Annotated in this window: 103 protein-coding genes and 5 tRNA genes (1 of these 108 only partly in view); 82 read left to right on the top strand and 26 right to left on the bottom strand. The window is 44.6% G+C overall.

Annotation, left to right across the window (positions count from 1 at the left end):
• Window positions 1-205 precede the first annotated feature (205 nt).
• Both HQ29_RS02490 and HQ29_RS02485 read left to right on the top strand, forming a co-directional pair.
• Window positions 206-628: a hypothetical protein gene (locus HQ29_RS02490; RefSeq protein WP_036867301.1), complete on the top strand. Its 423-nt coding sequence runs from the start codon at window positions 206-208 to the stop codon at window positions 626-628.
• A gap of 343 nt (window positions 629-971) precedes the next feature.
• Window positions 972-3,266 (top strand): leucine-rich repeat domain-containing protein, encoded by a 2,295-nt coding sequence (locus tag HQ29_RS02485; RefSeq protein ID WP_036867300.1) that lies wholly within the window; start codon window positions 972-974, stop codon window positions 3,264-3,266.
• Between the two features lie 86 nt (window positions 3,267-3,352).
• On the opposite strand, the gene purE is transcribed toward HQ29_RS02485, so the two are convergent.
• From purE to HQ29_RS02440, 8 genes are all read right to left on the bottom strand, one after another.
• Entirely contained in the window at window positions 3,353-3,859 is a 507-nt protein-coding gene (gene purE, locus HQ29_RS02480; protein WP_036789340.1) for a 5-(carboxyamino)imidazole ribonucleotide mutase, read from the bottom strand.
• Complete coding sequence (gene gcvH / locus HQ29_RS02475; RefSeq protein WP_036867298.1) at window positions 3,859-4,239, bottom strand: glycine cleavage system protein GcvH; 381 nt, start codon at window positions 4,237-4,239, stop codon at window positions 3,859-3,861. Before gcvH ends, purE begins: the two co-directional genes overlap by 1 nt.
• A gap of 74 nt (window positions 4,240-4,313) precedes the next feature.
• Window positions 4,314-5,759, bottom strand: a complete 1,446-nt coding sequence (rpoN, locus tag HQ29_RS02470; RefSeq protein WP_036867297.1) for an RNA polymerase factor sigma-54 — start codon at window positions 5,757-5,759, stop codon at window positions 4,314-4,316.
• Window positions 5,760-5,773: 14 nt separating this feature from the next.
• Window positions 5,774-8,104 carry a translocation and assembly module lipoprotein TamL gene (gene tamL, locus HQ29_RS02465; RefSeq protein WP_036867295.1) on the bottom strand — a complete coding sequence of 777 codons (2,331 nt, stop codon included), beginning with the start codon at window positions 8,102-8,104 and terminating at the stop codon, window positions 5,774-5,776.
• Window positions 8,088-12,827 carry a translocation/assembly module TamB domain-containing protein gene (locus HQ29_RS02460; protein WP_036867293.1) on the bottom strand — a complete coding sequence of 1,580 codons (4,740 nt, stop codon included), beginning with the start codon at window positions 12,825-12,827 and terminating at the stop codon, window positions 8,088-8,090. Before HQ29_RS02460 ends, tamL begins: the two co-directional genes overlap by 17 nt.
• Before the next feature lie 962 nt (window positions 12,828-13,789).
• The gene (locus HQ29_RS02450; RefSeq protein WP_052079347.1) at window positions 13,790-14,425 is read right to left on the bottom strand and encodes a WbqC family protein; all 636 of its coding nucleotides are present in this window, start codon (window positions 14,423-14,425) and stop codon (window positions 13,790-13,792) included.
• A 16-nt stretch (window positions 14,426-14,441) separates the two neighbouring features.
• A complete protein-coding gene (locus HQ29_RS02445; RefSeq protein ID WP_036867345.1) occupies window positions 14,442-15,080 on the bottom strand; it encodes a ribonuclease HII in 639 nt (212 codons plus the stop codon).
• Window positions 15,058-16,005 (bottom strand): cation diffusion facilitator family transporter, encoded by a 948-nt coding sequence (locus HQ29_RS02440; RefSeq protein ID WP_052089716.1) that lies wholly within the window; start codon window positions 16,003-16,005, stop codon window positions 15,058-15,060. The genes HQ29_RS02445 and HQ29_RS02440 overlap by 23 nt, the downstream gene beginning before the upstream one ends.
• Before the next feature lie 154 nt (window positions 16,006-16,159).
• Here HQ29_RS02440 and HQ29_RS02435 point away from each other — a divergent pair, with 154 nt between their 5' ends.
• The 9 genes from HQ29_RS02435 to HQ29_RS02395 all read left to right on the top strand — a co-directional run bounded on the left by HQ29_RS02435 (window position 16,160) and on the right by HQ29_RS02395 (window position 23,988).
• Window positions 16,160-16,693 (top strand): hypothetical protein, encoded by a 534-nt coding sequence (locus HQ29_RS02435; RefSeq protein ID WP_036867290.1) that lies wholly within the window; start codon window positions 16,160-16,162, stop codon window positions 16,691-16,693.
• A gap of 201 nt (window positions 16,694-16,894) precedes the next feature.
• The gene (locus HQ29_RS02430; protein ID WP_160216098.1) at window positions 16,895-17,407 is read left to right on the top strand and encodes a DUF3575 domain-containing protein; all 513 of its coding nucleotides are present in this window, start codon (window positions 16,895-16,897) and stop codon (window positions 17,405-17,407) included.
• A 207-nt stretch (window positions 17,408-17,614) separates the two neighbouring features.
• Complete coding sequence (locus HQ29_RS02425) at window positions 17,615-17,875, top strand: hypothetical protein (RefSeq protein WP_036863255.1); 261 nt, start codon at window positions 17,615-17,617, stop codon at window positions 17,873-17,875.
• A 26-nt stretch (window positions 17,876-17,901) separates the two neighbouring features.
• Window positions 17,902-18,093: a hypothetical protein gene (locus HQ29_RS02420; protein ID WP_036789368.1), complete on the top strand. Its 192-nt coding sequence runs from the start codon at window positions 17,902-17,904 to the stop codon at window positions 18,091-18,093.
• Between the two features lie 128 nt (window positions 18,094-18,221).
• Window positions 18,222-18,294: transfer RNA gene (locus tag HQ29_RS02415), tRNA-Pro, on the top strand.
• A 124-nt stretch (window positions 18,295-18,418) separates the two neighbouring features.
• The gene (locus HQ29_RS02410; protein ID WP_036867289.1) at window positions 18,419-19,045 is read left to right on the top strand and encodes a DUF4254 domain-containing protein; all 627 of its coding nucleotides are present in this window, start codon (window positions 18,419-18,421) and stop codon (window positions 19,043-19,045) included.
• Between the two features lie 13 nt (window positions 19,046-19,058).
• Window positions 19,059-20,087, top strand: coding sequence for a glycosyltransferase family 9 protein (locus HQ29_RS02405; protein WP_052089706.1), 1,029 nt, complete (start codon window positions 19,059-19,061; stop codon window positions 20,085-20,087).
• A 271-nt stretch (window positions 20,088-20,358) separates the two neighbouring features.
• Window positions 20,359-22,866 carry a ribonucleoside-diphosphate reductase subunit alpha gene (locus tag HQ29_RS02400; RefSeq protein ID WP_036867287.1) on the top strand — a complete coding sequence of 836 codons (2,508 nt, stop codon included), beginning with the start codon at window positions 20,359-20,361 and terminating at the stop codon, window positions 22,864-22,866.
• A 78-nt stretch (window positions 22,867-22,944) separates the two neighbouring features.
• Entirely contained in the window at window positions 22,945-23,988 is a 1,044-nt protein-coding gene (locus HQ29_RS02395) for a ribonucleotide-diphosphate reductase subunit beta (RefSeq protein ID WP_036789375.1), read from the top strand.
• Between the two features lie 104 nt (window positions 23,989-24,092).
• Here HQ29_RS02395 and HQ29_RS02390 read toward each other — a convergent pair whose 3' ends face one another.
• Window positions 24,093-24,731 carry a hypothetical protein gene (locus HQ29_RS02390; RefSeq protein ID WP_036867285.1) on the bottom strand — a complete coding sequence of 213 codons (639 nt, stop codon included), beginning with the start codon at window positions 24,729-24,731 and terminating at the stop codon, window positions 24,093-24,095.
• An 884-nt stretch (window positions 24,732-25,615) separates the two neighbouring features.
• Between HQ29_RS02390 and mtaB the strand changes: the two genes are divergently transcribed.
• From mtaB to tpx, 5 genes are all read left to right on the top strand, one after another.
• Window positions 25,616-26,941 carry a tRNA (N(6)-L-threonylcarbamoyladenosine(37)-C(2))-methylthiotransferase MtaB gene (gene mtaB / locus HQ29_RS02380; protein WP_036867281.1) on the top strand — a complete coding sequence of 442 codons (1,326 nt, stop codon included), beginning with the start codon at window positions 25,616-25,618 and terminating at the stop codon, window positions 26,939-26,941.
• Window positions 26,931-27,902 (top strand): lysophospholipid acyltransferase family protein, encoded by a 972-nt coding sequence (locus HQ29_RS02375; protein ID WP_052089704.1) that lies wholly within the window; start codon window positions 26,931-26,933, stop codon window positions 27,900-27,902. Before mtaB ends, HQ29_RS02375 begins: the two co-directional genes overlap by 11 nt.
• Entirely contained in the window at window positions 27,889-28,917 is a 1,029-nt protein-coding gene (locus HQ29_RS02370) for a glycosyltransferase family 2 protein (RefSeq protein WP_200878512.1), read from the top strand. The genes HQ29_RS02375 and HQ29_RS02370 overlap by 14 nt, the downstream gene beginning before the upstream one ends.
• 4 nt (window positions 28,918-28,921) lie before the next feature.
• Complete coding sequence (locus HQ29_RS02365) at window positions 28,922-29,752, top strand: hypothetical protein (protein WP_036867276.1); 831 nt, start codon at window positions 28,922-28,924, stop codon at window positions 29,750-29,752.
• A 97-nt stretch (window positions 29,753-29,849) separates the two neighbouring features.
• The gene (gene tpx / locus HQ29_RS02360; protein WP_036789788.1) at window positions 29,850-30,350 is read left to right on the top strand and encodes a thiol peroxidase; all 501 of its coding nucleotides are present in this window, start codon (window positions 29,850-29,852) and stop codon (window positions 30,348-30,350) included.
• Between the two features lie 563 nt (window positions 30,351-30,913).
• On the opposite strand, the gene HQ29_RS02355 is transcribed toward tpx, so the two are convergent.
• From HQ29_RS02355 to HQ29_RS02340, 4 genes are all read right to left on the bottom strand, one after another.
• Window positions 30,914-30,986, bottom strand: a tRNA-Gly gene (locus tag HQ29_RS02355).
• 134 nt (window positions 30,987-31,120) lie between these two features.
• Window positions 31,121-31,195, bottom strand: a tRNA-Val gene (locus HQ29_RS02350).
• Between the two features lie 39 nt (window positions 31,196-31,234).
• Window positions 31,235-31,309 (bottom strand) — tRNA-Val (locus HQ29_RS02345).
• A gap of 92 nt (window positions 31,310-31,401) precedes the next feature.
• Window positions 31,402-31,476: transfer RNA gene (locus HQ29_RS02340), tRNA-Val, on the bottom strand.
• A 240-nt stretch (window positions 31,477-31,716) separates the two neighbouring features.
• On the opposite strand from HQ29_RS02340, the gene HQ29_RS02335 reads away from it, so the two are divergent.
• Window positions 31,717-32,691: a polyprenyl synthetase family protein gene (locus HQ29_RS02335; RefSeq protein ID WP_052089702.1), complete on the top strand. Its 975-nt coding sequence runs from the start codon at window positions 31,717-31,719 to the stop codon at window positions 32,689-32,691.
• On the opposite strand, the gene HQ29_RS02330 is transcribed toward HQ29_RS02335, so the two are convergent.
• Both HQ29_RS02330 and HQ29_RS02325 read right to left on the bottom strand, forming a co-directional pair.
• Entirely contained in the window at window positions 32,651-33,805 is a 1,155-nt protein-coding gene (locus HQ29_RS02330) for a hypothetical protein (RefSeq protein WP_036867273.1), read from the bottom strand. The two genes, HQ29_RS02335 and HQ29_RS02330, sit on opposite strands and share 41 nt — an antisense overlap.
• A 12-nt stretch (window positions 33,806-33,817) precedes the next feature.
• On the bottom strand, window positions 33,818-35,536 hold the full coding sequence (locus HQ29_RS02325) for a DUF349 domain-containing protein (protein WP_036867271.1): 1,719 nt from the start codon (window positions 35,534-35,536) through the stop codon (window positions 33,818-33,820).
• A 1,128-nt stretch (window positions 35,537-36,664) separates the two neighbouring features.
• Here HQ29_RS02325 and HQ29_RS02315 point away from each other — a divergent pair.
• From HQ29_RS02315 to HQ29_RS02235, 17 genes are all read left to right on the top strand, one after another.
• The gene (locus HQ29_RS02315; protein ID WP_036846959.1) at window positions 36,665-38,524 is read left to right on the top strand and encodes a 2-oxoacid:acceptor oxidoreductase subunit alpha; all 1,860 of its coding nucleotides are present in this window, start codon (window positions 36,665-36,667) and stop codon (window positions 38,522-38,524) included.
• A 4-nt stretch (window positions 38,525-38,528) separates the two neighbouring features.
• Window positions 38,529-39,554 carry a 2-oxoacid:ferredoxin oxidoreductase subunit beta gene (locus HQ29_RS02310; protein ID WP_036789401.1) on the top strand — a complete coding sequence of 342 codons (1,026 nt, stop codon included), beginning with the start codon at window positions 38,529-38,531 and terminating at the stop codon, window positions 39,552-39,554.
• A gap of 194 nt (window positions 39,555-39,748) precedes the next feature.
• Window positions 39,749-41,359: a phosphoenolpyruvate carboxykinase (ATP) gene (pckA, locus tag HQ29_RS02305; protein ID WP_036867267.1), complete on the top strand. Its 1,611-nt coding sequence runs from the start codon at window positions 39,749-39,751 to the stop codon at window positions 41,357-41,359.
• Window positions 41,360-41,606: 247 nt separating this feature from the next.
• A complete protein-coding gene (locus HQ29_RS02300) occupies window positions 41,607-43,124 on the top strand; it encodes a sensor histidine kinase (RefSeq protein ID WP_036867266.1) in 1,518 nt (505 codons plus the stop codon).
• A gap of 58 nt (window positions 43,125-43,182) precedes the next feature.
• Window positions 43,183-43,926 carry a response regulator transcription factor RprY gene (gene rprY / locus HQ29_RS02295; protein WP_369794005.1) on the top strand — a complete coding sequence of 248 codons (744 nt, stop codon included), beginning with the start codon at window positions 43,183-43,185 and terminating at the stop codon, window positions 43,924-43,926.
• Between the two features lie 185 nt (window positions 43,927-44,111).
• Window positions 44,112-45,095: a ribonuclease Z gene (locus HQ29_RS02290; RefSeq protein ID WP_082226820.1), complete on the top strand. Its 984-nt coding sequence runs from the start codon at window positions 44,112-44,114 to the stop codon at window positions 45,093-45,095.
• Between the two features lie 11 nt (window positions 45,096-45,106).
• The gene (locus tag HQ29_RS02285) at window positions 45,107-45,775 is read left to right on the top strand and encodes a uracil-DNA glycosylase (protein WP_036846950.1); all 669 of its coding nucleotides are present in this window, start codon (window positions 45,107-45,109) and stop codon (window positions 45,773-45,775) included.
• 57 nt (window positions 45,776-45,832) lie between these two features.
• Window positions 45,833-46,855: an aspartate-semialdehyde dehydrogenase gene (locus HQ29_RS02280; protein ID WP_036867265.1), complete on the top strand. Its 1,023-nt coding sequence runs from the start codon at window positions 45,833-45,835 to the stop codon at window positions 46,853-46,855.
• 681 nt (window positions 46,856-47,536) lie between these two features.
• Window positions 47,537-47,992, top strand: coding sequence for a thioredoxin family protein (locus HQ29_RS02275; protein WP_036789416.1), 456 nt, complete (start codon window positions 47,537-47,539; stop codon window positions 47,990-47,992).
• Between the two features lie 30 nt (window positions 47,993-48,022).
• Entirely contained in the window at window positions 48,023-49,024 is a 1,002-nt protein-coding gene (locus tag HQ29_RS02270; protein WP_036867335.1) for a PhoH family protein, read from the top strand.
• 17 nt (window positions 49,025-49,041) lie between these two features.
• Window positions 49,042-49,992: a phosphoribosylaminoimidazolesuccinocarboxamide synthase gene (locus HQ29_RS02265; RefSeq protein ID WP_036867264.1), complete on the top strand. Its 951-nt coding sequence runs from the start codon at window positions 49,042-49,044 to the stop codon at window positions 49,990-49,992.
• 21 nt (window positions 49,993-50,013) lie between these two features.
• Window positions 50,014-50,751, top strand: a complete 738-nt coding sequence (gene ubiE, locus HQ29_RS02260) for a bifunctional demethylmenaquinone methyltransferase/2-methoxy-6-polyprenyl-1,4-benzoquinol methylase UbiE (protein ID WP_052089701.1) — start codon at window positions 50,014-50,016, stop codon at window positions 50,749-50,751.
• Between the two features lie 6 nt (window positions 50,752-50,757).
• Window positions 50,758-51,552: a shikimate dehydrogenase family protein gene (locus HQ29_RS02255; protein WP_036867262.1), complete on the top strand. Its 795-nt coding sequence runs from the start codon at window positions 50,758-50,760 to the stop codon at window positions 51,550-51,552.
• Between the two features lie 46 nt (window positions 51,553-51,598).
• A complete protein-coding gene (locus tag HQ29_RS02250; RefSeq protein ID WP_036789421.1) occupies window positions 51,599-52,525 on the top strand; it encodes a hydrogen peroxide-inducible genes activator in 927 nt (308 codons plus the stop codon).
• A gap of 75 nt (window positions 52,526-52,600) precedes the next feature.
• Window positions 52,601-53,146, top strand: a complete 546-nt coding sequence (locus HQ29_RS02245; protein ID WP_036867260.1) for a nucleotide exchange factor GrpE — start codon at window positions 52,601-52,603, stop codon at window positions 53,144-53,146.
• Between the two features lie 27 nt (window positions 53,147-53,173).
• Window positions 53,174-54,328, top strand: a complete 1,155-nt coding sequence (gene dnaJ / locus HQ29_RS02240) for a molecular chaperone DnaJ (RefSeq protein ID WP_036789424.1) — start codon at window positions 53,174-53,176, stop codon at window positions 54,326-54,328.
• 277 nt (window positions 54,329-54,605) lie between these two features.
• Window positions 54,606-55,037: a copper resistance protein NlpE gene (locus HQ29_RS02235; RefSeq protein WP_082226819.1), complete on the top strand. Its 432-nt coding sequence runs from the start codon at window positions 54,606-54,608 to the stop codon at window positions 55,035-55,037.
• Window positions 55,038-55,910: 873 nt separating this feature from the next.
• Here the strand turns inward: HQ29_RS02235 and HQ29_RS02230 are convergent.
• Window positions 55,911-56,672 carry a DUF5715 family protein gene (locus HQ29_RS02230; RefSeq protein WP_052089699.1) on the bottom strand — a complete coding sequence of 254 codons (762 nt, stop codon included), beginning with the start codon at window positions 56,670-56,672 and terminating at the stop codon, window positions 55,911-55,913.
• Window positions 56,673-56,945: 273 nt separating this feature from the next.
• Here HQ29_RS02230 and HQ29_RS02225 point away from each other — a divergent pair, with 273 nt between their 5' ends.
• From HQ29_RS02225 to pyrB, 8 genes are all read left to right on the top strand, one after another.
• The gene (locus HQ29_RS02225; RefSeq protein ID WP_036867257.1) at window positions 56,946-58,250 is read left to right on the top strand and encodes a dihydroorotase; all 1,305 of its coding nucleotides are present in this window, start codon (window positions 56,946-56,948) and stop codon (window positions 58,248-58,250) included.
• A gap of 20 nt (window positions 58,251-58,270) precedes the next feature.
• A complete protein-coding gene (locus HQ29_RS02220) occupies window positions 58,271-59,359 on the top strand; it encodes a carbamoyl phosphate synthase small subunit (protein ID WP_235300021.1) in 1,089 nt (362 codons plus the stop codon).
• 7 nt (window positions 59,360-59,366) lie between these two features.
• Window positions 59,367-62,549, top strand: a complete 3,183-nt coding sequence (carB, locus tag HQ29_RS02215) for a carbamoyl-phosphate synthase large subunit (RefSeq protein ID WP_036867255.1) — start codon at window positions 59,367-59,369, stop codon at window positions 62,547-62,549.
• Window positions 62,550-62,563: 14 nt separating this feature from the next.
• Window positions 62,564-63,310, top strand: coding sequence for a dihydroorotate dehydrogenase electron transfer subunit (locus tag HQ29_RS02210; RefSeq protein ID WP_036867253.1), 747 nt, complete (start codon window positions 62,564-62,566; stop codon window positions 63,308-63,310).
• Window positions 63,304-64,215, top strand: coding sequence for a dihydroorotate dehydrogenase (locus HQ29_RS02205; RefSeq protein ID WP_036867252.1), 912 nt, complete (start codon window positions 63,304-63,306; stop codon window positions 64,213-64,215). The genes HQ29_RS02210 and HQ29_RS02205 overlap by 7 nt, the downstream gene beginning before the upstream one ends.
• Before the next feature lie 38 nt (window positions 64,216-64,253).
• Window positions 64,254-64,955 (top strand): orotidine-5'-phosphate decarboxylase, encoded by a 702-nt coding sequence (gene pyrF / locus HQ29_RS02200; RefSeq protein ID WP_036867251.1) that lies wholly within the window; start codon window positions 64,254-64,256, stop codon window positions 64,953-64,955.
• Between the two features lie 276 nt (window positions 64,956-65,231).
• Window positions 65,232-65,873: an orotate phosphoribosyltransferase gene (gene pyrE / locus HQ29_RS02195; protein ID WP_036867329.1), complete on the top strand. Its 642-nt coding sequence runs from the start codon at window positions 65,232-65,234 to the stop codon at window positions 65,871-65,873.
• A gap of 20 nt (window positions 65,874-65,893) precedes the next feature.
• Window positions 65,894-66,976, top strand: a complete 1,083-nt coding sequence (gene pyrB / locus HQ29_RS02190; protein ID WP_036867250.1) for an aspartate carbamoyltransferase — start codon at window positions 65,894-65,896, stop codon at window positions 66,974-66,976.
• 783 nt (window positions 66,977-67,759) lie between these two features.
• On the opposite strand, the gene HQ29_RS02185 is transcribed toward pyrB, so the two are convergent.
• Together HQ29_RS02185 and HQ29_RS02180 are read right to left on the bottom strand one after the other, a co-directional pair.
• Complete coding sequence (locus HQ29_RS02185; RefSeq protein WP_036867249.1) at window positions 67,760-68,995, bottom strand: DUF438 domain-containing protein; 1,236 nt, start codon at window positions 68,993-68,995, stop codon at window positions 67,760-67,762.
• Window positions 68,996-68,998: 3 nt separating this feature from the next.
• Window positions 68,999-69,334 carry a cupin domain-containing protein gene (locus HQ29_RS02180; RefSeq protein ID WP_036846882.1) on the bottom strand — a complete coding sequence of 112 codons (336 nt, stop codon included), beginning with the start codon at window positions 69,332-69,334 and terminating at the stop codon, window positions 68,999-69,001.
• Window positions 69,335-69,480: 146 nt separating this feature from the next.
• On the opposite strand from HQ29_RS02180, the gene HQ29_RS02175 reads away from it, so the two are divergent.
• Entirely contained in the window at window positions 69,481-71,019 is a 1,539-nt protein-coding gene (locus HQ29_RS02175) for a PepSY-associated TM helix domain-containing protein (protein WP_036789469.1), read from the top strand.
• Between the two features lie 10 nt (window positions 71,020-71,029).
• Here the strand turns inward: HQ29_RS02175 and HQ29_RS02170 are convergent, their stop codons facing one another.
• From HQ29_RS02170 to HQ29_RS02135, 8 genes are all read right to left on the bottom strand, one after another.
• A complete protein-coding gene (locus HQ29_RS02170) occupies window positions 71,030-71,809 on the bottom strand; it encodes a hypothetical protein (RefSeq protein ID WP_036867248.1) in 780 nt (259 codons plus the stop codon).
• A 109-nt stretch (window positions 71,810-71,918) separates the two neighbouring features.
• The gene (mutY, locus tag HQ29_RS02165; protein WP_036867247.1) at window positions 71,919-72,986 is read right to left on the bottom strand and encodes an A/G-specific adenine glycosylase; all 1,068 of its coding nucleotides are present in this window, start codon (window positions 72,984-72,986) and stop codon (window positions 71,919-71,921) included.
• A gap of 9 nt (window positions 72,987-72,995) precedes the next feature.
• On the bottom strand, window positions 72,996-73,937 hold the full coding sequence (locus tag HQ29_RS02160; RefSeq protein WP_036789478.1) for a ribose-phosphate pyrophosphokinase: 942 nt from the start codon (window positions 73,935-73,937) through the stop codon (window positions 72,996-72,998).
• Between the two features lie 538 nt (window positions 73,938-74,475).
• The gene (locus HQ29_RS02155) at window positions 74,476-75,888 is read right to left on the bottom strand and encodes a Gfo/Idh/MocA family protein (RefSeq protein WP_036789481.1); all 1,413 of its coding nucleotides are present in this window, start codon (window positions 75,886-75,888) and stop codon (window positions 74,476-74,478) included.
• A 122-nt stretch (window positions 75,889-76,010) separates the two neighbouring features.
• On the bottom strand, window positions 76,011-76,595 hold the full coding sequence (locus HQ29_RS02150) for a Maf family nucleotide pyrophosphatase (RefSeq protein ID WP_036789482.1): 585 nt from the start codon (window positions 76,593-76,595) through the stop codon (window positions 76,011-76,013).
• A 17-nt stretch (window positions 76,596-76,612) separates the two neighbouring features.
• Entirely contained in the window at window positions 76,613-77,134 is a 522-nt protein-coding gene (locus tag HQ29_RS02145) for a KdsC family phosphatase (protein ID WP_036789483.1), read from the bottom strand.
• Window positions 77,127-77,930, bottom strand: coding sequence for a Rossmann-like and DUF2520 domain-containing protein (locus HQ29_RS02140; RefSeq protein ID WP_036867244.1), 804 nt, complete (start codon window positions 77,928-77,930; stop codon window positions 77,127-77,129). The genes HQ29_RS02145 and HQ29_RS02140 overlap by 8 nt, the downstream gene beginning before the upstream one ends.
• Before the next feature lie 12 nt (window positions 77,931-77,942).
• The gene (locus tag HQ29_RS02135) at window positions 77,943-78,488 is read right to left on the bottom strand and encodes a nitroreductase family protein (RefSeq protein WP_036867242.1); all 546 of its coding nucleotides are present in this window, start codon (window positions 78,486-78,488) and stop codon (window positions 77,943-77,945) included.
• 850 nt (window positions 78,489-79,338) lie between these two features.
• Between HQ29_RS02135 and HQ29_RS02130 the strand changes: the two genes are divergently transcribed.
• The 39 genes from HQ29_RS02130 to HQ29_RS01945 form a co-directional block, all read left to right on the top strand.
• Window positions 79,339-80,118: an SDR family NAD(P)-dependent oxidoreductase gene (locus HQ29_RS02130; protein WP_036867240.1), complete on the top strand. Its 780-nt coding sequence runs from the start codon at window positions 79,339-79,341 to the stop codon at window positions 80,116-80,118.
• Between the two features lie 221 nt (window positions 80,119-80,339).
• Window positions 80,340-81,986 (top strand): DNA/RNA non-specific endonuclease, encoded by a 1,647-nt coding sequence (locus HQ29_RS09815; protein WP_052089697.1) that lies wholly within the window; start codon window positions 80,340-80,342, stop codon window positions 81,984-81,986.
• Window positions 81,987-82,034: 48 nt separating this feature from the next.
• Complete coding sequence (locus HQ29_RS02120; RefSeq protein WP_036867238.1) at window positions 82,035-83,708, top strand: fimbrillin family protein; 1,674 nt, start codon at window positions 82,035-82,037, stop codon at window positions 83,706-83,708.
• Between the two features lie 305 nt (window positions 83,709-84,013).
• Window positions 84,014-86,443, top strand: coding sequence for a collagen-like domain-containing protein (locus HQ29_RS02115; protein ID WP_052089695.1), 2,430 nt, complete (start codon window positions 84,014-84,016; stop codon window positions 86,441-86,443).
• Window positions 86,444-86,503: 60 nt separating this feature from the next.
• Window positions 86,504-87,679, top strand: coding sequence for an OmpA family protein (locus tag HQ29_RS02110; protein ID WP_036867236.1), 1,176 nt, complete (start codon window positions 86,504-86,506; stop codon window positions 87,677-87,679).
• 1,186 nt (window positions 87,680-88,865) lie between these two features.
• A complete protein-coding gene (rpsL, locus tag HQ29_RS02105) occupies window positions 88,866-89,246 on the top strand; it encodes a 30S ribosomal protein S12 (RefSeq protein ID WP_036789510.1) in 381 nt (126 codons plus the stop codon).
• A gap of 244 nt (window positions 89,247-89,490) precedes the next feature.
• A complete protein-coding gene (rpsG, locus tag HQ29_RS02100; protein ID WP_036789512.1) occupies window positions 89,491-89,967 on the top strand; it encodes a 30S ribosomal protein S7 in 477 nt (158 codons plus the stop codon).
• Between the two features lie 159 nt (window positions 89,968-90,126).
• Complete coding sequence (gene fusA / locus HQ29_RS02095; RefSeq protein ID WP_036867234.1) at window positions 90,127-92,250, top strand: elongation factor G; 2,124 nt, start codon at window positions 90,127-90,129, stop codon at window positions 92,248-92,250.
• A 33-nt stretch (window positions 92,251-92,283) separates the two neighbouring features.
• Window positions 92,284-92,595, top strand: a complete 312-nt coding sequence (gene rpsJ, locus HQ29_RS02090) for a 30S ribosomal protein S10 (protein WP_036789519.1) — start codon at window positions 92,284-92,286, stop codon at window positions 92,593-92,595.
• 27 nt (window positions 92,596-92,622) lie between these two features.
• A complete protein-coding gene (gene rplC / locus HQ29_RS02085; RefSeq protein WP_052089694.1) occupies window positions 92,623-93,240 on the top strand; it encodes a 50S ribosomal protein L3 in 618 nt (205 codons plus the stop codon).
• Between the two features lie 2 nt (window positions 93,241-93,242).
• Entirely contained in the window at window positions 93,243-93,872 is a 630-nt protein-coding gene (gene rplD / locus HQ29_RS02080; RefSeq protein ID WP_036789529.1) for a 50S ribosomal protein L4, read from the top strand.
• A 19-nt stretch (window positions 93,873-93,891) separates the two neighbouring features.
• On the top strand, window positions 93,892-94,185 hold the full coding sequence (gene rplW / locus HQ29_RS02075; RefSeq protein ID WP_036789532.1) for a 50S ribosomal protein L23: 294 nt from the start codon (window positions 93,892-93,894) through the stop codon (window positions 94,183-94,185).
• An 8-nt stretch (window positions 94,186-94,193) separates the two neighbouring features.
• Window positions 94,194-95,018 carry a 50S ribosomal protein L2 gene (gene rplB / locus HQ29_RS02070; protein ID WP_036789534.1) on the top strand — a complete coding sequence of 275 codons (825 nt, stop codon included), beginning with the start codon at window positions 94,194-94,196 and terminating at the stop codon, window positions 95,016-95,018.
• A 23-nt stretch (window positions 95,019-95,041) separates the two neighbouring features.
• The gene (gene rpsS / locus HQ29_RS02065) at window positions 95,042-95,311 is read left to right on the top strand and encodes a 30S ribosomal protein S19 (RefSeq protein ID WP_036789537.1); all 270 of its coding nucleotides are present in this window, start codon (window positions 95,042-95,044) and stop codon (window positions 95,309-95,311) included.
• Between the two features lie 48 nt (window positions 95,312-95,359).
• On the top strand, window positions 95,360-95,767 hold the full coding sequence (gene rplV, locus HQ29_RS02060) for a 50S ribosomal protein L22 (RefSeq protein WP_036789539.1): 408 nt from the start codon (window positions 95,360-95,362) through the stop codon (window positions 95,765-95,767).
• A 6-nt stretch (window positions 95,768-95,773) separates the two neighbouring features.
• Window positions 95,774-96,505 carry a 30S ribosomal protein S3 gene (gene rpsC / locus HQ29_RS02055; protein WP_036789540.1) on the top strand — a complete coding sequence of 244 codons (732 nt, stop codon included), beginning with the start codon at window positions 95,774-95,776 and terminating at the stop codon, window positions 96,503-96,505.
• Window positions 96,506-96,528: 23 nt separating this feature from the next.
• Complete coding sequence (gene rplP, locus HQ29_RS02050; RefSeq protein WP_036789542.1) at window positions 96,529-96,960, top strand: 50S ribosomal protein L16; 432 nt, start codon at window positions 96,529-96,531, stop codon at window positions 96,958-96,960.
• Between the two features lie 6 nt (window positions 96,961-96,966).
• The gene (gene rpmC / locus HQ29_RS02045; RefSeq protein ID WP_036789544.1) at window positions 96,967-97,164 is read left to right on the top strand and encodes a 50S ribosomal protein L29; all 198 of its coding nucleotides are present in this window, start codon (window positions 96,967-96,969) and stop codon (window positions 97,162-97,164) included.
• A gap of 12 nt (window positions 97,165-97,176) precedes the next feature.
• Window positions 97,177-97,431, top strand: a complete 255-nt coding sequence (gene rpsQ, locus HQ29_RS02040; protein WP_036789548.1) for a 30S ribosomal protein S17 — start codon at window positions 97,177-97,179, stop codon at window positions 97,429-97,431.
• 2 nt (window positions 97,432-97,433) lie between these two features.
• Complete coding sequence (gene rplN / locus HQ29_RS02035) at window positions 97,434-97,799, top strand: 50S ribosomal protein L14 (protein ID WP_036789550.1); 366 nt, start codon at window positions 97,434-97,436, stop codon at window positions 97,797-97,799.
• A 38-nt stretch (window positions 97,800-97,837) separates the two neighbouring features.
• Complete coding sequence (gene rplX / locus HQ29_RS02030) at window positions 97,838-98,158, top strand: 50S ribosomal protein L24 (RefSeq protein WP_036789556.1); 321 nt, start codon at window positions 97,838-97,840, stop codon at window positions 98,156-98,158.
• Window positions 98,158-98,718, top strand: coding sequence for a 50S ribosomal protein L5 (gene rplE, locus HQ29_RS02025; RefSeq protein ID WP_036789559.1), 561 nt, complete (start codon window positions 98,158-98,160; stop codon window positions 98,716-98,718). Before rplX ends, rplE begins: the two co-directional genes overlap by 1 nt.
• 11 nt (window positions 98,719-98,729) lie before the next feature.
• Window positions 98,730-98,999, top strand: coding sequence for a 30S ribosomal protein S14 (gene rpsN / locus HQ29_RS02020; RefSeq protein WP_036846851.1), 270 nt, complete (start codon window positions 98,730-98,732; stop codon window positions 98,997-98,999).
• Between the two features lie 87 nt (window positions 99,000-99,086).
• Window positions 99,087-99,482 carry a 30S ribosomal protein S8 gene (rpsH, locus tag HQ29_RS02015; RefSeq protein WP_036789571.1) on the top strand — a complete coding sequence of 132 codons (396 nt, stop codon included), beginning with the start codon at window positions 99,087-99,089 and terminating at the stop codon, window positions 99,480-99,482.
• Between the two features lie 16 nt (window positions 99,483-99,498).
• Entirely contained in the window at window positions 99,499-100,050 is a 552-nt protein-coding gene (gene rplF / locus HQ29_RS02010) for a 50S ribosomal protein L6 (protein WP_036867231.1), read from the top strand.
• 26 nt (window positions 100,051-100,076) lie between these two features.
• Window positions 100,077-100,421, top strand: a complete 345-nt coding sequence (gene rplR, locus HQ29_RS02005) for a 50S ribosomal protein L18 (RefSeq protein WP_036789575.1) — start codon at window positions 100,077-100,079, stop codon at window positions 100,419-100,421.
• Between the two features lie 20 nt (window positions 100,422-100,441).
• Window positions 100,442-100,948 (top strand): 30S ribosomal protein S5, encoded by a 507-nt coding sequence (rpsE, locus tag HQ29_RS02000; protein WP_036789577.1) that lies wholly within the window; start codon window positions 100,442-100,444, stop codon window positions 100,946-100,948.
• Window positions 100,949-100,953: 5 nt separating this feature from the next.
• The gene (gene rpmD / locus HQ29_RS01995) at window positions 100,954-101,133 is read left to right on the top strand and encodes a 50S ribosomal protein L30 (RefSeq protein WP_036789580.1); all 180 of its coding nucleotides are present in this window, start codon (window positions 100,954-100,956) and stop codon (window positions 101,131-101,133) included.
• A 12-nt stretch (window positions 101,134-101,145) separates the two neighbouring features.
• Entirely contained in the window at window positions 101,146-101,595 is a 450-nt protein-coding gene (rplO, locus tag HQ29_RS01990; protein WP_036867229.1) for a 50S ribosomal protein L15, read from the top strand.
• Window positions 101,596-101,601: 6 nt separating this feature from the next.
• The gene (secY, locus tag HQ29_RS01985) at window positions 101,602-102,936 is read left to right on the top strand and encodes a preprotein translocase subunit SecY (RefSeq protein WP_036846844.1); all 1,335 of its coding nucleotides are present in this window, start codon (window positions 101,602-101,604) and stop codon (window positions 102,934-102,936) included.
• Window positions 102,937-102,945: 9 nt separating this feature from the next.
• On the top strand, window positions 102,946-103,731 hold the full coding sequence (map, locus tag HQ29_RS01980) for a type I methionyl aminopeptidase (RefSeq protein WP_036789588.1): 786 nt from the start codon (window positions 102,946-102,948) through the stop codon (window positions 103,729-103,731).
• A gap of 15 nt (window positions 103,732-103,746) precedes the next feature.
• Window positions 103,747-103,965, top strand: a complete 219-nt coding sequence (infA, locus tag HQ29_RS01975; protein ID WP_036789590.1) for a translation initiation factor IF-1 — start codon at window positions 103,747-103,749, stop codon at window positions 103,963-103,965.
• A gap of 24 nt (window positions 103,966-103,989) precedes the next feature.
• Window positions 103,990-104,106: a 50S ribosomal protein L36 gene (rpmJ, locus tag HQ29_RS10065; RefSeq protein WP_081964525.1), complete on the top strand. Its 117-nt coding sequence runs from the start codon at window positions 103,990-103,992 to the stop codon at window positions 104,104-104,106.
• 44 nt (window positions 104,107-104,150) lie between these two features.
• On the top strand, window positions 104,151-104,531 hold the full coding sequence (gene rpsM, locus HQ29_RS01970) for a 30S ribosomal protein S13 (protein ID WP_036789593.1): 381 nt from the start codon (window positions 104,151-104,153) through the stop codon (window positions 104,529-104,531).
• 14 nt (window positions 104,532-104,545) lie between these two features.
• Window positions 104,546-104,932, top strand: a complete 387-nt coding sequence (rpsK, locus tag HQ29_RS01965; RefSeq protein ID WP_036867228.1) for a 30S ribosomal protein S11 — start codon at window positions 104,546-104,548, stop codon at window positions 104,930-104,932.
• Between the two features lie 115 nt (window positions 104,933-105,047).
• The gene (gene rpsD, locus HQ29_RS01960) at window positions 105,048-105,647 is read left to right on the top strand and encodes a 30S ribosomal protein S4 (protein ID WP_036867226.1); all 600 of its coding nucleotides are present in this window, start codon (window positions 105,048-105,050) and stop codon (window positions 105,645-105,647) included.
• Window positions 105,648-105,655: 8 nt separating this feature from the next.
• A complete protein-coding gene (locus HQ29_RS01955; RefSeq protein ID WP_036846841.1) occupies window positions 105,656-106,651 on the top strand; it encodes a DNA-directed RNA polymerase subunit alpha in 996 nt (331 codons plus the stop codon).
• 4 nt (window positions 106,652-106,655) lie between these two features.
• Window positions 106,656-107,132: a 50S ribosomal protein L17 gene (rplQ, locus tag HQ29_RS01950; RefSeq protein ID WP_036789603.1), complete on the top strand. Its 477-nt coding sequence runs from the start codon at window positions 106,656-106,658 to the stop codon at window positions 107,130-107,132.
• A gap of 714 nt (window positions 107,133-107,846) precedes the next feature.
• Window positions 107,847-109,705, top strand: the start of a protein-coding gene (locus HQ29_RS01945) for a zinc ribbon domain-containing protein (RefSeq protein ID WP_152566469.1). 2,062 nt of this gene lie beyond the right edge of the window; 1,859 of the gene's 3,921 nt are visible here — the first part of the coding sequence; its start codon is at window positions 107,847-107,849; the stop codon falls past the right edge of the window.

Below are 109,705 nucleotides of genomic sequence, written 5' to 3'. Positions count from 1 at the left end.
GAAGTTCTGCGTATTATTTATGCAGGATATAAGATAGAGGTTACAGAAGTTCTGCGTACATCTTGTTTTGTCCAATATGCTGATATAAAGGGAGCCTTTTTGCCGAGTGCAGAAAGGCTCTTTTCTTGTTTATAGCCTTAGATTTGTCTCTTCTTTCCATTCTTTATAACTTTAAGAGAGTAGTAAACCTTAAATGCTATAGGGTATGGAAGAGAGGGATTTTATCAAGAGAGAGATTGAGAAGATCGGCGTTATTATGAGAGCGATATGGGGCTATCTGTTTGGGGGCAAAGATCGGACGGCTACCACGATTGGGACGGAAGTGGTGATGTCGAAAGATATGTTGAAGAAAGAGATGAACTTCGATGTGGATGAGTTTTTGCTTTTAGACGAATCGGAGAGCATCGAATACTTAAAGGGCTTTGAGGGGTTGGATTTTCACAATCAGGAGAGTCTGGCGGATATTTTAGCCGAAATCGGAAACCGAGAGGAGCCACACGCTTCCAAGCTCTATTTAGGCAAAGCCCTTTTCTTGTACGGAACTGATCACGAAACAGAGTCAAACCTATTCTTTCGAGAGGGAAGAGAAAGCTGCAAAGATAAGGTCGCAGTTGTAGTATTGTCGTAGCTCCTTTTCTTTTTCGTCGTTTGGTGTAAAATAAATCTTTTAAGCCTTTTTACTTCTTCGTTTTATCGGGTTGTAAAAAGGCTTTAATCGTATTATGTTTTACGAACCGGGGGCTGTTTTGTGAAAATCAGCACTTGATTTGCAGGAGTCAAAGCACGACTTGCCGAAATCAAGGCTTGATCTTATATATTATATTCGTTCAGACAAAGATTTGAATCTTTATAAAGAAATATTTATATCCTTTTATCGAATATTTATACCTTTGCAAAAAGCTGTCCGGATTGTGAAAAATAGAATAAGAGAGTCCGGATAACGATCTGACTACAATAAAAACACTTTGTTTATGAAAGGACTACATTTCTCTATCTCCTTGTTAATAGCTCTGCTTGCCCTTAGCGGTTGCCGGAAAGGAGATCTTCAAGAAATAAAGGGAAACGAGGAGAGAATCATCAAGGTTTTGGTCGAGATGCCCGAAGAACCGGCTTTAAGAGCGGAAGCGGGAGAGAATACCGAGGGCAATAAACTCTTGCTTCGTTGGAGGAGAGGGGAGGAGTTGACCCTTTTATTCAAGCAGGAAGATGTTCTAAGTGAGCTCATCAAAACTCCTTTGGAGAATATTTCTTCTGACAATAAGAGTGCAACTTTTGAAGTGAAGCTTCCCAACACCATTGATGCAGAAAAGCCTTATACGCTTTATGCTTTTTCATCTTTTCCGGGAGAGGGAATAAGCGTGAAGGATGGACGGATAATGATGGATATAACACCCATTGTGGGGATGAAGTTGGAGGATGTGTCTGTCCCGGTTATGTCTGTTGTCAGTCTCTCTGATGGGAAACAAGAGGTACGGGCGATGTTTTCGGTTTTTGGCACGATAGAGTACATCCGCCTTCGTAACGGATCCGATAAGGCGTTGAATATCTCTTCCTGCCATCTTGCCGGAGTTGGAGGAGCAGAATGGAGATATATGCCGATGGGCGATAGATATTATCATTACGATCTTTTTGAGAATAAAGTTGTAGAGTCCGATGGGGCTAAAAGTATTATCACCCCGAAAAAGGTTACAAATATCGCGCCCGGAGAAGAGGGGCTGTTTGCTTCGTGGTTTTATCCGCTTGAGAAAAGTTTGCCGGTCATGCTTCTCCGGGTTAAGTCCGCAGACAGTGAAGAAGACATTTATTCGGAAAATTCAAAACCGGCAAAAGCCATCGGGATGGAACCGGGTAAGGCGTACAGAGTGCTAGCAGAATGGACAGGACGCTCTCTACAAATGAAAGGACGAGATGTAATCCCGACCGATACTCCATTTATTACAATGGTAACCGCCAAAGAGACGGGGCAGACCATTCGTCTGCTTTTGGCTGCGAAAGAAGAGAACAGATCCAAGATATGGATAGACCTGAATGGTAACGGGCTTTTGGACGAAGGAGAAAATGATATTGTTTGGGCTGATTTTAACAACGACTTTAATAACGATGAGTATAAAGAGTATCGTTTTTCTTCTTCAAAAATCACCATTTATGGTCCTGTTACAGCTTTGGAGTGTTCCGGAAACAAGCTTCAGGAGTTGGTCGTGAACGGAAGAGAGAGTCTGGAGATGCTATCTTTTTACGAAAATAATCTTAGCACTTTGGATTTAAGCCTCTGTAAGAGATTAAAGTATCTGGATTGTGAAGACAATGCAATCTCCTCTTTGGACATCAGTAGGTGTAAGGAATTGAACGTTTTGTGGTGCTCCAATAACGGGATTAAGGCTCTGGATGTGAGCGAATGCAAGGATTTGCGCGTGCTGGGATGCTCGAAAAATGAGCTTGAGGAGCTGAATATAGTTGAAAATAAAAGACTTCAAAACCTCTCTTGCCATGGAAATAAACTCTCCTCTTTGGATGTAAAAGGGTATAGTTCACTTGAAAGGATAAGGTGCGATGGCAACAAACTCTCTTCTTTGGATCTGGAAGGCTGCATCGGTTTAAGGAAGCTTTACTGCTTTGAAAACAGCATATCTTTTTTGAATATCAAGGATTGCAAAGCATTGAATAACCTGTGGTGCAACAAGAATATGCTCTCTTCTCTGGATCTTTCCGTATGTCTCTCTTTGGAAGAACTCTATTGCGGAGATAACAGTCTGACGGAATTGGATGCAAGTAACCATGAGAGTCTGAGACTTCTTGAATGTCATAATAACCTCCTGACCTCTTTGAAAGTAGAGAAATGTGTCGCTCTCCGGGAGCTTTATTGCGATGATAATAAACTTTCGGTCTTGGATGTGCGAGACTGTAAAGCGTTGTCCCGTTTCTGGTGTCAGAGTAATGAACTGGAGATACTGGATGTCAGCTCTTGTCCTAATATCGCCGATTTGCCTTGTCAGAATAATAAATTGAAGTCTCTAAAACTGAGCAGAGATCCCTCTTCCCAGTTGAGCTATCTTACAATGCAGAAAAACAAAATGGATGCTTCGGCATTGAATGCCGTATATGAAGCTCTACCCAATAGGGAGGGAAAGGAGATGGGCATTATCGAAGCTGTAGATAATGATGGTTATGCTACCTCTGATGTGAGCATAGCCACTGCAAAAAACTGGAAGTTTCAACCTTATGTCGCCGGTTCTTCTACACCGACCCGAAGAAAAGAGCTCAAATAAGTATAAAGATAAAGGGAGAAAATCCGATGCGCGGATCTTCTCCCTTTTATTGTTCAATAACAAACTCTTGTTTGTCGAGCCGGGTATCAGTTGGTTTTATGCAGATACTTCAGCTCCGATAGCTGCTTGTTGGCTTCCACTATCTTATTCTTGAGATTCCTCTTGTAAGCCTTGAAGCGAGCGCGCAACTCCGGATCTCCCACAGACAAGATCTGCACTGCCAAAAGAGCAGCATTGAGAGAAGCATCTATTCCAACCGTTGCAACGGGAATGCCGGGAGGCATCTGTACAATGGCAAGAAGGGCATCAAGACCTTGAAGAGATGCGCTGATAGGAACACCGATTACGGGAAGAGGAGTCATGGAAGCGATCACGCCACAAAGGTGAGCCGCCATCCCTGCTGCTGCAATGATGACTTGTACACCCCTATCTTCGCATTCGGTAGCAAACTTTTCTACCTCTTGCGGTGTGCGGTGTGCGCTTAGCGCTTGTATCTCAAAGGGCACCTGCATCTCTTCCAAGAGATCGGCTGCTTTCTTCATCATGGGCAGGTCTGAAGTGCTACCCATGATTATGCTTACACGAGGGGTCATCATTTACCGATTAGAGCCTTATAGTCTGCTGCTGAAAGGAGAGCATCTACATCGGCAGGGTTAGCAACTTTTACTTTTACTATCCAGCCTTCTCCGTATGGATCCGAGTTGACCAACTCAGGAGTATCTTCGAGAGCTTCGTTAGCTTCGAGCACTTCTCCTGCAACAGGCAAGAAAAGATCGGAAACAGTCTTTACCGCTTCGATAGAACCGAATGTCTCTTCTGCTTCAAGCTCGTCTCCCACGGTGGTTACATCTACAAAGACGATTTCTCCAAGCTCGCTTTGAGCGAAGTCTGTTATACCAATGAAGGCTACATCACCCTCTAAGCGGATCCACTCGTGATCTTTTGTGTACTTTAGATTTTCTGGAAAGTTCATAATTCTAATGATATTGGTTTTATTGTTATAGTGAATATTTGTTCTGCTTTTTTCAGCTCCTCAAAGATACAAAATTATATCTCTTTACGAAGTCTTGCCACCGGTATTCCTAATTGTTCTCTATACTTAGCCACGGTACGGCGAGCAACATTCAGTCCTTTCTCTTTCAGCTGCGCCACCATAGCTTCATCGGAGAGTGGAGAGCTCTTGTCTTCCTGCTCTATCAGCTCTGCCAAAAGTTCCTTTACATGTCTGGTCGAAATCTCTTCTCCGGCATCGGTCATTGTTCCTTCCGAGAAGAAGTGTTTTAGCGGAAAGGTTCCGAAAGGGGTCTGAACATATTTCGTGCTTGTTACTCTGGAGATCGTGGAGACGTCGAGACCTGTGGCATCGGCAACATCTTGCAGGATGAGCGGCTTGAGATAGGCTACATCTCCCATGATGAAGTACTCTTTCTGCATCTCCACTATCGCCTGCATTGTAAAAAGAAGCGTCTTCTGACGTTGGCGGAGAGCTTCTACGAACCAACGTGCATCGTCTATCTTCTGTTTTACAAACCGGGCAACCTCTTTTTTCTGCTGCGGAATGCGTCTGATGTCTCCGCTGTATTCGCTCATCTGTTGAGTGAATGTCGTATTGACGCGTACCGGAGCAATCCCATCGTTATTGAGGGATACCATGAACTCATCATCGTGTTCTTCCACAATAAAGTCGGGAACAACGGTAAAGAAAGTCTCTTCAAGACGGGTGTTAAAGTCGAGTCCGGGTTTGGGATTGAGGTGCGTGATCACTCGGATGGCTTCTCTCAACTCTTCATCCGTAAGATGCAGACGAGAGATGATCTTGTCGTAATGTCTGTTGGAAAACGGCACAAACATCTGTTCAAGAATCTTTTTGGCTATTGCTACGGCGGTTGTTTCTTCTCTTCTTTCCAGCTGTAACAGCAGACAGTGACGGAGATCTTCTGCTCCAATACCGGGAGGATCGAGCGTTTGTATAACGCTTAGAACATGTTCTATGGTCTCCAAATCTGTGTTTATACCCATCCGTATGGCAAGATCGTCTTGTATGGACAGAAGATCTCGCCGGAGATAACCATCGTTATCAAGGCTTCCGACAATGTAGCGAGCCACTTCTACCTCTTCGCCGGAGAGTGATGTCAGGGAGAGCTGAGAGAGCAGATGGTCTTGCAGAGAGCTTCCTTCCGTGAAAGGGATCTCCTCTCGCGGCGTGCGATGTTGCTCTACTTGTCGGAGTTTGTACTCGGGAACATCATCTATGGAAGCGTAGTCGCCGAGTATGATTTCATCTTGAGAGATCGGCTCAAGCTCTTCGTTGTCGTTCTCTTTTCTTGTATCGTCATCCTCTTCCACTCCTTCTTCCAATGCCGGATTGATTTCCAATTCGCTCTGTATCCGATCTTCAACCTCGACATTGGAGAGTCCGATCATCTGCATGAGCTGTATCTGCCGAGAGGTGAGTCGGGCGGTCTGTCGCTGTTTGAGCTTCTGGTCGTTCATGTAGAGTAAGATATTTAGAATGGATAGCCGATGGCGAGGTGGAACGAGAAAGCATCTTTCCAGATCTTCTTCCCGAAAGTGTTGAAGTATCCATTGATCCCGGTAGAATAAGGAGCATGGAGAGCCACTCCGGTATCGAATCTGATGACCAGATAAGAGAGGTCGTATCTTATGCCTAAACCTGTTCCCAAAGCGAGGTCTTTGAAGAAAGACTTTCCGGTGAGCACTCCTCCCGGTCGGCTTTGATCTTCTCGCATCAGCCAGATATTGCCGGCATCTATGAATGTTGCAAGCTCAAGGCTTCCGAAGAGCTTCCTCCGATATTCGATATTTCCTTCAAGACGGATGTCTCCGGTGCGATCCATGAAGTTGTAGATGCTGTATTCGGTGGGACGATATGAGCCCGGACCTATCGTGCGGACATTAAAAGCCCTGATGCTATTGGCACCACCGGAGTAAAACTGCTCCGTATAAGGTGCCACCAACATATTTCCATAGCTGTATATAGCCCCGGCAAAAAGTCTGGTTGCGAGCTTCTCTTTGCTGTTCCAGCTGTACGCATATCGCATCTCTAAAGAGCCTTTGACAAACTGTGCAAACGGATTGTTGATAAATGTCTTCTGTTTGGTGAAAGGTTCTCCTCGTAGCGCATAGATGGTGCTGAGGATATTTCCTGCTTCCGAAACGGATGCTTCTATGGAGAATGTGTGAGGAGAGTCTCCGTCTATCTGCTCATACCCGAAAGTATATCCGATAACCGGAATAAACTGGTCTTGGAAAGATAGTGCAAGAACCGGGTTGGCAGAGATGATCGAATCGAATTTAGCCGTTGTGCGCAACAGAGAATTGTAGGTTACTCTGATAGGAATAATGGTATGGCGCACACCTCTCTGTGGTTCGATATTGTAGGCAATGCGACCGGAAAACTGTCCTAATCTGTAAAAAGATGAGCGGTTCAGAAATCCTCCCGTGATAGAGAAAGAGGTAGTTGCAGGTGTCTTTTGAAACCTCTTAGGCAGGAATGGCAACATGATGCGAGGGAATGTGAGGGAGGAGTTAACGGATATGCCGTAGCTGTTGATATCCCACGAACTGCCGGGCAGATTGCTTTTTCTGGTCTCCCATTCGTAGTTGGTGCCCACCTGCATAGAGAGAAGTTCACCTCCTCTAAAGAGATTCTTTTTGTTGAGAGTCAAGGATAGTCCCGGACCTAACTGATTGTTACTTTTGCTTTTGAATACCGTTTCAAGCTCTGCGTAGTAGGGGAGATCCGCTTGGGAAGATATTGTAACATTGAGCCTGTTCGGTATAGAGTCTGAAGGTGTGTAGTTCACATCGGAGAAAGAGAACGTGTTCAGTGTAGCCAAAGATTGTACCGTGCGATTCTGATAAGAAGCATTGTACAGCTTATCTTTTATGAATCGGATCTTACTTCTAAGCACTCCTGCTCTTACGGGGATCTTCTTATTGAAGCGGAAAAGTACGCCGTCCAGCATCAAGCTGTCCGTTAGAGGAGATCGCTCACTATCGTACACATTATAACTGATATTCCCTATATACCAGGGCTGATACGCTCTCGGATCTGCTTTATTAGAGAGATTGACCTTCAGATGCACACCTTTTTCTCTCAGGGTTGTGTCTGCCTGATAGACGATATTGTCCGGTCTGAAATAGTAGTAGCCCTGATTTTGCAACAGTCCGGCTATTCTGTCTCGTTCTGCTTCAAGAGTTGAAATGCTGAAAGGACGCTTTTTCTTAATCAAAGAGATCGGGGCAGAAAATAGATCCAAACTGTCCGGAGTAACAATGTCAATATCGTACTCTACACTATCTATCACGTGAGGAGCTCCTTGTGAAACGTAATACTGGACAAGAGCCTGCAGAGAATCTTTGTTGTAGATAAGATTATGACTTACGGATGAATGAAAGTAGCCATACTCTTGTAGGATTTGCTGAGCGATGGTGGAACGTCCGGACGGATTGACATTAGAAATAAAGATAGGTTTGGAGGATAGAGTCTTCTCCAACCAACGTGTGAAAGTATTACTTTCGTTACCTATCTTTTCATTGAAATAGAAACCATAGGTAAACGGCAACCTTAGCTTCGTGTGTCCGAAAAGGCTTCCGTTAGGTGCTTTTTTAAGAGCATTTTCTACTTCTTCCATTGCTCGGGAAGAGTGTCTTGGGTATGTCTTATCTTTATCTTCCACCTTTATTTTCTCCATCCCAAGGTAGAACGTCTCTCCCTCAGGGACATATTTGCTCGCAGAGCAGGCTGCAATCAAAAAGATTACAGCGATGGACAGAAAGGCGTTAAGGCTATGATGTCTATTGTTTCTTCTCATCTTTCGGTTCTTCTATTGCTTTAGGTGCGGGCGTTACAGGCTCTTCCTGTGTCTTCAAGAGTATTGGCTTGGTCTTGAAGTTGAAGAGATCTTTCAGTCTGTAAAGCCTTCTTCTCAAAACATAGCCGGCTCCGGTCTCGATGACTTCACCGTCCAATATGTTTTCATAGTCTTTTTTGTGGAAAAGACGAAGATAGTGAGTGCCTGCCTGATCCAACCTATAATCCAACGATATGTTGTCTATAAAACTTTGGTTGGCACTCTTGTTCGGATTGGCTGTTTCTACCTGTCCACCGATCTGAAGCGTTATACGATCGTTGTAGAACTTCTTTGCAATCGAGTAGGAGTAGTTTGTTCCTCTTTTTCCTTCGGCATCTTGCTCTATTCCCAAGTTTATATCCGCATTGATAAGATCTCCCACCAAAGCATTGAACTCTTTTGTTACAAGAGACATCAGCGTACTGTTCACATCAAAACCGGAAGCACCTGCCTGCGTAGAGCCTAAGTAAGTACCGAGAGACAGGAGCATCAGAGCCTGGCGAGACTTTTCTTCGTCCGTCATGGCGGCTATGTTGTTTCTCAGAGTAAGATCTTCCGGAGCATCCAGAGTGAAAAGAAGGGCAAGATCATTCACTCTGTTCTTTGCCATGACGCTGACATCAAAGTTGACCTTCCTTTTCGGTTCACCCGGCAGAGCCACTGTCGAAGAGATCCGTTCCGTAGCCTTAAAGTTGATAAACGGATTCATCACATCGCCACTCCAAGAGATATAGTTTCCTCTATCCACCTTGAACTTCTTCGAGATGATAGGTGCTTGGTTTATGGCAATAAATCCATCGTTGAAGTTGTATGTACCGCTTAGAGACATCTGCCCGTATGGTGGGTATCTGAAGTTGAGATCTCCTCCCCCTTGTACCTGCACGGCATTACTGCCATCTGCGGTAATCTCCGCACCCAAAGATACTGCCGGATCTACGTGAAGAGCGAGCGTTACATCCAATCCTCCCAGTGAGAGTGTATCCACATCTGTTTTCTTTGCCGTAAAGAGAGTGTCTCTAAATTCCGTAAACTCTATAAGACCATCAAAGCGATTTCTTTTCGAGAGTTTGGAGTCCTTTAGAATATAGGTGAGGTTCGTGTTTCCATTGATTGAGAGAGCACCTCTCACCTTCATTGTAGAAGCAGGACCGGAGAGACTTATATCCGTACTCACGCCGAGGCGACCATATAAAAGAGTCTGTTGGGTGCGCTTGGAGTCTACGAGCAGTACATCATTTCCTCGCAGGTTCAGTTTTAGCTCGTTGTCTCCGGTCAGTTCGACAGAACCATTCAACATGAGTGAAGTATTGTTGAGAGTCTGAATAGTGAACCTGTCCAAGCGAATCTTATCGTTGTCTATCCGGATCGGCTTCGAGTCTATGCCGTATCTGTTGTTCAGAGCAGCAGAGTACACGCTGCCATCCTTGATGGAAAGATAACCCTGCATCTTGGTCGGTTTCATCTGTTTGATGTCTCCATTTCCTGAAGCATTCGAGAGTTCTGCATCCACATTTCCGGCAAGAGAGACCAGGTCGTCCGGCAAGAACGGATTCGCTTTAGACATTGGGAACTTATTCACAACCAATCTCCAAACCGGATCTATCCCCTTGTTTTTAGAGATGAATGCCTCTCCCGTTGCGGCATTGACGCCATCCAGCTGTACATCCATTGCGGCATAAGAACCTCCGCTTACCGGCTCATATACTCCCATAACCGCTATATCTCCCACTTTATTCTTTTGGAAGTGGAACTTATCCAATGATGCTTGGGCAATGTATTTGTCTCCATCCGATCCTTTGATCCAGCGTAAGTCTGCATTCAAGATACCATCCATGTTCGGAACGACTCCTAAATTCTGAATCCGTTTAAGGTCAAACTTCTGTACCAAAGCGTTCATAACATATTCGTCTCTCACGTATTTCGTGTCGAGAAGAATCTTACTCTCCGGATCATCTGATGCTTTGAGCAGGACGTGCGCCTCTATATTCTTGTCCGGCTTCAGCGGTATCTTCACGTAGCTTTTTCCATCGTTCAGGAACTTATTGTACACCAGCACGGGAGGATCCGGTGTTAGCGCGAAAGTAATATCCTCTCTGTTCCACTTTGCACGCACGCCCAGCAGGAGCAGGTCCTTCGATTCTTTATCTTTCAGATTGGCGAAAAGCTCGGCATGTTTCATATTGGTCGTAAGGTTCACAAACGCTTCAAAAGGATCCTGATTCCTGAACTTCTGTTTGTGAACAGCCCCTACGGCATAAAACATAGTGGTATCTTGGAATATGGTTAAGTCCATTTCGTCTATTCTGAATGTGTCCTTTTGGAAGCCATTCAGATAAAACTCTCCGGAAAGTCCGCTGTCGGGAGAGGTGCGAATATCAAGCGTGGTACTCTTCCAACCATATCTGTGTTCGTCCAGATAGGAACGTATAGGATTGTTACGCCCCATGGAGAAAGAGATATTCGCATCCGGATAGTGCTCTATCCAGTGACTTATGGAGTAGTTGTTCGTGGTATCTGTCGTAAACAGAGAGATCTCCTTGCTCACACTCTTTATGCGATTCAGAAAGTCATTCAGTCCGTTCTTGGAGTTGAACGATAGCACGAGGTCGCCCGAATTGACTTTCGCCATCAGACTTTCAGCACTGCTTCGAGCAACAAGATCCAAGTTGGTCGGTCTTATGATCTTTCTATCCGTCTCTATGACGCAGTCCACGATTTTTCCCTCTATATCATACTTCTGCTTTGTATCTGTACGGACGGCGGCGAGGAGCTTGAAGGTAGAGCCCAATACCGGTCCGGATCCGAGACCTATCAGGGACGGCACTATGGTATCCACCTCAAGGCGGAGAGAGGCATCTATATCCTCTTTCGCCAACCGGGCATCCAGCTGTCCCATCAGCGTAACGCCCTCCGCTTCCGAGTTCAGTGCCGCAAAGAGCTGCTGCTGTTCGAGCTGAGAGACCATTACGATATTGCCCAGACTCTTGTGGTTATAGGTGAGAGTGTCGAGAGACATCTCCAGGCGTGCAAATGTTTTCGGGGAGAACGGATCTTTGCCTCGCCCCTCTATTTTGATGTGTGCCTGTAAGTCGCCAATGGTGTCTTTCGGTAAAAATTGCTGTACCGACAGTCTGTTCGTTTGGGTTTCAAGCTCAAAGCGTTCCGACTTCAAGCCATACTTCCCGGCTGCTTCGAGAGAGCCTCTTGGCGTTTCGAGTCGGGTTGTGAGATCTATAAGATTGTTGCGGTAAGAGGCATCGGCAAACAGGAATATATCGCTTGGTATGGTCCATCTGTCGCTTGTCAGCCCCATCTTGTCCAGATACTCCATGAGACCGGACTTCGTTTGCGCTTCCAATCGGACGTTGCCACTTCGACGCTTCTCGTTCAGAGGGAGCTGTGCAGAGCCGTTCATCAGCAGAGATACCACCTCTTTGGCTTCCACCTTACCGTTGAACTTCACTCTTTCCTCGATCTCTCCTGTCGCATCTACTTCTATTGTTATCGGATTTTCAGGCAAAGAAAAGCTTTTAGGAAGCAGGAATGCCGCATCTTCCGGATAGATTTCGCCGAAAAGATTAAGAGCAACCTCCCCGACGGAGTCCGGCATCCATTTGTGCATCGGAACGGAAGCATTTGCCGTTATGAAGCTCTTTTTTAGCCGTATCTCAAGGTCTTTTACGTTGGCTTGTCTCTCGTCTATATCAAGTGTCGCTTTCAGATCTTTCATTTCCCAAAGATCCGCACACTTGAAGTGCCCTTTTGCGATATTGCCTTTGACGTTCAACGTATCGTAATAGATATCGTACCCTCTCACGTCTATCTCCCACGGAAGAGCCAGGAACTCCACATCTTCTACCGGCTGAAGGACATCCACTCCGCCTTTTATGCGGGCATACTGCACAAAATAAGACATCTTTCCTACATCCGCAGCTATTCCTCGTATGACAGCTCTATCTACACAAGTGGAGAAGAAAACGGTATCGCTACCCATACTCATGCTGTAACGAACATCTTGTATGCCTATGTCTTTAGCCGTAATCATCCAGTTGTTTGGGACGGAGTCTTTGGGCTGATTCTCTTTCATCTCTCCCAGTGAGAGGTAAAGGTCTGCACCATTCAGATCCAAGTCTCTAAGGTGTATGCGTTGATCTTTAAGCCTTATCTTCAGTCCGCTCCCTCTAAGCTGATGCACGTATCCGTCTATTCGGAGTACGCTATCCACTATCGGCATATGAATGCGCAGAGAGTCCAGCTCCAAAATGGAGATCGGAATATCTCCACTCAGAAGCAGAGGGATGGGGATCTCTACATCTATCCGTTTGAGCGAGGCAAGCGTATCTTTCTGCTCCGGATCTACTGCGAAGACATCCGATAGATGGACTTTTGCAGGGAATTTGATTCGGAACTTTCCTATACTGAGATCCACTCCCAATAGGGGAGAGAGCTGTTCGGATGCCACTCGTGCGGCAAACTGCTGCACTCCGGGGATGTAGAAAAGAGCGGACAGCAGGAATGGCAAAGCGATTAAGATGCCCACAATCCACAGCAGCAGGCGAAGCCATAGCCCCCTTTTCTTCTTTTTGGGAGTGGTCTGCGACTCTTCTTGCAAAGATAGGTCTTTGGGGGCTGCTTCTTCGTTATTGTCGGGAGAGGATATTGGTTGCTGTCTCTGTTCTGACATAAAAGTTTGTCGTAAGCTCTTAATTCAAACAAAGATAGCAAAAAAATCGGAGCAGCAGCGGGCTTTCCCGTCATATCTTCTCGCTTTTTGTTCCTATTGAAATATGTTCAAGAGGTATTGATAAACAAAGAGATAGAGTGCTAAATCCTTTAGATTGAAGCATGAAGCTCCATGAAGGATTTTGATTTTGAGTTTTCCGGAAGCGTTGTATCCGCTTTTTGACCCTGCCGATTTTCTTTCTCTTTTAGGGTATAAAGGTCTGCTTTTAGGATGGGAGTTTTTATATAAAAACGGATTGTGGAAAACTTCCATTGCAGAACTTTATCCGGAATGATTTTGCCTCTTTTCTTCTGTTTGTTTTAAGGCAATATTTTGATTTTCATTTAGATATGGCGAAATCTCAAATTCGGAGAGAAATTTTTCTCAGTCCGTTTGATGAGGCTTTTTCGCGTTAATAGTCGTAAATTTTAATACAGCTGTCTGTGAACATTTCCTAATAAAGAAATCTGCCTTTTCAGGTGCATTTTTGGGCAAAAACAGGTAATCAGCTGATATTTAGTGCTTTGATGGTTTTGGCTAAACACATTAATCGAATCCGGTAAACGTGTTTAATGAAATCACTAAACGTGTTTACTGAAAAATTAAACACGTTAAGCCGAAAGAATATGCTCGTTTAGCGTTTTGGTTGAACAGGTATCAGAAATTGTGTTAATAAATCGGGGTGGATTTAACAATTCTGCCGTGCTCCGAAATGAGGTGCTTCGAGTGAAATAGAGAGCGGTTTCCAGAACCGGAATGAGAGGGATGGAATATATAAAAACAGCGATGCCGGAGGGGGTGAAAACAGGGTAGGCAAAAGGGAGATTTCGTATGCTGAAAAAATGAGCAGGCAGACCCCGGTGTCTTAACGGCCGGATCCTGCTGCTCGAAATGATAAAAGGGAGAAAAAGGCGTTCGTCAGCTTAGAGCCGAAGGTGCTTTCTCCACTTTTGAGCGGTCTCTTTGAGAATAAGAATGCCTTCCGGTCCCAAGTTGCACAAGAGATCCAGAGAGGAGAGATTGGGCAAGAAGCCGTGATGATCCGCAAAAGTCTGATAGTAGTGCGGAAAGACGATAGGCGGATGCTTGGTAATCTGCCGGTCACAGAGTATCTGGAGGTGCATGCCGTTGGATACAATCTCATCTTCCGGTACATGTATCGGAGCGGTGATATGCCATTCCCGACAGATCCAGTTGAGCCAAGCCTCATTGTAGTCCACCAGCAGAGGAGTGGGGTTATAGAGCAGCCGCAGGATCTCTTCCTCATAAAACTCATAGTATGGAGAGGAGCTGTAAGCGGAACGAAGGCTTTGCTCCGCCACTCTTCTCCAGTCTCCATGCTCACTGATGGCTATAAGGGCAGTTGGAGGAGCAGGATTGGGGTATTTCTCTACCGGTACAGAGATACTCATTCTACCAGTAGCTCCGTAGATGTCGAATCTGTTTCTGTAACTCTGTTTGCTGTATGGTTCATCTATAAATACGGCTACACTCTCGCCCATAAGCAGGGAAGAGATATAGAGAATAGAGGGTATGGTGGAAGTGGGAAGGAATATCATTGAGTCTGTTTTTATATCAGTCCGTCAGAAAGGGGAGCATCTGCATGCAAGGTTTATAGCTCTTTCTGTGTATGGGAGAGAGACCGATCTTTCGGATTATCGCTTTGTGAGATGGGGTGGGATAGCCTACATGTTTGTCGAAACCATACTCCGGATACAGCTCATGGCTCTTCTGCATCACTCTGTCCCGATGTACTTTTGCCAAAATAGAGGCAGAGGCGATGGAGGCAAAGCGGGCATCTCCTTTTACCAGACAGGTATAGGGGATAGAGGTAGAGGGAACAAACCGGTTGCCGTCTATCAAAAGATGATCGGGGGAGAGCGTCAGATTTTCCGCTGCCCGGCTCATGGCAAGGCAGGAGGCTTGATAGATGTTTATGCGATCTATGGTTGCCGGGTCTATCTCCACGATGGAGAAGGCATCGGAACAGGAGCATATCCGGTCGAACAGCGTTTCTCTTCGCTTGCCGGTGAGCTTTTTGGAGTCGTTCAAAGAGGGCAGGAGGTCGAGAAGGTGCGGATTGTCCGGAAGCCAGATCACGCTTGCAGCCACCACCGGACCGGCAAGAGCTCCGCGCCCAGCCTCATCGCATCCGGCTTCTATCCTGCCTTTTTCAAGCCACGGAAGCAGGTCAAAGGTTTTGTCTGCTCTCATATTCTCTCTCATATTTGTTGTCCAGCGTTGCCTCTTTCGGCTCTACGTGAATGATGATATGGGTCTCTTCTCCATACTCTTTCCGTAAAATGGCCTCGATAAGCTCGGTAAGGTGATGGGCTCGCTCTACTGTCATCTGTCCGTCAACCATGATGTCCACCTCGATGGCTATTCTCTGCCCCACTCTGCGAGTGCGCAGGTTGTGCGGATTGGATACTCCCTCGACGCTTTCTACCATTTCCCGAATCTTTTGTTCGGTCTCGGAGGGGAGAGCCTTCTCGGACAGCTCTCGGAGAGAGTTCATACCGATCTCCATTCCGACCTTTATGATGAGTACCGCAACGAAGATGGCGGACGCAGGTTCCATAAATCGTGCTCCCTCTCCAAGGAAATAGGCGGCAGACAGACCCACCAACACTCCGACGGAAGAGAGGGCATCGCTTCTGTGATGCCACGCATTGGCGGCAACGGCAGAGCTGTTCACCCTGTGAGCCACCCGGATGGTGTATCTGAAAAGGATCTCTTTAGCCACAACGGAGAGCAAGGCAGCCCAGATGGCTATTGCGCCCGGCTTTTCTATCATGACCCCTTCGAGGAAGTAGCGATAGAGCTCTTCCACACTCTTTGCCAAGATAAAAGCTCCGACCACAAGCAGAGAAAGAGAGATGAGAGCCGAGGCTATCACTTCGTATTTGCCGTGTCCGTAAGCATGGTCATCGTCCGATGGCTTGGCGGCTATACGGGCACAGAAAAGAACCACAGCGTCTGTAAGCAGATCGGTAGCCGAGTGAACGGCATCCGCAATCAAGGCTCCCGAATTGCTCAGTACGCCTATAACTCCTTTCACCACAGGAAGTATCACGTTGCCTATGGCTCCTATAAGCGTTACTTTATATATCTCCTTTTTTCTTTCTACTGCGTTCATAGCCACTTTCTTGCGGTTACAAAGGTAAGAATTTTCAAAACCTTCTCCGGTATATATCAGATCTTTCCTCTTTGAAAAGCTTTTGGACATTCTATTTATGATAAAATAATGGCTATCTTCACCGTCGATATTTCAAAAAAACAAAGAGGATGATATGAAAAAGAAAATTATAGGGGCGGTTTCTGCTCTTTTATTGGCGTTTTTCTGCTATGGGGAAAGCAATGCACAGGTTCGGATTAAGGGAGAAATAGGAGCCGGACTCTTTTCGGCAAATGTAGGTGTTTATGCCACCATCGGAAAGCATCACATGGTCGGCGCTACCGCTTTGGGCGGATTTGTCTTTCCTGCTCTTGCCGGACAGATCTCTCCTCAATACCGCTACTATATCTCCGGACATCAATCCGATCCGAAGGGTTGGAGTGGGAGCTTTTTCCTGAATGCCGGGGCGAATTATCTTGTCCTTAACGATTTGTCGGCAAGACCATCGGGTGATACTCAGGCTAAAAAAGGTTTGGAGAACCGTTACTACTTCAATGTGGGAGGGGGATATGAGCTGAGGTATAAGAAGTTTTATATCCGTCCGACCGTGAATGCGATGCTCCCTCCTCCCGGAAAGGGTGCTACCGAAATGCTTTCTGCAGTCTATACTGCCTCTCTTTTGCAAACATCCATAGGGTTCAGGTTTTAGACTTTTCCCTGTTCCCGTTTCGGAAAGATGGCAAACCGAAGCAATATTTACACTATATTTGCAGAGACTGGTCGTGCAGAGATTTTCCGGGAAGTGCTTCCGTTTTGGTTTCCGCATACCTAAATCAATAGAGGTTGAACCTAATGTATGTATAAGATGAAAAAGCTGATATTTTTTCTCGTTATAATCTGCTTAAACCCTGTGGCGAATATTTTTGCACAGGAACAAGCAGTGAAATCCGAGACTTCTGGTTACAGAAAGAATGAGATCTCTGTGGACTTCTCTTCTCTTGCCTTTGCCCGGATTCCTCACTTTACTTACGAGCGTATGTTGGACGAGGAAATGGGATTCGGAATAAGGGCTTTGTATAATCCTACTGTTTGGGTAGACTCCGGTATGTCCACATCTTTTGTGGGACCTTATTTCAGATGGTATTTCTTTGGTCGTTCTACTCCCGAAAAGCGCTACGCTTCCGGAATGTTCGTGGAGCTGAACAGTGCTTTGGGACACATGAAGCAAGAACTTGTAAGACGCTATTCCAACGGCAAAGAATATCAGTATGTTTTTGGTGGCGGTATGGGTCTCGGCTTAGGCTATAAGTATGTAAACAGCAAAGGATGGAGCTTCCAGATCTATATGGCAGGGGGACGCTCTCTTTCTGATGCGGATGTCGGATATTTTATCCCGGCGATAGCTTTGGGTAAGAGATTCTAAGCAGGACCGAAAGGAGTTTAAGAAGATAAAAGAATAGCCCGATAGTTTCTGAGAAAGCTGCCGGGCTATTTTTTTATCTCTTTCAAGATACCGAGGGGGGAGAATATGTAAAGAGAGGAGTATTAGCAAATAGTAAAAGAAGCAGAACCTCTACTCTGCTTGCTATTGAGAGTAGCTTTGGAATAATATGTACATAAGCCGTAGGGCATGAGGTATAAGGAGTTTGATGACAATAAGAAGCTCGGTTTGAAGATAGAGGTAACTGATATGGAGTCTGGTTTTAGAGATCTTCTTCTTGTGCGATTTCTTCTTGAAAATGAAAGAGAAGGGATTGGAAAAAATGCTTTGATAGTTATTGCCGGAGCGAATAGATGCAAGGTGTTGAGGAGAAAGGAAGTTTTAGGTAGCCGTTTGGATGTAGGTGTGCCTTTTATTTCTGTTGTTGCCATAGGAGGTCGTAGAAGTTAAGGATCAGCAAGACTCAATTAGAGGCAATGTCTATTCTGCAAGGGTATGCTGAGTGTTTCAAAGAGCATTCGGACTATTGGGAGGTAAGTGATATAAGAGTCTTTTCCGCTCGTCCGGGAGATTTGGAGAGAGAATACCTTGGTTTCAATATCTCTCTCGTTCCAAAAGAGAGCTTTGCAGACAGAGTGCTGTTTGCAATCTGTTTTGAAGAAGAATAAGTCGGATCTGTGCCATAACTTCTACTTTTTCTGCAAGAAAGAGAAAATATAAGGCGGAGTGTTTGTCGGTTTACAATAAATGCTCTAACTTTGTTCCGTAAAACAGGAGGGGGTGTATTTCTCCCCATCGGGATGTAGCACAGTTGGTAGCGCGCCACGTTCGGGACGTGGAGGTCGGAAGTTCGAGTCTTCTTATCCCGACTCTAAGAAAACAGGAGAGATCTCTTAGGCAAGGGATCTCGCCTGTTTCTTTTTCTGTTCTTGGGTGTTTGCTGTTTTTAATTGTTACCTTTGTGAAAGTTGAAAACAAGAAAATAAGAACATCATGCTTACTAAATCATCTTTTTCTGCGAAGGCAATAGAGGTTTTTCTGCATGCGATAGCAGATTACCGTGTTTCTAATGATATAGATGCTCCTATTGTAAATCCGTATGAAGTGAGATCAATCGAGTTTTATCTCTACACCAAAAACTGGATAGATAATGCACAATGGGACATGGAGGATATTATAAGAAATCCTGATATAGATCCGGTTGAGGCGTTGGCAATGAAGCGTAGAATAGACCGCTCCAATCAGGAACGCACAGATCTTGTAGAGCTTATAGACAGCTACTTCTTGGATCTGTATAAAGATGTATGCCCGGAAAAGGATGCGAAGATCAATACCGAAAGTCCGGCTTGGGCATTGGATAGAATGTCTATCCTTCAGCTAAAGATCTACCATATGCGCGAACAAACCAAGCGCACAGATGCTTCGGAGGAACATAAAAAAGCGTGTGAACAGAAGTTGCAAGTGCTTTTCGAACAAGAGAAAGACCTTGCAACTGCTGTGGATGAGCTGTTGGAAGATATTGCAAAAGGACGCAAGTACATGAAAGTCTATAAACAGATGAAAATGTATAACGATCCGGCAATGAATCCGCTCCTTTTGGGCAAAGCCGGTGCTAAGTAACGGATAGAAAAGTATGCCTGTTTCGGCACAACATAAAAAGCATTACATCGTCCTTCGTTTCTCTGCGTTGGGCGATGTTGCTATGGTACTTTCTCAAATGAGGCGTCTTGCAGAACATCTGCCGGATGCCTCTTTTACTTTGGTTACTCGACCTTTTATGGCTTCCATGACAGGTTTTGATCCGAAGGAGAATATAGATAGTTACCCTTTCAAGCCGGATCCGGATGGATCTTTCTTTGGTTTGTTGAAGCTCGCTAAAAGGCTGCATCAGCATTTTCCTGACGCTATTGTTGTGGATTTACACGATGTTTTGCGTACCAAACTGCTAAGATGGATGCTTCGTATATTGGGACACAAAGTGGTGAGTCTGGAAAAACCGCGAGCAGAACGTAAACGCCTTTTCTCTCGTCCTGAAAAAGAGAGCAAAGTTCCTCAAGAACTCTATATCTATCCTATGGTATACAGATACTTTGATCTCTTGAAGCAGGCTGTCGGAGTAGATCTAACAACCGAAATGGCTCCATTCCCCAAAGTGGAAAAAAAGGAGAGATACAGAATCGGTCTTGCTCCATACGCCCAGCATAAAGGGAAAATGATGCCTGTTGAGACCATAAAGGGATTGCTCGGACTGCTGTCAAAAGAGGGTGTATACGAGGTGGTGCTCTATGGTGCTCCGGGAAAAGAGACGGAGCAAAATGCTCTGCTTGCCTCGGAGTTTGAGAATGTCAGACTGACAAAAGCCAAAAAGCTCACGGAGGAGATGGAGGAAATATCTTCTCTGGATCTTATGATAAGCATGGATTCTGCCAATATGCATCTCGCCTCTTTGGCTCAAACTCCGGTTCTTTCCCTTTGGGGAGCAACCCATGTAGCTGCCGGTTTTTTAGGGTATAGGCAGAGAGAGGAGGATGCTTTAGGGGTCGATCTGGTATGTCGTCCATGTTCCGCTTATGGTCAGAAGCCGTGTCGAAGAGGAGACTATGCCTGTCTCGAAATATCTTCGGAAGAGATCTATAAGAAAGTTGTAGAGCTTACTTCTTAGCTCTGAACTAATATGTAAAATTTGCAGGATAAAGAAAAAGCTCTTAACTCATTAGTTTAAGGGCTTTTGTTGTTGTTTTAAGAGGGTTTTTATGCCCTCTTTTTATTTGTATTGTATCGTTTAACTATTTGTTTATTAGCTTTTTATGATTTTATCTATCTGGCTATAAAAAGGCATGGAATGGGGTTCTATATCTGCAACTTTTGTTTATCTTTGTAGCTGACTAAATGATAAATAAAACAATGATATTCTGATAACACCATAACGAAAAATGAAAATATTAAAACGGGACCGAACAGAGGAAGATTTTACACTGGGTAAGATCTCGAATGCTATTCGTCGTGCTTTTGTCGCTTGCGGGGAGACCATGCCTGAGAAGGAGATTGAGACCATTTGTAAAGATATTGAGGCTGCACTGCAAGACCGCCGAGAGGTGGATGTTGAAACCATACAGGATATGGTCGAAAAGGCTTTGATGCAAGCCGGCTACTATCAGGTGGCGAAAAAGTACATTCTTTACCGCGAGAAGCGCAGTGAGTTCCGTGAAATTATCAATAAGTTCAGCAAGACTATTTCGGATAGTGGTGTCATCAGCCTGTTAAAAGATATTCAGGCAACGTTCCAGATGAAGGCATACTCTTTGGACTTTCTTTATGCAAAGTATCAAGCTTTCTACAAAGAGCAGGCAAATACATTGGAGATCCTCACTAAGGCAGCGGTGGAGCTTATTACTCCGGAAGCACCAAACTGGGAGTTTATCGCTTCTCGTCTCCTTCTGCTTCAGATCGAACGCTCTATCATAGAGGAGGAGAATAAGCTCTATATCGACTCTTTCTATGGTAAGATCGCTTATTTGACGGATCAGAATCTGTACGGAAGATATATCCTCGAAGGCTATACCAAGAGCGAGGTCGAGGAGTTAGGCAGATATATAGACCCTTCACGCAATCATCTACTCACATACAGCAGCTTGCATCTTATCTCCAAGCGTTATCTCATTACAGACAACAGCCATAGCCTGTTGGAGCGTCCGCAAGAGATGTTCATGGGAATCTCTATGCACTTGGCTTTGCCGGAGAAAGAGAACAAAGTAATGTGGGCTAAAAAGATATATGATATCATAAGCAGGCTGAAGGTAACCATGGCAACGCCTACGATGAGCAATGCAAGAAAGCCCCTCAATCAGCTTAGCAGCTGTTTTGAAGATGTCATGCCTGACAGCCTTACCGGTATCTATCGCACGATAAACAACTTTGCTCAGGTCTCCAAATTCGGTGGCGGCATGGGTATATACATGGGAAAAGTGCGAGCCATCGGTTCCGACATACGTGGTTTCAAGGGTGTAGCCGGAGGAGTGTTGAAGTGGATCAAGCTGTGTAACGATACTGCCGTGGCTGTCGATCAGCTTGGCATGAGACAAGGATCCGTTGCGATATATCTCGATATATGGCACAGAGATATGCCGGAGTTTTTACAGATCCGTACTAATAACGGAGACGACAGAATGAAAGCGCATGACGTCTTCCCCGGAGTGTGTATCCCGGATCTTTTCTGGCGTATGGTGAAAGAAAATATCGAGGACAACTGGTACATGATGTGTCCTCACGAAATACAGACCATCAAAGGCTATTCGCTGGAAGACTATTACGGCGAAGAGTGGGAGCGCAGATACAAAGATTGTCTCAATGAATCTCGTATAAGCAAGAGACCTATTAAGGTGAAAGACATGGTACGTCTTATCATCAAGAGTGCTGTGGAGACCGGAACACCGTTTATCTTCAATCGCGATACCGTGAACCGTCTCAACCCGAACAAGCATCAGGGTATCATCTACTGCTCTAACCTCTGTACGGAGATTGCTCAAAATCAGAGCGAGATAAAGGAGGTTAAAGTATCTGTTCGGACAGAAAACGGTCGCGAAATCATTACAACCGAAACAGAAGCCGGGGATTTCGTAGTGTGTAATCTGGCTTCCCTTGTTCTTGGCAACATCGACACAGAAAATAAGCAAGAGCTCCAAGAAGTGATTCATACCATAGTGCGTGCGTTGGACAATGTCATAGACCTCAACTTCTATCCGGTTCCTTATGCCGAGATCACCAACTTGAAGATGCGTCCTATAGGCTTGGGTACGAGCGGTTATCACCATCTGTTGGCACAGAAAGGCATCAAGTGGGAGAGTGCAGAGCACCTCTGCTTCATGGACAAGCTCTATGAGCAGATCAACTATTACGCGATAGAAGCATCATCACTGCTTGCCGAGGAGAAAGGCTCATATCTTCGCTTCCCCGGCAGCGACTGGCAGACAGGAGAGTATTTCCAGCTTCGCAAATACGATTCTCCGGATTGGAAACGCCTTGCATCCGATGTTGCACGCAGAGGAATGCGCAACTCCTATCTTCTTGCCATAGCTCCCACAAGTTCTACCTCTATTATTGCCGGTACTACGGCTGGTATAGACCCTGTCATGAACCGCTACTTCCTCGAAGAGAAGAAGGGTAACATTGTCCCTCGTGTGGCTCCACAGCTTTCGGACTCCACTTTCTGGCTCTACAAAACAGCACACCAAATAGATCAAGAGTGGGTAGTGGATGCAGCAGCTGTCCGTCAGCGTCATCTGGACCAGTCCCAGTCCGTCAATCTTTTCATTACTCATGATTATAGCTTCCGTCGTATTTTGGATCTTTATTTACGTGCATGGGAGTCCGGCGTGAAGACCTTGTACTATATCCGCAGTCGCTCTTTGGAAGTAGAGGAGTGTGAAAGCTGCTCGGCATAATCTTCTCCCTTTTAAGACCGGGACGGATATAGATATCCGACCAAATTATTATCAACATCAATATTAACTTATAACAGTATGTCCGAACTAAAAAAGAAGGCTCTATTCAACGAGCATGGTGACGTAGAAGTAACGAAACGCAGGATGATAAATGGCAATACCACTAATCTAAATGACTTCAATAACATGAAGTATCCTTGGGTTGCGAACTGGTATAGACAGGCCATGAACAACTTTTGGATACCGGAAGAGATCAATCTTAGCCAGGATGTGAAAGACTATCGAGAGCTTTCACCTGAGGAGAAGATGGCTTATGACAAGATTCTTTCTTTCCTTATTTTTCTCGACAGTATTCAGACAGCCAATCTGCCCAACGTTGCAGAGTATATCACTGCCAACGAAATCAATCTCTGTCTGACCATCCAAGCCTTTCAAGAAGCCGTTCACTCTCAAAGCTACAGCTACATGCTGGACTCTATCTGCTCACCCGAAGAGCGTTCGGCTATCCTGTATCAGTGGAAAGATGATGAGCATCTGCTCCGCCGCAATAAGTTTATAGGCGATATATACAACGAGTTTCAAGAGAATCAGAGTCCGCAACAGCTCTTGAAGACCATGGTGGCAAACTATATCCTTGAAGGGGTTTACTTCTATTCCGGATTCATGTTCTTCTACAACTTGGGACGCAACGGCAAGATGCCGGGATCCGTTCAAGAGATCAGATACATCAATAGAGACGAGAACACACACCTTTGGCTGTTCCGCTCCATGATCCTTGAACTCAAGAAAGAAGAGCCGGAGCTTTTCACTCCGGAAGCCATCGAACTCTTCCGTGGCATGATCAAAGAGGGAGCACTTCAGGAGATCGCATGGGGAGAGTACGTTATAGGAGAGAATATCGAAGGGCTGACCTCCCAGATGGTAAGCGACTACATCAAGTATCTTGCCAACTTGAGAAGCGAGAACTTGGGCTTCGGTGTTCTTTTTGAAGGGTACGAAGAAGAGCCGGCAAGTATGAACTGGGTGTCTCAGTACAGCAATGCCAATCTTATCAAGACCGACTTCTTTGAGGCTAAACCGAGTGCTTATTCCAAGAGTGGTGCTATTGAAGATGACCTTTAATAAATCTTTCTGTAAGATCAGATCCTAAAACTCATAAAACGAAAAAGCCGCACCGAGAAATCCTCCGGTGCGGCTTTTCTATTTTATCGTATAGTATCAGGCTTTTACATCGTATATCCGATACTGATATAGGGTGTGAATCCCCACTCGGAAGCGAAGAACTTTGTGCCGAGTCCTTGTAAAAGCAAGAAGTTTCCTCCTACTCCCAATGTAAAGCCATAGTCATGCGTATAGCGATAACCCACTCTGATGTAAGAGTGTGAAGCAAATGAAGAAGGGTTTGCTTCTCCTGTCAAGATCTCTTCGGCCTTGATTGCATCCCAATCTTGAAAATAGTTGACCTTTTTTGAGAACCAGTCGAGAGCCGTACCTATGCCCATTTCTCCTGCGTGGTTATAGCTACCAAGTAGGAAGTTGACCTCGCCTCCCAAAGACACCTCTTGATGCTGTATGGGAAGATGTCCTTTGCCAAGTTTTGAGAAGTTGATGTGATAGGTCGAGAACTGATATGCCTTTTTAGGAACGGCAAAAAGTCCATAGCCGAGGAATGTTCTGAATCCCAATACTCTGTTTGCCACGAATGCCGGTCGGTACTCGTAGGACAATTCAAATCCCTTACTGCCTGTACCAAATCCCACTTGGAATGTCTGCGTCGAGACATTGACACTCTGCGCAGAAAGAGAATACGATGCTCCTAACAATAGAATGGCTGCAACGGAGCGGAAAAACGTGCGTATGTTCATATCATTAACTGTTTGTTTTGTCTCTTTTGGGTATAAATCCTGTTTTCGGATCGGGACAAAGATAAATAATAAAATTAAGATGGGCGAACGGGGTTGGGAGTCCTCTTTCTGGCGAGAGCTTTTATATAAAAATGCTCTCCTCTCGGAGGAGGATCGGAGGCCCTTAGGGTTGTGAAATTTTTGGAGAGAATAGAATAGATAAGAGTGTAATTGTCTTATGGTCAGTATTATATGTAAAATCGTAAATTTGCGAACAACTCTCCTCTTGCACGCTTTCAGGGGCTGTTTTCGAGTTAATAAATATAGAATTTCAACCTGTTTCGTCTGAATTATTGTTAATGAAGAAATCCCCCGTTTTCCTTCTTCAAAAGGGCTGTTTTATGCTAATCTTTTGATAAACAGTACTATGTGTGAAAATTCTAAATACTTTAATTGAATCCGGTAAACGTATTAAATGAAATCGGTAAATACGTTTATTGATTTCGCTTAATACTTTAAGCCGACAAAATATACTGCTTTAGCGTTTTGAGTAAACCTGCATCAAAAATCGTGTTAATAAAACAGCCCGAATTTAACAGTNATACTGCTTTAGCGTTTTGAGTAAACCTGCATCAAAAATCGTGTTAATAAAACAGCCCGAATTTAACAGTTCGGTCATGCTCTGAAAACACCCCTTCCGATCAAAATAGAGAGACCGAAAAAAGTGGGCATTTTCTGGGATGGAATATATAAAAATGAGGGGGCGGAAAATCGGTTTCAAAGGAGAAAAAAGAGGAAGATGCTCCTAAAGTCAGTGGCTCTTTGCTGTGTCGGTATGCGTGTGAAAATCGTTATCTTTGCCCCTTGAAAGCGAAATCATATTCGCGAACTATTTTAACACCAAAATGATAGACAATAGTATATTTGAATACAAAACGGCTGCTTTCTTTACGCTTGGGTGTAAGCTCAATTTTGCTGAGACATCGGCGATCGGGAGAAGCCTTTTAGAGGTGGGGATACGTAAAGCCCGTGAGGGAGAAGTGCCCGATATCTGTGTGATAAATACCTGTTCTGTTACCCAGTTGGCCGATAAAAAGAGCCGACACGCTATACGAAAAATACATAGAGACTACCCTAATGCACGGATTATAGTAACGGGTTGCTATGCCCAGCTGAAGCCCGAAGAGGTCGGAGAGTTGGAGGGTGTGGATATGGTGTTGGGTACGGATCAGAAGATAGATTTGGTCTCTTACCTTGCGGAGATAGACCGTGCAGGAGATACGGCAAAGGTGATAACCTCGGCTACGGAGAACATCGTGGAGTTTGCTCCCTCTCTCTCTTCGGAGGGGCGCACCCGTCATTTCTTGAAAGTGCAGGACGGATGCGACTATAAGTGTTCCTACTGCACCATCCCGAAAGCCAGAGGCAAGAGCCGGAACGGATCCATACAGAGCATCGTGGCTCAAGCCGAAAGTGTGGCGCGAGACGGAGGTAAGGAGATTGTCCTTACGGGTGTAAACGTGGGAGACTTCGGGCGTAGCACCCAAGAGAGCTTTATAGATCTCATCAAGGCATTGGATGAAGTGGAGGGGATAGACCGCTTCCGAATATCGTCCATAGAGCCTAACCTCATCACGGATGAGGTGATCGCTTTCGTGGCTCGATCCAAACGTTTTGCTCCTCATTTCCATATCCCGTTGCAGAGTGGAAGCGATGAGGTGCTCAAGCTGATGCGAAGAAGATACAATACCTCCCTTTTCAGACATAAGGTGGAGGAGATCAAGCGACTGATGCCGGATGCTTACATCGGAGTGGATGTCATTGTCGGCTCAAGAGGCGAAACGGCAGAAGCGTTCGAGGCGTGCCGCTCTTTCATAGAGAGTCTGCCCATATCCCGTCTTCATGTGTTCAGCTACTCCGAGCGTCCCGGCACCATGGCTCTGAGCATAAAGCCGGTGGTGGATGCGAAAGAGAAGCACAAACGGAGCAAGACACTCCTTGATCTTTCGGATATGAAGCAGGCACGCTTCTACATGGAACAAGCCGGCTCTGTGCGCAGACTGCTGTTGGAAGCCGGTGATGATGAGAACTATCTGTACGGATATACCGAAAACTATATCCGCTTGCGTATCCCAAGAGAGCAGGTGGCAAGCTCCGAGGGAGAAATCATTAAAGTAAAAGTGGGGGAACAGGTGGAAAGCGAAGAACTCGCAGAAGGTTATGTGTGCTGATAAGAAAATATCTTTCGGAGGACGGTGTCTGTGGTGGCTCTTTCGGTTGGTTGCCTTGGTTCCAAGAGCCATACTTTATGCAATCTCCGATTTTCTCTCTTTGTTCCTTTACAGAGTGGTGCGTTACAGATATGGTGTAATCTTTTCCAATATCCAAAGATCGTTTCCGGAAAAGAATCTCAAGGAGCAAAAGCGAATTGTGCGAAACTACTACCGCTATCTTGTGGATCTGGCTCTGGAAACCATGATGTTCTCTCGTTTTACGGAGAAAGAGATGCAAAAATATGCGCGCATCACCAATCCCGAAGTGGTGGAAGCCATCTATGCCGAGGGGCATCACCTTACATTTGTTTTGATGGGGCATACCGGCAACTGGGAGTGGTTCAGTGGATCATCCGTCTTTTTCAGAGATATAGATATATACGAGCTGTATAAGCCGATGAAAGGAGCGGTAGAGGAAGTGATGCTTAAAAATAGAGAGCATCTGGGTACTCGCTGTCTGGACAAAAACAGAGCGCCTGTCTCTATTATCTCTTTGAACCGAAATCGCGAACATCGAAGCAGTGTGGTCTTCCTTGCAGACCAGACACCCTCTCTGCCCAATGCTCATCTTTTTGCTCCTTTTCTGGGTCAGACCACTGCGATGTTTACGGGTGCGGAAAGGCTTGCCCGCAAGCTCAATATTCCGATGATATTTTTGGATGTTCGTCGTAAGAAGAGAGGCGTTTACGAAGCAACCTTTTCGCTCATAGCCAAAGCACCTCAAGATCTTCCATGGGGCGAGGCTACACGCCGTTATATGCTCGGTGTGCAGCGTCGCATAGAGCATCAACCGGAGATCTGGCTCTGGTCTCATAAGCGGTGGAAGCACACACCGGAGTCGGCTGCATCTCTTTTGGGAGAAGATGCAGTAACGGTATTTACGGATGAGATAAACCATGTGGAAGATGGAGAAAAGTAGTAAGCCGATAGCGGTAGTGATACTCAACTGGAATGGTGCACAGATGTTGCGAGAGTTTCTACCCTCGTTGATTGAAAACACCAATCCGGATTTGGCGGATATTGTGGTGGCAGACAATGGTTCGCAAGACTCTTCTCTCCGGATCGTGAAAGAGGATTTCCCTTCTGTGCTGACACTCGATCTCAAGAAAAACTGGGGGTTTGCAGAAGGATACAATAGAGCAATAGCGGAAATCGACTATCCCTATATACTGCTTCTTAATAGCGATATAGAGGTTACTCCGGGCTGGTTGGAGCCTCTTTGGAATCGTATCCGGCAAGACTCGGATATTGTCTCCGTCCAACCCAAGATACGCTCTTATCGTGAGAGATCTGCCTTTGAGTATGCCGGTGCAGCGGGAGGACATTTGGACTTGTTCGGCTATCCGTTCTGCCGTGGAAGGATATTTGACACCATAGAAAAAGACTTAGGACAGTACGATACCCCGGAACAGCCGTTTTGGACAACGGGAGCAGCAATGTTGGTGAGAAGGGATGCTTTTTTGAGTTTAGGCGGTTTCGATGATCGTTTTTTTGCGCATCAGGAGGAGATAGATCTCTGTTGGAGGTGGCTTGGAAAAGGGTATAAACTCTACTGCGAACCTCAATCGGTGGTTTATCATGTAGGTGGAGCTTCTCTTTCGGCAGAGAATCCGTTCAAGACTTTTCTTAACTTTCGGAACAATCTGCTCATGCTCAAGAAGAATCTTCCAACGGGAAAGAGAGTTGGCGTTTTCGCTATAAGAGTCTTGTTTGATGCTCTTGCTGCGGTTGTGTTTGCCCTTTCCGGAAAACCGAGAGATGCCGTTGCCGTACTGAAAGCATGGGCAGCATTCTTGAAGATGAAACCCTTAAAAACGAGCTTGCAACTCACTTCGGAGGAGAAGATGATAGCGTATCGGAAGCTTCATCCATCCTCTATATTATGGGCATATCACATTGCCCGAAAACAGAAATATTCGGATCTAAAAGTATGATATTATGAAGAAGATTTCCCTATTGACACTTTTACTGCTGCTCTTTACAGGCTGTGCCTCGGAGAGTAGAAAGCAAGCAAACTCGTTGGTAGAGGCTGCACAACAGGCTTTGGATGCGGGTCTTCTTGAGGATGCTACGATTTTGGCGGATAGCCTGCACCGTACATTCCCCAAGGAGATTGCTGCCCGAAAAGCCATGGAGCCTATCCGAAAAGAGGCAATAGACCGTATCTGTACACGGGATATGGCTTATATAGACAGCCTCAGACCTATCAAGCTGCAAGAGATAAGCGCAATGGAGACAGAGCTGTTCACGAGAATAGAAAACAAAGAGTTTGCTGATGAGACGCTCTTGCGCTTCAAAGGCTTTGATGGCATCACTTCTCCCTCGGCTCCATTCCTGGATGTGTACATCAAGGAAAAGGATATGAAGATTCAGCTGATCTCCGGATGTGCCGCTCCCGATAAGGGATATGGTCATACCGGATTCCTTGTGGTGGATGAGAAGAGCGGGCTTGAGTTCCGTTCGGATGAGATAGAGTATGACGGCGGAGTCAATTACCGCTTTACGGATGGCGGTATCACTTACGAGCGGATTACTTATCCGGAGAGCAATGTACTTGAACTGGCAGCCCTCTTAGGCTCTATGGAGACCATGCCGGGTAAGATTAAAGTACAACTTTTATCTCCCAAAGGTAAAGCTCCATCTTTTACACTCTCCTCTGCTGCTATGGATGCCATAAAAGGTTGTGGCAGACTCATCCTGCTCAAAAAAGAGATGGAAGATATGGAAAAACATTATACAAGAACCCAACAACGTCATGCAAGCATTTAGAAAACACGGATTGGTCGTATCGCTACTATTTTGTACATTTGTAATGGCTATCGCTCCGATGGCCGTATCACAACTACCAAAAACAACACAAAAACGTATGAGTCAAGTAACATTAAAAGGTAACCCGATCCGCCTTCAAGGCGAAATGGTAGCCGTAGGAGCAATGGCTCCGGACTTTGAAGCAGTGAAAGTGGATCTTTCTACCGTGAAACTTTCAGATTATAAGGGCAAGAAAGTAGTTCTAAATATTTTCCCAAGTATAGATACAGGTGTTTGCGCTCAGAGTGTAAGAACATTCAACAAGGAGGCAAGCAATCTTGAAAATACAGTGGTACTTTGTCTTTCCAAGGATCTTCCTTTTGCAATGGCGAGATTTTGCGGTGCAGAGGGTCTGGAAAATGTAGTGCCTGCTTCTCTTTTCCGTGCAAAAGAGTTTGACGCAGCGTACAATCTTCTTATGGTTGAAGGCCCATTGGCTGCTCTTACAGCAAGAGCGGTGATCGTCTTGAACGAAGAGGGAAAAGTGATTTACACAGAACTTGTTCCTGAAATAGCACAAGAACCGGACTACGCTAAAGCAATAGCAGCTTTGAAATAATCCGAACAGACCTCTTTTTTCTCTGATAATAGAGAAGAGAACTAATATCAAGCAGCCCTGCACAATGTGTGGGGCTGCTTTTTTTGTAGATCTGATACCGGTTTTCATATACCTTATTTTTTATTGAATAATGGTATTGGATTAAAAATAAATGGAAAGAGTGAATATATAAAAGGGATGCCACAAATCTCTCGATCCGTGGCATCCTACTAACAACTTGTATAAAAAACGAAAGTAATCTCCAGAGGAGAGACCTTTAGAAGCCCTCTCCCGGAGATTCCAATGCCGCGAACTCACGTCCTGAGCATTAGAGCGAAATACTGTCCCTCTGTTACGAGGACTGTATGTGTATATTATATTTTCCTTTCAGAGCGTTTTTCTTCCTTATACAAACACTTGCTTGTGAGAAGAAAAACAAGAAAGAGTGATGTTCTATGAGAAGTCAACTACAAAGATAGCAATTGAAAAAGAGATTTGAAAAAGAAGCTTAAATATTCTTTTGCTTTTTTTGCACAAAAAAACAACGCCCTGAAACTTCAAGGCGTTATTCTTCTTTTTTGTTGAGCGGAAGACGGGACTCGAACCCGCGACCCTAACCTTGGCAAGGTTATGCTCTACCAACTGAGCTACTTCCGCGATTTTTTGTCTTGAAAAGAGACCCTCCCTTTTCGACGTTGCAAAGTTAAGAAAAACTTTTTATCAACCAAAAGGTTTCATAAAAAAACAAGAATCATTATTCCTGATAACTTTCTTGTCTTTCAATTAACCTGTGGGCCCTAACGGATTCGAACCATTGACCCCCTGCTTGTAAGGCAGGTGCTCTAAACCAGCTGAGCTAAGAGCCCGATCACGTTCTCTTATCTTTTTATTCGGAGTTTTAGTTGTGGGCCCTAATGGATTCGAACCATTGACCCCCTGCTTGTAAGGCAGGTGCTCTAAACCAGCTGAGCTAAGAGCCCGAAATATATTTCGGTTTCCGTATTCAAAGAGAGCATCATCTTCACCGAAGTAAAGAGAGAATGCCAAACATGAAGAACGTGAGGAATAAAAGTGGGCCCTAACGGATTCGAACCATTGACCCCCTGCTTGTAAGGCAGGTGCTCTAAACCAGCTGAGCTAAGAGCCCCAATCTTATTACTACATTATAGCAATTTGTGAAGAATTTCAGAGTAGATCCTTAAACGGGTCTGCTGTGCGGCATCGCTATGCCGTGTAAATTCTGTGCAAAGATATACTTTTTTTTCGATACGGCAAGAGTACACCTTCTTTTTCTCTTACCATAGCCACGTTACGCATTAGTTTTATTATATTTGAAAGCTAAAACGAGGGCAGAGAAGCTCTTTGTCCACATCATATCAATAAAGCTTTGAAAGAAATAATCTCTTCCGTAGAGCGTGAGCTCGCTCTCTTTACAACCAGATATATGCAGGCGTTGGATAGTGGATCTACTACACTTTCCTCCGCATTGGAGCATCTGTATGCCTCTATGGGTAAGCAGGTTCGTCCTGCCATTTTGTTGCTCACGGCCAAATGCTTCAAACCGATCTCCGATCCGATACTGGATGCCGCCGTGTATATCGAGCTGCTTCATACGGCAACGCTTATCCACGATGATGTTGTGGATAATACTCCCAGACGTAGAGGTATTCCGGCGTTGCACTCTATCATGGACAACAAGGCGGCAGTCCTGGTTGGAGACTATCTTTTATCTACGAGTCTCTATCTTGCGGTCAAGAGCAATAGCATGGCTGTGCTGGACGTTTTGATGGCTTTGGGGCGTGAACTTTCCGAAGGAGAGCTTTATCAGCTCGATTTGGCACACACCGATGCGCCTACCGAAGAACAGTATCTGAACATCATAAAGAAGAAGACCGCTTATCTCATAGCTTCTGCGATGAAGATCGGAGTGTTGCTATCCGATGTTACGGACGAGGAAGTGATAGATAGGATATTCCATGCAGGTATTCTGTTGGGCTATGCTTTCCAAATAAAAGATGATATTTTCGATTATCAGGAAGCCTCTTCAAACAAGGATTTGGGTAAGCCTGTCGGAAATGATCTTCGTGAACATAAAGTAACCCTTCCTCTTATATACGCATTGGAGAAAGCGTCCGATGCAGAGAAATATAGAGAGATTCTCAAGGAGGAGAAGCTTTCGGACGAACAGATTACCACTCTTATCTCTTTTGCAAGAGAGAATGGAGGAATAGAGTATGCCCAGCAACAAGTGGACAGATATATTGCCGAGGCGGTGGCGATATTGCAACAATTCGTCCCTGAAGGGGAGGCAAAAAGAGATCTTATAGCCCTTTGCCACTTTGTTGGGAGTCGGAAACGCTAAGCAGAGCAAGGAATTGGGTCTTATTATCGACGGGGAGCAACGATGTTGTTCCCCTTGTTATTTTTCCTCCCTCTATGATTGCCGACTTCTGTATGGCAGATACGTACTCCAATGCTTCTCCCTCTTTGGGGAAGTAGACTATCTTGTACGTGCCGGATGTGCAGTAATCGGAGAGAAACAGAGCGATATGTCCCATCGTCGGACGAATATTCAGCTCTACACAAGGGTGGTATCCGATCTCACTATTGCCTATTCTGTATCTCATGGCATCCACACCCAAAAATCCTTCGTAGGTATCAAGAGCCGGAACAGAGGGGAGAGCTTGCCGGATGATCTCTGCCAGATCTTCGGCGTTGTCGGACTTCAACTCCGGGCTGACCCTGTTCCCGATATATCTACCTCTTTCTGTGATAAACTCCGAACGTCCAAGAAACAGAAACTTTTCCTCACTCTTATTGGAGCTGTAATACTCGAAAGCCATATCTTTTTCCTTTTCGAGAAAAGGTTCTACGTATAGCTCCCCTTGTTTTTTTAGAAGCCCTGTGAGAGAAGAGTAGAGATAATCCTCTCGGTTTATCCCCTTTTCCAAGAAAAAGACCCCTCTGCCCGAAGAGGAGTAAGGACTCTTTATCACTTTCGGGGTGTTTGTCCGGAGCTCTTGCTCCAGTTCATCCTGCGTGGAGATGGTTCTGAGCGCTTCTTTAGGGAGCTGAAATCTTTCCGGATAGCTATCCAGCAGAGCATCAAGCAGTATATAGCTGCTTTTTCTGCTGCCCCAAAGGCGCATCTCATCCATTGATGGAATACTTCCTATATTATAAGGAATGTCATGCAGATCCGGACTCCAACCCCATGGAAGAAGGTTGTACTGCTTCTCTTTTCGGGGCAACAGCTCCGAAACAGGCGTTCCGCATATCGGCATTTGTGCATTCTTCCATCTTTCGGGACAAAAAGAAAAGAGAGAATCCCCACTTTTTGCTCCCAAGTAGAACGGGAGCAATGCAAGGTCTTCTCTCATCTTTTGAACCTGCTTAGGAGGGGTATAGCCTCCTCGCAAGTGCGGTAGAAGACTCTCTTCATACCCCGGATTGAATACAAAGAGAGTACTACACATCTTGTTTATGCCTTATCCTTTAAGAGCCTTTTGGAGAGCTTTTCTGCGTTCTGTAAGTCTCTCTATCTCTCTTTTCAGGTTGTCCATCTTCTTTATAACGGGAGCCAGTAGGGCATCTTTGCCGCTTCCCGATGCGCTGAAGAAGCTGAGGTTGTTTTCGTATTGCTTCAACTCATGCTCCATCTTCTCAAGCAGTGTGTTGAGGCTTCTTATTTCGCCGTTGATAGTATCGTTGTTCATCTCCTCTATCGGAGTGCTGTAACGAGGACCCGAGTGGCGACCTTTGCCCGGCTCTCCCTTGTGGGCTTTTGCCTGAGCCGCTCTGAGCGCAGAGTAGAAAGCATCATTGATCTCATCTTTATGCTTCGCCGGAACAAGCCCCACCTTAGACCACTCTTCCTGCAACTCGGCAATGCGTTCTGCCAACTCTTCCGGAGAGAGTTCGGAAGCAGACAGGCTCTCCATCTTGGAAGCTATCTCTCTCTTCTGTTTCAGGTTGGCTTCTCTTTTTGTATTACGATCTTTCAGGTCTGCCTGCTTTCTGTCGAAAAAGTGATTGCAGGCTGCCTGGAAGGCGTGCCACAGCTTGTTTGCCTCCGCACTCTTTACACCGAGACCTCCAAGCTCTTTCCACTCTTTTTGCAGATCCATCAGTTTTTGGCTCGTAGGTACCCAATCGGTGCTATCTTTAAGGGCTTCCGCTTTTTCGAGAAGTTGAGCATACTTTTCCAGATGCTTGTCGATCTTTTCTCTGAACATCTTTGCGGATGTCCGTCGTTGTGCAAAGAAGCTGTTCGTAGCCTCTCTGAATCTCTTATATATCTCTGTATTGTTTTTTTTCGGAACCGGGCCTATGGTTCTCCACTCTTCTCTCAGTGCTTCGATGAGAGCAGCTGCGGCTTTCCACTGTTCGCCCGTAGAGGGGAGAGGATTAAGGATGGCTTCAGCCTTTTCGCACAAAGCCGTCTTCTTCTCAAGGTTTTTCTTCTCGTTTTCTCTCCTTTTTTCAAAGAAGGAGGAGTGGTTTTTGTTTACGATCACAGTAGCATCCTTGAACTCTTTCCACATGGGTTCTCTGAGATCCGGAGCCACCGGACCGGTCTCTTTCCACCTGTCGTGAAGAAGCTGGAGAGCATTAAAGGCAGATATAGGATCATCGCTCTCGCTTAGCTTTACCGCTGCTGCGATGAGCTGTTCTTTGATCTCTTTGTTCTTTTGGAAGTCTAAGTCGCGAAACTCGTTGGTAAGATTTTTAAGCTCGTAAAACTCTTCCATCAGCTTGGAATAGCGAGAAAGATACTCGGACTTCACTGTCGGGTCTACCTCTCCCAGTGCATCCCACTGCTCTCTGATGCTGTTGAACTGTTGCTTGATGACGGACATATCTTCCGTTGAGGAGAGCAACTCCTGCATTCTGTCGAGGAGCTTGCCTTTCTCTTCCGTATGCTTACGAATCTCTTCACGAATGCGCTCTTGCTGAACCGCACGAACCTCTTTATACCTTGTCAGGATCTGCATATACCGGAGCACCGCTGCTTCGTTTTCCGAACCCTCCTGTCCATCGGCAGATGGGGTTAGGCGGTAGTAGTAAGCGGATAGTCTGTCTGCATCTTCACGGGAAGGTACTTCGTTAGCATTCAATAGCTCCTCCATTCGGTTGGCTATCTCTTCTATGCCTATGCTTGCTACCTCATTATCCTGAGGGAGCATATCTTCTTTCTTTTCTTCCATGTGTTACCGTTTAATTATAAAGAGTGATATGGTTCTTACTTGCAAAATAAATGAAAAAAATGGAGACCGCAACACTTTAACGCTGTTTTGATGCAGGCTCTGCTCGTCGGAGCTGTCTGTTTTCAAGGGTGTTGCCGTTTTTCTGCCTGTTTCTGTCGGTTTTTCCTCTTGTTGTTTGTGTCTCTTATTGTTGTTGCTTACGGCATCTGTTCTCATTTTTCCGATGAGAACCGGGGGTATTAAACCGCTTTAGTATATATATAAGGTATAGTAAACGTATTGAGATCTGTTCGTGAACCTTTTCAGATGTGAAAATCGTGTCTTGACTTCTGCAACTCATGTTTTGATTTCTGCAAGTCAAACCCTGATTTTTGGATTTCAGGCTTTGATGTGTAGATCCGAAAGGCTTTAGAGCAGGTTTTTAACGGGATAAAACCATCTTGTTTGCCTGTTCAGACACTGTTTTAAGCTCCTGTTTTTGTGGTGTGATCACTATCAAATGTAGTGGTTGTGATTTTTTATTGTTTTGAAACAAACTATATGATTTCTCTTGAAAGTGGCGAAATATCTACGTTTCTGCTTGCTCGTCAAAATAAAATTGTTACTTTTATGCTCTTTTCTCCCGAAAAGATTTGCATATTAAAAATAAAGTCCTTACCTTTGCATCGTGGTTTTTTCATAATAGTATTAGATTTAAGGTTAACAAAGATGGTTAGGGGATGTCGTGAGACATCCTTTAATTTTTTATACCAACCCCATTTCTTTCCGGGAGATTCTCCTCTTTTCTGCTGCGAGAATGTTTTTCTTCAATAATATTTGAATTTTCAATGAATTAAATAGTAACTTTGCATCACTTTGAAAGAGAAACAAACGATTACATTTTACTATTATAGCATCTTTCTCTTGTAGTCAGCCTTTGGTCGTCTGATCACTTCTTCGAATTGTCCACGATGTGGAGAGTGTTTTGGTTGAAGTTGTACGTAAAGACCGCCTGGAGGATGACCCTCTGAAAAGAGAGATAAAGAGGGGTGTTTGGGAGCATTACGAAAGGAATAGCTAATAATTTTGAAAATACTGTGCAAACTCACTACATTTGCACAACATTCAACACATTAAAAACGTAACATTATGGACAAAAACCCGGATGTTTTGGTTGTAAAGGATATAGTGGTGCGCTTCTCCGGAGACTCCGGAGACGGAATGCAGCTCACTGGCAACCTTTTCTCCGATCTTGCCGCAATACTCGGCAATCAGATCTCAACGTTTCCGGACTTTCCGGCAGAGATTCGTTCTCCTCAAGGTACTCTCAGCGGTGTTTCCGGCTTCCAGGTTCACCTTGGAACGGATGCTGTTCATACCCCCGGAGATTTAGCAGACTGCCTTGTAGCAATGAACCCGGCTGCACTAAAAATCAATGTTAACCAAATTAAGAAGAACGCAATCATCCTTTGCGATTCGGACTCTTTCACCCCGGCAGACTTGAAGAAGGCAGAGTATGCCACGGAAAATCCATTTGAAGAACTCAAATTGACGCAAGCGCAGATCATGGAAGTGCCCATCTCTTCTATGACTAAAGAGGGGCTCAATGAGTTTGACATGGAACCGAAAGACAAGTTGCGCTGTAAGAATATGTTCGCTTTGGGATTGGTTTGCTGGCTTTTCGGAAAAGAGATCGACCATGCAGAGAAACTCCTTGCAAAGAGATTTGCGCGAAAAGAGAAGGTTCTTGCAGCCAATATAAAGGCTCTTACAGATGGTTATAATTATGGTGCCAACACTCACGCATCGGCGATGACTTACCGCATAGAAGGTAAGACGGGAGAAAAGGGGCACTATATGGATATAAATGGTAATAAGGCTACATCTCTCGGATTGGTTGCAGCGGCTGAGAAAGCAGGTTTGAAGCTCTTCCTTGGTAGTTATCCTATTACTCCGGCTACGGATATCTTGCACGAGTTGGCTAAGTTGAAGCATCTTGGTGTAAAGACTGTTCAGGCTGAAGATGAGATTGCAGGTATCTGTACTGCCATAGGTGCATCTTTTGCCGGAAACCTTGCCGTAACTTCCACATCGGGTCCCGGTCTTGCTCTAAAGAGTGAGGCAATGGGCTTGGCGGTTATGACAGAGCTTCCGCTTGTGATCGTGGATGTACAGAGAGGCGGTCCTTCTACGGGGCTACCGACCAAGTCGGAACAGACAGACCTTCTGCAGGCACTCTACGGACGCAATGGCGAAAGCCCTATGCCGGTAATAGCTGCCACATCGCCTTCGGACTGTTTTGATGCTGCATTTGAAGCGGCGAAGATTGCTCTCGAACATCTTACTCCGGTGATCCTTCTTACAGACAGCTATATCGCAAACGGTTCTTCCGCTTGGCGCATTCCGGACTTGGACAAATATCCTGAAATCAAGCCTCCTTACGCTCCTACTCATTACAAAGGTGCGTTGGAAGATTGGAAACCTTACAGAAGAGATTCCGAAACACAGGTAAGATATTGGGCTGTTCCGGGTATGGAAGGCTATACTCACCGTGTGGGCGGTCTGGAAAAAGACTATAACACCAGTGCAATATCCACCAATCCGGACAACCACCAACGTATGGTGCTTACTCGTAAAGAGAAAGTAGAACGCATAGCAGATACGCTTCCTATACAGAAAGTTCAAGGTGATGAGAACGCAGATCTGCTTGTAGTGGGTTGGGGAAGTACAGCCGGACACATATATACAGCTTGTGAAACACTTCGCAGAGAGGGTCATAAGGTTGCAATGACTCAGTTTAAGTATATCAATCCTCTGCCTCGTAACACAGAGGCTATCCTTAGAAAGTATAAGCGAATAGTGGTTATCGAGCAAAGCTTGGGTCAATTCGCTCAATATTTGGGAGGAAAGTTCCCGATGTTGGATATACATACACTGAACAGAGTGAAAGGACAGCCATTCAAGGTGTGGAGATTAGTAGAAGAGTTAAAAACCTATTTAAACGCTTAAACGAATGGATACTAAAGATATTGCAACGACCAAATACGAGGCAAAAGATTATAAGAGCGCGCAAGCAGTACGTTGGTGTCCCGGATGTGGCGACCACGGTGTGCTTGCAACCATACACAAAACAATGTCGGAAAGAGGTGTGGCGCCTCACAATACCGTAGTGGTTTCCGGTATCGGCTGTTCTTCTCGTCTGCCTTATTACATGAACACTTACGGCTTTCACTCTATACACGGTAGAGGTGCAGCCATTGCAACCGGAGTGAAGACCGCAAATCCCGAACTCGATGTCTGGCTTATAACAGGAGACGGAGACTGTCTTGCCATCGGAGGTAACCACTTCATCCATGCTGTGAGACGGAATGTCAATATCAATATCGTATTGTTCAACAACAAGATATATGGCTTGACCAAAGGGCAATACTCTCCTACATCTGCACGCGGATTTGTTTCCAAGAGTTCTCCGATGGGTACAGTGGAAGACCCGTTCATACCGGCAGAGCTTGCTCTCGGTGCTCGCGGACGCTTCTTTGCCCGTGCATTGGACGTGGATATGAAGATGATGCAGCAGTGTATGCTTGCAGGAGCCAACCATGAGGGTACTTCCGTAACCGAAGTGCTTGTAAACTGTGTGATCTTCAACCATGGTACTCACCGCGATTATTCGGCAAAAGAGGTTCGTGCAGACCGTACCATCTACCTCGAACATGGTAAAAAGATGATCTACGGAGCGGATAAGAACAAAGGTCTTGTGCTGGATGGTTTGCGTCTTAAATCTGTTACGATAGGTGAAGATGGCTATACGGAAGACGATATATTGGTTCACGACGCACATTGTAAGGATGATACCTTGCATCGTATGCTCGCAATGATGTCGGATGATATGCCTATCGCTTTGGGTGTGATCCGTGATGTCCCCGATTTGATCTACGACAGAGAGGTGGAACGTCAGGTGAAAGAAGCACAAGCTAAGACCGATATACACACGCTTCAAGCCCATATGTACAATATAGCCGGCTGGATCAATGAATAAATTGACAATAAATAAGTAGGCTTATTTATTGGTCAGTAGAATAAATCTAAGTACCTTTGCTCAAGGAGTCAGAGATGACAATTCTTCTTGAGTAGAGGTACTTTCTGTTTTGGTCTCCATTATCGTAATCCACTAAATGAAATTATTGTAGTATATAGTAACACACAACATCTAAATATTTATAATCTAACATTATGGCAAAATTAGATCTATCAAAGTATGGCATATCCAATGTCAAAGAGATTGTCTATAATCCTTCTTATGATCTGCTTTATGAAGAGGAGACAAAACCCGATCTTCAAGGTTTTGAACGCGGTCAAGTGACAGAGCTTGGCGCAGTAAATGTGATGACAGGCGTTTATACAGGACGTTCTCCAAAAGATAAATTCTTCGTGATGGACGATACAACCAGAGATACTATCTGGTGGACTTCTGAAGAGTATAAGAACGACAACAAACCTATCACCAAAGAAGCGTGGGATGAACTTAAAAAGATTGCATCAAACGAGCTTTCGGATAAGAGACTCTTTGTTGTCGATGCTTTCTGCGGTGCGAATGAGAACAGCCGTCTTAAACTTCGCTTTATCATGGAAGTGGCATGGCAAGCTCACTTTGTTACCAATATGTTTATTCGTCCTACCGAAGAAGAACTCAAGAACTTCGGTGAACCGGATTTTGTGATCATCAATGCTTCCAAAGCAAAGGTGGACAACTATGCCGAACTTGGTCTTAACTCGGAGACAGCAGTGGTATTCAACCTTACAGAGAAGATTCAAATCATCCTTAATACATGGTATGGTGGTGAGATGAAAAAAGGTATGTTCTCTTACATGAACTATCTTCTTCCTCTAAATGGTATGGCTTCAATGCACTGCTCTGCAAATACCAGCATGGATGGTAAAGAGACTGCCGTGTTCTTCGGACTGTCCGGTACAGGAAAGACAACACTCTCTACCGATCCTAAGCGCAGACTTATCGGTGATGACGAGCATGGTTGGGATAATGAAGGTATCTTCAACTTTGAGGGCGGTTGCTACGCTAAGGTTATCAACCTAAGCAAGGAGAACGAACCGGATATCTACAACGCTATCCGTCGTGATGCTTTGTTGGAAAATGTTACAGTGGATGCAAATGGAAAGATCGACTTCGAGGATAAGAGTGTTACCGAAAACACACGTGTATCTTACCCGATCTATCACATCGAAAACATTGTAAGACCAAAGTCGAAAGCAGGACATGCCAATAAGGTGATATTCTTGTCGGCAGACGCATTCGGAGTATTGCCTCCGGTTTCTATCCTTACTCCGGAACAAACCAAGTACTACTTCTTGTCCGGATTTACTGCCAAACTTGCAGGAACAGAGCGTGGTATCACAGAACCAACTCCTACATTCTCCGCTTGTTTCGGTGCAGCATTCCTCTCTCTTCACCCAACAAAGTATGCAGAAGAGCTTGTGAAGAAAATGGAGCAGTCCGGTGCCACAGCCTACCTCGTAAACACAGGATGGAATGGGACAGGAAAGCGTATCTCTATCAAGGATACAAGAGGAATCATCGATGCTATCCTTGACGGATCTATCGATAAGGCTCCAACCAAGAACATCCCAATGTTCGACTTTAAGGTGCCTACCGAACTTCCGGGCGTAGATCCTAAGATTCTCGATCCGAGAGATACTTATGCAGATCCTTCCGAATGGAATAAGAAGGCTGTCGATTTAGCAGAGCGTTTCCAAAAGAACTTTGTGAAGTTTACAGGTAACGAAGTCGGTAAGGCTCTTGTGGAGGCAGGACCGAAATTGAAATAATACTTCGGAAGAAGTAATGCAGATATTGTTGAGGGCTTATCTCTTATCAGACAGCAATTGATAAGAGGTAGGTTCTCAACTTTTTATTTAGATCCCTTAGTTAAGTCTTTTAGTACCTGTCCGTGAATAGAATGAAAGAGTCAAATAGATTTTACTCTTCCTCAAAACAAGTATTATTAACAAAGTGAAGCTTAATATTTAACTATTATTATATTAAAAGCAAGATTTTATTCTCTTAATTTGCAACATGAGAAAGTCCATCATATGGCCTATCGTTGTTCTGGCAGTATTCACACTTGTAGGTTTGTTGGTAATGCAAATCAACTATGTGTCCATTATGTATGACTCTCGTGCAGAGCAGTTTAATTCTGCCGTCAGGAGAGCTCTTAGCAATGTGAGCAGACAATTGGAATATGATGAAGCTCGACGCATATTGCAGAGCGAGCTGCTTGGGAGAAAGGTTTCCATAACAGAAACCACTCCTTCGACCGATCTGCTCGGCAGCGGCACGAGCCTTTATACCACAACTATCGACCCTAAGCTGTTCCAGCTTGATCAGCTTCCTGAGGTCAGCCAGTCTCATTGGGCAAAGAAAGAAGATCAGTTCGTTGCGACTTCTTCCAAGTTGCAGGAAGAGCTGCGAAAGAAGTTTCAGTATCAAAAGGAGATCATGAATGAGGTTGTTTTGGATATGATTACCCAAAATGACGAGCTTCCTATCTATGAGAGAATTTCGCGAACTCAACTTAAAAACGCCCTTGCATTTGAGCTTGAGAATAATGGCGTGAATCTTTACTACGTTTACGATGTGGTGGATAAGAACAATCACAGCTATTTCTCAACAGGTAAAATACCAAAAGGAGAGGCAGAGTCTACGTTCTCGCAGCTCATTTTTAAGAAAGACAGGCCGTCTCGTTATCTGTTTCTGAGAGTTTATTTTCCGGGACGAGGAGACTATCTGTATGAGACGATAGACTTTTGGGTGCCGAGTGCTCTGTTTACGATTTTCGTATTGGGAATGTTTATTTACACTACCGTTCGGGCTACCAGGCAGCGTAAATTAGCTATCATTAAGAATGATTTTGTGAACAACATGACGCATGAGCTGAAGACACCGGTGAGTACTATTCGTCTTGCAAACGAGTTTCTCATGGATAACAACTTGAATCTGTCACGGGAGCAAGTACAGAATAGGCTCAAAGTAATAGATCAGGAGACGAAACGGCTGAGTAATCTGGTGGATCAGGTTCTTTATACCTCGCTTTTGGATAAGAATTCCACTGTTCTGAAAATGGAAGAGTTGGATATTCAGGAACTGATTCTTGAGATTGCCAATACATACAGCATAAAAGTCGAAGGCATTGGAGGAACTGTTGATATAGAATTGGATGCTACGGAAAATGATGTCTTTGTCAATCGTACTCACATGACAAATATCATTACCAACTTGCTGGATAATGCTATAAAGTACAGGCGTGAAGAGGTCCCGTTGCAGCTGAAGATCGGTACGGCTAATGAAGGAGATAAACTGTGTATTTATGTATTGGATAATGGGATAGGTATCAAAAAAGAGTATTTGAAGAAGATTTTTGAGCGTTTTTTCAGAGTCCCTACCGGAAATGTTCATAACGTCAAAGGATACGGATTGGGGCTCTCTTATGTGGCAAATCTTATGCAACAGATGAACGGAAGCATCAAAGCGGAAAGCGAGCCGGGTCAATGGACGAAGTTTTCTATTTATCTCCCTATTATAAAGAACAAGTAAATGCAGATAGTAAAAATAAAGACAGAAAAATTATATAACCCTTTAAAACATTTATACTATGAACTTGGATGAAAGAATTAGAATCTTCTTCTGTGAAGATGACGAGAACTTAGGTTTGCTTCTAAGAGAGTATCTTGAAGCAAAAGGCTACAAGGCTACACTATTTCCTGATGGAGAGGCCGGTTATAATGAAATAGCTCAAAACCCGACAGAGTATGATATTTGTGTATTGGACGTAATGATGCCTAAGAAAGATGGCTTCACTTTGGCTCAAGATATCCGTAATATCAATCCGGATCTTCCTATCATTTTCCTCACAGCTAAGAATATGAAGGAAGATGTTTTGGAGGGCTTCAAACTTGGTGCGGACGACTATCTTGCCAAGCCGTTCAGCATGGAAGAGTTGGTAATGCGTATAGAAGCGGTTCTTCGTCGCGTGAAAGGTAAAAAGATCAAAGAGACTCCTTTCTATAAGATCGGAGAGTTCTTGTTTGATACTCAAAAGCAGATCCTCTCTATTGGTAATAAGTCTACCAAACTTACTACAAAAGAGACAGAACTTTTGACTCTTCTTTGCAGCCATGCCAATGATGTACTGGAGAGAAACTATGCTTTGAACATTATTTGGAATGAAGATACTTACTTCAACGCAAGAAGTATGGACGTTTATATCACAAAGCTTCGTAAGCTATTGAAAGATGATCCTAATGTTGAGATTATCAATATACATGGTAAGGGGTATAAGTTGATCACTCCTATGGCAGATCTTCCTCTTTCTGAAGAAAATATTCAAGTGATATAATATTAAGATTAAGCATGAGGGCTGTATCGGGACGAATATGAATCTTGATACAGCCCTTTGTTGTTTTAGATGATTAGAGGAAGAGAAATTTTCTCTATTTTTACTCTTTAGAAAGTAAGAACAAGAGATGCCATTACAAACGAAGATACTTGATTCCTATATCCTAATCACTATAATTATAATAAATGTCTTCTAAGAAATCTACATTGCACTACACGGGAGATGGCATGTGCGTCCACATTTTAGGTTGTGGCTCTGCAAAGCCTTCTTTGTCGCACTTCCCAAGTGCTCAGATGGTGCGTTTGCGAGACAAATGTTTCTTGGTGGACTGTGGAGAGGGAACTCAAATACAACTTTTGAAATATAGGGTGCCGTTCTCTTCTTTGCATCGTATCTTTATTTCGCACATGCACGGAGATCATTGTCTTGGTCTTCCCGGACTGCTCAGTACGATGGCATTGCAGAAGCTGACATTTCCGATGCATATTTACGGTCCAAAAGGGATAGCCGACTTTGTGGATTATATTGTTCGGACATTCTGCGCCGAGGAAGAGCTTCGGTTTCATGTTCATGAGATAGATCATAAAGCTGCTCCTATGGTTGTTTTTGAAGATAAGAGCATTACGGTAGAAGCCATTCCTCTAAAACACAGGATGCCTGCTGTGGGATATCTGTTCAGAGAAAAAAACTTGTTGAAAGCTCTTGATAGGTCATCTGCTGATTTTTATGGTGTTCCTGTTTATTGGTTCAATCGGATAAAGTTGGGAGCAGATTTTGTTACTGAAGATGGCATTGTTATTCCCAACTCTCGTCTTACTCATCCCTCTCGGAAGCCTTATAGCTACGCTTATATCTCCGATACGGCATACTCTCCTTCGATAGTTCCACACATACGGGGAGTGGATCTGCTTTATCATGAAGCGACCTTTGAGAAGAGTCTGAAGGAGCGTGCTGCCAAGACTTTTCATTCCACGACGGAAGATGCCGGGAAGATAGCCGCAGCTGCAGAGGTGGGTCATCTGCTGATAGGGCATTACTCGGCGCGCTACTCTCGCTCTATTGATATGGAACGCCTGCGAAGTGAAGCTGCCGAACATCATCCCAGAACAATCGCAGCCAATGAGGGGATGTTTTTGGACTTGAAGGAGCTGCGAAGCCAACTACAATAGTATATATCGACATGGATGTAAAGATAGAACCGTCTTGGAAAGAGCGACTGAAAGAGGAGTTTGACCGCCCTTATTTCGAGCAGATTGTTTCTCAAGTAAAAGCCGCATATCGTTCGGAGCCGGTGGCGCCTGAGGCGAAGAATATTTTCAGGGCTTTCGATCTCTGTCCTTTTGATAAAGTAAAGGTTGTCATTTTAGGTCAGGATCCTTACCATACTCCCGGTGTGGCGGACGGATTGGCATTTTCTACCTCTCCCGGAAGTCCTATCCCTCCATCGCTGAAAAACATATTCAAGGAGCTTGCATCGGATCTTAAAGTCCCGGAGCCGATGAGCGGAGATCTCACCCATTGGGCAGAAGAGGGTGTATTCTTACTTAACAGTATTCTTACGGTAAGGCAGGGGATGGCGGCATCTCATGGCAGAATGGGATGGGAGATATTTACGGACAGAGTCATCGAGGTCTTGAGCCGGGAGCGAGAGCATCTGGTATTCATCCTGTGGGGCAGTAAAGCCGGGATGAAGCAGCAGTTTATAGACACGTCGAAGCATTATGTGATCAGATCTGCGCACCCATCGCCTCTTTCGGCGCATAATGGTTTTTGGAAAAGCGAGCCTTTCAGTAAGGCAAATTTTTTCCTTGTTCAGCACGGAATCCAACCCATCAAGTGGGTCAAATAATCGGAACGCTCTGTCATTTGCAGAGCAATAATTAACTCTTAAAAAAGAAATAATGATATGAACATAGCAGTAGTAGGAGCGAGTGGTGCCGTTGGGCAGGAGCTTCTTCGGGTTTTGGAGCAGAGGGCATTTCCTTTCACGTCTCTGACTCTTTTCGGATCTTCCCGGAGTGCGGGTACGACCTATACGGTGGCTGGTAAGGAGTATGTGGTAAAGGAGTTGAAGGAGAATGACGATTTCAAAGGTATCGACATCGCGTTTACTTCTGCCGGGGGGAGCACTTCGGAACGTTTCCGCGAGACGATCACCAGGCACGGAGCGATCATGATAGATAACTCAAGCGCTTTTCGGATGGATCCGGATGTCCCTTTGGTTGTTCCGGAGGTGAATCCGGAAGATGCGTTCAAGCATCCGAAGGGCGTTATTGCCAATCCGAACTGTACGACCATTCAGATGGTTGTCGCTCTCAATGCGCTGCATAAGGTGAGTCCGATCAAGAGCGTACATGTCTCCACTTATCAGGCTGCAAGTGGAGCAGGAGCCACCGGGATGCAGGAGTTGGAGGAGCAGACCGTGGCTGTTGCAAACGGCAGAGAGCCTCGTGCCGAGAAGTTTGCCTACCCTCTTATTCATAACCTTATCCCTCAGGTCGATGTCTTTACGGACAATGGCTACACGAAGGAAGAGATGAAGATGTTCCACGAGACGCGGAAGATCATGCATGCTCCGGATCTGAACGTGAGTGCTACCTGCGTGAGAGTGCCCGTACTTCGTGCACACTCCGAATCCATTTGGGTTACGATGAAGGATCCGATGACACCCGAACAGGCTCGCGAACTGTTTCTCCGCACACCGGGAGTGATTGTCTTGGACGAGCCGTCAAGTAAATCTTATCCGATGCCAAGGGATCTTTCCGGCAGAGATGAGGTTTTTGTCGGTCGTATTCGCCAAGATCTCTGCTCTCCGAATGCCATAACTTTCTGGTGTGTGAGTGATCAGATCCTCAAGGGAGCGGCTCTGAATGCCGTGCAGATCGCGGAGCTGCTGCTGTCTCGCGGGAAGAGTTGCAGCGGAAAATAGCAGCCCGAAAGCGAGGCGATTATTTTGGGAGATTGCTCCGCACGTATAACGGAAGAAAGAAGAGACCGAGCATCCGGGTTCCGGAGCTTGGTCTCTTTTTTGTGGAGTTATTAGCCGTATTTCGGGGGATTATTATGGTTTTCAAAATCGGTAATTACCATTCTTCGGTTTAGTAATTACCATTCTTCGGTTTGGTAATTACCATTCTTCGGTTTAGTAATTATCGTTTTTCGGTTTAGTAATTACCATTCTTCGGTTTAGTAATTATCGTTTTTCGGTTTAGTAATTACCATTCTTCGGTTTAGTAATTACCATTCTTCGGTTTAGTAATTACCGTTCTTCGGTTTAGTAATTACCGTTCTTCGGTTTAGTAATTACCGTTCTTCGGTTTNTAATTACCGTTCTTCGGTTTAGTAATTACCGTTCTTCGGTTTAGTAATTACCGTTCTTCGGTTTAGTAATTACCGTTCTTCGGTTTGGTAATTACCGTTCTTCGGTTTGGTAATTACCGTTCTTCGGTTTAGTAATTACCGTTTTTCAGATTGGTTCTTATCAATCTTGAGGCGATGGCTATCATTTTGCTCCGTCTGTAAAAAATAAGGTGGAAAAATACTATATTTGCGGTCGGCAGACATGATGAATTATTATTATACCAATCAGTTAAAAACGAAAAAAACAACCATGAAAGGAACAAGACTATTTTCACTACTTTCTGTACTCGCAGTGGTACTTTTTCTGCTCCCTTCCTCACTGTCCGCACAAAAGGACTCAAAGGCAGAGGGCGGTATCATTAAAATTGACGCGGAAACATTCAGAGTAAAAATACACGACTACAAGAACGGAGCCGAGTGGAATTATAAGGGAGACATCCCTTGTATCATAGATTTCTATGCGGACTGGTGCGGACCCTGCCGTCAGCTTAAGCCTACGCTCGAACGCCTCGCAAAAGAGTACAAAGGCAAGATATACATCTATGCAGTGGACGTGGATGCCAACAGAGAACTCGCCGAAGCATTCAAAGTACGCTCCATACCGATGACTCTCGTCGTCCCAATGAAAGGTAAACCGCTTATGAATACAGGAAATCTGCCTTACGACGTGTTCAAAAAGCAGATAGAAGAGGTTCTTAAAAAGTAATATCCGATAAGAGTAAAGCCACCCATGCAGATGTTGGAAAGGATCTTTGTTCTGAATGACGCAGACCCGATAATCTTTTTCGGGCTGAACAACAAGAACATCCAGCTGCTGAAAGATTTACATCCGAAGCTGAGAATCATAGCCAGAGGCAACCTCATAAAGGTGATGGGAGAGGAAGAAGAAACGTCTGCCTTTATCTCCCTGCTGCGAACACTGGAACGATACACAGAGACTTTCAACTCCTTATCGGAAGAGGTGATACTCGCACATACAAGAGGAGGAGACAACAATGTCTCCTCCTCTACACCATCCAACGATGTGTTGATCTTCGGACTCAATGGTAAACCCATATCGCCCCGAAATGAAAACCAAAAAGAGATGGTGCGCCTGGTCGAAGAGCATGACCTCGTCTTCGCAACCGGACCCGCCGGGACGGGAAAGACATTCATGGCTATCGCCCTCGCGGTGAAAGCTCTCAAGAACAAAACAATCCGCAAGATCATCCTCAGTCGTCCGGCTGTTGAAGCAGGAGAGAAGCTCGGTTTCCTTCCCGGAGAGATGAAAGACAAGCTGGATCCCTATCTCCAACCTCTGTACGATGCACTCGGAGAACTCATTCCACCCATGAAGCTCAAAGAGTACATGGAGATGGGTGTGATCCAAATAGCGCCTCTCGCTTTCATGAGAGGACGAACGCTCTCGGATGCGATCATCATCCTCGATGAGGCCCAAAATACATCGCCACATCAGATAAAGATGTTCCTGACTCGCTTGGGAAACAACGCAAAGATGATCATCACCGGAGATATGACACAGATAGACCTCCCCGTCGGTACTCAGAGCGGTCTCAAGCAGGCACTTTATATCCTTAGAGGAATAACGGAGGTCGGACACATAGATTATAATGCCAAAGATATCGTGAGACACCCTCTGGTGAAGAAGATCGTAAACGCTTACGATAAGTTTGACAAACAAGAAAAGGCTAAGAAAGAGAAAAAAGAGAGTGAAAGCTCAAAAACTTCAAGTTTATAAATCATATCCCAATAGCTATGAACAGCAAATCATTAACAAAAACCGACTTTAACCTGCCTCGACAAACCGCAAAGTATATAGGCAAGGTAAGAGATGTCTATACGATAGAAAACGATATACTGGTTATGGTCGTTTCCGACCGCATCTCGGCTTTTGATGTCGTCCTTCCCGTAGGTATCCCTTACAAAGGACAAGTCTTGAACCAAATAGCTGCATATCATCTCGATAAAACTGCGGATATTGTTCAGAACTGGAAAATCTCCACTCCTGATCCGATGGTTACCATAGGACACAAGTGCGAGTCGTTCAAGGTTGAGATGGTTATTCGTGGCTATCTTACCGGAAGTGCTTGGAGAGCATACAAGAAAGGAGAACGTACATTGTGTGGCATCACACTTCCCGAAGGTATGAGAGAAAACGAAAAGTTCTCTCAACCCATTATCACTCCTACCACCAAAGCAGACGAAGGACACGATGAGAACATCTCCAAAGAAGAGATCATCGCTTCCGGTCTGGTATCTGCGGGAGATTATCAACGCTTAGAAGAGATTACTTATGCCCTTTTCCAACGAGGTACAGAGCTGGCTGCGGAGAAAGGATTGATCTTGGTGGATACCAAGTATGAGTTCGGAAAGAAAGACGGAGAGATTTACCTTATAGATGAGATTCATACACCCGACTCTTCTCGCTACTTTTACAGCGAAGGATACGAGGAGAGATTCCAAAATGGAGAACCTCAGAGACAACTCTCTAAGGAGTTCGTTCGCCAATGGCTCATAGATCACAACTTCCAAGGAAGAGATGGCGATGTAATGCCTGAGTTTACCGATGAATACGTAGAAAGTATCAGCGAACGCTATATAGAGCTTTATGAGAATATCATAGGCGAGAAGTTTGTAAAAGGAGATACTTCAAAACTTTCAGAACGCATAGAGGGAGCTATCTGTAAGGCTATTGATAGTCTTTAAGATCAATCCCCTTTAGATATAATGTCGCAACAAGAACAGATAGAACGGGATAGACTCTACCATAAAGAGGCAGAGTCTATCCGTTCTATGTTTAATAACATTGCCCAAGAGTATGATAAACTCAATGGGATAATGTCTCTCGGTTTAGATAAGAGATGGCGAAAGCTGTGTGTGCAGAAGGCTTCGGAGAATGCTCCGCATAATATTCTTGACTTGGCTACGGGCACAGGAGATTTGGCTTTTGCACTGAAAGAAGCCAATCCCGACGCTTCTCTTGTGGGACTCGATCTCACTGAAGGAATGCTTGAAGTGGCTCAGTACAAAGCAGTGGAGATGGGATACTCTCTCAAAGAGGTCTCTTTTGTTCATGGGGATGCCCTTGATCTCCCTTTCCAAGATCAGAGCTTCGATGCTGTTACCATCGCGTTCGGCATCCGAAACTTTCAGGACATTTCTCGTGGCTTATCCGAAATCTCTCGCGTTCTGCGCCCCGGCGGACGTCTTTGTGTATTGGAGTTGGCGGAGCCTTCTAGACGAATATTGAAACCATTTTACAAGATCTACACGCAGTATTTCATACCACTGCTCGGAAAAGCGGTGGCTCACGACAAGCAGGCTTATCAGTATCTCCCCGATAGTATAAAGACTGTCCCGATGCGAGAGAATATGTGTCGACTGATGTCTGATGCCGGATTTCAAAATGCACGCTTCTACTCTTTCTCTCCGGGAGTCTGTGTGCTATATGTAGGAGATAAATAGAACAAAATGAGTAGTCCGGTTCTATATGGACTATTAGGGTATCCGATAGAACACTCCAAGAGTCCTGCCTTTTTTAATACTCTCTTTTCAAAGGAGGGTATCCCGGCTCGTTATGCTCTTTTTTCGTATAAAGAGCTAACCGATTTTCTCGCTGAGATAGAGAGAAATCGCGATATGTCCGGTTCTCTTGCCGGCTTTAATGTAACAAGTCCCCACAAATCCGACATCATCTCCTACCTGCACGCATTATCTCCCGAAGCAGCTGAGCTTCAAGCTGTCAATGTTGTCAAGGTGAAGCGTGAGGCATTGACCGGAAAAGTTCTATGGTATGGCTACAATAGCGATGTCGTAGGTTTTTCAAAGCTGCTTGAACACGCTTTACGGCAGTCCGGAAATCCGTATGTCTCGAAAGCTCTTGTCGTCGGAAGCGGAGGTGCTGCCCGTTCGGTTTGTTACTGTCTCAAGCAAGAGGGTATTGACTATAATGTGGTAAGCAGAACGCCGGATGCCGTAACCAATGGCGTTTCCTATTCATCCCTGAATGAAGATGGTGTCATGGAGAGCTTCCCTCTCATTGTTCAGTGTACACCTTTGGGGATGACTCCCAATATCTCTACTGCCCCTCTTTTACCTTACGAGAGGATAAACGGAAGAGGAACTATCGCTATTGATTTGGTTTATAGCCCGGAAATTACTCGCTTTATGGCGTTGTGTCAGAAGTATGGTGCTCATACCTTTAATGGATATATGATGCTGGTAGAGCAAGCCAAAGAGGCTTGGCGAATATGGAGAGAAGAGTAGTCCGATTGTAGATAAAAAGAGAAGATCAGAATAAAGATTATACAGAATGAACCTTCAACAACTCGAATATCTGCATGCTTTGAAAAAGCATAAGCACTTCGTAAAGGCAGCCGAGGCATGTAATGTTACTCAGCCTACCTTGAGTGCCATGATACAGAAGCTGGAAGCAGAGCTTGGTGTAACTCTCGTGGATAGAGCGCATCAACCCATAAGACTTACAGCCGTAGGGGAGAAAATAGCAGCAAAAGCGCATGACGTCTTGGGCGTGATAAGAAGCGTCGAAGAGTTGGCTGCCGAAGAAAAAGAGGGTCTTAGCGGAAGTGTCCGAATAGGAGTACTGCCCACTATTGCCCCATTCCTTTTGCCCAGGATCATCACAGCGCAGAAGAAGATAGCGCCCTCGCTCAATATCCACTTCATAGAGCTTACTACCGGAAAGTGTGAGCAGGAGTTGTGTGCCGGAAATATAGAGCTTGCCATCCTTGCAGGAGACCTCAAAGGAGACGGCTTTGCTCTTCATCCTCTTTATTACGAAGAGTTTATCGGATATGTAAGCCGCAATGAACCTCTTTTTGCAGAAGAGAAAATCAAGAGCATGAAAGTAGATCCTAAGACCCTATGGCTTTTGGACGAAGGGCACTGTTTCCGAAATCAGCTGCTCAGGTTCTGCTCTCTTCCTGCCGTGAAGGAGAGACGCATAGACTATGAGCTGGGTGGAATAGAAACCTATATGCACCTGGTCGAGGGCGGATATGGGATAACCTTTGTTCCGGAGCTTGCTGTCTCCACAATGTCTAAGGCACAGAAAGAGCTGTTGAGGCCTTTTGCCATTCCTCGACCCGTGCGTCCGATCTCTTTGGTGCATACTCAGAGCTACGTCCGAGAGAGTATTGTGAGTCATCTGTGCGAGCTTATTCGTTCTGTTGTTCCCTCTGAGATGCACGAGATAAGGGTAGGACAGATGTTGGCATAGGTTTTACTTGCAGTTTGGCAATGCTTTTGCATAGAAGAAAGTAGGAGAACAGACAAAAATAAAGACACAGATACAATGAAAAAAGAAAAGAAAGAGGAGATAGATATAGAGTTGGAAAAGGAGATGCCGGAAGCGGATCTGCCGAAAGAAGAGGGTGCAGAAGAGGCTGCCGAGGGGCAACCAACGTTGGAGCAACGCCTGGCAGAACTCGAAGATACTCACCTTCGTCTCAGAGCGGAGTATGACAACTTCCGCAAACGTACACTCAAAGAGAAGAGCGAACTTATCAGAACCGCCGGAGAGTGTATCTTGACACAGTTTATAAATGTAGCGGACGACTTCGATCTTGCTGTGGCTAATCTCCGTCAGGCAACAGATATGGATGCTGTTGCAGAGGGAATAGATATAATTCGTACCAAGTTTATTTCTGCAATGAAAGCACAGGGTGTTTCGGAGATGGAAGTGCTTGGCGAACCGTTCGATGCCGATCTTTACGATGCGGTGGGCATGTTTCCTGTGGAAGATGCCGATAAGAAAGGTAAAGTGATAGAGTGTGTACAGAAAGGGTACACCTTGAACGATAAGGTGATAAGACACCCTAAAGTGATAGTGGGACAGTAACTTTCTGTACAGTAGCAGATATTTATTATGGCAGGGAAAAGAGATTATTATGAAGTCTTAGGCGTCTCAAAAGATGCTACGGACGACCAGATAAAAAAAGCTTACAGGAAGACAGCTATTAAGTATCACCCGGATAGAAACCCGGACAACAAGGAAGCCGAAGAGAAGTTCAAAGAGGCAGCTGAGGCGTATGGTGTACTTAGCGATCCTGATAAGCGTGCAAAGTACGATCGCTTTGGACATAACGGTCCTGAAATGGGCGGTGGCTTCGGAGACTTTTATGGAGGTGGCATGAGCATGGATGATATCTTTGCTCAGTTTGGAAACATCTTTGGAGGACATTTCGGAGGCTTTGGCGGTTTTGGAGGATCTGCTTCTTCCTCTCGTCGTTCGCGAGGAGGAGACATTCGTGTAACCGTATCTCTGAGTCTTAAAGAGATTGCTCAAGGAGTCGATAAGAAGATCAAGGTAAAGAAACGCAATACTTGTTCCGTATGTAGAGGTACGGGAGCCGAAAGCCCTTCTGATGTACACTCTTGTGCTACTTGTGGTGGTAGTGGGGTGGTATTCCATACACAGCAGAGTTTTCTGGGAACCATCCAGACTCAACAGGTGTGTCCCTCTTGTAAAGGAACCGGTGAGACCATAGACAAGAAGTGTAGACACTGCCATGGAGAAGGTACCGAAATGGGAGAAGAAGTGGTCGCGTTCTCCATCCCGGCGGGTGTACAGCAAGGTATGGCACTTACCGTTTCGGGAAAAGGAAATGCTGCACCGAGAGGCGGAGAGCCGGGAGATCTTATCGTTGTCATAAAAGAGCTGCCGGATGATAACTTTATCCGAAATGGAGACGACATTATTTACAATCTGCTTATCTCTTATCCGGAAGCAGTGGTAGGTGGAAAGGTCGAAATGCCGACAATAGACGGAAAGGTGAAAGTAACGATAGAGCCGGGAACTCAACCCGGTAAGATTTTGCGCCTTAGAAACAAAGGCCTACCATCTTTACGTTCAGGAATCAAGGGCGATCTGCTTGTACATATCAGCATCCATGTTCCTACCCAAATGGATGATAAGGCTAAGGAAGTTATTGATAGAATGGCTGCAATTTCGTTCTTCTCTCCGACTCAATCGGACAGAGAGGCCTATATCAAAGAGCAGAAAGTTAAATACGAATTATAAATTATGAAACTTTAACATGATAGTGCCATTGAAATAGCAAAAAAAAGCAAATAAAGCGTTGGATGGAAAGAAAAAAGGCTTTAACTTTGCAGTGTGTTTTTCATGGTATTAGATTTTTTAAGGTTATCAAATAACAGAACAGAAACAAAGAGGGTGTCGTGAGACACCCTCTTTTGTTTTTATTCACACTATCCGTTCGGAGCATCTGTTTTTCTCCGAAACAGAATGATTATCTTTGCATTATCCTATTATCACACAACAAAATCATATAAGCAAGATGAAAAAGAGATCTCTTATGATCGTTCTTAGTGCGATCTTCCTTGTTGGCTGCAACAACAAGAGTGGCAACGAGACTGCCACAGAAACTACCGTAGAATGGTCTATTAGCGAGGAAGCTATGGCTGAAGTGCTGCAAGGAACCTTTGAAGGCGTTATCCCTTGTGCCGATTGTGAAGGCATCCGTATGTCTTTGACCCTTTCCGGCGAGGAGTTTACCCTCACTATGGAGTATATGGGAGAGGAAAACTCAACCCTTCAAGAGAGCGGAAAGTTCACTCTTTTGCAAAATCGTCGTACGATCGAACTCTCTTCCCCGGACACCGAAGCGAGATACTTCAATATCTATGAAGACAGAGCGGTATTGTGCGATTCCAATGGCGTAGAGCCGGAGGGAGAGTTGGCACAAAACTATGTTTTGATCAAAAAGTAGTTTCGGAAGCTCTTTTCGGGTCTCTTCTTTTATGGGAAGAGACACCTCTGATTTTTCAGATATAGATGCCCGGCATGGTGGCACTTTGAGAAAAACCTGCAAATTTTCTGCTCTTAGGAGATGAAGATTTGCAGGTTTTTTGTTTTCCAAAAGTTCTTGCTTTTCTTTTTAATAGGGTTCAGACACTTTTTTCGCTCTCTATTTTTATATAAAAGTTCTCGCCAACTTACCCGATTTTCCCCTAAAAACGGGTTCGGAAAGGGGAATGCCACTGCCATAAAGTCAGTCTCCGATTTTTGAAGATTGTGTAATGGGTTTGAAATCAATCAGATATGGAAAATCTCGAATTTGGAAAAAATTTTTTCTCAGATCATTTCATGAGGCCTTTTCGCGTTAATAGGCGTTAATTTTAACACCCCTGTCTGTAAACGTTTCCTAATAGAGAAATTTGCCTTTTCAGGGGCATTTGGGGGTAAAAATACGTAGTAGGCTGATTGTTAGTGTTTTAATGGTTTTGGCTAAACATGTTAATCGAATCCGGTAAACGTGTTTAATGAAATCGGTAAACGTGTTCATTGAAAAATTAAACACGTTAAGCCGAAAGAATATGCTCGTTNCCGGTAAACGTGTTTAATGAAATCGGTAAACGTGTTCATTGAAAAATTAAACACGTTAAGCCGAAAGAATATGCTCGTTTAGCGTTTTGGCTTAACGAGTATCGGAATTTGTGTTAATAAAATAGGGCAAATTTAACAGTTTGGTCGCGCTCTGAAAACGAGGGGTGCGAACAAAATAGAGAGAGCAAAAACAGGGGAGAAGCACCGGGATGGAATATATAAAAATGAATATCCCCTCGTTTTTCTCATCGGGTTGTCATCGTACCGTGATATGGAAGCAGGGTTGTTTGCGTTCGTGTTTCACGAAACAGCGATCCGCTTGCCGAAGTTCATCGAGCACTTGTGCCAGCACTCCTTTGAGTTGTTCCGGCGAGAGGTCTTTCTCTCCATTGATCGCTGTGTAGCCGGAGGGAGGATCTACGAACGTAGCCCACGAAATATCTATGGTTGTCCCGTAGAGGTGCGTAGAGTTTGGGGTGGAGTTGATATTGTTTTTTGCCAGACTTTTAACATCCGCGATGGTACGAGTGATACTTGTTATCTGAAGGCGATACGGTTTTTGCCCATAGAGATAGAGCTTTTCCGAAAATCTTGCACCGATTTCGTCCAACAGATTTTTGGCTTTCGGCACCAGGAACGGTACGGAGTGGGAGAGTGTGGCAAGGCTGTAGTTTTGGGTGTCTTTCACCTCTACCAGATCGCTCCTCCTGCTATCCAGATCCTCTCTGCTCTGCATCGGCTCTATGCCCAACCGCTGTGCCACGATCAGCTGCTCTTCATTGAGGTCGTTAAAGGCGGTGTTGTACCGTCCCTTGTAGCTCATCAGCTTCAGCCCTTCTTCGGGAGAGACTCTCTCCATCTCCTTATAATAGTAGGGCGTGATAGAGCTGGTCGAAACCTTTCTCACGACATAAATGGTGCCTGTCATAAGGAGAATGAGCGGGAAGATATACCTTAAAATGTATGGAGACCAACGGATTTTCCGCAGGGTGGAAGAGTCCATTATTTTCATCATCATGAGCCAACTCTTTTTGTTCTTTCACAAAGATAATGAAAAGAGTATTTCAGGCTTGCGCAACCCAAAAGTTTGCACTACCTTTGTAAGAGCAAATCATATAGTACACAATGGAGAGACTAAGGAGTCATACAGGGATGCAGTGTAGCCTTGCCCAAGTCTGTAACACGGGCGGATCTTGCTCCTTTTCCTTTTTCTGCTCTTACGATATTTCCTCAATTTACTGTTAGGGTAGCCGAGTTGTTCGGTTACCCTTTTTTGTATTAAAGAACCAAGATGAAGAGATCAAGAACAATCTACAAGAATGCAACTGTGTACCGCACAGATAAGAAAGAGCTGGGACGCTTCGACGTAGCAGTGAGAGACGGAAAGATAGAGGCAGTGGAGGCGGTGATAGAACCTATGGAGCCGGAAGAGCAAGTGATAGATCTTTCCGGTCTTACGCTGTTGCCCGGTTTGGTAGACGTTCATGTGCATATGCGTGAACCCGGATTCTCCGAGAAAGAGACCTATGCCACCGGAACGGCTGCCGCTGCTCATGGCGGATTTACCGCTATCTGTCCGATGCCGAACCTCAATCCTGCACCTGACAGCAGCGAGACACTGGCGGTACAGGAGCGTATGATAGAGGAGCAGGCTGTGGTAAAGGTCTATCCGATAGGTTGTATCACGATAGGACAGAAGGGTGGAGGAACTCTTGTGGACTTTGCCGGGATAGAGTCAAGAGTGGCAGGATTTTCCGATGATGGCAGAGGCGTGCAGGAAGATGCCTTGATGGAAGAGGCGATGCGCCGATGCGCCGTGGTGGACAGACCCATTGTGGCTCACTGCGAAGTGGAAGAGCTGATAAAGGGAGGATATATCCACGATGGAGAGTACTGCAAAGCTCACGGACACAAAGGGATCTGCTCGGAAAGCGAGTGGCTTCAGGTCAAGAGGGATATAGAGTACAGCGAACGCACCGGCTGTCAGTATCATGTTTGCCATGTCTCTACAAAAGAGAGCGTGGAGCTTATCCGACAAGCCAAAGCAAAAGGTTTGCGTGTGAGTGGAGAGACGGCTCCGCACTATCTTCTTCTTACCGATGTAGAGATAGAAGAGGATGGAAGATTTAAGATGAATCCGCCTATCAGAAGCAAAGAAGACCAAGAAGCACTCTTCAAAGGTGTTATGGATGGCACATTGGAGTGTATTGCCACGGATCATGCACCGCATACGGCAGAGGAAAAGAGCCGTGGACTGGCAGGAAGCAATATGGGTATTGTCGGACTGGAAACAGCATTCCCTCTCATGTACAAGTATTTTGTCGTTGCAGGAAAGATGTATCTTGAACATCTTATGGACTTGATGGCGAACAATCCTCGCCGTCTGTTCCGTATAGATGGTGGTACTGCCGTGGGAGATAGCGCGGATTTTGTGGTGATGGACTTGGATGCGAAGTACAAGGTAGATCCCGAAACATTCCTCTCCAAAGGTAGAGCCACTCCGTTTACCGGATGGGATGTACAGGGTAAAACGATGCTCACCGTAGTTTCGGGTAAGCATGTCTATGTAGATAACAAGATGTCAGAAAGACTTTAACAGATATATTTTTTCAGAAGATGACGACAACGATAAAGCCATACACCGCAAAGATCGTCCTCAGCGACGGCAGGGAGTTTTATGGTTACGGCTTTGGAGCCAAAGTAGAAGCAATCCGGGAGTTGGTCTTCGATACTGCCATGGTTGGTTATCAGGAGATCCTCTCCGATCCGGCTTACGTGGATCAGGCGGTGGTGCTTACATACCCACTTATAGGAAACTATGGCGTGGCGGATGAAGACTATGAAGCAAAGTATCCTGTAGCAGGAGGATTTGTGGTAAGAGAGTACAACGACTCTCCCAGCAACTTCAGATATACCAAAACGCTGAGTGAAGTGATGGAGGAGTACAATATTCCCGGAATAGCGGGAGTGGATACCCGTGCCCTGACACGCATAATAAGACAAGAGGGTGCACAGAAAGTGCTCTTTACTTCACCCGATACACCGGTAGAAGAGGCTAAGGCAAAGTTGGACGCTTGGGCGCTTCCGACAGACGGTGTCTCTCGTGTAAGCTGTAAGAAAAGATGGCTGACCCGTACACCCGGACATATCTACGATGTGGTCGTGCTTGATTTGGGCGTGAAGTATAATGTCATCAGAAGTCTTAACAGACGAGGCTGCAATGTTACGATAGTGCCTTTCGATACAACGGCGGAAGAGATTCTCGCCTTTGCTCCGGACGGTATAGTCCTTGCCGGCGGACCCGGTAATCCTGCCGATCTTCCAAGTGTGCTGGAGACGATAGAACAGCTCAAGGGGAAAGTGCCGATGCTGGGAATCTCTCTCGGACATACGCTCATCGGACACGCTTATGGTGCAACATCTTACAAGATGCGTGTGGGTCATAGAGGATCTTTCCCAGTTAAGGATCTACGAACAGGCAGGGTAAAGATGGCAGCGGAAAATCATGGATATTCCATGAGAGAGGGTAGCCTGATGGGCACAAAGCTTGTGGCTACTCACCGCAATGTGGTACTGAAGGATATTGAGGGGATGATCTGCGAAGAGGATAAGGTGATGACAACACAGTTCTGCCCGGAAAGTAATCCGGGTCCAACAGATTACAGAGAGGTGTTTGACGGTTTTATAGATCTGATGAAAAAATAAGTAGAAGATGCCAAAGAGAACAGACATAAAGAAGATAATGGTGATAGGCTCCGGTCCTATCGTGATAGGTCAGGCTGCGGAGTTTGACTACGCAGGAACACAAGCCTGCATCGCCTTGAAAGAAGAGGGGTATGAAGTGATTCTTCTCAACTCCAATCCGGCAACAATCATGACGGATACCAACATGGCAGATAAAGTCTATATGGAGCCTCTTACACTGGAATATGCCGCAAAGATCATTCGCTATGAGAGACCCGATGCCCTTCTTCCAAGCTTGGGAGGTCAGACAGGGCTTAATCTGTCCATGCAGCTTGCCAAGAAAGGTATATTGGACGAGTGTAAGGTAGAGATGCTTGGTACTTCTCTTACCTGTATAGAGAGGGCGGAAGACAGAGATCTCTTTAAGGAGTTGTGCAAAGGGCTGGGTGAACCGGTGCTTCCGTCCAAGATCGCTCACACCATAGAAGAGGGTGTGGAAGTGGCTGCGGAAATCGGATATCCGGTGGTGCTTCGTCCTGCATTCACACTCGGAGGTACCGGTGGTGGTTTTGCAGATGATGAGGAAGAGCTTAGAGAGCTTATGCGCAATGCACTATTCCTCTCTCCCGTTCATCAGGTTCTTATAGAGAAGAGCATCAAAGGCTACAAGGAGATTGAATTTGAGGTGATGCGAGACAGCAACGACACCGCAATGGCAATCTGTAGCATGGAGAATATAGATCCGGTAGGCGTACACACGGGAGACTCTATCGTGGTAGCACCAAGCCAGACACTGACCAATAAGGAGGTGCAGATGTTGCGAGACAGTGCCCTTCGTATCATCCGTGAACTGAAGATAGAGGGAGGATGTAACGTGCAGTTTGCTTTGGATCCACTCTCTTTCAACTACTATTTGATAGAGGTCAATCCTCGTGTTTCTCGCTCTTCGGCTTTGGCTTCCAAGGCAACAGGCTATCCGATAGCTCGTGTTACGGCAAAGGTTGCTGTGGGAATGCATCTGGATGAAATCCTTATCAAGGATCTGCCGGCTTGCTGTGAGCCTACGATAGACTATGTTGTAACAAAGGTGGCTCGCTTCCCATTCGATAAGTTCAGCGATGCTTCCAATGTACTCGGTACGCAGATGAAAGCCACCGGAGAGGTGATGAGTATCGGACGTACCATGGAAGAGTCTTTCCTTAAGGCTATCCGCAGTTTGGAGCAGGGCGTATGCCACGTTCACAAGAAAAGCTTCGACGACAAAACCTCTGCGGAACTTCTTGAATACATCAAGACTCCGACCGATGAACGTATCTATGCCATAGCTCAACTTATCCGAAACGGCGTAGACCTTTCTCTTATCTACAACAATACGAAGATAGACTTGTTTTTCCTTGAGAAGTTCAAAAACATAGTGGAACATGAGGCTTTGGTCCGTAATAATGTCAGGGATGCCGCTGTTCTGAAAGAGGTGAAGAAGCTGGGCTTTAGTGATCAGTATGTGGGAATGCTCTGGAACATGAGTCAGGAAGAGATGTATCTTTTCCGCAAAGAACACCGCATCTATCCGGTCTATAAGATGATGGATAGCTGTGCAGGGCAGACCGATAGGGATATTCCTTACTTCTATTCTACTTATGAGAACGAGTCGGAATCCACTCCGAGCGACAAGAAAAAGATTCTCGTATTGGGTTCAGGTCCTATACGTATCGGGCAAGGAGTGGAGTTTGATTACTCTACCGTTCATGCCGTGTGGTCTATCAGAGAAGCCGGTTATGAGGCTATCATCATCAACAATAACCCGGAAACCGTATCTACGGACTATACTACAAGCGATAAGTTATACTTTGAACCGCTCACGGTGGAAGATGTCATGAATGTGTACGATCTGGAAAAACCTGTCGGCACTATCGTGTCTCTCGGAGGACAGACAGCGATTAACCTTGCAGAGCCACTACATAAACTTGGTGTGCCCATTATCGGTACCGATGTGGAGGCAATACGCAACGCAGAAGACCGTGGATGCTTTGAGCGCATCATGGAAGAGCTGAAAATCCCTCAACCGGAAGCGGAAGCCGTAACCAACATAGAGGATGGTGTGAAAGCAGCAGCACGCATAGGCTATCCGGTACTCGTGAGACCGAGCTACGTTCTTGGTGGTAGAGCCATGCAGATAGTATCCAATGAGGAGAGACTGCGCCACTATCTCCAAAATGCGGTAGAGCTTAACACCGATCAGCCGGTGCTTGTGGACAGATATATTATAGGTAAAGAGCTTGAGATAGATGCCATCTGTGATGGAACGGATGTCTTTATACCGGGTATCATGGAGCACGTGGAGAGAACAGGTATCCACTCCGGAGACTCCATCAGTGTCTATCCGACATTCTCGGTAAGCCAGAAAGTGAAAGAGACCATCCTTGAATACTCCAAGCAGTTGGGCTTGCGAATCGGTATAAGAGGGCTGTTCAATATCCAGTTTATCGTGGACGACAAAGAAGAGGTTTACGTCATCGAGGTTAATCCTCGCTCTTCACGTACTGTGCCGTTCTTGTCCAAAGCAACCGGAATCCAGATGGCTCACTTGGCTACACAGGTTATGCTGGGCAAGAGTCTGAAAGAACTTGGATACAGCTCCGAGTATCCGGCAGAAAAGAAGCGTTGGTATGTGAAAGCTCCGACATTCTCCTTTGCTAAAATAAGGGGTATGGACTCTTATCTCAGCCCGGAAATGAAATCCACCGGCGAGGCTATCGGGTACGACAAAACGCTTACCCGTGCCTTGTACAAAGCTCTCCAGGCTACGGGAATGAATGTGGCAAACTACGGAACCGTGATCGTTACACTTGCCGATGCTGCCAAGGAGAAAGCTCTTCCACTCATAAGACGTTTTTATAACCTTGGCTTTAACATAGAAGCTACTACCGGTACGGCAAAATATTTGAGAGACAACGGAATCCGGACACGTACACTGCACAAGCTGAGCGAGGGTAGTACAGAGATTATAGACTCTCTAAGACAAGGCTATGTGAGCTACGTGATCAACTCGATAGATGTAAATCAGCACAATACTCGTCTGGATGGCTACGAAATACGTAGAGCCGCCGTGGAGAACAACGTTACCGTCTTCACTGCGCTGGAAACCGTGAAAGTATTGTTGGATGTGCTGGAAGAGATCACTCTGAAAGTTTCGACCATAGATGCCGAATAAATAAAACGGATATAATGTACAAGAAAGGAAGATATACTATCCTTAGTAATGTCAATATCGCCAAGGATGTCTGGCAGATGATATTGGAGGGAGATACCCGGTATCTTTCCCGTCCTGGTCAGTTCGTCAATATCCTTGTTCAAGGGCATTTCCTGCGTCGTCCCATCTCTGTATGCGACTATGATGCCGGCACTATGACCCTTATATATAAGGTCTTTGGCTCCGGAACGGAGGCACTCTCCAAGATGAATGCAGGAGCCGAGCTTGACCTCCTGACAGGTCTTGGCAACGGTTTCGATATATCTGTACCTGCTTCCCGTCCGCTTCTTGTGGGCGGCGGAGTGGGTGTACCTCCCCTTTACAGGCTTTGTAAGGAGCTTGCCGATAAGGGCTCTGCACCAATCGTAGTGTTGGGTTTTAATACGGAGAAAGAGATCTTCTATGCCGATAAATTTGCCGAGATTCCCGGAACAACGGTACTTGTCGCTACGATGGATGGTAGTTGCGGATTCAAAGGATTGGTTACGGACCTTATCATGAACAACCCGGAGTGTCGGAGTATAGACTATCTTTTCACCTGCGGACCGACGCCCATGCTGAAAGCTCTCCATGCTCTGCCTTTCACCGGACAGTTCTCTTTTGAAGAGAGAATGGGCTGCGGCTTTGGAGGATGTATGGGATGCACACACAAGACAACGGAAGGATACAAGCGAGTTTGCTTGGAAGGTCCTGTATTCAGAAAGGAGGAGATCGTATGGTAGACTTATCTGTGAATCTTAGCGGAGTGGAGTTGGATAATCCCATCATCCCTGCAAGCGGAACATTCGGGTTCGGTCAGGAGTACGCTCCTTTTTATGATCTCAACATTCTTGGCTCCATATCTTTCAAGGGAACTACGAAAGAACCTCGATTCGGTAACCCTACCCCGCGCATCGCAGAGTGCACGGAGGGAATGCTCAATGCGGTCGGACTGCAAAATCCCGGCGTTCATAAGGTGATAGAAGAGGAACTTCCCCGACTGGCAAAGATCTTCAAGAAACCGTTGGTGGCTAATATCAGCGGATTTTCATTGGAAGAGTATGTCTACTGCACCGAGTTGATGAGCGAAGTGGAGCAGGTCGGCATCATCGAGATCAACGTCAGCTGCCCCAACGTCAAGCATGGAGGGATGAGTTTTGGCACTTGTCCCGATCAAGCCGCACTCGTAACCAAGCATGTGAAAGCCGTAAGCAAAAAACCGGTTTATATCAAATTGAGCCCGAACGTTACGGATATCGTCTCCATCGCAAAGGCATGCGAAGCGGAAGGTGCAGATGGTCTTTGTCTGATCAATACGCTTTTGGGCATGCGCTTTGACCTCAAAAAGCGTCGTCCTGTCCTTGCCAACGGCACGGGCGGATTCTCAGGACCTGCGATATTTCCCATAGCTCTTCGCATGGTGTATCAGACACACAAGGCGGTCTCGATCCCCATCATGGGATGCGGAGGTGTGATGACGGCGCGAGATGTCCTGGAGATGATGATGGCAGGAGCTACTGCGGTGCAGGTCGGATCCGCCAATCTCATCAATCCCTATGCCTCTAAGGAGATCATCGAAGCGCTTCCGGCGGAGATGGAGAAGCTGGGCATCTCATCCCTCAGGGAGATTATCGGTGTGGCAGAATAAGAGTAAAAGAACACTATTATAGTCAGAAACAGAACAACATGGCAAAAGATGTAATCATAGCTTGCGACTTTGAGAGCGCAGAGGCTACGCTCCGTTTCCTGGATCTTTTCCGGAACGAGAAGCCTTATGTCAAGATCGGGATGGAGCTTTACTACGCTGCAGGTCCCGAAATCGTAAGAGAGATAAAGAAGCGCGGACACAAGATTTTCTTGGATCTCAAGCTCCACGACATACCCAATACCGTAAAGAAAGCGATGGCTGTCCTCTCCAAGCTGGATGTGGATATGACTAACGTTCATGCTGCCGGTACGGTGGAGATGATGCGTGCCGCCGTTGAGGGACTCACCAGACCGGATGGCTCTCGTCCGCTGCTCATTGCGGTAACGCAGCTTACGTCCACTTCGCAGGAGCGCATGAATGAAGATCTGCTCATACAAGGCGATATCAACGACGTCATAGCTCACTATGCAAAAAATGCCGAGCGTGCCGGACTCGATGGCGTGGTCTGCTCTCCGCTCGAAGCGGCGGGTGTGAAAGAAGCAACACACCCCTCTTTCCTGACCATCACGCCCGGTGTACGCTTTGCTGATGGGGATAAAGGCGATCAGGTACGCGTAACCACCCCCGAACGTGCTCGCGAAATCGGGTCGGACTATATCGTGGTGGGGCGTCCCATCACTGCCGCTCCCGATCCGGTGGAGGCTTATCGGAGGGTCTGTCAAGACTTCTTGCAGCGATGAAAAAAGTCGCATCCTGAAAACGTGTACAGCGTTCTGATTTTTAGCTTGATGTAAAGGAATTGAAATTTCCTTTCGGAAAAGGCGAAATTTCTTTGCGGACGAAAATAAATTTCTATGCGGAAAGAAATTTTTCTCCTTGCGGAAGAAGAAAAAACGGATCCGCCCGAATGATAAAAAACAGCAATGACAATCTCCAAATTCGGAGAGACCGACTGCACGCTTTTTCACCCTCGGCACAACATATACATTCACCTCAAAACAGATATTAAAGAAGACATGGAAAATCTATCAAGAGATATAGCGGAAAAACTCCTCTCTATCAGAGCAGTTTTTTTGAGCCCGAAAGCTCCTTTTACGTGGGCAAGCGGTATCAAGAGCCCCATCTACTGCGACAATCGCCTCACTTTGAGCTATCCGAAGATTAGGGAAGCGGTGGAGGAAGGACTCGCAACTCTCATCCGCGAACACTATCCGGACGTGGAGGTGCTCATGGGAACATCCACCGCCGGCATCGCTCATGCAGCCATCACAGCCACCATTCTCGATCTGCCCATGGGCTATGTCCGCAGCGGTGCCAAGGACCACGGACGCACCAATCAGATCGAAGGATACCTTGAACCGGGGCAAAAAGTTGTCGTCGTCGAAGACCTTATATCCACAGCCGGCTCCTCTTTGGACGTCGTAGAGGTATTGCGTCAAGCCGGAGCAGACGTGCTCGGCATCGTGAGCATCTTCACCTATGGGATGAAGAAGGGCATCGACCGCCTCGAAGCCGCCGGTGTCAAAAATGTCTCCCTCTCCAACGTGGACACTCTCGTGGAAGTTGCCGTGGAGAAAGGGTACATCGCGCCCGAAGAGAAGGAACAGGTGATCGCCTTCCGTAACAACCCTTCGGACGAATCTTGGATCAGACAGTAATCCCTAACCTCTCCTTTCTCATGAGACACTGTATAGAACCTACCGATTTTACTTCGCAAGAAGTGCGAGACCTCATCGCCCTTGCCGAAGATATGATAGCCCGCCCGGCTGCCTATGCCGAAGTGTGTAGGGGAAAGAAGTTGGCAACGCTCTTCTACGAGCCGAGCACACGCACCAGACTCAGCTTCACGGCTGCGATGATGGAGCTTGGAGGAAATGTTCTCGGCTTCTCCGATGCGCGCAACTCCTCCGTCTCCAAAGGCGAGACCGTTGCCGACACGGCTCGTGTCGTATCCACCTATGCAGACATCATAGCCATGCGACACTTTAAGGAGGGTGCCGCCCTGGTCGCATCGCAGTACGGCTCCATCCCGGTCATTAACGCCGGAGACGGTAGCCACTCTCATCCCACACAGACACTAACGGATCTTCTGACGATTCATCGTGAACTGGGCAGACTCGACAAGCTCACCATCGGTCTTTGCGGAGACCTCAAGTATGGGCGCACGGTGCATTCTCTCATCAAAGCAATGTCCGGATTCGAGAACATACACTTCGTTCTCATCTCGCCCGACTCGCTCCGCCTGCCGGACTATATGCGGAAAGAGCTGGAGCGTCAGGCAAGTCTCTCCTATACCGAAAGCGACAGCATCGAAACCGTTATCGGGACGTTGGACATTCTCTACATGACACGCGTACAGAAAGAACGCTTTTCGGACATCGCCGAATACGATCGGGTTAAGGATCTCTACATCTTGGACGAAGAAAAGATGGCGCTTGCCCCTAAAAGGATGATCGTCCTGCATCCACTTCCACGCGTGAACGAAATATCACCGGAGATAGACAACGACCCTCGAAGTGCCTACTTCCGACAAGTGGCAAATGGCAAATACATCCGCATGGCACTTATCCTTACACTCCTCCGAGCCGCCGAAGGTATCGCCTTGGAGCCTAAAGTGCCACGCATTGCACATGGAACGCACAGAGGAGATCACCGCTGTTCCAATCCGGTCTGCATCACTGCCTCCGAGCCGCTTTATGCTCAGTACATCGAGCACAATGGCGAAAAGCTCTGCGCATACTGCGAAAACTTTATCGGGTAGCATTCCCGCCGAAAAATATACAAAAGAGCATTCTAAGTTTTGGCTTGGGATGCTCTTCTGTTTTTGGGGAACTTTTATATAAAAACGACCTCTCCGAAATTCGTCCGAAATCTCCTCTTTCTTCCCCTTTTTCCTCCTCCTAAAATTTGAAGATCGCAATAAGATTCTAACAATTAGGTAGATATGAAAAATCTTGAATTTGGAAAAAATTTTTTCTCAGTCCATTTCATGGGGCTTTTTCGCGTTAATATATGCGAATTTTAACAGAGGAATATGCAAATAAACTTTAACTTGATTTTATGCCCCAAAACGGCAAAAAGAGGGTGAAAATTCTTAATATTCTAATTCTCAGTATTATAAGTGAAAATTCTTAACACGTTAATCGAATCCGGTAAACGTGTTTAATGAAATCGGTAAACGTGTTCGTTGAAAAATTAAACACGTTAAGCCGAAAGAATATGCNACACGTTAATCGAATCCGGTAAACGTGTTTAATGAAATCGGTAAACGTGTTCGTTGAAAAATTAAACACGTTAAGCCGAAAGAATATGCTTGTTTAGTGTTTTGAGTGAACATGTATCGGAATTTGTGTTAACAAAATGGGTTGAATTTAACAATTCGGTCGTGCTCTCAAAACACCTCCTCCGAGTGAAATAGAAAGAGGGTAGAGGGGAGGGATGGAATATATAAAAATGGAGCTTTAGAACCTTATTACAAACAGTCCCAAACTTTATACTAAAAGTCCGGGACTGTTTGCTTTTGGTGTTATTGCTTATTTCCTATTTACTTCTCCGAGTATGATAGCAGGCGTTGATCGCCTTCCAGTTTGCGCAGTTCGGTAATATCTTGCGTTACTTCCACTACTCCGAGATACTCTCCATCTGTTCCTCGCAGAGCGGTGTACTCTATATAGATAAATCTGCCCATGAAGTTGGAGAGCCAAAAAGCGGCTTTGTTCTCGGCTCCGGACTTGAAGTCGTTGATGATTTGTTCTACTATGTGAACGCTGTGAGGAGGATGACACATTCGGACATCCCTGCCTATGATGGAACGGTTACGCTCAAAGACACGCTTCGGACTATGGGAGAAGAACTTTACTTTATCCTCTTTGTCCACAAAGGTGATATCTATCGGTAGGGTAACGAAGAGGCTTTCGAGCTCTTTCATATCGAAGCTACCGGATGACAGTCTTATGGCATCACCGGAAAGGTAAGTGGGTTCGTTTGCTACTTCTTCCGTGGGTTGCCATTCGGTTGTAGGGTCATAAAGACAGAAGCCGAACTGGGGTGTTTCGACATAGATGCTGTACCACTCTTTTTCCGAAAGGGTGTCCATGCACATCGGGAGCAGGATCTCTTCCTCTTTCATGATCATTCCTTGTATTGCCTCAATAGCGGGTACGATAACGTCCGGTACTGCTGCGCAAAACTCCTGAATGGTAGGCATCGGTTTGCGACCCAATAGTTCGTGTGCGGCTTTAAGGTAGGCACGAGTTTCGTCATGCTTGCCCCACATTACTTTTGGAGGCCCTGTGATGCCGGCTTTTTCGAGGTAAGGGAAGAGGGCGTACTCTTTTCGGAGGTAGTGTTTATTTACATCGGAGAGTTCGTTAAAGAGTGCATGTATCTGCAAGAGACTCTTTTCCCAATCGTTTGGATCGAGTTTGGGCAGATTTTCCAGTATCTCTTCTATCTTCACTATCCGAGCTTCCAACGCTCTGTTTTCTTGCTTGAACGTGTCTACCGGATGCCCCGGAGGAACATTCTTAGCGTGTGAAGTGTCTATGCTGCCATCGAGTACTGCGGCGTGTATATCGCATAACTTCAAGATCTCACTCTCAGGGAGACCTTCGGCTATCAGCTCTTGCTCTACCTCCACAACCTCGTTGTAGGGAACGGCTTTCAGCATCTCCATGAGTCTTTTCTTCACTTGTTCGGGTGCTGTACCTCGGTGAAGTTCGAGGATAAGATGCTTGAGCATCTCTTTTCTTTGGGATGAGTTGTTGATATATTCGCTCATGGTTTACTTTCCTTTAATCATTGTCAAAACCATCTTAAAGCTTTCCACCGCTTGCAGAGCGTGCGGAACGTTGGCAGGCATGATGATGATCTCACCGGCTTTCACGCTATGAGGTTTTCCGCCTATACGTATCTCTGCTTCTCCTTCTATGATCTGTACCAAAGCGTCAAAGGGTGCAGTGTGTTCGCTTAGTCCTTGTCCTTTGTCGAATGAGAAGAGTGTAACGTTGCCTACATCGTTTTTGAGTATCTGCTTGCTTATGATTCCTCCTTCGGAGTATTCGATTTCGTTAGAAAGACCAAATACGGTTGCAGAGGGAAATGTTGCTCTTTTTTCCATAATTCTAATTGGTTTGAGTGTTTGTTTATGCAAATATAGGAGACTTCTTTATTGTTTATCGTGATTTATGTTACAGCTTTTCGAGAGATTTATTTGCTACTTTTGCACGAAAACAGATACTCATCTAAAAACAGATTTCTACTGATATGAACAGGGCTTTTAAGAAGTACCACAAATGGATAGGGCTGTTTGTTTGCTTCTTTATTATTCTGTCTGCTCTTTCCGGCATTGTTCTCAATCACCGGAGAGCGGTTTCACGCATAGATATTCCAAGATCGGCACTGCCGGCGAGTTATGGTTACACCAACTGGAACAACGGAGCAGTGAAAGGGACTATCAGGCTTGGTGGAGACTCCGTACTGCTCTACGGCACTGCCGGGATGTTGTTGTCCGACACATTGCATCGCTCCTTTGCGGCGTTTAATGCCGGTCTTCTCACGGGCGCAGATAATAGAATCGTGAACAGAGTAGTATCCACACCGGATGAGCAGCGGTATGCAATCACCACATTCGATCTGTACAGACTTGGCGCAGATAACCGATGGGAAAATCTCACAGCACGTGCAGGGATAGATGAACGTATATCCGACCTCACGGTCAAAGGTGATACGCTGGTTGTGCTGACCCGTTCCAAGGTGTATCATGCCGCTTATCCTTACCTCTCTTTTCACTCTCACGAAATCAAAGAGCCGGAAGGATACGTTGCGAAAACCTCTCTGTTCCGTACATTTTGGCTGCTACACAGTGGCGAGCTATTCGGTCTGCCGGGACAGCTATTGGTTGATTTTCTTGGGGTACTGCTTATAGTGATGTGCTTGACCGGGATAGCATTCACCTTCATCCCGAAACTCGTTCGTTACAGACGCAAGAAACAGCTGGCGATAAAACCTGCAATGAATGCTCTCAAGCTCTCTATCAAGTGGCACAATAAGGTTGGCGCACTCTTCTTGGTGCTCTTCCTTGTTCTGGGCATTACGGGTACTTTTTTGCGTCCTCCGCTTCTGATTGCCATTATCCGCTCTGACGTGAAACCTCTGCCCGGCTCTGTGCTGGACGATCCTAACCCTTGGAGGGACAAACTGCGCAATTTGCGTTACGATGCCAACACTTCCGACTGGCTGTTGTACACCTCTTCCGGATTTTTCTCTCTTGCTTCTTTGGATGCTGTTCCTCGCCCTGTCGCTTACACTCCTCCCGTCAGTGTGATGGGTATAAACTGTATGGAGCCTGCTCCAAACGGCTGGACGGTGGGATCTTTCAGTGGACTTTTTTCTTGGGATAGGGTCAATGGTGTTATCACGGACCGTCAGACCGGAGAGGTGGTACCGAAAAAGAGAAAGCCTGCAGGCAGACCTGTATTTAATAATCAGGTCAGCGGATACAGTAGAGACTTTTCTGCCGGCAAAGAGATTGTGTTCAGCTATAATACCGGAGCGCAAACATCGGACGGATCAGCCTTTGCAGAGATGCCGGAGATCCTTAAAAAAGGAAGACTCTCACTATGGCATACTGCTTTGGAGATACACGTTGGGCGTGCATACAATCCGGTGATCGGGCCTTTCTCGGATCTCTTTATCTTTCTGTTCGGACTCCTTTTTACCTTTATTCTTATCTCAGGTTACATCGTTTACAGACACTCTTACAAGCGCAATAGAAAGAGAGGAGCAAAGAGTCGGAAGCCGTAATGGTCGAATTTCAGGAGCGTTTCTCTGTCGGGAAATTGATACTGAGCTGTTTGAATGTCTTCGTTCCGTCTTCAAACAGAATCTCTATCTTGATGATGTGTTTCAGCTCTTTTGTCGGTTTTTGGGCGATCTTCAGATGGCATAGCGTCATCTCGCCCAAGCCAAGAAGACGGCAAGAGGAGAAGTCGAACTTGGACAATAAACACTCTATCCTGCCTGCAAGCTCTTCCACATTAGGGTCTTCTTTTTTGATCGGCTCGAATTTTTGTTTCTTCTCATCCCAGGTGAACTCTTCCTTATACCCCGATTGGATGAACGGATCAAGAGCATTGGAGTAGAAGATTATAATGTCATTCAGAGAAGCTCCTGCCGGATGGGCATCGTCCCATGCCGCGTCACTTGTTACGTTTATCCCGGTAATGGCATTTGAGTTATAGTAGTATCTGTAGCTGCGACCAAAGGATCGGAAAGCATCTCCTTTGATAGTATAGGTAAGAGCATCGTACTTTGTATCCTTGTTTTTATTGCATAACGCCTTGTATCCGGCGAGATCTTCACCTTTGGAATCCCAGCCCAAAACCAGCACCGTATGTGCCCATCGGATGTTGATGGAGTTCTCATAGGAGTAATAGGTCGCTTCCAGATTTTTTGCATTATCCAGATAGCCCAATACGTAATGGGGGATATGTATCTTTCCTTCCTCGAATTGTCCGCGTCTGAATAGCCAATCACATCCTTGAAACATCAGTGCCACAAGAGCGGAAAGGAGTATAAAATATGCTTTTTTCATAGGTTGTTCTGTTGTTTTGAGACTGCTAGGTCTCGAATAAAACTCTCACACCCCACAAAGATACTATTTTATGTATTAGATGCCGAACCTTATATCGGGGAAATCTATCCTATTCCGAAGAGAGGTGTAGTGGAAAGTGTCTGTCCAGAAACTCTCTCAGCGGTTTTGGGAAAGCTATTCTGTTGTGCGACTCAAGCGGAATGGAAAAGAACGGAGGCATTGTCAGCCCTTCCTTTTTCTGCTCCGAAGTGTATATCTGTATGTTAAGTCTGCGGTGTGTCAGCTGGTGTGTCGTCTCCCATAACAGCTCATATCCCGGAGAGTCTATATCCTCCGGAGAAAGTGTTGGGAACTCATGCAACGCTTTCCAGATGCTCTTCTTGTCTCGCTGTCGCACTACCAGCTCTCCATCTTGAGAGAAGCAGAGGAGATAGCGGATGCTCTCCTCCTTTACTGCCACACGTTTCTCCTTTCTGGGCAGAAGATCCACCAGATCCGCTTTGCGAGCCAGACACTCACGCTCTAAGGGGCACTCTTGACAGACAGTCCCTTTCGGGCGACATTGCAATGCCCCAAAATCCATGATTGCCTGATTATAGAGAGCAGGTTCATTCTCATCCATGTACTCCTGAGCCATATCTGCAAAGAGCTTTTTCCCTGCGATGGTATCTATTGGAGTATCTATGCCGTTGAAGCGGGAAAGCACCCGATAAACATTTCCATCTACTACGGCAACAGCTTCACCGAATGCAATGGATGCAATAGCTGCAGCGGTGTATGCCCCCACACCTTTAAGCGTGAGCAGCTCTCGGTATGTGGAGGGAAAGATGCCCCCTTTCTCGTTGCAGATCTGCCTTGCTGCCTCCATCATGTTGTGCGCACGAGAGTAATAGCCCAACCCTTCCCACAGATGTAAGACCTCCTCTTCGGGAGCTTCCGCAAGCGATCGGACTGTCGGATAACGCTCTACAAAACGGAGATAGTAACCCCATCCCTGCTTTACCTGTGTCTGTTGGAGGATGATCTCGGATATCCATATCTTGTACGGATCTTGGGTCTGTCTCCAAGGCAGATCTCTACCGTTTTCCGAGTACCACCGTAAAAGAGAAGAGCGAAAGAGGCTTGCCCTTTCGCTCTTCTCTTTTGTTCTATTTTTCTCTACTCCTTTAAGGAACATCGGACACACTTAGATGTTGTACAATGAGCTTATAGACTCGTGGCAGGATACCCGCTTGATGGCTTCCGCAAACATATCCGCAACGCTGAGGATGCGTACATTATGGCACTCTTTGCGGTATGGAATGGAGTCTGTAAAGATCATTTCCGACAGTGCAGATGCTGCAACACGTTCGGTTGCCGGGTCGCTCATCACGGCGTGGCTGGCTATCGCACGGACGCTCTTCGCTCCATTTTCCAGCATGAGATTGGCTGCCTTGGTGATTGTTCCTGCTGTGTCCACGATGTCGTCGATAAGCAGAACATCTTTTCCTTCTACTTCCCCTATGATACGCATCTCTGCAACCTCATTGGCTTTAAGCCTGCTCTTGTGGCAGATAACCATTGGGACTCCCAGATAGCGGGCATAAGAGTTGGCACGCTTGGTACCACCCACATCCGGAGTTGCGATAACGAGATTGTCCATGCTCAATGTCTCCTGAATGTAGTTGGAGAAGACATTCGATGCGTAAAGGTGATCCACAGGGACATTAAAGAATCCCTGAATCTGATCGGCATGAAGGTCCATGGTGATCAAGCGACATATTCCGGCAGCACAAAGCATATCGGCTATCAGCTTGGCACCGATGGAGACACGAGGTTTATCCTTACGGTCTTGACGCGCCCAACCGAAGTAAGGGATGACAGCCACGATGTAGTGGGCACTTGCACGCTTTGCCGCATCTATCATCAGCAAAAGCTCCATAAGATTATCCGATGTCGGTACCGTACTCTGTACCAAATAGACATCTTTTCCACGAATGGACTCTTCATAATAGACACTGAATTCTCCGTCTGCGAATCGGTCTACTTGCATCTTTCCAAGTTCACAACCGAGGCTTTGACATATTTTTTCTGCCAAGTATCGGGAGTTTGTTCCTGAGAAGATCAGAAAATCTCGTTCTTTACTCATATTCAGATTTTAATAGGTATATGTAGAATATATGGGGTGTCCCAAATATGTTACAAAAATACAAACAATTTCTATAGGAGCAAGGCGGGAAGAGAAAAGCCTTGCAGGGTAAACGGAGTTCGGACAAAAGAGCTTTGTTTCCCCTCTTGGATAGTAGCTTTCTTGCCGGTTTGCTCTTCTCTTTTTCTCTCATTCCATGGTAAAAAAAGGGTCTGAGAGCATATAAAACTTCTTCTGAACAGGTAAAAAAGTCTCTTTGAACCTTATCAAATCCTCACTTCAAGGCTTGAATGGTAAAAATCAAGGCTCACTTTCTGCAATTCAGGTCTTGAATCTTGCTGTTCCAACCTTGATTTTCTTGTTTGAATCTGTTCAGACTCTTTTTTTATTACTATAAGAGAAAGTTTTGAACGGGATAAGAAAATAATTGCGCAGCGGATACAACCATAAAAAGAGAGGGCTACCCGATGAAAATATCGGATAGCCCTCTCTTCTGTTTGCGAATACGGAGTGTCGAATCCGCAGATATTTTAGAGGTTTACTTCTTAAACTCCAGCTTGGATAGCTTATTCCAGTGACCGCGAGTAAAGTCCGGAATCTCTACCGGAGCAGAACCGTTGTCGAGAGAAATCTCTGTAAGCGGAATCAGACAGCACCACTCTGCAAGGTCGTACACGTCCATATCCAAAGGAAGACCCTTTTGCAGACAGTAGATCAAGCGATAGTCCATGATGAAGTCCATACCACCGTGTCCTCCGACACGCTTTGCAGTCTCTTCAAGTTCTACATCCACGATCGGGTGGCGGTATTTTTCCATCAACTGCTTGCGTACTTCGTCCGGAACAAAGTTGTGTGTGTCGAGATCTTCGTGGTTCAGGGTAGTCTCCTTATCCAGATCCTTTCCGCTAAGAGCAAAGCCCGGAGTGGGATATTTATTGGCAAATCCTTTTGTCCCGGAGATTTGATACAGACGGTTATATGGTCTTGGAGAAGCAACGTCATGCTGAATCATGATGGTCTTACCCTTTTCGGTGCGGATCATTGTCATCGTATGGTCGCCGTTGCGGAAGTCTTTTACCTCTTCTCCTGTTCTCTCTTTGATAAGAGCCGGAATCTGCAAAGGCTTTGTGTCCATGCTGACAAGGTAGTTGAGTTTATCTCCACGGTGAATGTTCATCGCCTGACAAACCGGGCCGAGACCGTGTGTAGGATATACATCGCCTCTGTGCTTGCGGTTGTAGTCCAGTCTCCAGTCGTTCCAGTATGCGCTCCAGAAGTCGTTCAGAGAGTGGATATACGCGCCTTCGCCATGTATCACCTCACCAAGCAGACCTTGTTGAACCATGTTCAGAGTAGTAAGCTCGAAGAAGTCATATACGCAGTTTTCAAGCTGCATACAGTGTTTCCTTGTGCGTTCGGAAGTGTTGATAAGATCCCAAATCTCTTCCATGGTCATCGCAGCAGGTACTTCGATAGCCACGTGCTTGCCATCGTTCATCGCCTGAACACCCATCTTCGCGTGTGAAGACCAGTCTGTGGCGATGTAGATAAGATCCAGATTTTCCATTGCAGAGAGCTTACGCCATACGGCAGTGTCTCCATAAAATTCTTGAGCCTTGGGCAAGCCTGCTTCCACAAGCTTTGCATTGACCTTCTCTACACGATCCTGCTCTACGTCGCATAGTGCCACGATCTCCACTCCCGGTATGTTCATCATGCGATATACGGCACCGGGGCCTCTCATACCAAGTCCTATGAATCCGACTCTTACGGTAGGAAGCGGTTCGGTGGCAAGCTCCAATACGTGCTCCTGACCTGCCGGTCTTTCCGGGACTTCGACTTTAATGATGTTGTCTTTTTCGGACGTCGATTTCTCCGAAGGCGTACAAGCAAACATGGCTACTCCCATAAGAGCTGCCAACACTAAGCTTGTGAGCTGTTTAATCTTCATGTTCTTATAAGTTTTATGTGTTATGGAATATACGATTCTATGTTTGAGCCTCGTGGCAAAACATCCTCCCAAAGGTACAAAATAATGTTGAATAATAGCCTTTTAGAGGTTTTGCCTGCTTTTTATTTGGATGCCCCGGAAAGGCATTTCTCTATCTCATGACGGAGTAGAGAGGTTGGCAGCCCCATCACATTGTAGAAAGATCCTTCCACTTTCTCTACCGCTATGAGTCCTATCCACTCTTGTATGCCGTATGCACCGGCTTTGTCCAGAGGGGAGTAGGCGTCCACATAGTAGCGGATGGTCTCTTGGGAGAGGGGGCGAAAATATACTTTTGTCACGGCACTTGTCTTACAGACCCTCCCTTTATAGGATAGCACCACGCCGGTAATCACTTCGTGCATTTTCCCGGACAGAAGTGAGAGGATGCGTACAGCGTCTTCTTTATCTTTCGGTTTGCCTATGATCTCTCCATCGAGGAGGACTATCGTGTCTGCCGTAATGAGCAGCTCGTCTTTTGAAACCAACGGACCTATGGCACGAGCCTTTTTCTCTGCCAAAAATTCAGGGACTTTTCTTGGGTCCATCTCGGGAGAAAAGTCCTCTTGACAGGGTGCGGTGCGAACTTCTATCTTATACCCCATTTTCCGAAGAAGGTCTTTTCTTCTTGGGGAGCTGCTTCCAAGTATTATCTTAGTACGTGGCATATTTTGTTATTCTATATTTACCATCCAAAGGCATCCCCGGTTAGCCATAGCCCTTTGGCTTTCATCAACTGTTCCAATACGTCTCTGGCAACTCCCATGCCTCCTTCCACCGGAGAGATGTAGTGCGCTATTGCTTTCACTTCAGGAGCAGCATCGGCAGGTGCAACGGCGAGTCCGCTACGCGACATTACCGGTATGTCCGGAATATCATCGCCTACATAGATCACCTCATGAGGCTGTAGCCCGGTCTTTTGTAAGAAGTCTTCCCACTGCTCTGTCTTGTTGGAGGCTTTCATATAGACGTGCGTCATGCCGAGTGCATTGTATCGCAACGGCAGGGAGGGAGAATAGCCTCCTGTGATGATACCTAAAATGAGCCCTTGATCTGTGGCTTGCTTGATGGCATAGCCATCTCGAACATTCACGGTACGCTTTGGAATGCCACTCTCATCCATATCGATGGTGGTCTTGGAAAGTACTCCATCGACATCGAATATGACTGCTTTGAATGGTCTTAGGTCTTCTAAAATTCTACTCATCTGAATCTTTTGTGTGGTGCGACAACTGTTGGATGTTATGGCTAACGCTCCGATACACTTCGGTAAGCGAAGGCAAGCCCTCCTCTTCCAGCAGTGAAAGGTGGCGCGAAAGCACGTTACGGTCTCCTCTTACCGCAGGTCCGGTCTGGCTCTTATCCGCTCCCATCTCCATCGCTTTAGCCATGGTCTCTTGTATGAGAGGGTTCAGAAGGGTCTCTTCCAGTCCATACCTCTTGAGCAGAAGGGCTGCGGAGTGCAGCATGTTATTGGAAAAGTTGCAGGCGAAAACCGCAGCGAGGTGCAGGATGAGCCGTTCGCCGGAACCGGTCTCCCTGATCTGCTTGCTCTGAAGAGCAGAGGCAAGTGTCTGTATAGCCTCTTTTGCTTTTTCGTCGGAAGCCTCTACGAACAGAGGGACATCGGACATATCCAACGCTCTGGAGCGTGAAAACGTCTGCAACGGATAGAGCACACCGATATGGGGATGGGGAGAAAGTGTCTGCATGGGAATGCTTCCTGCCGTGTGCAGAAGCACTGCATCGGGAGAGATATGCCGGCAAAGCTGCCCGGCAAGAGCGGCTAAGGCGGTGTCCGTAACGGACAGGAGATAGATGTCTGCCGTTCGGGGAAGCTCTTCCACTCTTGTTACTCCTTTGGTGTCGAGCTTCCGAGCCAATGCTTCTGCGTGCTTTGCCGTGGCACTCATCACGCCCAAACATCGGAGATTTGCCTTTGAGAGAGCTGTCCCTATATGGGTCGCAACATTGCCGGAGCCGACAAGACAGAAGGTGTACATGGTGTAGTGAAATCAGTCTTCTATATCCTTGAACGTGTCTATGGATACACGTCCCCAGTCTATCTCTATATCACGGAATGCGAGATCTTCATCATTGGCAGGGACACCGAGTGCAAGGATGCAGAGGACTCCTATGCTCGGAGGGATGTTCAGTACTCTCTTCACGATGGCTTCGCTCTCTTCTCCTTCGGGAGAGGTGGAGTCTGCCACGTGTATCCAGCATGAGCCAAGCTCCAGATCGGTAACGGCGAGCTGCATCATAGTGGCAGCGATGGCGGCTTCTGCTTCCGGACGGCGCGACTTATTGAGATCCACAGCCACAACGATAGCCAACGGAGCTTCTGCCAAAAACTTACTGCCCATCTTCTTACTCTTGGACAACGCTTCCAGCGTGCTCTTATCTTCTACTACAATAAAACGTGTGGCGTTGGTACTCATCGAGGATGGCGCACGAAGCCCTACCTCTAATATCTCCTGTACAGCCTCTTGAGGGACAGGGACGGGCGCAAACTTGCGAATGCTTTTACGCTTGGAGGATATAAAATGTACGTGACTCATATCTTTCTTCTTTTGTTGTCTGTTAGGTGTCTGATGCCTGACACAAAACCTTGTTGTAAAGGCTTCACGAAGATAGTTATATTTTCCGTAAAAGAGGGAAGAGATGCTCTCTTCTCAACCTCTCTTTTAGGCTCTTTTAAGGGGAGCTTTTATATAAAAACGGAGAGCCGGCTCCTCTTTTTCTTGCTCCGATTTTTCTCCCGGTCGGAGAGCATGAAAAATGGAGAGGGTGTGCTAAGTGTTTTACATTCAGGTGTATATGGAAAATCGCGAATTTGGAAAAAATTTTTTCTCAGTCCGTTTCATGAGGCTTTTTCGCGTTAATAAGTATGAATTTTAACACCTATCTCTGTAAACGTTTCCTAATAAAGAAATTTGCCTTTTCAGGGGCATTTTAGGGTAAAAATGCGTAGTTTGTTGATTATTAGTGTTTTAATTGTTTTGGCTAAACACGTTAACCGAATCCGGTAAACGTGTTTAATGAAATCGGTAAACGTGTTCGTTGAAAAATTAAACACGTTAAGCNCCGGTAAACGTGTTTAATGAAATCGGTAAACGTGTTCGTTGAAAAATTAAACACGTTAAGCCGAAAGAATATGCTCGTTTAGCGTTTTGGCTTAACAGGTATCAAAATTTGTGTTAATAAAACAGGCCGATTTAACAAATCCGGCGCACCTCTGAAAACGACCCCTCTGATCAAAATAGAGAGAGGCAAAAAAGAGGGCTTTTTTCGGTACTAAATATATAAAAATAGAGGTGTGGCGCGGAATGGAAACGTAGGTTAAAAATAGGAAATTCGGGAAAGGTATCATCGTTTTTCTTTACATTCGTATATACAAACTGTTGTTTTATGTCGGATAAGAGAAGAACATTGATAACGGGAGCGTCCGGAGGTCTTGGTATGGAGATTGCCATGCTGATGGCAAGCAATGGTCATCACCTCGTTTTGGTAGCAAGAAACGAGGAGAGATTGCTTTCTTTGAAGCTCTACATAGAGCAGTCCTTCGGGATCTCTGCCGATATCGTTGCCATGGATCTTGCTCTTGTCGAGTCTCCTCGCAGGCTTTACGATCTGGTTAGAGAGCAAGGCTTCGAGATAGAGATCCTTGTAAACAATGCGGGGTTTGGCGATTTTGCTCCGTTTTGTACCTCCGATCTGAAAAAACAACAGGAGATGATCGCTCTGAACATCTCTGCCGTGGTGGAGCTTTGTCATCTTTTCGGACAGGAGATGGTATGGCTCAAAAGGGGACGGATACTGAATGTTGCCAGCATAGCAGCTTTTCAGCCCGGTCCGTACATGAGTATTTATTATGCGACAAAGGCGTTTGTCCTCTCTTTTTCCGAAGCTCTTGCAACAGAGCTGGAGGGAACGGGTGTTTCTGTGACGGCTTTATGCCCCGGACCTATACGGACGGGCTTTGAGGCGAGAGCCGATCTCTTGGCTTCGGGACTGTTTAGGAATCTAAAGGTGAGCGAGCCTCAAGATGTGGCGCGATTTGGTTACGAAGCAATGATGAGAGGGCAGGTGGTTGCCATTCATGGCGTATGGAACCGGCTGTTGGTCTTTTCGGGAAGATTTGCTCCAAGGAGTTGGGTACGGAATATGGTACGTCGCATACAAGCATAAACAGAACGGAAAAAAGTGTTACTATTGTCTCTCGAAAAGAGATAAGGCGTGAAGAAACGAAACGGAATAGAAAATAAGGATTAGAAAACAGACAGAAAGTTTTACACAATAGTCGCCCTTCGTGATAAAGCACCGACCTGTCGGTGGATCTTTGAGCATATAAAGTATGGAGAGCTTGTGATAGAAGAAAAGGGCGATGGTGGCAAAAAGATACTTTAGGTATGATGTACACAAAAGAAGAACATAGGGCTTCCCTGAGTGGAGCCATGCTGCTTCTCTTTTTGGTCGCTTTCGGAACGGTTTCTTGTAAGCAGGAGAGCGGTATTAAAGTGCCTCAAAAGAAAGAGCAGATCGGACTTACTTTTTCTGCAAACTTTGCAGACGAGAGTTTACGTGCCCTTGATGGAGAGTGGGCATCCGGAGATAAAATCGGAGTCTTTACGAGAATGAGCCGTCCGGAAGCTGTATGGAACAAAGGAGAGCTGATAGCAGATAATAATCTGTTTATAAATGAGACAGGCGGCAGCCGTGCCATTTTCCGCCCGGCTTCGAGTTCGGACGAGATACATCTGATGGAAGGGCAGAAGATAGACATACTTGCCTACTATCCGCATAGAACTCCCCTCGATGAGAAGAGTGTTTCGCTTTCCGTTTCGGATCAGTCTGCTCCGGAGCAGATCAATCTTCTATATGCCGATAATCTGAATGGTATCACCAGTAAAAGCAGTGCCGCGGATCTGGTCTTCCGCCATGCGTTGTCCAAAGTGCGTTTTAATGTGCGCTCTACCGATGGCTCTTCTCTTGAAGGACTGCAGGTAACTCTGCAGGGATTTCCTACAAAAGGGCGTTTTGACCTCCTCTCTCGCACATGGAGTATAGAGCCGGCAACCGGTGAGACTGTTACCGCCAAGATAGACGGAACAGGATCGGAGGTGAGAGCCGAAGCGTTCATCCTGCCTTCGGAAAAGAGTAGTGCAATGCGAGTGCTGTTTAAGCTGCCTTCCGGAAAAGAGTATATATGGAATATCCGTGTGGATAGCCATGCTTTTCAGATGGGATATGAATATAGTTATGGTATCAATCTTAAGCCGGGAGGACTTATCCCGGACGACAAGGTCGGTTATCGGGAGCTGCCCCAAAAGCGTTCTTTGCCCAATACGCTCGTTCATACTCACTTCTCAACCGAGCTGAATGGTGCAAGAAACTACACATTCCTGCTCGACACCAAGCTTAAGTTTGCCTATTGGGTGGCTTATCCTCTCCACGGATTCTATTTGGGCAACTTCAAGAGATTGAATAACTTTGACTTTGACCCCGATGTCCCGAAAGAGTATCAGGCTCGTCTTGATAAGAGAGGGTATCAGAGCAAGGATGGAATAAAGTATGATAGAGGGCATCAACTCCCAAGCGGAGACAGGACAGCAGGTCGAAAGCTGAACGATGCTACCTTCTATGCAACCAATATGACACCTCAAGCTAGCTATCTGAACCAACAGATCTGGCAGAGATTAGAGGGACAGATCAGAACATGGCAAGCCGGACTGGTTGCCAATGGAGTGGGAAAAGATACGCTATATGTGGTTACCGGAGCCGGTATGGAGGATGGCGAACCGGTACACATGGCTCAGGATAATGACGGACGCGATTGTCCTGCTCCGCACTATTACTATAAGGTGCTGGCTAAAATGGACAAACATGGAGAATTTCATACGATAGGATTTATCATGAAAAATACTTCCGAGATTTCAGGTGATAATTATATGAAATACAAGTGTACGGTAAAGGAGGTGGAAAGAAAGACCGGATTTACCTTTTTCCCATTCTTGAAAGATGAAGTGAAGAATAAAATAGAAGATCATCTTTGGTGATATATACAGAGTATTTATTGAGTTTTAATCCCATAAAATGAATTAAAAATGAAACTTAAACAACTACTATTAGGAGCTCTGGGCGTATTTGCCCTTGCTGCTTGTAACAGCAAGCCGGATATGCCGACGGATGGATTTGGAAAAGAACCTGTGGCTTTCAAATCGTCCATCATCGGTTCTACTTCTCGTTCAACAGAGACGGCTTTTGAAGCGAAAGATCAAATAGGCGTTTATATGCTGCCTGCTGCCGGAGAAGCAAAAGAAAATGCGGCATATATTACTGCCGAAGGTGGAGCAGAGGCTCTCTTCATCCCGAAGACGGAAGGCGATAAGATTCTTCTGCCAGAGGATGGAACGAATGTCGATTTCGTGGCTTATCATCCTTATCGAGCTGATGTGGAGCAGAAAAAGATCAAGTTGAATGTATCTAATCAGTCTGACCAAAAGGCTTTGGATTTGATTTATGCCAACAATCTGAAAGGAGTAAACAGTATGACTCCTACATCTCAGTTCAAACTCTCTTTCCGTCATCAAATGAGTTTTGTACAGTTTGTATTCACTCCGAAGGCTAAAGAGAAAATTGTAAAGATTCTTTCTGTCGGTATCTCCGGCTTCCATAAAAAGGGACAATTCAACCTTGAAGATGGAGCATTCTCCGATTATGAAGAGGCAGAAATGGTATGGGCGAAGCTCTCTGAAGACGGCTACTCGTTCTCTTCAGTCCTAATCCCTCAAAATGATGTGGAGATGAAGCTGTATCTTTCCGATACCGGCGGTAAGAAGTATCACTGCGATTTTAGCAGAATGAACTTTGAGAGAGGTAAGAGATACACCTTTACGCTGAATATCACACCGGAAGGAAATATCGAAGTGAACGAATTGGGTACCGTGATAGAGCCATGGAGCGATGTGGATGGCGGTACTCACGAGCTGCGTCCGGAAAAGAAAGAGTTTGCAATAACTCCTTCCGAAGCTACGATAGAAGCAGCCTCAACCACTCCGATAACCGTGAATGTAACAGCAGGAGAGGGTGTTGCCTGGAGTGCTTCAACATCGGAAAGCTGGGTGTCTGTATCTCCTCTTTCCGGTACCGGAAACGGACAGTTTGTGGTTTCTCCATCTCCCAATACCGACAGTCAAGAGCGTAAAGCAATCATCCGTGTACAGGCAGGAGAAGAGACATTGCAGTTTACTCTCACTCAAAAAGGTGTCAATCCGGATCCATCTCCCGAAGGAGCTCTTTTCAAAGAAGGGTTCGGCAATATGCCTAAAGGCTCAAAGGATAAAGCTGAAACGTTGGATGACCTATTGAAGTATATAGATACAGAAAACAGAGATAAGGGGTATCTTTATGAAATTTCCGGTGCAGATGTTCGTGCTACCTCTCATTTGGATGGGCATATCTGGCTTCCGGCGAATAAAGACACCTTCTTCCAAGTCGGTAATATCTCTGTTCCGGGAGAAGCAAATACACTTGTATTGACATTCGATCTCGCTACAAATAAGTCGGGGGATACAGAAAGTGTTTTGGAAGTGATACTAGGAGGTAAAACTCAAAAGGTATCTCTCACCAATCCTAAGCAGAACGAGTATCAGCAGAAGAGTGTCGAGATAGTCGCTCCGACACTGACAGAAGGAAAGATCTCCATTAAATTCAATTCAAAAGGAGCCGAAAATAAAAATGGTTTTAGAGTGGATAATATTGTTCTCAAGAAGAAGTAATAGATTCATCTGAAGAGAATATAATGATAGGGAGAGGTGTATAAAAAACGCCTCTCCCTATTTTTTTTATTTCAAAATATGCCCTATATTGTCTTTTGTGTGCATTTATTTGAAATGATGAATCTGTTTTTGATGATTTTTCTGCCTTTATTTTGATATTAGTGTGCTTGTTTATGTAATTATTGGTCCTGTTTTTGGTTTTTTATCATTTTGATTTTTGATTATTGTGTCCAAATATATTATCTTTGCGCCCGAATTTAAGAAAACACACACAATAAATATTATTCAATAGATTTAATTAGTTCATGAAAAGGCAATTTTTTTATTTGTCGCTATTGCTTGTGCTCATCACCAGCATAGTGGGGGCATGTACGCAAGTAGATGTAGTAATGCCTAAAGGTCCAAAGGGAGATACAGGTTTGTCTGCCTTTGAATTTTGGAAAGAGAAAGTAGCAGATGGTACTATAAACTGGCCTAAAGATCAAGTAGGCGTAGCCGACTATTTCAAATTTTTGAAAGGTAAAGATGGTCAGAATGGAAAAGACGGAAAGAATGGTCAAAGTGCATACGAACAGTGGAAGGAAGCGGTAGCAACCGGAACTGTTGATGATCCGCACAATCCAGGAAAGAAGTGGGATGCTAATAAGAATAGTGTAGTTGACTTCTGGAGATTCCTTACAGGCGCAACAGGAGAAGCGGGAAGAACACCGCATATCGGCCCTGACGGCAACTGGTGGATAGGAGATAAGAATACCGGAGTTGCTGCAAAAGGGAAAGACGGTCAAGATGGTAAGGATGGACAAGACGGCAAAGATGGTGTCTCTCCACATATCGGTCCTGATGGTAACTGGTGGATTGGAGATGTAAACACCGGTGTTCCTGCCAAAGGTAAAGATGGTAAGGATGGCCAAGACGGTCAAGATGGTGTTTCTCCACGTATCGGTCCTGATGGTAACTGGTGGATCGGAGATGTAAATACCGGTGTTCCTGCCAAAGGTAAAGATGGTCAGAATGGTCAAGATGGTCAAAACGGACAAGATGGAGTCTCTCCACGTATCGGTCCTGACGGTAACTGGTGGATTGGAGATGTAAATACCGGAGTTTCTGCTCGAGGTAAAGACGGTCAAAATGGCCAAGATGGCAAGAATGGCGAAAATGGTAAGAGTGCTTACGAAATGTGGGTTGATACCGTAAAAGCCGGTTGCGAAGGTAGCGCAGCACCTGTTATGGACCCTCATAATCCGGGCTATGAATGGCCATGCGAAAAGACAAGCCTTGCAGACTTCTGGCATTATCTTCGTGGTAGAAATGGTGAAGATGGTAAGGATGGTAAAGACGGTAAAGATGGTAAAGACGGAGAGAATGGAAAGGATTCCAGCGGTCTTGTAACTGGCAAGGCTAACGTCGTAGCTCAATACTACAATGCATCTTTGAAAGAGTATGTAGATCCGGAAGATGGCGGTGTATGGTACATCGTTTATGACAAGGAAGGAAAGCCTGCTCCTGCGGGAACAGAGGTAGATAATATGCCTGCTATGCCGGGACAAAAGTTTGTTACCGATACCGATGGCCGATTCAAAGTTTCGGTAGATAAGTTGCCATATAAGAAGCCGGAAGCAGAAAGACTTGGTTCTACTCGTGTTAAGATTGGAGGAGAAACCATGGAGTCTGCAAAGAACACACTTGTACCAAACAAGATAAAGACCAGAATATCCACAGACCTTGTTTACCTGCGTCAGCAGACTCACGTCAATCTTGGAGGTGGTAGCTATCCTTTTGCACACTTTACTGCAGTGCATTACAAGTACGAGCGTGAAGTAGATGGTGTTTGGGGTGAATATCCGGCAGAGTTGCCGAAACCTGAGTTTGGAACAGGTAGGGTAAATGATCCTACTCAACTTCCAACAATCGAAAACATCACATTCAACGATGAGACGAAAAGATGGCTCGTATCTAAGGATGGTTACTATGCAGACTTCAATCAAGCAAGAGATAAGAACATTGTGATGATTATACGTCCTATCGTTCTAATGGATATAGAGAAGACAGGACCACTTCCTAATCCTGCAATTCATGACTATAATAAGAGAGTGTTGCAAGTAAGACAGTATGAGTGGAACGGTCAGAAGAACTACTTTACTATTGTCGGTGAAAGATACTTCTACGGAGAGAAGCCGGTTCTTCCTGAGCCTATACACGTTCCGGAAATCCATCCTACTCCGGTCTTTACCGGATCGAAGATAGCTGTCGTACATGGCCAGACTACTATCTGGGGAGAACTTGATGTTATAGACCGTTTGCCGGACTTCTATTTGAAGTACAAACTGGAACCAACTCCTGTAAAAGTTTGGACATCAGACAAACTTCCGGGCAGCTTGTTAAGAGATACTCCTTCATACAGAAACAACTTCAAGTATAAGATCGTATCATTCAAGCGAGAAGGAAACAACAATGTTACGACCGAAACAGATATCTCTCTTAAGGATAACAATCCTCTTTACAAGCTTCTTGCACCACGTGATGGCGGTGTTTGGTCTGTAATGAGCTATCTGGAGGGAGACCGTTATGGACAGTTGACTCAGGTTAAGAAGGATGAGAGAATCCTTGGTGCCGGATATTCTCCTTATAGAGCTCTTCCATACTACATCACTACTATTCAAGATCCGAAGTTTGAGTTCAAAGACTTCTATGGTGTAAATGCTCCTATTGTTATTCCTCAGCAAGATCTTCCTTGATCATAAACGAACAAGTGTGGGATATCACCATCAGGATGTAATAGATAAAACAACAAGACAATGAAAATAAGATATACAATATATACACTTGCCGCTTTGGCTCTTGGGTTCTGCAGTACTACGCTGCAAGCCCAAGAGGCTAAGCCTGCGAAGAAAGCGTGGGAAGTAGGTGTCGGAGGTGCTCTTATCAACTGGAACAGAGTCTCTATCTCCGGATTTGAAAGCAGACAAGACGACTACTTCTACAACTTCAGAGTAGATCATCTTATGGGAGGCGCAAAGCTATACGTAGCCAGAGAGCTGAACAAGTGGTTCTATCTCGATCTTCAAGGAACTATGGGTATCACATACAACAACCCCGAACAGACAGGAAAGTCGGGCAAGCACAGCTTCTTGTTTATGGGAGGTCCCGGTTTGCAGTTCAGACTTAGTCCGCTATTCGGATCCGAGTATGTAGAACCCTATTTAAGAGTCGGAGCCAACTATCTTTGGAAAGATTTTCAAGCGAGAAACATAGGACGTTTCAGTCAGGATCCTACAGGACAGGCAGGCTGGTCGTCTAAAGACACTTGGAATGGCAAGGATAAGTTGGAGGACAAGAACCAATTCTTCCCCATCTCAGTTGGTGCCGGTGTCAATGCCTGGCTTAACAACAGCGTGGGTCTTGGGCTTCAAGGAGAGTATATCATGCCTATACGCAAGGAGCTTCCTCGCTTTGCACAGGTTTCTCTCAATATCCTTTTCCGCTTCGGAGGCAAAGACAAGCGTCCGCAGCCACGTATAGAATATGTGGAGGTAGAAAAACCGGTCGAAAAGATCGTGGAGAAGATTGTAGAGAAGAAGGTCTTTGTGGAGGCAGAACCACAAGTAGGTAATCTTTTGGAGAATATCAACTTCGGTTTCGACAGATACGACTTCACACCGGAATCTGAAAAAGCATTGGATAATGCTGCTAAGATGTTGAAAAAGCAGTCCGGTCAATACTTCCTTATCACCGGTTATACCGATGCTCAAGGCAATCAGGCATACAATCTTGAGCTTTCTCGCAAGCGCGCACAAGCTGTGGTCAATGCTCTTATCGAGAGAGGTGTACCTGCAAGCATGCTGAAGTGGAGAGGGGTAGGCAAGAAAGTGAATGCCGTACCTGCATCCGAGTCTGACGATGTTCGTGAAGGAGACAGAAAGATAACCATAGAGCGTGTTTCTAACATCGCTTTCTGGAACAAACTCCCATAACAAGAAGATAATAAGAACGGGTGGAGCGCGCTGCTCCGAACTGTTCTTTAGCAATAGAAGAGCTATGCCAAGCGTAAGTTTGGCATAGCTCTTTTTTTTTGTGGCAAAACGTCAAGATCTTTCATGTTTGCTGCCAAAGAAGGAGAGGTAAAAAGGGCTTTCTTTTTACGTCTTGTCTTTCCCGATTCTCGGCAACATTAAAGCTTAAATTCGGACATCCGATATTCGGTTTTCCCTGCCTTGAAAGAGGACTGTTTTTGCCGGAATTTTTATATAAAAACGGAGTTTGAGAGATATCGAATATTTCTGTTGGAAACAGTTGCTTTCTGAATATATCTCCTTCGGGTTGTCGCTTAATCTGTTTGTTTTCAGTGAGATTTGAAAAATTGCGAATTTGGAAAAAATTTTTTCTCAGTCCGTTTCATGGGGCTTTTTCGCGTTAATAGATGTGAATTTTAACGCTCCATCATGTGAACGTTTCCTAATAAAGAAATCTGCCTTTTCAGGGGTATTTTAGGGTGAAAATAGATAATATGCTGATAGTTAGTGTTTTAATCATTTTGGCTAAACACGTTAATCGAATCCGGTAAACGTGTTTAATGAAATCGGTAAACGTGTTCATTGAAAAATTAAACACGTTAAGCCGGAAGAATATGCTCGTTTNTTAATCGAATCCGGTAAACGTGTTTAATGAAATCGGTAAACGTGTTCATTGAAAAATTAAACACGTTAAGCCGGAAGAATATGCTCGTTTAGTGTTTTTGCTTAACGAGTATCGGAATTTGTGTTAATAGAATGGGGTGGATTTAACAATTCGGTCGCGCTCTGAAAACGACCCCACCGATCAAAATAGAGAGAGGGTAAAAAGAGGCTCTATCGGCGGTATGGAATATATAAAAATCGCTCTCTTGAAAGGGCGGTTTTAGAGCAGTTTTAACAGGGGTATATTACCTCAAAAAGAGTATCGTTTTTTCTCTTCAGGATAGAGAAAAGTATTTTCCTTCCGGAAGTCTTCTTTTCTCAAAAGAGTTGAAATAAGGGGGGTGAAAATAATTTATCTGCTTGATTTATTGTATAATCAGATAATTATGCTTACCTTTGTGCGTTCAATCGTGTATCCTATGGCGGAGATACGATAAAAGAAGTATCAAATACGATATAACACAGAAATAAAAACAGTTTTAAAATGCCTACAATTCAACAGTTAGTTAGAAAAGGAAGGAAAACAATCGAAGAGAAAGGAAAGTCTCCTGCTCTTGACTCTTGTCCGCAGCGTCGTGGCGTTTGTGTGCGTGTGTACACCACAACACCTAAGAAGCCAAACTCGGCAATGCGTAAAGTGGCACGTGTGCGTCTGACAAATGGTAAGGAAGTGAACTCTTACATACCGGGAGAGGGACACAACTTGCAAGAGCACTCAATCGTACTTGTTCGTGGTGGTCGTGTAAAAGACCTTCCGGGTGTTCGTTACCATATCGTTCGCGGTACATTGGATACTGCCGGCGTTAATGGTCGTACCCAACGTCGTTCTAAGTACGGAGCAAAGAGACCTAAGGCGTCTAAGTAATCCATCGCCTTTGTCTTGAACTCCTATACATATATAACATAGGAGGCTTCAGAAAAGCTCTCACGAGAGAGCAAAACAAAATTTCCCCTTTTCTACTTCGCTCGAAAGACGAAGAGACAATTATTACTAAACGATGTTTTGAGTAATATTGGATAGGCTCCCAAGGTTGAGTAAATGCTACGGCGGTAGTGTTGAAGACAGAAGAAGGAACAACCAATGACAAAACGAAAATTTTTAGACCAAAATGAGAAAAGCTAAACCAAAGAAAAGACAGGTGTTGCCAGATCCTGTTTTCGGTGACGTAAAAGTAAGTAAGTTTGTAAACCATCTTATGTACGATGGAAAGAAAAACTTGTCTTACGATATTTTCTATTCAGCATTAGAGATCGTAAAGACAAAGCTTCCTAACGAAGAGAAGTCTGCTCTTGAGATCTGGAAGATCGCTTTGGATAATATCACTCCTCAAGTGGAAGTGAAGAGCCGCCGTGTGGGTGGTGCTACATTCCAAGTGCCTATGGAAATCCGTCCCGAAAGAAAAGAGTCTCTTTCAATGAAGAACCTTATCGGCTACGCAAGAAAAAGAGGTGGTAAGACTATGGCGGATAAGCTTTCTGCAGAGATTGTAGATGCTTATAACAACCAAGGAGGTGCATTCAAGAGAAAAGAAGATATGCACCGTATGGCTGAAGCTAACCGTGCATTCGCTCACTTTAGATTCTAAGTTCCACTCTTATATAAAAGAAAAAGACACAGCTCACGTAATAACAATAGAAAACATTCAGAAAAACTTCTATATCTAATGCCTCATTTTGGTATGGTTACAAAAGGAATGAAGAGCACGAAGATTGCGTAGAGTTTGTGAATAGATAAGGAAAAGACAATGGCAAAAAAACAAGGAATAGAACTTACAAGAAATATCGGTATCATGGCTCACATCGATGCCGGTAAAACAACAACCTCTGAACGTATCCTGTTCTATACCGGTCTTACACACAAGATTGGTGAGGTGCACGATGGTGCAGCCACTATGGACTGGATGGAACAAGAGCAGGAAAGAGGGATAACTATCACATCTGCAGCAACAACTACATCTTGGAACTATGACGGCGATAAGTACAAAATCAACCTTATCGACACTCCGGGACACGTTGACTTTACTGTGGAAGTGGAGCGTTCACTCCGTATTCTTGATGGTGCTGTGGCTGCTTTCTGTGCGGTTGGTGGTGTTGAGCCTCAATCCGAAACAGTTTGGAGACAGGCAGACAAGTACGAAGTGCCTCGTATCGCTTATGTAAACAAGATGGACCGTAGCGGAGCCAACTTCTTTGAAGTGGTTCGCCAACTAAAGGATGTATTGGGTGCCAATCCATGTCCTATCCAAATACCTATCGGAGCCGAAGAGACTTTCAAAGGCGTTGTCGATCTTGTAACAATGAAGGCGATCTTGTGGCACGATGAAACAATGGGTGCAGACTACTCGATAGAGGATATTCCTGCAGATCTTCAAGCTGAAGCAGAAGAGTGGAGAGATAAGCTCCTTGAAACTCTTGCCGATGTTGATGATGCGATCATGGAGAAGTACTTTGAAGATCCATCAACAATCACAGAGGAAGAGATTCGTGCGGCTATCCGTAAGGGAACACTCTCAATGCAGATCAACCCGATGCTTTGTGGTTCTTCTTTCAAGAATAAGGGAGTACAAACACTTCTAAACGCTGTTTGTGCTTATCTTCCAAGTCCGGTAGATACTCCTGAAATCGTGGGGACTCTTCCGGGTGATCCTGATACAGAAGTAGTAAGACCGACATCGCCTGATGCCCCTTTGTGTGCTTTGGCATTTAAGATTGCAACTGACCCTTATGTGGGCCGTCTATGCTTCTTCCGTGTCTATTCCGGACAGTTGGATGCAGGCTCTTATGTTTATAACACAAGAAGCGACAAGAAGGAGAGAATCTCTCGCTTGTTCCAAATGCACTCTAACAAGCAAAATCCAAAAGACTTTATCGGTTGTGGAGACATTGGCGCCGGTGTAGGATTTAAGGATATTCGTACAGGAGACACACTCTGTGCAGAAGGACATCCGATGGTGTTGGAGTCTATGGACTTCCCCGATCCTGTTATCGGTATTGCCGTAGAGCCTAAGACTCAAAAAGACCTTGATAAGCTCGGTGTTGGTCTTTCTAAGCTTGCAGAAGAAGACCCGACATTTACCGTTCAAACAAACGAAGAGACAGGTCAGACCGTTATCTCCGGTATGGGTGAGCTTCACCTTGAGATCATCATTGACCGTCTTAAACGTGAGTTTAAGGTAGAGTGTAACCAAGGTAAGCCTCAAGTGTCTTATAAGGAAGCTATCTCTAAGAGCGTAGAACTTCGTGAGACTTATAAGAAACAAACCGGTGGTCGTGGTAAGTTTGCGGATATGATTGTCCGCGTAGAGCCTGCCGATGCTGAGTTTGAAGGCGAACTTCAATTTATTGACGAAGTGAAAGGTGGTAACATTCCAAGAGAATTTATTCCATCTATTCAGAAGGGATTCCTTCGCGCTATGAAGAATGGTGTGCTTGCAGGATATCCGCTTGATAAGTTGAAAGTAACCGTGATAGATGGTTCTTATCACCCCGTGGACTCTGACCAGCTTTCTTACGAAATCTGTGCTATTCAGGCGTTCAAGAGTGCAGCCGAAAAGGCAGGACCTATACTTCTTGAACCAATCATGAAGATAGAGGTTGTAACTCCGGAAGAGAGTATGGGTGATGTGATCGGCGACCTTAACAAGCGTAGAGGTCAGGTAGAAGGTATGGAAAGCCATCGTACCGGAGCAAGAATCGTTAAGGCTAAAGCTCCTCTTGCTGAAATGTTCGGCTATGTAACAGCTTTGCGTACTATCACTTCAGGTAGAGCAACATCTACAATGACATTCTCTCACTATGCTGAGGTTTCTGCTAACATCGCTAAAGAGGTGCTTACAGAAGTACAAGGCCGTGTAGACCTTATTAAGTAATTAGAAATAGTTCATTTTTGAATCATACATATTATGAGTCAGGTAATAAGAATCAAAATTAAGTCTTACGATCATCAACTCGTAGATAAGTCGGCTGAAAAGATCGTAAAAGCAGTGAGTGCAACAGGTGTAACTATCTGTGGTCCTATTCCATTGCCAACACACAAGCGTATATTCACTGTAAACCGCTCTACTTTCGTAAACAAGAAGAGCCGTGAGCAGTTTCAGCTCTCTACATTTAAGAGATTGATCGACATCTTGAATGCTACTCCTTCAACTGTTGACGCTTTGGCGCGTTTGGAGTTGCCAAGTGGTGTTGAGATCGAGATTAAGACAAATATTTAATGTTCATTATTTATATATTCAACTGAAATGCCAGGATTATTAGGAAAAAAAATCGGAATGATTTCCGTTTTCAGTGCCGAGGGTAGAAATGTACCATGCACTGTTATCGAAGTAGGTCCTTGTGTTGTAACCCAGGTGAAGACTGTGGAGATAGATGGTTATGAAGCTATCCAACTTGGCTTTGTGGACAAGAAGGAAAAGCACACATCCAAACCTCTTCAAGGTCACTTCAAGAAAAGTGGTGTTACACCCAAGAGATTCTTGGCCGAGTTCAAAAACTATGAAGAAGAGTACAAGTTGGGCGATGTCCTTACTGTCGACTTCTTTGAAAATGCAGGCTTTGTTGACGTAATAGGCAAGTCTAAAGGTAAAGGCTTCCAAGGCGTCGTGAAGCGTCATGGTTTTGGTGGTGTGGGTCAAAGTACTCACGGTCAGCACAACCGTTTGCGTGCTCCGGGTTCTATCGGTGCTTGTTCTACTCCTGCAAGAGTATTCAAAGGTACTCGTATGGCTGGTCAGACAGGAAATAAGAGAGTAACTATGCAGAACTTGGAAGTAGTTAAGGTCCTTCCAGAAAACAATTTGCTTCTTGTGAAGGGTTCCATACCGGGAGCTAATGGTTCAATCGTATTAATAGAAAAGTAAACATGGAGGTAAAAGTTTTAGATATCAACGGTGTAGAAACCGGCAGAACAGTAACTCTTCCGGAGAGTCTATTTGGCATTGAACCTAATGACCATGCTATCTATTTGGCTGTAAAGCAGTATAGAGCAAACCAACGCCAAGGAACACATGCCACTAAGGAAAGAAGCATGCTCAGCGGTAGTACTCGCAAGCTGATCCGTCAAAAGGGTTCAGGTGGAGCGCGTAGAGGTGATATTAACTCTCCTCTTCTTCGTGGTGGTGCTACAGTGTTTGGCCCTCAACCGAGAAGCTACCGTCAGAAGTTGAACAAGAAGGTGAAAAACCTTGCAAGAGCTTCTGCTTTGAGCTATAAGGCAAAGAACCAAGAGGTGATTGTTGTAGAAGATTTCTCTTTTGAATCTCCTAAGACAAAGCGGTTCGTGGGTATCCTTAAAGCCCTTAAGGTGGATGCTGCGCGTACATTGATGGTTTTGAATAATGCGGATAATTTTGTATATTTGTCCGCTCGTAATATTCCCAATGTGAGCCTTATGAATGTTAAACTCTTGAACACTTACAAGGTTTTGGAGTCTAAATATATGGTCATTACAGAGAGCGCACTTGGTGAAATGGTTAATGTTTTGAACGCATAATAATAACACGACGTAAGCAATGAGTATTCTAATTAAGCCTATCATCACTGAGAAGCAAACAGAAATTACTGAAAACATGCCTAACAGGTATGGCTTCCGTGTTTCTCGTGATGCGAACAAGATTGAGATTAAGAATGCCATCAAGAAACTTTATGGTGTGGACGTTAAGAGCGTTAATACCATGAACTATGATGGTAAGAGACAAGTAAGATATACAAAAGGTGGAGTAATCCGCGGTAGAAAAAGTGCATTTAAGAAAGCTGTTGTTACCATTGAAGAAGGTCAAACAATAGACTTCTATAGCAATATCTAATTTAAGAAATGGGAATACGTAAATTGAAGCCCACTACCCCTGGGCAGAGACACAAAGTTATTGGCGCATTCGATAAGATCACTGCAAGTGCGCCAGAGAAATCTCTTGTTGTGGGTAAGAAGCGTACCGGTGGTCGTAACAACACCGGTAAGATGACAATGCGCTATATTGGTGGCGGTCACAAAAAGCGTTTCAGACTTATTGATTTCAAGAGAAATAGAGATGGTATCCCGGCAACCGTTAAGAGCATCGAGTACGATCCAAACAGATCAGCTCGTATTGCCCTACTTTACTATGTAGATGGTGTAAAGACCTATATCGTTGCACCTGACGGCTTGCAAGTGGGACAAACAGTGATGTCAGGTAGCCAGGCAGCTCCCGAAGTTGGAAATGCCTTGCCACTTCAAAACATTCCTATCGGTTCTGTAATTCACAATATCGAACTTAGACCCGGTCAAGGTGCTAAGCTTGTGAGAAGTGCCGGTGCGTTTGCTCAACTTACCTCCAGAGAAGGTACTTATGCTGTGATTAAGATGCCTTCAGGAGAGACTCGTAGAATTCTTTCTGCTTGTAAAGCAACTATTGGTGGTGTCGGTAACTCCGACCACGCTCTTGAACGTTCCGGTAAGGCCGGTCGCTCTCGCTGGTTGGGTAGAAGACCGCATAACCGTGGTGTGGTAATGAACCCGGTGGATCACCCAATGGGTGGTGGTGAAGGACGTGCTTCCGGAGGTCACCCTCGCTCTCGTACAGGTCTTTATTCTAAGGGCTTGAAGACAAGAGCTCCTAAAAAGCACTCTTCTAAGTACATCATAGAAAGAAGAAAGAAGTAAACTTATTTTAGAAAAGAAAAACTATGAGTCGTTCATTAAAAAAAGGACCATATATCAATGTGAAGTTGGAGAAGAAGATTCTTGCCATGAATGAAAGTGGTAAGAAGTCTGTGATCAAGACGTGGTCAAGAGCTACGATGATTTCTCCGGACTTTGTGGGTCATACAGTTGCTGTCCATAATGGTAACAAGTTTATCCCTGTTTTCATCACAGAAAATATGGTAGGGCATAAACTTGGGGAGTTTTCTCCAACACGTACGTTCCGTGGACATGGTGGCAATAAGAAGCGTTAAGCGATCCCAAAGTAAGTAATAGTAATATAGAACAACTAAGAACACATTATGGGTAAAAGAAAACAAGTGTCGGCAAACGCACGTAAAGAAAATAATAAAACACTCTACTTCGCAAAGCTTAACAATGTTCCTACTTCTCCTCGTAAGATGAGATATGTGGTGGACATGGTGAGAGGAATGGAAGTAAACAGAGCTCTGGGTGTGCTTCAGTTTTCAAACAAGGAAGCCTCAAGAAGAGTTGAAAAACTGCTCCGTTCTGCTATTGCCAATTGGGAAGCAAAGAACGAACGTCGTGCCGACGATGGTGAGCTGTTTGTAAGTAGAGTATTTGTTGATGAGGCTGTGACTCTGAAGAGATTGAGACCTGCTCCACAGGGAAGAGGTTATAGAATCCGTAAGAGATCTAATCATGTAACTCTATATGTAGATACACTTAATTCATCTGTAAAAAACTAATTTTAGATGGGACAAAAGATTAATCCAATAAGTAACCGTTTGGGTATCGTACGTGGATGGGATTCTAACTGGTTTGGTAAAAAGAAAGATTTTGCCGATACAATTTATGAAGACAGTAAGCTACGTAAGTACCTCGATGCTCGTTTGGCTAAAGCAAGTGTATCTCGTATAGTTATAGAGCGTACATTCAAACTTATCACAATAACAATCTGTACTTCTCGCCCCGGTTTTATTATCGGAAAGGGAGGTCAAGAGGTTGATAAGTTGAAAGAGGAGCTTAAGAAGATCACAGATAAAGATGTTCAGCTTAATATTTTTGAGATAAGAAGACCTGAACTTGATGCTGTTATTGTAGCAAATACTATTGCTCGCCAGTTGGAGGGTAAGATGGCTTACAGAAGAGCTATAAAGACAGCTATTGCTTCTACCATGAGAGCCGGAGCGGAAGGTATCAAGATTCAAATCTCCGGACGTCTTAACGGAGCAGAAATGGCTCGCTCGGAAATGTTTAAAGAAGGACGTACTCCACTTCATACTTTGAGAGCGGATATTGACTATTGTCATGCGGAAGCTCTTACTAAGGTAGGTCTACTTGGTATAAAGGTTTGGATCTGTAAAGGTGAAGTGTACGGTAAGAGAGAGTTGACTCCTAATTTTACAGCTGCTAAGGAATCCGGCAGACGTGAAAATAATAGAGGTGGTAGAGATGCTCGCCGAGGAAGAAGACAGAACCGTTAATGTAAGAAGAAAGATTTATCATCATGTTACAACCTAAAAAAACTAAATTTAGAAGGCAGCAAAAAGGTCGCATGAGAGGTGTGGCTCAGAGAGGTAATCAGCTTTCTTTCGGTTCTTTTGGTATCAAATCGCTTCAAAGCAAGTGGATTACCGGTAGACAGATTGAAGCTGCTCGTATTGCTGTAACAAGATATATGCAACGTCAAGGTCAAGTTTGGGTACGTATTTTCCCTGATAAGCCTATTACTAAGAAGCCAGCCGAAGTGCGTATGGGTAAAGGTAAAGGTGCTCCGGAAGGTTTTGTGGCACCAGTTACTCCCGGTCGTATGCTGTTCGAAGTAGAAGGAGTTCCATTTGCCGTGGCTAAAGAAGCTCTTCGACTTGCAGCACAGAAGTTGCCTGTAACAACAAAATTTGTTGTTCGCAGAGATTATGAACACAAAACTAATGCGTAATCGAAAATGAAGAGTAAAGAAATAAGAGAGCTGAGCATAGAGGAGCTAAAGGAAAGACTCCAAGCTGAAGAAGAAGCTTACAATAAGATGCTTCTTGTTCATGCTGTTACTCCACTAGACAAGCCATCGGATATTACAGCTAAGCGTAAATTCGTGGCAAGACTTAAAACTATTCTTCACGAAAGAATATCAGAAACTAATTAATGTCCCTACCTTATGGAAAGAAATTTAAGAAAAGTAAGACAGGGCGTTGTCTCTAGCAATAAGATGGATAAAACCATAACTGTTGCTGTAAAGTGGAAAGAGAAACACCCCATTTATGGTAAGTTTGTAAACAAAACTAAGAAGTATCACGCTCATGATGAGAAAAATGAGTGCAACATAGGCGATACTGTAAGGATCATGGAAACAAGACCTTTGAGTAAGACTAAGCGTTGGAGATTGACTTCTATAATTGAAAGAGCGAAATAATCATGATACAGCAAGAATCAAGACTAGTCGTAGCCGACAATAGCGGCGCAAAGGAGGTCCTTTGTATTCGTGTTCTTGGGGGAACAAAGAGACGATATGCAGGTATAGGAGATGTTATTGTTGTGTCAGTGAAGAGTGTGATCCCATCTTCAGATGTGAAGAAGGGAGCTGTATCGAAAGCTCTTATTGTTCGCACAAAGAAGGAGATCAGACGTCCGGATGGCTCATACATTAGATTTGATGATAATGCATGTGTCCTTCTTAATGCAGCCGGCGATATCCGTGGTAGTCGTATCTTTGGTCCTGTAGCTCGTGAGCTTAGAACTAAAAACATGAAAGTGGTATCATTGGCACCCGAAGTGCTATAACTCTTTCACTATTATATACACATATATACATAAAGACAATGAGTAAGCTACATATTAAAAAGGGCGATACTGTGTATGTGAATGCTGGTGAAGATAAAGGCGCAACCGGACGTGTACTCAGTGTAGATCCCACAAAAAAGAGAGCTATAGTAGAAGGCGTAAATGTTATTACTAAAGCTACTAAGCCTAATGCAAAACAGCCACAAGGCGGTCTGGTTAAGATAGAAGCTCCTATCCATATTTCAAACCTCAATGTGGTTGATCCATCTACGGGAAAACCTACTCGTATAGGTCGTAAGGATGATGGTAAAGGCAATTTGGTTCGTTATTCTAAAAAATCTGGAGAGCTGATAAAGTAATGAGTACTGTAAATAACCTACAAAAAGATTATAAGGAGCGTATTGTTCCTGCTCTTATGAAAGAGTTTGGCTACTCCACAGTAATGCAGGTTCCTGCTATTAAGAAGATTGTTATCAATCAAGGAATCGGTCAGGCTGTGGCAGACAAGAAGCTCATAGATGTTGCTATTTCTGAACTCACAGCTATTACAGGACAGAAAGCAGTTGCAACTCTTTCTAAGAAGGATATCTCAAACTTTAAGTTGAGAAAGAAGATGCCTATTGGTGTTATGGTAACTCTTAGAAGAGAAAAAATGTATGAGTTCCTAGAAAGACTTGTGCGTGTTGCTCTTCCTCGTATCCGTGACTTTAAGGGTATTAATAGTAAGCTTGATGGTAGAGGTAATTATACTTTGGGTGTGAGTGAACAGATTATTTTCCCTGAAATTAATTTGGATTCTATCACTAAAATAATGGGTATGAATATTACCTTTGTAACATCGGCACAAACTGATGAGGAGGGTTACGCTTTGTTGAAGCATTTTGGCCTTCCATTCAATAATGCTAAGAAAGAAGACTAAATACTAAGAGCATGGCAAAAGAATCAATGAAAGCCCGTGAAGTGAAAAGGGCAAAATTGGTAGCTAAATATGCTAATAAACGTGCTCGCCTTAAAGCAGAGGGCGATTATGAGGCATTGCAGGCTATTCCTAAAAACGCTTCACCAGTACGCCTTCATAACAGGTGTAAGATTACAGGAAGACCTAAGGGATATATGAGACTATTCGGTCTTTCTCGTATTCAATTTAGAGAAATGGCTTCAAAGGGGCTTATCCCCGGAGTAAAGAAGGCAAGCTGGTAATTAACTGGCTGCTTTCTTTTCGTCTGAGTATTTGAAGCAAGTGTTAAATATTGTCCGATTGTTCGGATCAATTTAATTAAAAGTTTTATGACAGATCCAATAGCAGATTATCTGACTAGATTGCGTAATGCAATCAGCGCTAATCACCGAGTGGTGGAGATCCCTTCGTCTAAACTTAAACAAGAGATGACTAAAATCCTTTTTGAAAAAGGCTATATTCTCAACTATAAGTTTGAACAAGATGGCGCTAGAGGTACTATTAAAGTTGCCTTGAAATATAATATGGCTACTAAAACTAATGCCATAAAGAAGCTACAAAGAATATCTAAGCCAGGTCTTAGACGTTATGTGGGTTATAAAGATCTTCCTCGTGTTCTTAATGGTCTTGGTATCGCAATCGTTTCTACTTCTAAGGGAGTTATGACAGACAAGGAAGCACGCGAACTTAGAGTTGGCGGAGAAGTATTGTGTTACGTTTATTGATTAGGAGGAAAGTATTATGTCTAGAATTGGAAAATTACCTATATCAATACCCGCTGGTGTAACCGTAAACGTAAATGACGATCAGATTGTGGTAAAAGGTCCTAAAGGGGAGCTTTCACAGAAGATGGATAGTAGAGTTGCGGTAGAAATCAATGACGGTCAACTTACTGTGAATAAGACAGGAGAGACAAAAGAACACAATGCATTTCACGGTCTTTACAGATCTCTTATAAATAATATGGTTGTTGGAGTATCTCAAGGATATACTAAAACATTGGAACTTGTTGGTGTGGGCTATAGAGCCACAAATACAGGTCAAGTTCTAGAGTTGTCCCTTGGCTTTACTCACATGATATATCTTCAACTTCCTTCTGAGGTTAAAGTCGAAACTAAGATGGAGAGAAATAAAAACCCTCTAATTATTCTTGAATCGGCAGACAAGCAACTTCTCGGACAGGTTTGTGCAAAGATCCGTAGCTTCAGAAAACCTGAACCATACAAGGGTAAGGGTGTTAAGTTTGAAGGAGAAGTGATTAGAAGAAAGTCTGGTAAAACAGCAGGTAAATAATCTCTCTACGTAAACTAAACATTGTTATGAATACAAAAATTCTAAGAAGACAAAAAATAAAAAGACGTGTGCGTAGGAATATTTTTGGTACTGCTGAAAAGCCTCGCTTGACCGTTTTTAGAAGTAATAAGCAGATTTATGCTCAGGTAATAGACGATGCAACTGGCAAAACTCTTGCAGCTGCAAGCTCTCTCCCGATGGAAGAAAAACTCCCTAAAAAAGAGATCGCAGCCAAGGTGGGTGAGATAGTTGCTCAAAATGCAATGAAAGCAGGTGTGAGCACTGTTGTGTTCGATAGAAATGGCTACCTTTATCATGGTAGAGTAAAAGAACTAGCAGATGCTGCGCGTAAAGCTGGTCTTAAGTTTTAATAGTAAAAGTCTGTAACGAAATGAATAAAGTGAAATCTGCAAATGGCTTGGAGCTTAAAGATAGGCTTGTGGCAATAAACAGAGTAACAAAGGTCACCAAGGGAGGACGTACATTTACATTTTCTGCAATTGTTGTTGTTGGAAATGAAGATGGTATCGTTGGTTGGGGACTTGGTAAGGCTGGAGAAGTTACTGCTGCAATAGCTAAGGGAGCTGAAGCCGCAAAGAAAAATCTCATCCAAGTTCCTGTATATAATGGTACCATCCCTCACGAACAATATGCTCGCTTTGGTGGTGCTCGTGTTTTTATCAAACCTGCTTCTACCGGTTCCGGAGTAAAGGCCGGTGGTGCGATGCGTGCTGTTCTTGAGAGTGTTGGGGTAACTGACGTCTTGGCGAAATCTAAGGGATCTTCTAACCCTCATAACTTGGTGAAAGCTACGATAACCGCACTTTCAGAACTCCGAAGCCCATTGGATGTTGCACAGGCCAGAGGTATATCAGTAGAAAAAGTATTTAAAGGCTGAGAAAGATGAAAACAGTAAAAGTTAAACAAGTCAGAAGTCGTATTCGTTGTCCGAAAGATCAGAAGGCGGCTCTAGACTCACTTGGTCTCAATAAGTTGAATAGAGTGGTTGAACTACCGGACAATGATGCTACAAGGGGGAACTTGCATAAAGTGAGACACCTCATAGAGATCGTTGAGGCATAAAATATTGAAGATATGAATTTATCAAATTTACGTCCTGCAGAAGGATCTACAAAGTCTCGTAAGCGTGTTGGTCGTGGTCCAGGTTCTGGTAAAGGTGGTACTTCTACCAGAGGTCACAAGGGGGCACAGTCTCGCTCTGGATACTCTCGTAAGATCGGATTTGAAGGAGGACAGATGCCGATACAGCGTCGTCTTCCGAAATTTGGCTTCAAGAATATCAACAGAGTGGAGTATACTCCAATTAATCTCGATACTCTTGCCGAGATCTCACACGAGAATAATATCAAAGAATTTAATATAGACACACTTGTAGCTAGAGGTTTGTGTGGAAAGAATGACAGAGTTAAAGTCTTGGGACGAGGAGAACTTTCTATCTCTATCAAGGTTGAAGCTCATGCTTTCTCTAAAAGTGCAAAAGAGGCTATTGAAGCCCAAGGCGGAACAGCTACAGTGATAAACTAATATGCAATGAAGGCAGTACAGACAATCAAAAATATCTGGAAAATTGAGGATCTTCGTACTAGAATCCTTACCACTGTTTTCTTGGTAATTCTATACCGGTTGGGAACATTTGTTGTTCTTCCCGGTATAGACCCTAACGCACTATTAGCCTTGAAGAACTCTACATCAGAGGGCCTTTTGGCGCTATTAGATATGTTTTCCGGAGGGGCATTCTCAAATGCATCAATTTTCGCGTTAGGTATCATGCCATATATTTCTGCATCCATTGTAATGCAGCTTCTGGCAATAGTGGTTCCATCATTCCAAAAGATGCAGCGTGAGGGAGAAAGTGGTAGAAGAAAGATAAATCAATATACTCGTTATCTTACCATTTTAATTCTTCTTGTTCAAGGTCCTGTTTACCTTATTGGTACTCGAAATACATTGGCGGCAGAGGGGGTGATTATGCCTTCAACGTTAGGATTTATGGTCGTTTCAACGGCAATCCTTACTGCTGGCTCTATGTTTGTGTTGTGGCTTGGAGAGAAGATCACAGATAAAGGTATAGGCAATGGTGTCTCTTTTATCATTCTAATAGGTATCATAGCTCGTTTCCCTGAAGCGGTCATCAATGAGTTTTCTCTGAGACTTGGAGGCGAAGGAGGTCTGTATGTCTTCATCCTTGAGATTGTATTCCTTCTGCTTGTTATTGCAGGAGCTATTTTGTTGGTACAGGGAACACGTAGAGTTCCGGTACAATATGCCAAGAGAATGGTAGGAAATAAGCAATATGGTGGTGCACGTCAGTACATTCCTTTGAAGGTTAATGCTGCAAATGTGATGCCGATCATTTTTGCTCAAGCTATTATGTTTTTACCGGTGAGTTTGTACTCCTTTGCTTCTTCAGAACCATCTGCTTTGCTTACTGATTTTATGCATGGTAGAGGTGTTTTGTACGCAGTCGTTTTCTCGCTGTTGATCATTCTGTTTACGTACTTCTATACAGCAGTTACGATAAATCCTACGCAAATGGCAGAAGATCTCAAGAGAAATAATGGTTTCATTCCCGGAGTAAAACCAGGCAAGGCAACAAAGAACTTTTTGGATGATGTGATGAGTAAAATCACTCTTCCCGGAGCTATTTTCCTTGCTGTTGTAGCAATACTACCTACATTTGCGATGTCTGAATCTATGGGTATAAACCCTGCTTTTGCACAGTTCTTTGGTGGTACATCTCTAATTATTCTTGTCGGTGTTGTTCTTGACACTCTTCAACAGATAGAGTCTCATTTGCTCATGCACCATTATGACGGATTTAGTGAGAGTGGACGTATTAAAGGACGCTCAAGTGCCATGTACTGATCTCAGACTATGGTATATCTAAAGACAAAAGAAGAAATTGAACTTCTGCGAGCAGCCAACCAACTTGTTGGTCGGACGCTCGCAGAGGTTGCTAAACATATAAAACCGGGTGTTTCAACTAAGCAACTTGACACTGTAGCAAATGAGTTCATTTGTGACCATGGGGCTACTCCTGCTTTTTTAGGATATGCAGGATTTCCCGGATCTATTTGTACGTCTCCTAATGAGTATATAGTACATGGTATTCCTTCCGATAAGGTGATACTTAAAGAGGGAGATATTGTATCGGTAGATTGTGGGACAAAGTTAATGGGTTTTACGGGTGATAGTGCTTTTACTTTTCCTGTTGGAGAAGTCTCTTCCGAAGTAAAGAAACTTCTGAATACAACTAAAGATTCTCTTGCTTTAGGAATCGAGCAGCTACAAGTCGGTCGTCGGCTTGGAGACATAGGCTATGCGATACAAAACTATTGCGAAAAGGCGGGTTTTTCTGTTGTTCGTGAGTTTGTTGGGCATGGTATTGGTCGAGAAATGCACGAAGAACCTCAAGTTCCCAATTATGGAAGAAGAGGTACCGGATTTCAAGTGAAAGAAGGACTATGCATCTGTATAGAACCTATGATCAATATGGGATCTAAGAATATTGTAAACGGGGATGATGGTTGGTCTGTTTGGACCAGAGACCGGAAATATTCTGCTCATTTTGAACATTGTGTGGCTGTTGTAGATGGTAAGGCAGATGTCCTTTCTACATTTGATTATATATATGAAGTCTTAGGTTACCAAACATTTTAGTTATCATTATAGTTCATGGCAAAACAGGCGGCAATAGAACAAGATGGAGTCATCGTTGAAGCTCTTTCCAATGCAATGTTTAAGGTTGAGTTGGACAACGGTCACGTTGTTACAGCTCACATTTCCGGAAAGATGCGTATGCATTACATTCGAATCCTTCCTGGAGATCGAGTGAAGGTTGAGATGTCTCCGTATGATCTTACAAAAGGTCGTATATCATTCAGATACAAATAAAACAAGACAAAGATACATTTCATCATGAAAGTAAGAACATCCCTAAAAAAACGCACTCCGGAGTGTAAGATTGTCAGACGTAAGGGTCGCTTATACATTATCAATAAGAAGAACCCTAAAATGAAACAACGTCAAAAATAATTCGTACTTTTGCACTCCTAAAACGGAATTAATATACTCATATTATGGCAATAAGAATTGTAGGTGTTGACCTACCACAAAACAAGAGAGGCGAGATTGCTCTTACCTATATTTTTGGTATAGGTAGAAGTAGTGCTAACTCCATTCTGGACAAAGCCGGTATCAACAAGGATATCAAGGTGAAAGACTGGACAGATGATCAGGCAGCTAAGATCCGTGAAATTATAGGGGCCGAATATAAGGTAGAAGGAGATCTTAGAACAGAGGTGACTCTTAATATCAAGAGGCTTATGGATATAGGTTGCTATAGAGGTATACGTCATCGTCTTCATCTCCCGTTGCGTGGTCAAAGCACAAAGAACAATGCCCGAACTCGCAAAGGAAAGAAGAAAACGGTTGCGAATAAGAAGAAAGCTACTAAATAATACGTTAAGATAATATGGCAAAAAAGACAGTCGCAAAGAAGAGAGTTGTTCGCGTTGATGCTATTGGGCAAGCGCATGTCCACTCTTCTTTTAACAACATCATCATCTCTCTTGCCAATGCAGAAGGTCAAGTTATCTCTTGGTCTAGTGCGGGCAAGATGGGTTTTAGAAGCTCCAAGAAGAATACTCCTTATGCAGCTCAACTTGCTGCTCAAGACTGTGCTAAGGTTGCATACGACCTTGGTTTGCGTAAAGTGAAAGTTTATGTAAAAGGACCGGGTAACGGCCGTGAGTCTGCTATCAGATCTATTCATGGTGCAGGTATAGAGGTTATGGAGATTATTGACGTAACACCTCTACCACACAATGGATGCCGTCCTCCTAAGAGAAGAAGGGTATAATACACTTTACTTACTTAAATCATTAAGAATGAAGGCTGCGCATAAATATAAATGGATTGAGCATCTCTCACAATCGCGGCTGTATGCGTACGCTTTCATGTAATCAAATTTTATTATGGCAAGATATACAGGCCCTAAGGCGAGAATTGCTCGCAAATTCGGAGAGCCTATCTTTGGCTCCGTAAAGTCTAAGAAGAACTATCCTCCGGGACAACATGGCAATAGCAGAAGACGTAAGACTTCTGAGTATGGTATTCAGCTGCGCGAAAAACAGAAAGCAAAATACACTTATGGTGTTTTAGAAAGACAGTTTAGAAATCTTTTCGATAAAGCATCTCGCTCTAAAGGTGTAAAGGGTGAAGTTCTTCTTCAATTGCTGGAACAACGACTTGACAACATAGTATATCGTCTTGGTATCGCTAAGACTCGTGCTGCTGCACGTCAGTTGGTTAACCACCGTCATATTGTTGTTGATGGAAAGGTCGTAGATATTCCATCTTATAGCGTAAAACAAGGTCAAGTGATTGGTGTTAGAGAAAAATCTAAGTCTCTTGAAGTGATTGTTGATTCTCTTGCATCAAGCGGCGGAAGTAAATATCCATGGTTGGAATGGGATAAGGCTTCTTATTCCGGTAAGCTTCTTAGCATTCCTTCCAGAGAGGATATCCCTGAAAATATCAAAGAACAACTGATTGTAGAACTCTATTCAAAGTAACGTAGTATATGGCTTTATTGGCATTTCAAAAACCTGAAAGGGTAGTCATGCTTGAAGATTCCCCTACATACGGGAAGTTCGAGCTAAGACCGCTGGAGCCGGGGTACGGTATTACTGTGGGTAATGCTTTGAGAAGGATTCTTCTATCGGCTCTGGAGGGTTACGCTATCAACTCAATCAAGATAGACAACGTTGAGCACGAGTTTGCTACCATTCCCGGTGTGATCGAGGATGTTACCAGCATCATTCTTAATTTGAAAAAAGTGCGTTTTAAGCGTATTGTCGAAGGGGAAGAGGGCGAAACCGTTAGTATAAAGGTTCAAAATACAGAGCAGTTTACCGCAGCAGATATTTCTGCAAAGCTAAGTAGTTTTGAAGTGCTCAACAAGGATCAGGTTATCTGCAATCTGGATAAATCTGTATCCTTTACCATCCAACTTACCATTATAAAAGGACGCTCTTGGATTCCTGCGGAAGAGATGATGGGAATGTTTGATGACCCTCAACAGATCGCGATTGACGCTATCTTTACACCCATCAAACAGGTCAAATACCAAGTGGAAAATACTCGTGTGGAGCAACGTACAGACTACGACAAGCTAACATTAGAGATTACCACAGATGGTTCTATCTCTCCTAAAGATGCCTTGCAGGGTGCCGCACAGATTCTTATCTCTCATTTCGCTCTTTGTGCAGAAGATTATGTTGCATTAGAGAGTGATGTTGCGGATGACAACTCCGAGTTTGATGAAGATGCGATACACATGCGCCAGTTGCTTATGTCTCCGCTATCAGAACTCGATCTTTCGGTTCGTGCTCTCAACTGTTTGAAGGCAGCGGAAGTTGAAACTCTTGGAGAACTTGTTGCGCACACCAAGGCAGACCTTCTAAAGTTCCGCAATTTTGGTAAGAAGTCTCTTACAGAATTGGAAGACCTTCTTGAACGTTTGGAACTCTCGTTCGGTATGGATGTAGCCAAGTACAAATTAGATAAAGAATTATAAGAAGATGAGACATAGAAAAAAATTCAATCACCTTGGCCGTAAGACAGCTCACAGACACGCAATGCTTTCAAATATGGCAACTTCTCTTATTATGCATAAGAGGATTCAGACCACTCTTGCCAAGGCAAAAGCACTAAGACAGTATGTAGAACCGATTATCAATCGTTCTAAAGAAGACACAACACACTCTCGTCGTACTGTTTTCTCTTATTTGCAAAATAAATATGCGGTAACAGAGTTGTTCCAAAATATATCTCAAAAAGTTGCGGATCGTCCGGGCGGTTACACTCGTATCCTCAAGACAGGGTTCCGTCTTGGTGATAATGCTCAGATGTGTATTATAGAGCTTGTGGACTACAACGAAAACATGCTTAAGGAAAAGAAAGAGACTGCTAAGCAACCTCGTACACGTCGTTCACGCAAGAAGGCAACAGAGTCTGCTCCTGCAGCTCAACCTCAATCTGAGGCAGCAGAAGCGTAACTCTTACGATAAACTATATTTAGATATACATTCAAAGGGGGTATCAGATTCATCTGACACCCCCTTTTTATTGTTATTCTTGTATCGTTGTCAGGAGGAGTGTAAAGAGGGAAGCGTTCTTAATCATCTGGAGATCAATTCTTGCACACTTTCTCGATTAGACATTTAAGAATAGTGAATAGAGGTAAAGTCAAATCTCTATTCAGAGAACAGAACCAAAGGGGGGGGATTTTCTCTCTTTTTCTCTCGTCCTCGGTGCTTCTATTCCTCTTTTATACGCGGTTTTGGCTGTGGAAATGTTTGTATTTATGATAATATTTCCTACCTTTGCTCTTGTAGAGTAAGACGAGAAGAAGTCTGCTTTGGCGTAAGTATGAGATATTAAGGAGATTAGCGTCCATCTGTGGTCACATTTATGGTTCGTTTTTGTCGTCTTTTTATCTCCCTTATCTTTGGGTTTTGTTGCTTTTTGCCTAAAATTTTCTTCTTTTTTTTCTTTCTCTCATTGGTGAATATGTTAAAAGTGGATGTCTCATTGTCTATCATAAGATTTTTGTCTTAGAAGTGTGGTGCGGCATCTTTTAGAAAGATCTTCAGGTGTTGAAATAACGGATCTCTCAAAAGGATCGAATTGATATTGATAAACTAGAAGTATTAACCCAATACAGCATACGAATCAAATTTTTATTTACTAACTCTAAATGTTATTGTTTTATGAAAAGAAACTTTTCTTTCAGATTCATTATGCTTGCGCTTGTTGCTGTGCTTTTCACTGTGACAAGTTGTAAGGATTATGATGATGATATTAAGAAAATCGAGGCAGCTCTAGAAGCTTACAAGGCCGGTGCTGCTAACGATCTTAAGGCTACGAAAGCTGAGCTTGAAAAGAAGATCACGGACCTTAAAGGCGATGTGACTACTGTTGCAGGCAAGGTGAAAGCTCTTGAGGAAAAGGTTGCATCAGTGGAAGCTAATGCAGCTACAAAGAAGGAGCTTGAAGATGCAAAGAAAGAGCTTATGGCTAAGCTTGTTTCCCTTGAAACATTCAATGCTTATAAGGCTCAAGTAGATGCTAAGTTGGCTGATCTCGAAGCTAAGCTTGCTAAGGCTGCTACAAAAGACGAAGTTAAGGCTTTGGAAGATAGACTTAATGCAAAGATCGCTAAGGTTGAAGATGAACTTGGTAAGAGAATTGCTGCTTTGGAAGGAGTCTTGAAGCTTGTTAATGGCGAGTCTGAAGTGCTTAAGGAAATCAATGCCAGACTTGATGGTATCGATAAGTCTCTTGAAGATCACCTTGCTAAGATTAACGAAAACAAGGCCGCTATCGAAGCTCTTAAGACCGAATTGCAAGAGAAGTATGACGAACTTAAGGGTCTGATCGAAGCAAACAAGACTGCTATTGAAAATTTGGATGCTAAGGTTGAGCGTTATAAGAAAGAATTGGACGATAAGGATAAAGAGTTGGAAAAGATGATCGGATTCAACGCTGCTAACATCCTTACACTTTCTAAGCAACTTGAAGGTCTTACATTCATCCCAACTCGTGGTCTTCCTTCTGAAAAGACTATGAAGTTGTACTATTTTGCAGGTGACTATACAGCTGATCACGTGTTGATGTATCGCGTTAGCCCATCTAATGCAAAGCTTGGTGAAGACTTTACTATCGAAAGCTTGAACTTCCAAATCACTACTCGTTCTGCTGACGATGGTGTAGAAGATCACTCTTCTAAGGTTGATGTTCACATCAATGGTGAGGTTACTCAAAAGGGTGATATCATCTACATTCCTGTTCATATTGAGAATGCAGAAGCTTGCGAGGTGTTTGGTAACGACACTTGGTGGGGCAATGAGTTCTTCCATGGTGATAATGTTCTTAGCCCGAACAACTTTGGTCCTCGTATCGTTATCACTGCAGACGAAAAAGATCCTACTCCTAAAGTTAACTATGATGCAAAGGGTGGCAAAAGAGGTCTTTCTATCGTTGTTACAGCTCTTACTAACGATATTAAGAGAAAAGAAGGACAAACTCCTGCTAAGCTTCGTGTGAAGTCTACAGAACACGTTAATACTCAACTTATCCCTACTCAAATCAAACTTGCTGAAGTTGTTGGTGAAAAGGGTCTTGTAGAGTTGGGTAAACCGGGTAAGCCTGTTTTGACATCTCGTCTTCTTAAGAGAACTCTTGCTGAGGCTACTACTTGGGCAAATGAGGACGAAGCCGTTCTTGGAAACGATGAAAAGAACTGGAACGTTCTTATGTGGTCCGGTACTCCTATTGCAAATGCTGCTCCTATACAAGGAGAGATCGATCTTTATGACTATGTAACATCTTTCTACTATCCTCAAGATGGCGGTGATTATAAGAATGAAAAGGTTGTTACTGGAGATCCATTCCGCCATTTCTACAATGAGTTTGGTGCATTTGGTGAACCATACACAGACAAACCGGTTTATGCTAAGCCTGTTTACGAATTTGAGCAAGTAGCATACGAAGATGATAATCACAATATTGTTATCATTGATGGTAATACAAACACTACTCACGTTTATACAACTATCGAAGGTAGCAA

The sequence above is a fragment of the Porphyromonas canoris genome, assembly GCF_000765975.1.
GTDB lineage: Bacteria > Bacteroidota > Bacteroidia > Bacteroidales > Porphyromonadaceae > Porphyromonas_A > Porphyromonas_A canoris.
The sequence above is the reverse complement of the archived record's forward strand: the minus strand, read 5'-3'. Positions and strand labels throughout refer to the sequence as shown.

Bases quoted from the DNA above. Each gene is read 5' to 3' on its own strand.
- HQ29_RS02490 (WP_036867301.1), top strand. From the start codon at position 206: ATGGAAGAGAGGGATTTTATCAAGAGAGAGATTGAGAAGATCGGCGTT.
- HQ29_RS02485 (WP_036867300.1), top strand. From the start codon at position 972: ATGAAAGGACTACATTTCTCTATCTCCTTGTTAATAGCTCTGCTTGCC.
- purE (WP_036789340.1), bottom strand. From the start codon at position 3,859: ATGACCCCTCGTGTAAGCATAATCATGGGTAGCACTTCAGACCTGCCC.
- gcvH (WP_036867298.1), bottom strand. From the start codon at position 4,239: ATGAACTTTCCAGAAAATCTAAAGTACACAAAAGATCACGAGTGGATC.
- rpoN (WP_036867297.1), bottom strand. From the start codon at position 5,759: ATGAACGACCAGAAGCTCAAACAGCGACAGACCGCCCGACTCACCTCT.
- tamL (WP_036867295.1), bottom strand. From the start codon at position 8,104: ATGAGAAGAAACAATAGACATCATAGCCTTAACGCCTTTCTGTCCATC.
- HQ29_RS02460 (WP_036867293.1), bottom strand. From the start codon at position 12,827: ATGTCAGAACAGAGACAGCAACCAATATCCTCTCCCGACAATAACGAA.
- HQ29_RS02450 (WP_052079347.1), bottom strand. From the start codon at position 14,425: ATGATATTCCTTCCCACTTCCACCATACCCTCTATTCTCTATATCTCT.
- HQ29_RS02445 (WP_036867345.1), bottom strand. From the start codon at position 15,080: ATGAGAGCAGACAAAACCTTTGACCTGCTTCCGTGGCTTGAAAAAGGC.
- HQ29_RS02440 (WP_052089716.1), bottom strand. From the start codon at position 16,005: ATGAACGCAGTAGAAAGAAAAAAGGAGATATATAAAGTAACGCTTATA.
- HQ29_RS02435 (WP_036867290.1), top strand. From the start codon at position 16,160: ATGAAAAAGAAAATTATAGGGGCGGTTTCTGCTCTTTTATTGGCGTTT.
- HQ29_RS02425 (WP_036863255.1), top strand. From the start codon at position 17,615: ATGAGGTATAAGGAGTTTGATGACAATAAGAAGCTCGGTTTGAAGATA.
- HQ29_RS02420 (WP_036789368.1), top strand. From the start codon at position 17,902: ATGTCTATTCTGCAAGGGTATGCTGAGTGTTTCAAAGAGCATTCGGAC.
- HQ29_RS02410 (WP_036867289.1), top strand. From the start codon at position 18,419: ATGCTTACTAAATCATCTTTTTCTGCGAAGGCAATAGAGGTTTTTCTG.
- HQ29_RS02405 (WP_052089706.1), top strand. From the start codon at position 19,059: ATGCCTGTTTCGGCACAACATAAAAAGCATTACATCGTCCTTCGTTTC.
- HQ29_RS02400 (WP_036867287.1), top strand. From the start codon at position 20,359: ATGAAAATATTAAAACGGGACCGAACAGAGGAAGATTTTACACTGGGT.
- HQ29_RS02395 (WP_036789375.1), top strand. From the start codon at position 22,945: ATGTCCGAACTAAAAAAGAAGGCTCTATTCAACGAGCATGGTGACGTA.
- HQ29_RS02390 (WP_036867285.1), bottom strand. From the start codon at position 24,731: ATGAACATACGCACGTTTTTCCGCTCCGTTGCAGCCATTCTATTGTTA.
- mtaB (WP_036867281.1), top strand. From the start codon at position 25,616: ATGATAGACAATAGTATATTTGAATACAAAACGGCTGCTTTCTTTACG.
- HQ29_RS02375 (WP_052089704.1), top strand. From the start codon at position 26,931: ATGTGTGCTGATAAGAAAATATCTTTCGGAGGACGGTGTCTGTGGTGG.
- HQ29_RS02370 (WP_200878512.1), top strand. From the start codon at position 27,889: ATGGAGAAAAGTAGTAAGCCGATAGCGGTAGTGATACTCAACTGGAAT.
- HQ29_RS02365 (WP_036867276.1), top strand. From the start codon at position 28,922: ATGAAGAAGATTTCCCTATTGACACTTTTACTGCTGCTCTTTACAGGC.
- tpx (WP_036789788.1), top strand. From the start codon at position 29,850: ATGAGTCAAGTAACATTAAAAGGTAACCCGATCCGCCTTCAAGGCGAA.
- HQ29_RS02330 (WP_036867273.1), bottom strand. From the start codon at position 33,805: ATGTGTAGTACTCTCTTTGTATTCAATCCGGGGTATGAAGAGAGTCTT.
- HQ29_RS02325 (WP_036867271.1), bottom strand. From the start codon at position 35,536: ATGGAAGAAAAGAAAGAAGATATGCTCCCTCAGGATAATGAGGTAGCA.
- HQ29_RS02315 (WP_036846959.1), top strand. From the start codon at position 36,665: ATGGACAAAAACCCGGATGTTTTGGTTGTAAAGGATATAGTGGTGCGC.
- HQ29_RS02310 (WP_036789401.1), top strand. From the start codon at position 38,529: ATGGATACTAAAGATATTGCAACGACCAAATACGAGGCAAAAGATTAT.
- pckA (WP_036867267.1), top strand. From the start codon at position 39,749: ATGGCAAAATTAGATCTATCAAAGTATGGCATATCCAATGTCAAAGAG.
- HQ29_RS02300 (WP_036867266.1), top strand. From the start codon at position 41,607: ATGAGAAAGTCCATCATATGGCCTATCGTTGTTCTGGCAGTATTCACA.
- rprY (WP_369794005.1), top strand. From the start codon at position 43,183: ATGAACTTGGATGAAAGAATTAGAATCTTCTTCTGTGAAGATGACGAG.
- HQ29_RS02290 (WP_082226820.1), top strand. From the start codon at position 44,112: ATGTCTTCTAAGAAATCTACATTGCACTACACGGGAGATGGCATGTGC.
- HQ29_RS02285 (WP_036846950.1), top strand. From the start codon at position 45,107: ATGGATGTAAAGATAGAACCGTCTTGGAAAGAGCGACTGAAAGAGGAG.
- HQ29_RS02280 (WP_036867265.1), top strand. From the start codon at position 45,833: ATGAACATAGCAGTAGTAGGAGCGAGTGGTGCCGTTGGGCAGGAGCTT.
- HQ29_RS02275 (WP_036789416.1), top strand. From the start codon at position 47,537: ATGAAAGGAACAAGACTATTTTCACTACTTTCTGTACTCGCAGTGGTA.
- HQ29_RS02270 (WP_036867335.1), top strand. From the start codon at position 48,023: ATGTTGGAAAGGATCTTTGTTCTGAATGACGCAGACCCGATAATCTTT.
- HQ29_RS02265 (WP_036867264.1), top strand. From the start codon at position 49,042: ATGAACAGCAAATCATTAACAAAAACCGACTTTAACCTGCCTCGACAA.
- ubiE (WP_052089701.1), top strand. From the start codon at position 50,014: ATGTCGCAACAAGAACAGATAGAACGGGATAGACTCTACCATAAAGAG.
- HQ29_RS02255 (WP_036867262.1), top strand. From the start codon at position 50,758: ATGAGTAGTCCGGTTCTATATGGACTATTAGGGTATCCGATAGAACAC.
- HQ29_RS02250 (WP_036789421.1), top strand. From the start codon at position 51,599: ATGAACCTTCAACAACTCGAATATCTGCATGCTTTGAAAAAGCATAAG.
- HQ29_RS02245 (WP_036867260.1), top strand. From the start codon at position 52,601: ATGAAAAAAGAAAAGAAAGAGGAGATAGATATAGAGTTGGAAAAGGAG.
- dnaJ (WP_036789424.1), top strand. From the start codon at position 53,174: ATGGCAGGGAAAAGAGATTATTATGAAGTCTTAGGCGTCTCAAAAGAT.
- HQ29_RS02235 (WP_082226819.1), top strand. From the start codon at position 54,606: ATGAAAAAGAGATCTCTTATGATCGTTCTTAGTGCGATCTTCCTTGTT.
- HQ29_RS02230 (WP_052089699.1), bottom strand. From the start codon at position 56,672: ATGATGATGAAAATAATGGACTCTTCCACCCTGCGGAAAATCCGTTGG.
- HQ29_RS02225 (WP_036867257.1), top strand. From the start codon at position 56,946: ATGAAGAGATCAAGAACAATCTACAAGAATGCAACTGTGTACCGCACA.
- HQ29_RS02220 (WP_235300021.1), top strand. From the start codon at position 58,271: ATGACGACAACGATAAAGCCATACACCGCAAAGATCGTCCTCAGCGAC.
- carB (WP_036867255.1), top strand. From the start codon at position 59,367: ATGCCAAAGAGAACAGACATAAAGAAGATAATGGTGATAGGCTCCGGT.
- HQ29_RS02210 (WP_036867253.1), top strand. From the start codon at position 62,564: ATGTACAAGAAAGGAAGATATACTATCCTTAGTAATGTCAATATCGCC.
- HQ29_RS02205 (WP_036867252.1), top strand. From the start codon at position 63,304: ATGGTAGACTTATCTGTGAATCTTAGCGGAGTGGAGTTGGATAATCCC.
- pyrF (WP_036867251.1), top strand. From the start codon at position 64,254: ATGGCAAAAGATGTAATCATAGCTTGCGACTTTGAGAGCGCAGAGGCT.
- pyrE (WP_036867329.1), top strand. From the start codon at position 65,232: ATGGAAAATCTATCAAGAGATATAGCGGAAAAACTCCTCTCTATCAGA.
- pyrB (WP_036867250.1), top strand. From the start codon at position 65,894: ATGAGACACTGTATAGAACCTACCGATTTTACTTCGCAAGAAGTGCGA.
- HQ29_RS02185 (WP_036867249.1), bottom strand. From the start codon at position 68,995: ATGAGCGAATATATCAACAACTCATCCCAAAGAAAAGAGATGCTCAAG.
- HQ29_RS02180 (WP_036846882.1), bottom strand. From the start codon at position 69,334: ATGGAAAAAAGAGCAACATTTCCCTCTGCAACCGTATTTGGTCTTTCT.
- HQ29_RS02175 (WP_036789469.1), top strand. From the start codon at position 69,481: ATGAACAGGGCTTTTAAGAAGTACCACAAATGGATAGGGCTGTTTGTT.
- HQ29_RS02170 (WP_036867248.1), bottom strand. From the start codon at position 71,809: ATGAAAAAAGCATATTTTATACTCCTTTCCGCTCTTGTGGCACTGATG.
- mutY (WP_036867247.1), bottom strand. From the start codon at position 72,986: ATGTTCCTTAAAGGAGTAGAGAAAAATAGAACAAAAGAGAAGAGCGAA.
- HQ29_RS02160 (WP_036789478.1), bottom strand. From the start codon at position 73,937: ATGAGTAAAGAACGAGATTTTCTGATCTTCTCAGGAACAAACTCCCGA.
- HQ29_RS02155 (WP_036789481.1), bottom strand. From the start codon at position 75,888: ATGAAGATTAAACAGCTCACAAGCTTAGTGTTGGCAGCTCTTATGGGA.
- HQ29_RS02150 (WP_036789482.1), bottom strand. From the start codon at position 76,595: ATGCCACGTACTAAGATAATACTTGGAAGCAGCTCCCCAAGAAGAAAA.
- HQ29_RS02145 (WP_036789483.1), bottom strand. From the start codon at position 77,134: ATGAGTAGAATTTTAGAAGACCTAAGACCATTCAAAGCAGTCATATTC.
- HQ29_RS02140 (WP_036867244.1), bottom strand. From the start codon at position 77,930: ATGTACACCTTCTGTCTTGTCGGCTCCGGCAATGTTGCGACCCATATA.
- HQ29_RS02135 (WP_036867242.1), bottom strand. From the start codon at position 78,488: ATGAGTCACGTACATTTTATATCCTCCAAGCGTAAAAGCATTCGCAAG.
- HQ29_RS02130 (WP_036867240.1), top strand. From the start codon at position 79,339: ATGTCGGATAAGAGAAGAACATTGATAACGGGAGCGTCCGGAGGTCTT.
- HQ29_RS09815 (WP_052089697.1), top strand. From the start codon at position 80,340: ATGATGTACACAAAAGAAGAACATAGGGCTTCCCTGAGTGGAGCCATG.
- HQ29_RS02120 (WP_036867238.1), top strand. From the start codon at position 82,035: ATGAAACTTAAACAACTACTATTAGGAGCTCTGGGCGTATTTGCCCTT.
- HQ29_RS02115 (WP_052089695.1), top strand. From the start codon at position 84,014: ATGAAAAGGCAATTTTTTTATTTGTCGCTATTGCTTGTGCTCATCACC.
- HQ29_RS02110 (WP_036867236.1), top strand. From the start codon at position 86,504: ATGAAAATAAGATATACAATATATACACTTGCCGCTTTGGCTCTTGGG.
- rpsL (WP_036789510.1), top strand. From the start codon at position 88,866: ATGCCTACAATTCAACAGTTAGTTAGAAAAGGAAGGAAAACAATCGAA.
- rpsG (WP_036789512.1), top strand. From the start codon at position 89,491: ATGAGAAAAGCTAAACCAAAGAAAAGACAGGTGTTGCCAGATCCTGTT.
- fusA (WP_036867234.1), top strand. From the start codon at position 90,127: ATGGCAAAAAAACAAGGAATAGAACTTACAAGAAATATCGGTATCATG.
- rpsJ (WP_036789519.1), top strand. From the start codon at position 92,284: ATGAGTCAGGTAATAAGAATCAAAATTAAGTCTTACGATCATCAACTC.
- rplC (WP_052089694.1), top strand. From the start codon at position 92,623: ATGCCAGGATTATTAGGAAAAAAAATCGGAATGATTTCCGTTTTCAGT.
- rplD (WP_036789529.1), top strand. From the start codon at position 93,243: ATGGAGGTAAAAGTTTTAGATATCAACGGTGTAGAAACCGGCAGAACA.
- rplW (WP_036789532.1), top strand. From the start codon at position 93,892: ATGAGTATTCTAATTAAGCCTATCATCACTGAGAAGCAAACAGAAATT.
- rplB (WP_036789534.1), top strand. From the start codon at position 94,194: ATGGGAATACGTAAATTGAAGCCCACTACCCCTGGGCAGAGACACAAA.
- rpsS (WP_036789537.1), top strand. From the start codon at position 95,042: ATGAGTCGTTCATTAAAAAAAGGACCATATATCAATGTGAAGTTGGAG.
- rplV (WP_036789539.1), top strand. From the start codon at position 95,360: ATGGGTAAAAGAAAACAAGTGTCGGCAAACGCACGTAAAGAAAATAAT.
- rpsC (WP_036789540.1), top strand. From the start codon at position 95,774: ATGGGACAAAAGATTAATCCAATAAGTAACCGTTTGGGTATCGTACGT.
- rplP (WP_036789542.1), top strand. From the start codon at position 96,529: ATGTTACAACCTAAAAAAACTAAATTTAGAAGGCAGCAAAAAGGTCGC.
- rpmC (WP_036789544.1), top strand. From the start codon at position 96,967: ATGAAGAGTAAAGAAATAAGAGAGCTGAGCATAGAGGAGCTAAAGGAA.
- rpsQ (WP_036789548.1), top strand. From the start codon at position 97,177: ATGGAAAGAAATTTAAGAAAAGTAAGACAGGGCGTTGTCTCTAGCAAT.
- rplN (WP_036789550.1), top strand. From the start codon at position 97,434: ATGATACAGCAAGAATCAAGACTAGTCGTAGCCGACAATAGCGGCGCA.
- rplX (WP_036789556.1), top strand. From the start codon at position 97,838: ATGAGTAAGCTACATATTAAAAAGGGCGATACTGTGTATGTGAATGCT.
- rplE (WP_036789559.1), top strand. From the start codon at position 98,158: ATGAGTACTGTAAATAACCTACAAAAAGATTATAAGGAGCGTATTGTT.
- rpsN (WP_036846851.1), top strand. From the start codon at position 98,730: ATGGCAAAAGAATCAATGAAAGCCCGTGAAGTGAAAAGGGCAAAATTG.
- rpsH (WP_036789571.1), top strand. From the start codon at position 99,087: ATGACAGATCCAATAGCAGATTATCTGACTAGATTGCGTAATGCAATC.
- rplF (WP_036867231.1), top strand. From the start codon at position 99,499: ATGTCTAGAATTGGAAAATTACCTATATCAATACCCGCTGGTGTAACC.
- rplR (WP_036789575.1), top strand. From the start codon at position 100,077: ATGAATACAAAAATTCTAAGAAGACAAAAAATAAAAAGACGTGTGCGT.
- rpsE (WP_036789577.1), top strand. From the start codon at position 100,442: ATGAATAAAGTGAAATCTGCAAATGGCTTGGAGCTTAAAGATAGGCTT.
- rpmD (WP_036789580.1), top strand. From the start codon at position 100,954: ATGAAAACAGTAAAAGTTAAACAAGTCAGAAGTCGTATTCGTTGTCCG.
- rplO (WP_036867229.1), top strand. From the start codon at position 101,146: ATGAATTTATCAAATTTACGTCCTGCAGAAGGATCTACAAAGTCTCGT.
- secY (WP_036846844.1), top strand. From the start codon at position 101,602: ATGAAGGCAGTACAGACAATCAAAAATATCTGGAAAATTGAGGATCTT.
- map (WP_036789588.1), top strand. From the start codon at position 102,946: ATGGTATATCTAAAGACAAAAGAAGAAATTGAACTTCTGCGAGCAGCC.
- infA (WP_036789590.1), top strand. From the start codon at position 103,747: ATGGCAAAACAGGCGGCAATAGAACAAGATGGAGTCATCGTTGAAGCT.
- rpmJ (WP_081964525.1), top strand. From the start codon at position 103,990: ATGAAAGTAAGAACATCCCTAAAAAAACGCACTCCGGAGTGTAAGATT.
- rpsM (WP_036789593.1), top strand. From the start codon at position 104,151: ATGGCAATAAGAATTGTAGGTGTTGACCTACCACAAAACAAGAGAGGC.
- rpsK (WP_036867228.1), top strand. From the start codon at position 104,546: ATGGCAAAAAAGACAGTCGCAAAGAAGAGAGTTGTTCGCGTTGATGCT.
- rpsD (WP_036867226.1), top strand. From the start codon at position 105,048: ATGGCAAGATATACAGGCCCTAAGGCGAGAATTGCTCGCAAATTCGGA.
- HQ29_RS01955 (WP_036846841.1), top strand. From the start codon at position 105,656: ATGGCTTTATTGGCATTTCAAAAACCTGAAAGGGTAGTCATGCTTGAA.
- rplQ (WP_036789603.1), top strand. From the start codon at position 106,656: ATGAGACATAGAAAAAAATTCAATCACCTTGGCCGTAAGACAGCTCAC.